This is a genomic window from Mesorhizobium sp. M1252, assembly GCF_040318265.1.
In the GTDB taxonomy this organism is placed as follows: Bacteria; Pseudomonadota; Alphaproteobacteria; order Rhizobiales; family Rhizobiaceae; genus Mesorhizobium.
Window position 1 is genome coordinate 168,761 of sequence record NZ_JAMYLX010000008.1, and the last position, 114,136, is coordinate 282,896.

The window sequence follows — 114,136 nt, forward strand, 5'->3', positions numbered from 1 at the left end:
CGCGAGCGCGGCGAGGAATGGTGGCAGACCGGCATCATCGAGATGGGCCCCGGCATCATCCGGCTGCGCGGCTATGAAATCCAGGAGCTGATCGGCCGCGTCAGCTTTCCGGCCACGATCTGGCTGATGCTGCGTGGCGAATTGCCGAGCGAGGAGCAGGCGGCGCTGCTCGGCATTGCGCTGGGGGCGGCCGTCGACCACGGGCCGCAGGCGCCGTCGATCGCCATTGCCCGCATGGCCATCACCTGCGGCGTCGGCATCAACAGCGCCATGGCGTCCGCCGTCAACGTGCTGGGTGACGTGCATGGCGGCGCCGGCGAACAGGCGCTGTCCTTCTATGGCGACATTGCCGTGGCACTTGACCAGGGTGTTGCGCTGGACCAAGCCGTAGCCGCACGGCTCGACCGTTTCTTCGCCGAGGAGAAAGGCTATGTGCCGGGCTTCGGCCATCGCTTCCACCCGGTCGATCCGCGCGCGCCGCGCCTGATCGCAGTGACGCGCGAGTTTGCCGCGCGCGGCGTCGTCAGCGGACGCTTTGCCGACATCGCCGAGGCCGTCGAATCAGAGGTGGCACGGCGCAAGGGGAAGAAAATACCGCTCAACATCGACGGCGCCACCGCCGTCATCTATGGCGAGCTCGGCTTTCCGCCGCCGTTGACGCGCGGCCTGTTCGTGCTCTCGCGCTCGGTCGGCATCCTGGCGCATGCATGGGAGCAGTCGCAGCAAAGCGACCGCAACAAGGGTCCGCTGCCGCGCGAATGGTTGTGGGCCTATACGGGCACGCCGCTGCGGCCATTTCCCGCTGAGGGGGATGAGGGTCCCACTAAAGGGGACGAGGGCAAGTGAGGTTGGTTCAGGCTGGGTCCGGCACTGCCGGCTGAGGCGGCGCCAGGTTGGCCATCAGCGTCGAGAGATCCGGCTCATCGATGAGCAACGCCGCGTCCTGCGGCTTGAGCCATGCCCGCTGGCGGCTCTTGGCCTCCTGCCAGTTGGCCAGTTCCTCGGACACCTCCAACAGATAGACGACGACGTCGACGCGCACGAAATTGTGCTCCAGCCGTTTCCAATAGGAATAGCTGCCGGCCGGCGCCTTGCGGGTCTTGCCGAGCACGCCGGCTTCTTCGCGCGCCTCGATGGTGGCGGCCTTGCGCCCGCTCTTGCCTTTCATGGGCCAGCCCTTGGGCACGATGAACCGCTTCGTCGCTCGCGACGTCACCAGCATCACTTCGAAATTGCCTGAAACGTCCAGGCGAAAGGGAATGGCGGCGACCTGGCGAATGCGTTCGCCTCGCCTTGCCTTGCGTACCGCCTTTTTCTTGGTCGTCGCCATGTGCTGAAAATCCGGTCGGCGGGCGCACCGCCGCACGCCGCCTGCAAACCCCTGATATGCCCGCGAGGCGATGAGGCATTTTTAGTAAATAAGTCGGCTAAGTAAATCGCAAGCGACCGATATCAACGGCAAACACGCACAATCTGGTTGTTGACGATCTGAATCGGACAAGCTTGCCGGACGACGGGCACTTCGGGGCGCGGCTGCGGCACGATCCGACGGTCCTGCTCGCGATATTGCTGCTGCTGTTGCTGGAACTGCTGCCGCTGCAGGCTGTTGCGCAATTGCTGCAGTTGGTTCTGCTGGATCAGCCGGTTGGCGCTGGGATTGACGGACTGAGCCGCAGCAGATTGCATGATTCCGGCGAGCGTTGCCACCGCCAGCATTGCCGACATCAGAACTGTCGATAGGCGAAGCGTCGACATCAGTTCGTTCCCGTACAGATATAACCTCCTCTCTATATAGGGCGTTCGTCTCGATCTGCCATGGGCGGGTCTGCCATGGGCCGATCTGCCACGGGTTGGCGAAATCCCTGAGGAAGCGGCCTGGCCGCACTTGACAGAAAAGATCGATTGACCGCTCTATCGGGCGCGGATCTCGGGCTCAATCGCTGCTGACTCGAGGCACAATCGGGAGCATATTGATGAAAAGCAGGCAAGTATATTTCGCGGCGCTACTGGGCAGCATCTGTATTCTTGGCCCGGTGGCAGTCGCGGCGCAAACCAAGACCGACAAGGCGGCGCCTGCCGCCGCAGCGCCCGCCCCTGCTGCCGGCCCGACATTGCCTGGCGGCGCCTCGGCGCTGTCCGAGACACATGGCGACTGGACGGTCAATTGCCAGGTAACCGGCACGGCCAAGGTTTGCAGCCTGTCGCATCAGCAGTTCAACAAGCAGTCCAACCAGCGCCTGCTGGCGATCGAGCTGTCGAGCAAGAGCGGCGAGGATGCCGCCGGAACGCTGGCGCTGCCGTTCGGCCTGGCGCTCGCCAAAGGAGTCAGCCTGACCATCGACGACCAGAAGCTGGAAGGCAGCTTGCCGTTCAACACCTGCCAGGCCGTCGGCTGCCTGGTGCCGGTGGCGTTCGATGCCAGCGTCACGCCGCTGCTCAAGGCAGCCACCACGCTGAAGATCGACGCCTTCGCGGCCGACACCGGTCAAGCGGTGAGTTTCACTATCCCGCTCAACGGCTTCGGCGGCGCACTGGCACGGACCGCGGAACTCTCGGCGGACTGAGCGGAAAACGTCCGGTCACTCAACCTCGCGCAGCCGGTACCCCACCCCGGTTTCGGTGGTGATGTAGCGCGGCTGGTCGGGCGACTTTTCGATCTTCTGCCGGAGCTGGCGGACATAGACCCTCAGATACTGCACGTCGGTCGAATCGCCCCACACCTGCTTCAGAATGAAATGGTGGGTCAGCACCTTGCCGGCATGCTGCACCATAATGCGCAATATGTCGTACTCCTTGGGGGAGAGCTTTATCTCCTTGCCTTCGACCTTGACGATGCGCTTGACCAGGTCGACGCTGAGATCGCCGGTGTGGAACACCGGCTTTTCGCCCTGCTGCTGGAATTTGTGGCGCAGCGCGACGCGGATGCGGGCGACCAGCTCGTTCATGCCGAACGGCTTGGTGATGTAGTCGTCAGCGCCGAGTTCGAGCGCCGCGACGATGCCGGCTTCGTCGGTGCGGCTGGACAGGATGACCACGGGCACGTCGAGGCCGTCGCCGCGCCATTTGCGCAGGAGGTCGAGGCCGCCCATGCCGGGCAGGCCGAGATCGAGCAGGATCAGATCCGGCTTTTGTGCATCGACGAGTTCGATCGCAGCGTTGGCGTTGGGCGCTTCGCTGACCGCATAACCCTGGCTGCCGAGGCCGACGTGCAGCAGTTTGCGGATCGGCGGCTCGTCATCGACGACCAGTATGCTGACGTTGGAATTTGTCATGCCGGATCACCAGATGCTTGCTCGTCCACACCTGATACGTCCGTATCGGACGATTGTACCAACCTCGGCATGCGGATTGTGAAGACTGCGCCCGGGCGATCGCTGCGGTTCGCCGCCATGATCGTGCCGCCCATCGCCTCGATGAAGCCCCGGCAGATTGACAGGCCGAGCCCGGTGCCGGCCTGGACCTGATCGCGCTTGCGCACCCGGTAGAAGCTGTCGAAGACGCGCTCCAGGTCGGCGGGCGGAATGCCCGGTCCCTCATCCATGATCTGCAGCGCGACGGAGCCATTGTCGGCCCAGCCCTGCAGCCGGATTGTCGATCCCTGTGGCGCGTATTTCGCGGCATTGTCGAGCAGATTGAACAGCATTTGTTCGAACAGCACGGGATCAAGCTTCAGCATCGGCAGGTCGGCCGGAATATCAACCTCGGTCTTGTGCCCGGCAGTGATCTTGCGCGCCCGTTGCAAGGCCGAGCCGACGACATCGCCGACATAGTGGAGAGCAAAATTCGGCTCCATGGCGCCGGATTCAATCTTGGTCATGTCGAGCAGATTGGCAATGAAGCGGTTCAGCCGTTCGGACTCGTCGAGCACGGTGGTCAGCAGCTCGGCCCGATCGTTCTCGGGCAGTGCCGGCGCAAATTCCCTGAGCGTGCCGGCCGCGCCCATGATGGCCGCCAGCGGCGTCTTCAGATCATGCGAGATCGACGTCAGCAGTGCCGAGCGCAAGCGGTCGGCCTCGGCCGCCAGCCTGGCGCGATCGACATCGGCGACCAGCTGGATGCGCTCGATGGCAACCGCCGCCTGGTCGGCCAGCGCGTCGAGCAGGCGCTGTTGCTCGGGCGTCAAGAGCGGCCCCTGCTTGTCATTGTCGAGGCCGACGACGCCGATGGCGGTACGGCCGGTCCGCAAGGGCAGGTAGAGCCGTTTTGCCCCGGGCAGGGTATCGGCGCCACGGCCGGCAGCCCGGTTGTGTTCCCAGGCCCAGCGTGCAGCCGCGATGTCGGCCTCGGCCAGCGTGTCGTCGGGGGGATAACCGGCCTTGACGGTGATCGTGCCGTCCTCCGGCAGGAGCAGCACCACGCGCAGCTTCAGCATCGAGGCGATCTGGAAGGCTGTGGCCCACAAAACGTCGTCGAGCGTGCCGGCGCCGGCGAGCTTCTTTGAAAAGAGGTAGATGTCCTCGGTGGCCCGGGCGCGTGAACGGGCGGCGGCTGCCTGACGCTGCACACGCGCCGTCAGATTGCTGGCGATGACGGCAACGACGAGGAAGACGGCGAAGGCAACGATGCTCTCCGGATCGCGGATCGTCATCGTGTAGCGCGGCTCGAGAAAGAAGAAGTTGAAGGCAATGGCGCTGAGGAAACAGGCGTACAGCGCCGGCCACAGGCCAAAGGTCACTGCCGATGTCAGCACCGCCAGCAGAAGCACGCTGGCAAGGTTGCGAACGTCGAGGAACTGATCGAGGACGGCGCTGACGGCAAGCGCGCCGGCGACATAGACGGTCGAGAAAAGATAAGGCCAGATTTGAAATGGCGTCTGCTCGGCCGCCGCCTTGACCCTCGACGTGGCCTCGTTGTCGCGCTCCGTTCCTGAAATGACATGGACGCTGATATCGCCGGCATTGCGGATCAGATCGTAGGTGAGCGAACCCTCGATCAGTTCGCGCCAGCGCGAGCGGGTCGGCCTGCCGACGACGATATGGGTGAAGTTGTTGGCCGTGGCGTGGCGGACGATGTCCTGGGCGACGTTCTGGCCCGGAATGGTCGTCACCTCGGCGCCGAGCTGCTCGGCCAGGCGCAAGAGCGTGGCCAGCTGGTCCTTGTCTTCCTCCGACATGGCGGCCGAACGCGGCGTGTCGACATGCAGCGCCGTCCACGGTGCGCGCAGCCGGTCGGCCAGCCGGCGCGCATAGCGGACACGAGACGCTCCGCCCGGACGCGCATCGACGCAGACGAGCACCCTTTCGCCCGCCGCCCAAGGGCCGGGAATCGCGTGCGACTGCATGTGGTTGAGCAACTGCTCGTCGACGCGCTGGGCGGTACGGCGCAGCGCCAATTCCCGAAGCGCGGTCAGATTGCCCGGCGAGAAATAGTTTTCGACTGCGCGCTGGGCAGTGTTGGGGAAATAGACCTTTCCCTCTTTCAGCCGCTTGATCAGGTCGTCGGGCGTGAGGTCGATGATCTCGATGTCGTCGGCCTGGTCGATGATGGAGTCCGGGACCGTTTCGCGCACCCTGACGCGGGTGATCTGTGCCACGACGTCATTCAGGCTCTCGACATGCTGGATGTTGAGCGTGGTGTAGACATCGATGCCGCGCGTCAGGATTTCCTGGACGTCGAGATAGCGCTTGGGGTGGCGGCTGCCTGGCGCATTGGTGTGGGCGAGTTCGTCGACGAGCACCAGCGCCGGCCGGCGGGCGAGAATGGCATCGATGTCCATCTCGTCCAGCACGCGGCCTCTGTAGTCGACCTTCTGGCGCGGGATCACCTCGTAGCCTTCGACCAGCGCCAGTGTTTCCTTGCGGCCGTGGGTCTCCACGACGCCGACCACTACGTCGACGCCGTCAGCCAGCCTGGCGCGGCCGGCCATCAGCATTTCATAGGTCTTGCCGACGCCGGGGGCAGCGCCGAGAAATATCCGCAGACGGCCGCGCTCTTCCCGTTCCGCATGCTCGAGCAGCGCGTCCGGAGAGGGTCTGGTATCGTTGCTTCTGGCGTCCGGCATCAGGCTCGATCATGAACGGCGCCGAGGATCGTGTCGATCCCGGCCCCTGGCTTCAGAGATTGTCTCTCACTGCTTGGTATCGTCCAGTGCCAGGTTGAGCGCCAGCACATTGACGACCGGCTCGCCGAGGAAGCCGAGTTCGCGGCCTTCGACATGGCTGTCGACAAGCGCCTTGACCTTGGCTTCGTCGAAGCCCCTGGCCTTGGCCACCCGAGCGACCTGGAAATAGGCGGCGTCCGGGCTGATAGCGGGGTCGAGGCCGCTGCCGGACGTCGTCACCAGATCCATCGGCACCGGCTGGTTCGGGTTCTCCGCCTTCAGCTTTGCAACATCGCCCTTGATGCGGTCGATCAGCTTGAGGTTGGTTGGACCGAGATTGGAGCCGCTGGACGCTGCGGCGTTGTATCCGTCGCCGGCAGCCGAGGGGCGGCCATGGAAATACTTGTCGTCGGCAAAGCCCTGGCCGATCAGTTCGGAGCCGATGACCGTGCCGTTTTTCTCGATCAAGCTGCCATTGGCCTGGTGCGGAAACAGCGCCTGGGCGATGCCGGTCATGCCCAGGGGATAGATCAGGCCGGTCAAAACGGTGAAAAAGACGATCATGATAACAGCGGGTCTTATCTGAGTGAGCATGGACGTATTTCCTTAAGCGAGGCCGAGGCCGGTGACGATCATGTCGATCGCCTTGATGCCGACGAAGGGAACGATGATGCCGCCGAGGCCGTAGACCAGCAGGTTGCGGCTGAGCAGCGCGCCGGCGCCGATGGCGCGGTATTTGACGCCTTTAAGCGACAGCGGGATCAGAGCGATGATGATCAGCGCGTTGAAGATGATGGCCGACAGGATGGCGCTCTGCGGCGTCGCCAGATGCATGATGTTGAGCGCTTGCAGGGGGCCGATTGTATGTCCCGGCGCAACGTAGAAGACGGCAAACATGGCCGGGATGATGGCGAAGTATTTGGCGACGTCGTTGGCGATCGAGAAGGTCGTCAGCGAGCCGCGCGTCATCAGCAGCGCCTTGCCGATCTCGACGATCTCGATCAGCTTGGTCGGGTCACTATCGAGGTCGATCATGTTGCCGGCCTCGCGGGCGGCAACCGTGCCGGTGTTCATGGCGACGCCGACATCGGCCTGCGCCAAGGCCGGCGCGTCGTTGGTGCCGTCACCGCACATGGCGACCAGCTTGCCCTTGGCCTGTTCGTCGCGGATCAGCTTCAGCTTGTCCTCGGGCGTGGCCTGGGCGAGGAAATCGTCGACGCCGGCTTCGGCTGCGATCGCCGCCGCAGTCATCGGATTGTCGCCGGTGATCATCACGGTGCGGATGCCCATTTTGCGCAGTTCGGCAAAGCGCTCGCGGATACCACCCTTGACGATGTCCTTGAGGTGGACGACGCCGAGCAGGCGGCCGTCACGCTCGACGGCCAGCGGCGTGCCGCCCGACTTGGCGATCTCGTCGGCGATCCCCTGGAGATCCTTGACGGTGTCGCTGCCGGGGCGCGTGCCGTGAGTGGCCGATGTCGACTGGCTGACATAGGCGAGAACCGAATCGACGGCGCCCTTGCGCACCGACGAGCCATCGATGTCGACGCCGCTCATCCGGGTCTGCGCGGTGAAGGGCACGAAGCTGGCATGCAAGGTTGCCATGTCACGGGCGCGGATGGCGTATTTCTCCTTGGCCAGCACGACGATCGAGCGTCCCTCAGGCGTCTCGTCGGCGAGCGAGGCGAGCTGCGCGGCATCGGCCAGTTCCTGTTCGGTGACGCCCTTGACCGGCCGAAATTCGGTGGCCTGGCGGTTGCCGAGCGTGATGGTGCCGGTCTTGTCGAGCAAAAGCGTATCGACGTCGCCCGCCGCTTCGACGGCACGGCCGGACATGGCCAGCACGTTGAAGCGCACCAGGCGGTCCATGCCGGCAATGCCGATGGCCGACAGCAGGGCGCCGATGGTGGTCGGGATCAAGGTGACGAACAGCGCGACCAGCACCGTCACCGGGATATAGCCGCCGGAATAGGAGGCAAAGCTCGGGATCGTGGCGGTGGCCAGCACGAAGATCAGCGTCATGCCGACGAGCAGGATGTTGAGCGCGATCTCGTTGGGCGTCTTCTGGCGCGAGGCACCCTCGACCAGCGAGATCATGCGGTCGAGGAAGGTGTGGCCGGAGGCGGCTGATATGCGCACGCGAATCCAGTCGGACAGAACCTGCGTGCCGCCGGTGACCGCCGAACGGTCGCCGCCGGATTCGCGAATGACGGGTGCGGACTCGCCGGTGATTGCCGCCTCGTTGACCGAGGCCACGCCTTCGATCACTTCACCGTCGGACGGGATGATGTCGCCGGCTTCGACCAGCACGATGTCGCCAACCTTCAGGCTGGTGCCGGGCACCAGCTTGAACCTGGAGCGGTCTTCGCCGGCAAGCAGCTTGGCCTGGGTTTCGGTGCGCGCCTTGCGCAGCGAATCGGCCTGCGCCTTGCCGCGGCCTTCGGCGACGGCCTCGGCGAAGTTGGCGAACAGCACGGTGAACCACAGCCAGATGATGATCTGCAGCGTAAAGCCGAAATCGCCGCCGCCGGTGACGAGATCCTTGACGAACAGGACCGTGGTAAGAAGCGAGACGATGCCGACGACGAACATCACCGGGTTCCTGACCAGCGTGCGGGGGTCGAGTTTCCTGAAGGCGCCGCCGATGGCCGGCCACAGGATGCGGGCATCCATGATGCTCGCGGATTTGGACTGGCTCATTTGGTGGCTCCAGTATCTGAACTGTTGGCCGGCACCGACCGATCGGATGCCGAAAAGAGGGGCGGCGGGCCATAGGCCAGCAGCCAGATCACGATCATGACTGCCGCGAGGCCGAGGAAGGTAGATACGCCGGGGAAGGGAGGGGGCGGTTCCTCCCCCTCATTGCCGGCTCGTGGGCCGGCTCGCGGCCGGGCCTTCATGCGTTTTGGGTAGAACCAGGACATGACAAGCCTCAGAATGTCTGGCCGTTGATGGCAGCCAGGTGCTCGACGATCGGTCCGATCGCCAGTGCCGGGAAGAAGGTCAGGCCGACGACGATCAGGATGACGCCGACGAGCAGGCCGACGAACAGCGGGCCGTCGGTCGGGAAGGTGCCGGCGGAAGCCGGAACCGTCTTCTTCGTCGCTAGCGAGCCGGCAATGGCAAGCGCTGGAATGATGACGAAAAAGCGACCCACCCACATGGAGATGCCGAGCGTGATGTTGTACCAGGGCGTGTTGCCGGCAAGGCCGCCAAAGGCCGAGCCGTTGTTGGCCGCCGCCGAAGTGTAGGCATAAAGAACCTCGGAGAAGCCATGCGGACCGCCATTGGCCGTCGAGGCGACGGCGCTTGGCAGCACGACCGCTATTGCCGTGAAGACCAGCATGACCAACGGCAGAGCGAGGATGGCGAGCATTGCCATCTTGACCTCCTTGGCCTCGATCTTCTTGCCGAGATATTCGGGCGTGCGGCCAACCATCAGGCCGGCGACGAACACGGTGATGACGATGAACATGACGATGCCGTAGAAGCCGGCGCCGACGCCGCCGACGATGACTTCGCCGAGCTGCATGTTGAGCATCGGGATCAGGCCGCCAAGTGCTGTGAACGAGTCATGCATGGCGTTCACCGCACCGCAGCTCGCAGCCGTGGTGATGACGGCGAATAGTGCCGAAGCGGCAATGCCGAAGCGGCTCTCCTTGCCTTCCATGTTGGCGCCGTCGACGCCCAGAGCATGGACCAGCGGATTGCCCGCGGCTTCCGCCCAGTAGCAGATAACGACGCCAGCGATGAACAGCACACCCATCGTGGCCAGGATCGCCCAGCCCTGGCGCTGGTTGCCGACCATGCGGCCGAAGAGGTTGGTGAGTGCAGCACCCAGCGCGAAGATCGTCACCATCTGGATCATGTTGGAGATGGCGTCGGGGTTTTCGAAAGGATGCGCGGCATTGGCGTTGAAGAAGCCGCCGCCATTCGTGCCGAGCATCTTGATGGCGACCTGCGAGGCGACCGGCCCAAGGGCGAGCGTCTGCTTGGCGCCCTCCAGCGTGGTGGCGTCGACATAAGGCCCGAGCGTCTGCGGCATGCCGAGCCAGACATAGACGAGGGTGAGCACGATGCTGAGCGGCAGCAGGATGTAGAGCGTGCAGCGGGTCATATCGACCCAGAAATTGCCGATCGATTTTGCCGAGGCGCGGGCGAAGCCGCGGATCAGCGCCACCGCGATGGCAATGCCGACGGCGGCCGACATGAAGTTCTGCACGGTCAGGCCGGCCATCTGCACGAGGTAGGACAACGTGCTTTCGCCGCCGTAATTCTGCCAGTTGGTGTTGGTGACGAAGCTGACGGCAGTGTTGAAGGCGAGATTGGGTTCGACCGATGCCATCCCGGCCGGATTGTAAGGCAGGACGCTCTGCAGGCGTTGCAGAAAGTACAGCACCAGGAAGCTGGCAAGGCTGAAGAAGATGATTCCTGCCGCGTAGGTCGTCCAGTGCTGCTCCTCGCGCTCGCTGGTTCCCGAAATGCGGTAGAGGCCGCGCTCAACGGGCCCGAGTATGGGCGAGAGAAAGGTGCGATCGCCATTGAAGACGCGGTACATGTAGCCGCCGAGCGGCTTCACCAGCAAAACGACGATCCCGCAATAAACCAGGATCTGTATCCATCCGTTGAGTGTCATGGCTTTCCGTGCCTTGCTTCAGAAGCGTTCTGGGCGAACGAGGGCGTATGTCAGGTAGACGAGCAGGAACAAGGTCACGCCGCCACCGAGGATGTAATCGACAAACATGTTGCGATCCTTCCGCTTAAAGAGCGTCGCAGGCTTTGATGTAGGCGAGGGAAAGGGCGAAAAACAAAACCTCGATCCCGATGACGACAATGTCCATTGTGTTGGTCCTTGCTTGTACTTGGCGCCAGTTGCTGGCAGGCCGTAAATTCCATGAGAACGACCCGCCGTAGCTTCGAAGGCTACGGCGTCCGGAGCGTTTTGCTCGTGGTGGAATATGGACCCGATCGCCATAAAGGTTCGAGACGGGGCCGGGAGGAAAGATATAAAATTCCTATAAAGATTTCCGGGAGATGGCTCCGTTCCGGGCCGCTAGAAACCGACGCCATGATATCGCGACCCCTCTTGCGGCGCCGCCGTCTTTCGAAACAATGGGAACGCAAAACGAGGGAAAAACAGATGCTCGACATGGCACCATCGAAACAGGCGGCGACATGGCTTTGCGCGCTTGCACGGGCGCTGGAAGCTGATGACGCCGAGGCGGCCGCCAACCTGTTCGTCGAGGATTGCTACTGGCGCGATCTGCTGGCTTTCACCTGGAACATCACCACGATGGAAGGCCGCGGTGCGATCCGCGACATGCTGCAAGCGACGCTGGCGGAAGCGAAGCCCTCACACTGGACGCTGTCCGGCGAGGCGACCTCGGATGAGGGCACCGTCGAGGCCTGGTTCACGTTCGAAACGTCGGTCGCGCGGGGCGAAGGGATTGTGCGCCTCACGGACGGCCGCTGCCGGACCTTGTTCACGGCGGTGCGGGAGCTCAAAGGGTTCGAGGAGAAAAAGGGACCGGCGCGGCCGCTCGGCATCCGCCACAAGGCCGACCCTGCACGCGAGACATGGGCGGAGGCGCGGGCGCGCGAGACGCGCGATCTCGGCGCCACTGAGCAGCCCTATTGCCTGGTGATCGGCGGCGGGCAGGGCGGCATCATGCTCGGCGCGCGGCTGAGGCAGCTCGGTGTGCCCACCATCATCATCGAGAAAAATGCGCGCCCCGGCGATTCCTGGCGCAACCGTTATCGCTCGCTCGTGCTCCACGATCCGGTCTGGTACGACCATCTGCCCTACATTCCGTTCCCGGAGAACTGGCCGGTGTTCACGCCCAAGGACAAGATGGGCGACTGGCTGGAGATGTACACCAGGGTGATGGAGCTCAACTACTGGGTCGCCACCAAATGCCTCAGCGCCAGCTATGACGAGGCCGAGAAGGTGTGGACTGTGGTGGTCGACCGCGTCGGCCGGCAGATCACGCTGAAGCCGAAGCACATTGTCTTTGCCACCGGCGCCTATGGCCCGCCACGCCAGATCGCGCTGCCCGGCGCCGAGACCTTCAAGGGCGAACTCCTGCATTCCAGCCAGTATGCAAGCGGCGAGAAATTCCGCGGCAGACGTGTCGCTGTCATCGGCGCGGCAAGCTCGGGGCACGATGTCAGCGTCGACCTCTGGGAGAGCGGCGCAGACGTCACCATGATCCAGCGGTCGCCGACGACAGTGGTGAAATCCGACACTCTGATGGAAGTCGGCTTCGAGATCTTCTCGGAAAAGGCTTTGGCGCGCGGCATCAGCACCGACAAGGCCGACCTGATCGTCGCGTCCACGCCGTTCGCGCTTGTACCCAAGGGCCAGCGGGATCTTTACGAGGTGATCAAGGCACGCGACGCAGACTTCTACGACCAGCTATGCGCCGCCGGCTTCGCCATCGATTTCGGCGAGGACGAGACCGGGCTGTTGATGAAGGCCTACCGCACCGGCTCCGGCTACTACATCGATGTCGGCGCCTGCGAACTGATCATCAATGGCGAGATCAAAGTGAAGAGCGGCGTCGGCATCAGTTCATTGACGCCGACCGGCATCCTGTTCGACGACCGCAGCGAGCTGGCCGTCGATGCGATCGTCGCCTGTACCGGCTATCAGTCGATGAACGAGACCGTGGCGGCCATCGTCTCGCGCGAGGTCGCCGACAAGGTCGGGCCATGCTGGGGCCTCGGCTCCGGCGTCAAGGGCGATCCCGGTCCTTGGCAAGGCGAGCTGCGCAACATGTGGAAGCCGACGGCCCAGGACGCGCTGTGGTTCCACGGCGGCAATCTGGCGCTGTCGCGGTTTTACTCGAAATATGTGGCGCTGCAGATCAAGGCGCGGATGGAAGGGATTGCGACGCCGGTGTTTGGGGCGGTGAGTAATTCGGGGTAAGGTTCGACCCCCACTCCGTCGAGCTTCGCTCGACACCTCTCCCCCGATCGACGGGGGAGAGGAATGGCGCGAAGCGATTCCAGCTGGCGCCTTTCCTCTCCCTCCGGAGGGGGGAGAGGTGGCTCGGCGAAGCCGAGACGGAGTGGGGGAAGGCGGTCCTCAAACGCGCCGCCGAAAGACAGACCATCTCCCATGAAGGGGAGACCAGCTAATCGTGCCTACGCCCGAAATGCCGTGCCGCGACCTCGACATGCGTATGGTGCGTGTGGGCCTCGAAGCGCTCGGTCTCGTTGTGGTCGGCGGCTTCGTTCGGCCACCAGACACCACCCACGACGATGCCGTCCGATGTGAGCCGCTGATCCGCGATCAGCGCCGCACCGACCGCATCGACGAAGGTAAAGCGCCCGGGGCGCAGTCTCAGCACCGCGACATCGCCGACACCGCCAACTTTCAGCGTCCCAAGCTCCGGCCTGGCGATCGCCTCGGCTGGCCTTTGCGTGGCGGCGCGCAGCACCTCGACCAGCGGCATGCCCAGCGCCATTAGCTTCGACATGCAGACCAGTATGTCGAAGGCCGGACCGTCGACGCAATAGAGATGCACGTCGCTGGAGATGACGTCGGGCGCGAGGCCCTCGGCCAGCATCGCTTTCGCCACGGCGAAGTCGAACGATCCCATGCCGTGGCCGATGTCGAAGATGACGCCGCGTTCGCGGGCCAGCCGCATGTCCGGCCGCACCGCGCCGGAGGCGAAGACCGGCGCGTTGGGGAACGGGCGAAAACAGTGCGTGAGGATGTCACCCTTGCGCAGCCGCGGCAGCACTTCGGAGCGGCCGGGCGGCGGCTCGTCAATATGCGCCATCAGCGGCAGGCCGGCCTGGTCGGCGGCTTCCAGCGCGAGATCGACCGGCGCGATGCCGCTGGCGCCGCCGGCATGCTTGCCGGAGCGCACTTTTACGCCGACGACGACATCGGCGTGCTCGCGCACCGCAGCCACCGTCTCGCGTGGCTCGCAGAGCCTGAGATCGCTGCATTCGCCGACAGAGACGCTTTGCGAGAAGCCGAATATGCCGGCAAAGGAGATGTTGACATAGGCCAGGATGCGCACCTTCGAGCGCTCGATGACATGGCGGCGAAAGCCCAGAATATTGCCGGCGCCGGCGCTGCCGGCGTCGATGAAGGTGGTGGTGCCGCTCTTGGCCGCCAGCCGGTCGGCATCGACGCCAAGCGAGGTGCCGCCCCAATAGACATGGCTATGCAAATCGATGAGGCCGGGCGTGACGATGCAATCACGAGCGTCGACTATCTTGGTGGCGTGCTCGGCATCGATCGCCGCCTCGATGGCCACGATGCGTCCGCCCGCAACGGCGACATCGCGCGGCGCGTCCAGGCCCGAGGCCGGATCGATCAGGCGGCCGCCCTTGATCAGGAGATCGAACTGCATCGGCGCCTGCCTCTCTTTGTTTCGGGGCATGATCTTTGGACAAAACGGTTTCCGTTTGTCCGAGAAAACCGGTTTCCACTTTTCGGGATCATGCCCCGACTGGTCAAACCGGCCGGTAAGCGACGGCTTCGACCTCGATCTTGATGTCGATCATCAGCCGCGATTCGACCGTGGTGCGGGCCGGCGGATTTTTCGGGAAGTGCTTGGCGTAGACGGCATTGAAGGCGCCGAAGTCGCGCGCGTCCTCGAGCCAGACCGTGGTCTTGACGACATCGTCCATGGTGCAGCCGGCCAGCGCAAGTGCTGCCTTCACATTCTGCAGCACCTGCTCGGTCTGCTCGGTAATGCCGCCCTTGACCACGATGCGGTCGCCGTCGACCGGCACCTGACCTGAGATGTAGACGAAATCCCCGGCGCGCACGGCCGGCGACAGCGGCACGTGGGATGTTCCAAAACACTCTTTGGGCAAGGGAAACTCCTGTTCAGAATGGCGGGCCGCGCCCCGTTTTCGCCGACCGCTCTACGCCTGTCCCGGGGATCCTCATAGGGGGCTTTTTGGAAAGCAACATTTTTCCAAACGCGTGTTGCTTTATCGCAGGCTCGCCAGCATCTTGCGCGTCGCATTTTCCCGACAGGAGATTTCAATGACCTTCGACAAGAACCCGTTTCCAGAGGGCGATGCGGATCGTCACGCGCTCTGGGAAATGCTGGTGCGGCGCGACATCGACGCCTTTATCGGTCAGGACTGGTCGATGGTCGAGGATGATTTCCTCGCCGACAGCTTCTTCGGCATGCATGCGCATTTCCTCAGCGATGCCGACGCCTGGCGTCTGCAATTCCCGAGCCTTGCCGTCTATCGCGACGAATGGCTGCGCCAGGCCAAGGAGACGGCGGCGGCCAGATTCGCCGAGCCGCTGCGCGAGGCGCTGTTTCGCGTCACCAACATGCGCGACATCGACGTCGATGGCGACCGCGCCGTGCTGCACAAGAAGTTCAACGGCTCGGTGGCCAAGGCCGATGGCAGCGTCGACAAGCTGAAATGGCAGACGCTGTATTTTTGCAGGAAGGTGGCGGGCCACTGGAAGATCGGCGGCTTCGTCGGCTACATGCCACATCCCTTGGGGATCTGAGTCTTGCCGCTTATGCTATTGCCGTCCTTCGCGCACGAAGACGTCCGCTTCCCGGGCTGCGGCTGTAAAAGCTCGGCGCGCGGCGCCAACTGAACTCACTCGAACTCAAGCGAGTTGAACGGCACAGGTTCGTCCCACAGGGCTAGCGGGAGCGGTGGTCGAACACGACCGCCATGGTCTTACCAATTGCTGCCATGACGACGAGTTCGACGAGATCGTCGTCGCTGTCGACACAGGTTGGATCCATGCGGCGGATGGCGTCGAGCGCCGCTCTAGTCGAGACGGTATCGCCGGCGCGGAATCTGGAAAGCGCAGAGGAAACAAGGTTCTGGGTTGTCACGTCGATGACAGGTACGCTCGGCACTACGTTCATGGCTTCCTCCTGCCAAGAACCCTCTCCCGAAGGAAATAATACGCCGAACGACGGCGTGTGCCAGCGGAATCGTGGTCCGACCAGATTGCCGGGAGGGCACGTTTGCGTGTTTGATAGGGTCGAGCCCACAGCGTCCAGGACCGGATATGAAACTGTACTTCAGCCGCAATCCCAATCCGCGCCTCACGGTAGCAACGGCACGTCATCTGCAGGCCAAGGTCGAGTGTGAGTTCGCGGCACCCATGGCGCCCGGGCAGGCTGAGCGGTTTCGTCAGCTCAATCCCAATCTTACCCTGCCGATATTGGCATGGACGGGCGGCAGCCTGTGGGAAGCCGACGCCATAGCCTGCCTTCTGTCGCGCGAAGCGGGTTCGGATTTCTGGCGCGGCGGCGGCGACCAACCCGACATGATCCGCTGGCTGAGCTGGGGCAAGGAAAATTTCGTGCGGGCCTGCGACATCGTGCATTTCGAGCGCGGAACCAAGCAGCGCTACGGGATTGGGCCCGTCGACCAGGGCAAGGTCGAGGAGGGGCTGGCGGAGTTCCGCATCGCGGCAGCGATTCTCGAGGCGGAGCTCGCCAAGCGGCCATGGCTTGTGGGCAAGTCGCTCTCCTATGCCGATTTCCGTATGGCAACGTTTTTGCCGTTCAACGATGCAGCCGGCCTGCCGCTGGCGGACTATCCCTCTGTCCTGGGTTGGTATCGCCGGCTCGAAGCCATCGATGCCTGGCGCGATCCCTTCGACGGACTGGACGCGCCGCTTCTGCCGCCGGTCAACTCCGCTTGATGTGCTTCCCTTTGGGCAGATGGGCTGATGTGTGGCGCTTTGGCAGCATAGGTGTGGAACAGCGGGCGAGTTGCCATGGCGCGCTCGACGGCTCGCGGCCGGGTTGATAAGCCCTGTCCGCAAGGAGAGTCGTGACATGACCGTAGCCATCGAGATGGGACAGACGACGGCGGGTGCGCCGGCGGCGCTCGACCTTGAGGAGCTGCTGGCGACCCGGCTTCTGGTGCAAGGCAATTCCGGCTCCGGCAAATCGCACCTTTTGCGCCGGCTCCTGGAGCAGAGCGCGCCCTGGGTGCAGCAGACCATCATCGACCCGGAAGGCGATTTCGTCTCGCTGGGCGACCATTACGGCCATCTGGTCATCGATGCCGAGGAGCATACGGAGCGTGGCCTGCAAGCAGCCGGCGAACGGGCGCGCATCCACCGCGTCTCCACGGTGCTCAATCTCGAAGGGCTCGATGCCGAGAACCAGATGCGGCGCGCCGCTGCCTTTCTCGGCGGGTTGTTCGAGGTTGCCCGCGAGCATTGGTATCCGATGCTGGTGGTGGTCGACGAAGCGCAGCTGTTCGCGCCCGCCGTGGCCGGCGAAGTGTCCGACGAGGCGCGAAAGCTCTCGCTCGGCGCCATGACCAATTTGATGTGCCGCGGCCGCAAGCGCGGCCTTGCCGGCATCATCGCCACGCAGCGGCTGGCAAAGCTCGCCAAGAATGTCGCGGCGGAGGCGTCCAATTTCCTCATGGGCCGTACCTTCCTCGATATCGACATGGCGCGCGCCGCCGACCTTCTGGGCATGGAACGGCGTCAGGCCGAGGCGTTTCGAGACCTGGAGCGCGGGCACTTCATGGCGTTGGGCCCAGCGCTGTCGCGCCGTCCGCTGGGCGTGCGCATCGGCCAGACCGAGACCAGCCCGCGCAACGGTACGCCGCGGCTGATGGCAATGCCGGAAACAGCGCTTGAAGACGCGCGCGCCATCATCCTGGCGGCGCCGCCGCCCGAGACGATGCGCGCGCCGCGCCGGATGGCGTCGCCGGAGCTGCTCGACCAGCTGATGGCGGCCAAATCGGCGGCGATGGAGATCCGCCCGGAACCTGCGGAACCGGCGGTAAGCGCCGAGGATATGGCCGAGCGGCGAGAGCGGGTGGACCGTGTCCTGCGCGCCATCCTGGCGCAGCCCGATGCGGGTTTCCGCGTCATCGGCGTGCTTTATCAGGAGTTCGTCGTCCGCTGCCGCATCGAAGGCCTCGCTTCGGTGGTGCCGGACCTCTCAGAATTCCGTCGCATGCTGACGCGTGCCCGCGCCGGGCTCGGCGCAGACATGGCAGGCGATGACGCCTGGCAGGACGTTTCCGTGCGCGCCTCGCTGCTGCCCGAGGACATGCAGGGCGTGTTCATGATGATCGCCCGCGCCGCCAAGGAGGGCTGGCCGTGCCCGAGCGACGCGGCGATCGCGCGCGCCTACGGCTCGCATTCGCTGCGGCGCGCCCGGCGGCTGCTCACCTATATCGAGGAGCAGGGCCTCATCGTCTGCCAGCTCGACGGCACCGGCCGCCGCACGGTGACGCTGGTCGAGCTCGCCTGGGCGACGGCGCCGGGCGACCCCAATGCCGCGGAGGCGGAACAGGGCAGCCTGGCGCTGTGAAAGGCGAACAGGCAGCTACCTGACTTGCTTGCGCGGTTCTGAACAAGATGTGTTTCGCCGATCGGCGCGCGACGATTTATGATGGGTTTCCGAGAATCGCAGAACGGTTCGGGCGGGAGGGTTGTCCGGTGCGGTTGAAATCTCTGGCTGTCTTTGTCTTTGGCCTCCTCGCCGTCGCCGGCATCGCCTTGACGATGTCTGCCCGGTCTTTTGCCGCGTCCTCCGATATACCGGCCTGGCTGCAGGCCCATGTCGGCAATGACGACGGCGAGATTTCGCAAGTGGTGCTGGAGCGGGCGCGCGCGCTTTACCTGAAGAAGGTCGCGCAAGGCGCGGTCCACAATGGCTGCTATTTCGCCATGGATGCGACTCGCCCCGGCGATCTCGGCAATGGCGTGCTAGGGCGGCGCTACTACGTCATTTGCGAGGCCAAGCAGTCGTTCAGGGCGATCTCGTCGGGCCATGGCGGCGGCCGCAATTTGAAAGGCGTGGTCGATTTCTCCAACGGCAAACGCTGCGCGAAAAACTTCGGCAATGCCCTGGACTCGTCCTTGACGACCGGTGGCGCCTATATGACCGGCGAGGCAAAGATCTCATTCAAGGGTTTTTACCGCATCGGCGCAAAAAAGGACCAGGCGCTGCTGCGCACCTTCATCCAGTTCGACGGTGAGGGGGAGACGGCGAATGCCAGGCAGCGGGTGATCGGTGGCCACGCGGCGCGGCTGTTGCGCGGCATGTGCCTGCGCAAGAACCCGAACAGCTCCTATGCCGACCATGACGGCTTCGTGCCATACGGCAAGCTGGTGGATTATGCCGGCGGCCGCAGCAATGGCTGCACCAGCTGGTCGCCGTCCGACGCCGACCAGATCATTTCGATGGTGAAGGGCAATCCGACGACGCTCTATATCTACCCGGAATCGCGCGACATCACCGCCGTTGGTAAATCGGGCGCCTATTGGAATGCGTCCTGCCTGAAGGAGATCGGCAAGCCGAAATTCTGGCCGCGAAAGAGCCTTGAGCCGATCATCGCGCAATACGCCAAGGACAACCCGCCACCGCCGCCACAACCGTTGCCGATCTGCACCGGGCCGTGAGGGATGAGTCCTCGGCTCGGCATTGTCGGCGGCGCGGACTGGCTGGGCGGCGCCGCCGATCCGATGGGCTCTACTGATTGATCTCGGGTTCGACGAGCTTTGCCAGATTGCGCAGCGACTCCTGCCAGCCGAGATAGCAGGCTTCGGCCGGAATAACGTCCGGAATGCCGGCCTGCGTGATGTCGAGTTCCGTGCCGACCGACACTTTCTTCAGGAGCACGGTCACTTCGATCTGGCCGGGCAAATTGGGGTCGTCGAACCTGTCGGTGTAGCGCAGGCGCTCGCCGGGAACGAGTTCGAGATATTCGCCGCCGAAGGAATGGCTGCCGCCCGTCGTGAAGTTTCGGAACGACATCTTGAAGGCGCCACCGACTTTCGCGTCGAAGCTGTGCACGGTGCAAGTGAAGCCGTTCGGCGGAAGCCATTTCGCCAGCGCGTCGGCTTCTGTGAATGCGCGGTAGACCTTCTCCGGGCTGGTCGTCAGAACGCGGTGCAAACGTACGGTGCTTGGCATCTCTTCGGTATCCTTTGTGGTTTCGTTGTTCGATGCCCCAAGGACGGGTGAACCTCACCCGGTCCGACATAGCCTGTCAAATTTTCTTGAGCCCTTTGCCGGCAGCCATCCGCCCGCGACTTCGAGTCGCCGCCTCAGGCAGGCGGTCGTGTCGCGTCATTGCCTAACCTTTCGGCGCGGATCTCACAATTTATTAAAATTGTAAGTCTCTCCTACAAAGTTGTATTAGGATCAGCTTAACGCCTTCGGCATTATCTATTAAATGATGGGCGACGATCTCCTTGGTGTACTATAGAATGATTCCCTGGAACGACGGATCAATTTAAGAGTTGATCCGAATGGTCGCTCGAAGGTTGTCGAACGACCAAGGCAGCACGCGCAAGGAGTGTCGGAATGACCACAGTCCTCAACGCCAAAGGCATTCCACTTCCCTATACCGGCGCTTCCACCCATTGGTTCTCGGCGACTGGAGGCGCGCCTTACCGCTACGGCACCTCGGGCAACGATTCCTTCTGGGGCGACACCAACGTCAAGGTCACCATGTATGGCGGCGCGGGCGACGACTATTACCATCTCTATTCGACGATCAACAAAGCGGTCGAGAACTACGGCGCGGGCGTCGACACGATCGATACCTGGATGAGCTACAAGCTGCCCGCCAATTTCGAGAACCTCGTCGTCACCGGCGACGGCCACTATGCCTTCGGCAATGCTCAGGACAACATCATAACGGGCGGCGCTGGCAGCCAGACGCTGGACGGCGGCAAGGGCAATGACGTGCTGATCGGCGGCGCCGGCGCCGACACCTTCATCATCACCAAGGGCAATGGCAGCGACCTTATCTCCGATTTCGGCGCGACCGACACGGTGCGCCTCAACGGCTATGCCTTCACCTCGTTCGAGGCCGTCCACGCCAATATGGTCCAGGTGGGATCGAACGTGCAGCTGAACCTCGGCTCGAGCGAGGTGCTGGTGTTCCACAACACCACGATCGACAAGTTTCAGCCCGGCCAGTTCGAGCTGCCGATCGACAAGACCGGCATGACGCTGTCCTTCAACGACGATTTCAACACGCTGAGCCTGTGGAACGGCCAGAGCGGCATCTGGGATTCCAATTTCTGGTGGGGGGCGCAGAACGGCAGCTCGCAGCCCCAGAACGGCGAGCTGCAATGGTATATCGACGCCAATTATGCGCCGACCAGCTCGGTCCATCCGTTCAGCGTCGCAAGCGGCGTGCTCACCATAACCGCGGCGCATGCGCCCGACGACATCAAGCCGCTGATCAACAATTACGAATACACTTCCGGCATACTGACGACGCACGACACCTTCTCGCAGACCTATGGCTATTTCGAAATGCGGGCCGATCTCCCGGAAAATGCCGGCGCGTGGCCGGCCTTCTGGCTTCTGCCCGAAGACGGTTCATGGCCCCCGGAACTCGACGTGATCGAAATGTATGGGCAGAACCCGAATGCGCTTCTCATGACCGCGCACACAAATGAGACGGGAACCCACACCACGGTCGGGTCGACGGTGAATGTCTCCAACACCGACGGCTATCACACCTATGGCCTGTTGTGGACGCCGGACAAGCTGGTCTGGACCTATGATGGCGTCCAGGTCGCGGAAGCGGCGACGCCGTCCGATATGAACAAGCCCATGTATATGCTGGTCGACCTTGCGGTCGGCGGTCAAGGCGGCGCGCCGCCCGACCATCTGGCGACGCCCGCGCAAATGAAGATCGACTATATCCACGCCTATACGCTGAACGATTTGCAGCAGAGCCATCTGAGCACGACAGCCGAGCACGCGGTCTAGATGTCACGGGACCGCGCGCCACTCAGGGATGCGGCCATCGGCCTGCGCCCGGTTTTCCTGCGCGGCATCGCCGATATCGGCATATTTTCGTTGCTGATCAACATCCTGCTCCTGGTGATCCCGCTCTATCTGCTGCAGGTCTATGACCGGGTGTTGCCGTCCTCCAGCGTCGAGACGCTGCTTTATCTCTCGGCCATGGCGGTCCTCGCGCTCGCCTTCCTCGGCCTGCTGGACGCGGTCCGCGCCATCTACGCGCAACGTGTTGCGGCCACCGTCGACCTGAAACTGGGCGCGCGGACATTCGTCGCCTCGCTTGGCGCCAGACATGCCGGCAGCGGGCTGTCGCCGCTGAACGACCTTGCCACGACTTGCGCCTTCATCAGGTCGCGCGGCGTGGCGGTGTTGTTCGACCTGCCGTTTGCGCCCGTCTTCCTGGCCTTGCTCTATTTCATCCATCCCGTCCTGTTCTGGCTGACGCTCGCCGGCGCCGTGCTGCTGTTTCTCCTGGTTGTGGCTAACCAGCTTGCCATCGGCAGGAACGATGCCATGTCGGCGGAACGCTCGGCGGTGGCCAGCCAGGCGGAGCAGGCCTTTGCCCGCAACACCGACACGCTGCGCGCCATGGGCATGGTGCAAAATGCCGCCGCGGTCTGGGGACAGCACGTCACTGAGGCGCTGACCCTGCATGACCGTTCCGGAAGCGCCAATGCGATCTTCAGCGCGACGTCGCGGGCGCTGCGCATGATGCTGCAACTGGCGATCCTCGGCGCCGGCGCGTGGCTGGTGCTGCAGGGGCAGATGACCGCCGGCATGATCTTCGCTTCGTCGCTGGTGTCCTCGCGCGCGCTGCAGCCGCTCGACCAGCTGATCGGATCCTGGCGGCAGATCGTCGACGCCAAGCGATGCTGGAAGCGGCTGGACACCGCCCTTGCGGCGCAACCAGCGCAGGGGCGCAAGCTCGCACTGCCCGATCCATTGGGCGCGATTTCGGTGCAGGATCTGTTCTTCATCGCGCCGACTGCGGCTTTCGGCACGGAGCCCATCCTCAAGCGGTTGAATTTTGCCATCGGCGCCGGCGAAGCGGTGGCGATCGTCGGCCCGAGCGGGGCCGGCAAATCGACGCTGGCGAAATTGCTTGTGGGCGCGCTGCAGCCGACCGGCGGCGCGGTCAGGGTCGACGGCGCCGACCTGAGGAGCTGGGACGAAACCCAGCTTGGCAGGCATATCGGCTATCTCGCGCAGGAGGTGGAGCTTTTCCCGGGATCGATCGCGCAAAATGTCGCCCGCTTCGAACCCGACGCCGATGACGCCGCGATCGTCGAAGCGGCCAGGCGCGCCGAGGCGCATGAGCTGATTCTCACGCTGCGCGACGGCTATCAGACCATGATAGGCCCGTCGCATACCGTGCTGTCGGGCGGCGAGCGCCAGCGGATAGGGCTGGCGCGCGCCTTCTACGGCAAGCCACGCATGCTGGTGCTGGACGAGCCCAACGCCCATCTCGACGGCAGTGGGGAGGCGGCGCTCGAAGGGATGCTTTCGGCCGCGCGAAGTGTAAGCGTCACGACAGTCGTCATCACGCATCGCCCTTCGATCGCCGCGGCCTGCGACCGTGTCATGGTCCTGCGCAACGGCATGGTCGAAGCTTTCGGCCCTGCGAGCGAGGTGCTGAGGCAACCGGCGGCCGGCAAGGCCGGGAGCGCGGTGGTGACAGGCTCGTTCGTGCCGACCGTGCGCCCGCACAGCGTGCGCTTCGGGTCATAGACGATGATGCAGCAGAGCCTCGCCTTCGAAGGTCGACCGCGCACCGACTTCCGCCGCATGGCCGTCGTCGGCTACGTGGCCATAGCGCTCTTCGTCGGCTGCTTCGGCTATTGGGCGGCGAACGCGCCGCTCTCCGGCGCGGTGATCACCTCCGGCACGATCTCGGCGACGGGCGGCAACATCCTAATCCAGCACCCCGAGGGCGGCATCATCGAGCAGTTGCTGGTGCATGAAGGCGACCGCGTGCAACAAGGCGAACCGCTGGTCCTGCTCGACCGCAGGGCGGCCGAGACCGACCTCAACCGGCTGACCAGACAGACGATCGCGCTCAGGGCAAGTGCCGCGCGACTTGAGGCCGAGCGCGACGGATCGGACAGGCTGGCGCCGATCGCCGAAGCAGCACCCGCGCCGTTCCAGCGCGATTTCGACAATCTGGTGCACGAACAGCAGAAGGAGTTCGAGGCCAGGCTCGCCCGGTTCCGCTCCGAGCAGTCGATCCTGGCGCAGCGCGTCGCCATGCATCGTGAGTCGGCGCTGGGACTGGAGGCGCAGAAACTCGCCATCCAGCAACAGGCCGAGATCGTGAAGAAGGAACTCGGCATCAAGACCGGCCTGCTCGACAAGGGTCTCACCAACCGCAGCGAATATTCGCAGCTTCTGCGCAGCGAGGCCGATCTGGTCGGCCAGGCCGGCGCGCTGGAGGCGGATATCGCAGCGACCAAGACGCAGATCGTCGAAGCCCAGGCGCAGGTCGAGCGCGCGACCACGCAGCGCGTCGAGGACGCGCTGACCAAGCTCGACGAGGTTCGCACCAGCCTGGCCGACATCGGCGAACAGATCACCGCAGCCGAGGCGGTGCTGGGGCGCACGACGATCAAGGCGCCGGCAGCCGGCATCGTGGTATCCTCGATCTACAACTCCAAAGGCAGCGTGATTGCGCCGGGGCAGAAGATCATGGAGATCCTGCCGACCGCGTCGGGCCTCATCGTCGACGCGAAGCTGCGGCCGAAAGACGTGGACCTGGTTCGCGTCGGCCAGCCGGCGAAGCTCAGGCTGTCCGCCCTGAACGCGCGCCTCACCCCTGAGGTCCCGGCTACGGTGACGCAAATTTCCGCCGACCGGCTGATCGATGAAACCACGCATGAGGCGTATTTCCGCGCCAGGCTGAAGATCACCGACACGCTGCCGCAGGGCGTGAAAGCCGAGCAGCTTTACCCGGGAACGCCGGTCGAGGCGTTTATCAGTACCGGCGACCGAACCTTCCTCGAATATCTGGCGCGGCCGATGCTGGACTCGTTCGCGCGGGCGTTCACGGAGCGATAGGCGAGGGCGCCCCGCCCGACATTCGGTTCGGATGCCTGAGATGGGTCGGCGTGATACCGGTCTGATGGCGGAAGACACGGCTGAAATGGCCGGCATTGGGAAAACCGCAGCGGTAGGCGATGTCGCCGATTGCCAAGTCGCTCCCCTCCAGCAGCGACTTGGCCTGATGTACGCGCAGCGCAAGATAGGCGGCCATCGGGCCGATGCCGAGCTCGGCGCCGAACAGCCGCTCAAGCTGCCGCCGGGATAAATGCAACCGGCCCGCGATCTCGGCGACCGACAGCGTCTCCTGGAGATTGCTTTCCATCAGAAGCAGCGCCCGCTTCACCGCTCGGCTCGACGCGGCCGGAAAGAGATCGCCGACGGGCTGCACATCCAGGCTCGAGCGGATGCGGTCGAGCACGAGGATCTTGGCGGCTTTTTCCGCAGCCTTGCGGCCGATGAACTGCGACACGAAATGGCCGGCAAGGTCGGCCGCACCCGTGCCTCCGGCGCAGGTCGAGCGGCCCCTATCGACGGAAAACAGGCTGTCGGCATGGGCGTTCACATCAGGGAATTGGCTGCGGAAATCCTTGATGTGAAACCAGCTGACGGCGGCACTGTAGCCATCGAGCAGACCGTAGCGCGCGAGCACGAAGCTGCCGGTGCAAAGCGCCGTCAGCGGCACGCCCTTTTCGGCCGCCCGCAACAGGAAGGCCTCCTTTTCGGAGCTGAGGCTGCGGTTGGTGTCGAGCAGGCCGCCGACCACGACGACATTGTCGAACTCCTGCGGATTGCCGATCGCCTTGGTCGGCAGCAACTCGACACCGCAACTCGCCCGGATCGGCAGGCCACGCTCGCCAACGATCTCCCAGTCGAACTCGATCCGGCGGCTGCGGTCGCCCTCATCGCCGGCCAGCCGCAGCGTGTCGATGAACAGCGACAGCGGCGACAGCGTGAAGTCGCGAACCAAGAGAAACGCAAACCGCCTGGCCATTGTTGCTCCGAAACGTTCCTTCGGGTGGATGGAAGCAAAGATGTCGCACAGGCGAGCACGCGGCGCTTTTCAGGAGAAGCCACCGGATGTCGGAGATGAGATCGACGGCCTCAGTGCGGAGCTGGAAATTCTCTGGGTTGTGTGGTGGTCATGGGATGTCGTCATCTACGCTCACACAAGACAGGCAGATGGACCAGTGGAATTGATCAGCATGGCACGGCGTGAGAAAAACCCTATCGTGTTTGTGTAACCTGCAGCACCAAAGCGGAGCCCAAGCCATGACCCTCACCAATCGCGATATCATCGAGCTGACGGCATGGCGCCGCAAGCTGCACCAAAACCCGGAGATCTCCAACGAGGAAGAACAGACCGCCAAGGAAGTCGTCAGCTTCCTCGCCGATACAGGGCCGGACAAGGTACTGACCGGCCTCGGCGGTCATGGCGTGGCGGCGGTCTATGACAGCGGCCAGGCGGGACCGACGGTGCTGTTCCGCTCGGAGATCGATGCGCTGCCGATCGAGGAGCTTTCGGGCGTCGAGCATGCCTCGCAGGTGCCGGGAAAATCGCATATGTGCGGCCATGACGGCCACACCGCGATCCTGGCCGCACTTGGCCGTCAGCTCGGACGAGAACGGCCGGCGCGCGGCCGCGTCGTCTTGATGTTCCAGCCGGCGGAGGAGACCGGCAATGGTGCCGCCGGCGTCGTCGCCGATCCACGCTTTGGCGAGATCGCGCCGGACTTCGCCTTCTCGCTGCACAATCTGCCGGGCGTGCCGTTCGGCGAGGTGCGGCTCAAGCCCGGCGTGGTCAACTGCGCCTCGCGCGGCATCCGCATCGTGCTGGAGGGCAAGACCGCGCATTCCTCCATGCCCGAAACCGGCGTGTCGCCGATGCCGGCGATCAGCCAGCTGATGCCGACGCTTCCGGCACTGGGGCGCGGCACCTTTGCCGACGATGATTTCAGCATGGTCACCGTCACCCATGCGACGATGGGCGAGGCCGTGTTCGGCATCGCGCCCGGCTACGCCGAGGTGTGGGCGACGCTGCGTACAAGGCGCGACGAGCGCATGGCGGAACTGGTCGCGGCGGCGGAAGCGTTGGCCACCAGGATCGCGGCCGAGCACCACCTTTCCGTGCGCTGCGACTATCACGAGATCTTCGTCGCCAGCGTCAACGCTCCAGACGCGGTGGAACATCTCAACCGCGCGCTGGACGAAGAGGGCGTCGCGCGCAGCGAGGAAGCCTTGCCGATGCGCGCTTCGGAAGATTTTGGCATCTTCGGCCACAAGGCGAGGTCGGCGATGTTCTTCCTCGGCGCGGGCGAGCGCACCCCGTCATTGCACAATCCCGATTATGATTTTCCCGACGATCTGATCCCGATCGGTTCGAAGATCTTCATGCGCACGGCGCGCAACCTGCTGGGGTGAGCGGCCCTGCAAAATCCGCATCCTGGAGCTGCCTTTTTCCCGCTGGAATCGTCTTGTAGTCGCCTCCTACATTAGGAGGGGCTTGCGGATGAGAATTGCAATGGTCGTCGCGTTGACTGCGACAGTGGCAGGGTGCGTATCGTCTCCGGTCCAGTATGGAGCCTCGCTCTCGACCCAAGACCCGAAATGGGCGACGCCGGAATGCCAGCAGGCCCGCACCGATGCCATGAATTACGACGCGCGCGAGAAGGAGCATCCGGGATGGGCCGCCGGCGTCGTGCTGGGGCCCTACAGCATGGGCCTCGTGGCGGCCATCAAGGAGAACGAGCAGAAGCAGCGAAGGCTGCTCGCACGCGAGGTGCATTTGCAGTGCTCAAGCCTGCCCTTGCCGAGGGATCTGGACTTCGATCCAAAGATCTACGCGCCAAAGCCGACGCATTACCCCTGAGGGTGGCTTGCCGGCGGCGATCATGATGCGCCCTTGGCGTCAGAGGCCAGTCGACCGGCCCGCGCAGCTCGGGTAACAATGACCGTCTTTGGCGAAAGGGGTCCAATGCGGCAAGTGCCCATCGTGATGCAGCCGTTTGGCGGCATGGCGAACAAGATGTTCCAGTACATGTTTTGCCATGTGCTGGCGAAGCGTATCCCCGGTGGCTATGTCTGCGACGCCGACCTGCCGGAATGGTCCATTGCCAGGGTGCGGCCGCCTTTGTTCTGGAAATACCGGCTGCTTCGGGTCGACGGCTATCACCGCTACGACCTCGACGGGATCATAGCCGCGTTCCGCGACAGGCGGGCGCGGAGCATCCGCTTCAAGGGCTTCGCGCAGCGGCTGGGTTATTATGACCGGGACGAGGTCTCCGGGCTGTTCGACGGGCGTGCCGTCGCCGCGCCGACCCATGGCGACGATTTTCTCGTCATCCATGTGCGGGCCGGCGACATCCTCGACGGCTTCCACCGCAACTATTGCCCGATGCCATTCGGCTTCTTCGAGACGCTCATCAAGGATAGCGGCCGCAAGCCGGTCTTCGTCGGCCAGACCCATGACGACAACGATTATTGCCGGCGCCTGCGTCAGCGTTTTCCCGATGCTGTCTTCGCGCCGAAGGCGTCGCCATTGACCGATTTCGAGACGCTGCGCCGGGCGAGCCATCTCGTCACGGGGGTGAGCAGCTTCTCCTGGCTGGCCGGTTGGTTGTCTTCGGCGCGGACGATCCATCTGCCGGTGGCCGGCATATTCGACCGGTGCATCAGGCCGGATATCGACCTGCTGCCCCTTGACGACCCACGCTATCGGTTCCACCAGTTCGACATGGGCGACTGGACGGGCTCTTCGGAGCAGCTTGCGGCATTTTATGGCGATGCGATCCCGTTCCGGCAGGTCGAGCCTCAAGCAGCAGCGGGTGGCGCGGGGAAAGCGTTGCGATGAGAATTCCGTTTTCCGTCAACAGGCCGGTGATCTGCGCGATCATGAAGCTGGAGCAGCCCTATGTGATCGAGTGGGTCGCCTGGCACAAGCTGCATGGCTTCGACCTGATGATCGCCGACAACTGCAGCGCCGGACCGCAGACGGCGGTGCTCCAGGCGTTGCGCGATGCCGGCTGGATTCGGCTGGTCGACTGGCGACACGACACGGTGCTGCCGCAGCGGCGGGCCTATTCCTATCTTTACTGGCAGGCATTGCTCCACGGCTATCGCTATCTGGGCTTCATGGACGCCGACGAGTTCCTCGAGCCGCTCGACGCGCCGCCCTGGAGCGGAGCCGAACTGGTCCGCTCGCTTTTGAGCCGCCCGGGCGTGCGCAGCGTCGCCTTTCGCTGGGTGAATTTCGGCAGCGACGGCAAAGAGGCCTATGACGACGAACTGGTGACGGTGCGGTTTCAAAGGCGCGGCACGCATGACGCCCCGACCGCGCGCTGGAAGAAGTCGTTTGCCCGCGTGTCCTCGGTGCTGCGCAAGGCGCTGCGGGATCCCGGGCAGTTCATGCCGCACCCGCACGGTTTCCGCATCTCGCTGCGCAGGACGCTGGTCGACGGCATGACGCTCGACAAGCACCCGGCGGCCATGCCGATGGAATGGAAGATCGGCTGGATCCGCCACTATGCCGTGAAATCGAGGCAGGAACTGGCCGACAAGCATGCCCGCGGCGGCGGCTTCACGCCGTCGAGCGAGGCGCCGTCGCTGGACGAGTACCGGGTATCGAGAGATCAGAACGATATTCTCGATCCGCTCGACGATGCGACGGTGGGCGCCTTGCGGGCAAAGGTTTCGGAAATCGTCAGGTCGCTCGACCCGGCGGTCATCCCCCAGACGCGGCCGCTTTTCACGCAGCGGGGTTGAGGATCAGCGGCGCGGTAGCCATGCCATGAAACGACATCGAGGCGCGGCGCTCGGCATTTGCGGCATCGAGCCGCCATCCGGGCGCACGGGTGAACAGGGCTTCTATCATCGCCGCGATCTCGATACGGGCGACATGCTGCCCGAGGCAGACATGCAGGCCGGTGCCGAAGGTCATCGACATGGTTGGCGGGCGCGTGAGGTCCAGCCGGTCGCCATCGGCGAAGACGGCATCGTCGCGATTGCCGCTGCCGAGCACCGGCACGACCGCTTCGCCAGCCGCAATCCTGACGTCGCCGAGGTCGATGTCCTGCGCCGCGATGCGGGCGACGGCGTATTGCACCGAGGCGCCATAGCGCAGCAGTTCGGCCGCCGCGCTGCTCCAGTCGACAGCGCCGCGCTCGAGCAGCGCGCGCTGTTCGGGAAAGCGATCCAGCGCAACAATTGCGTTGCCGAGAGCGTCGACGACAGTCTCCTGTCCGGCAAACAGCATGAAGACGATGTTGGCCACCATGTCCCCGCGCGACCAGCGGCCTTGCGCAACCTCCCGCACCATGCCGGCAACCATTCCGTCCGGCCGGTAGGCCTGTCGAGCCAGCCGCTCCTCGACAAAAGCCTGGCATTCGCGATAAGCCTCGGCGCTTGCTGCCGGCGGCTGCGCTCTTCGCAGGTCGAATGCGCTGGCCATGCGGCGGGTCACCGATTTCAACGCCCAAGGGTCCTCGATCTCGATGCCGAGGATTTCCTGCAGCAGCCAGAAGGACACCGGCACGGCGAGCCCGGCGACGGCGTCGACGCGGCCATCCGCCAGCGCACGCTCGACCAGCTCGTGGCTCAGCGCGCGAAGACCTTGCGTCAGAGCTTCGATGGCCGGCCGTGAGAAAAAGCCAGCGACCGGCCGGCGCAAGGCGCCATGCTGAGGCGGATCGGCGAGCAGCACCGAGCGGCTGAGCAGAGCCATGGGCGCATGGTCGACGAGCTTGCGGCGGACCTCTTCATATGTACCCGGCGGCGCCTGAAGAAGAGCGGGATGCTTCAGCGCGCCCGACACCAGCTCATGGCTGAACACATAATGCGCGTCGGCCAGCTCGGGATAGGGCGCGACGCCGCGCGCAATGCCGCCGGCGGCGCGCATGCGGGCGAAATGCGGAAACGGGTCGTCGCCGAGCGCGAACGGATCGAAATGCGGAGCTGTCATGACGGCTCGAATCTCATGCCTTGAGATTCTTGGCTGAAATGACCCTGAAGCCGCCTGACGTGGCGTCCTGCGGGAAGAAGTCCGGCATGACGTAGAGGAACTCGCATCCGTAGACGCGGTAGTGCATGCGCAGCAGCGGATCGCGGATGATCTCTTCCAGCGGCGGTCTTGTGCCGGTCTGGTTCCAGCGGTCGATGGTGGCGCGGAACCGCGCATCGGCCTTGACATGATCATACTCTTCGCCCGAGGAGCCGGCATAGGACGAGCAGCGGCCATCGCCGATCAGCCAGCTGGCGCCCAGGCGGCGGCCGTGGCTCTCCATCTCCTTCAAGAGCCGCACCGCCGTGTTGGAGCCGCGATGGCTCGGCCGGACGCAGAGATTGTAGGCGTAAAGTGCGTAAACCGGCTCGCTGCGCGGCAGCGATGCATAGGCATCGAAATTCCTGGGGAAATCGGCGCGCACCAGCGGATCCTGGCTGGTCTCGGTAAAGCAGATGGTGCCAGCAAGCAGATCGCCATCGATCGCGCCGAACATGGTGTGTCCAAGTGCCAGCCGGTGGCGGATGGTCGTTTCGCTCGCCTGCAGCGGTGCGGCCCAGGCGGCAGCCTCAAGCTCCATCAGCAAAGGGATGTCTTCCAGGTCTAACCGGCGGATGGGTATCGCAACATCGTCTAAATTCATGTGTCGGCTGCCTCGACTTCTAACGCGTTGATGGCGCATGGCAGTTTCTTGCCAATGCGGTTTGCAGCTTCACGGAAACGTCAACCTGTTCTATCTCCTGTTTGACGCATGCCGGATCGAGAACCATTTCACGGCTTTCACAAGCCTGTCTAATTATCATGGTTCCCCTTTGCAATTACATACGGACAACGGAAACGCATGATATTTTACGTCGCGCACCGGGAGCACGCCTACACGCAGGCGGTGGTGCTTCTGTATCACCGGACTGACCTGGAGGCGTGGTTCCGGCTGGTGCGCTACGAGGATGCCGGGCTGCTGCGCGGCGTTCGCGCCGGGGTGGTCATCTGGTCCGACATGGACCGGCTGACATCGGACGAATTGAGCCGCGCGGCCGGCATCAGCGCCGAACTGGCTGACAACACCGGCCTGACGCAGCTCAATCACCCGACCGCCAGCCTGCAGCGCTTCGACCTGCTGCGCCTGCTTCATGCCGACGGCAGCAACGCTTTTCGTGTGTTCAGGCCGGACGAGCTGGAAGAGGCGATACGCTATCCCGTTTTCATCCGCGACGAGACGGGCGCACTCTACAGGGAGCCGCCGCTGCTGCACGACCGGCCGGCGCTGGACGCCGCGATCGCCCGGCTGGACGGTAGCGATCTGGTGCGGCCGATGGTGGTGGAGATGATCGGCACCCCCGGAATGGACGGTTATTTCAGGAAGTACGCGGCGTTTCGGGTCGGCGATACGATCTACGGCCAGCATTGCGCCATGTCGAAATCGTGGTTCGTCAAGAATTCGCCCGAGCAATTGCTGCCGGCGCATATCGAAGAAATCAGGACCTATGTCGATACGAATCCTGACGCCAATGCGGTCATGCAGGTCTTCGAAAAAGCCCGCATGCAGTATGGCCGCATCGACTACACTTTCGTGGACGGCAGGCTTGTAGTGTTCGAGATCAACAGCAACCCCACCGTGCTCAGCGACCCGCCGACGCCGTTCGCCATCTATGACCCCAAGCCCTTTGCCGATCTTCAGGCCGACGCGCTGCTCGCGCTGCCGCAGGCTACCGAGGCGGACTCGCTGGCTGCAATCGACACCGCCCACCAGTCGGCGCTGGCCAAGTTGCGGCGCCATTACCAGATGAGGCGGTTGAAGTTAACGCTGCGAAAAGTGCTCAGGAAGAGGAAATAGCCGCCGCCTCCTCCGCAACCCGAAAGTACACCACGTCACGTTTCGTCGGATCTTGTCACAGCCTGCCTGGAACCAAATCACGGGCTAGATTGTTCAAGTTGGTTACGACGCCGACGAGCCCTGCCGGTTGGGCAAGCGGCGCACTTGAGGAGCTCCCATCATGACCATCTCGTCCAGCTTTCATTCGCTTGCGGTTGCGGCCATCGCCACTGTTGCCGTCGGGGCGGCCAGTGCCGCGCATGCCGATAGCGGCACGATCCGCTTTGCCGTCTACAAGGCGGCCTTCTTCGTCGGCGGCTCGGGCGGCGAGGGCACGCTTACCTTCCATGGCCGCACCTATCCGATCTCGATCGGCGGCGTCTCGGGCGGCCTCGCCTTTGGCGTTTCCAAGACGTATTTCCGGGGCACCGTGCGGCACATCCGCAGGGTCCGCGATGCGACCGGGGTTTATGGCGCGGCCGGCGGTGGCGGCGCGCTCGGCAAGGGCGCGCAGGTGATCGTCATGACCAACGACAAGGGCGCCCAGCTCGAGCTTACGGGCCGGCAGGTGGGGCTGCAGGTGAATGCGGATCTGAGCGGGATGGCGATTTCGTTGAAGTAAGGGGCGCTCCCTCGCGTTCTCGGTGGGGTAAGCTCGTCTGGGGCGATGATAATCGCCTATGGCTGCGCCAGCCCCCTCATCCGGCCGCTTCGCGGCCACCTTCTCCCCGCTGGGGAGAAGAGGCTGGCGTTGACGCTGGCGCCCTCCTCTCCCCTCGGGGAGAGGTCGGATTGCCCCGAATTGCCCTTCGCAATTCGGTTGGCAATCCGGGTGAGGGGGAACTTGCTCCCGTGCGCTTGGCCTGAACCTTGGATGGGAAAGCTTCGCCCAATGCAGCGTCGGGCGCCAGCCCCCTACCGCTCCTCCACAATCCGCAAATACGCCGCCGTCACGAACAGCACGATCAGCCCGAACAAGATCCGCCGTGCCCCCTCCGGCATCTGCAGGATGGTCAGCAGTGTTGTCAGCACGGTCAGGATCAGGGCGCCGATGATGGTGCCGGTGTAGCCGCCGCGGCCGCCGAAGATGGAGGTGCCGCCGATGACGGCGGCGGCGACCGAGGGCAGCACCAGCGGTTCGGCGAGCGACAGCGAGGGGGCCTTGATCAGGCCGATATAGAGCAGGCCGGTGATGCCGGCGAGCACGCTGGAGGTGACGTAGAGCGCGGTGATGACCTGCCAGTATTGCACGCCCGACAGGCGGGTCGCGCGCTCATTGTCGCCGACGGCGTAGAGCAGGCGGCCGAAGCCGGTGCGGGCGAGCGTGAAGACGATGAGGGCGGCGAGCGGCACGAACAAAAGCAGCGCGTTGGGGAAGCCCCATGTCACGCCGGTGCCGAGCCAAGCCAGGAAGTCGGGGATTTTTGCGCCCGACGCGATCACCGTGCGCTGGTAGACCTGCAGGCAGCCGGTGCCGATCAGGCTGGTGCCCAGCGTCATGATCAGCGGGTGGACGCGGAAGACGCCGACGCCGATGCCGTTAACGAGGCCGATCAGCACCGCCGGCATCATCGCCAGGAGGAACGCCACCGCCGGGTCCTGGTTGACCACTTGCGTCGCCATGATGAAGGCGCTCATCGTTGCCACCGTGCCGACCGACAGGTCGATGCCGCCGGTCAGCATGGTCATGGTCTGGCATCCCGCCAGGATCGCCAGCGGTATGGCGAATTTAATAGTGTTGGCGATCCAGCGCTCGTTGACGATGCCGGGGCGCAGGATCTGCAGGATTATAACCAGGATGGCGAGCAGGACGATCAGCGGGATGAGCGGGCGATCGGCCATGAAGCGCTTTATGCGGCGGCCGAAGGGGACCGGGGTGATGGCGGTGGTGCTCATGGGGCGGCTCTTGCTCGCGATGAGGTTTGCAAGGTGCGGCAAGTTGGCGAGGACAGTGCTCTACGGCGCCCCCCTCTGGCCTGCCGGCCATCTCCCCCACTTGTGGGGAGATTGGCAGCTCCAGCGCCTCGCTCATTCTTGCAAGGTTGGAGATTGGCGAAGGTCGTCGCGACATCCAATCTCCCCCCTTGTGGGGGAGATGTCCGGCAGGACAGAGGGGGGCGCGAAGGAACGCCGACGTCTCTCTGCGACAGCCCTCCCATCATTGCCGCCCCCGCATCGTGATAAACGCGCCGAACATCACCACCGCCACCATGATCAGCCCCTCGATGATGGCGGTGACATTCGGGTCGATGGCAAGCAGCGTCAAATCCGTGCGCACCAGGCGCAACACGAAGACGGCGACGATCGGGCCGAGCAGGCCGCCCTTGCCGCCGCCGAGCGCGACGCCGCCCAGCACCACGGCGGCGACGCTGGCGAGCAGATAGGGGCCGGGGATGGGGGCGCCGATGCCGGTGCTCATGGTCAGCGCCAGGCCGCCAAAGGCGGCGAACAGGCCGGACAGCGCATAGGCGATGATGCGAGTGCGCTTGACCGGCACGCCGGAGCGGAACGCCGCCAGTTCGCTGGAGCCGATGGCGTAGATGGAGAGGCCGAGGCGCGAGCGCCGCAGCGGTATCCAGATGACGCAGAGGCACACGATCAGCACCAGCAGCGCCTTCGGGACCCAGGCATCGACGGCGTCGGGCAGGCCGGGGATCGGTACCGTGCCGGAGATCAGCGCCTTCAGCCATTCGGCGATGCCGCCACCCGGCGCGTCGAGCACCAGCAGGGCGGCGCCCTGCAGCACGAACAGCATGGCGAGGGTGACGACAATGTCGGGCACGCGGGTGACGACGATGAGCAGGCCGTTGAGCGCGCCGAGCGCAAAACCCATGGCGAGCACGAAGGGCACCACGAACAGCGCGTATTCCTCGCTCGCGCCATTCATCATCGACGCCGCGGTGACGCTGGTCAGCGCCATCATGGCGGCGACCGATAGATCGATGCCGCCGGCGATGACGACGACGGTCTGCGCGGCGACTGCGAAGGCATAGGGCAGAACGGCTCGGGCGAGCGAGCCGAAATCATTGCTGCCATAGGCCGGCTGGATGATCCTGGTGGCGATGAACAGGACGATGAGCAGGGCGAACAGGCCGACGACCCAGCCTTGGCGGCGCAGGAAATGGCTCATGGCGCGGCCTCCGGCGAAGCCGAAGTGTTCGCGGTCGGATCAGCCAATATGCCGATGTCGGCCTTGGCACCGCGCGGCAGGCCGTAGGCGGCGCGCATCAGCGCCGGCTCGTCGGCCTCCTCGACGGGCAAGATGTCGACGAGGCGGCCGCCGAAGATGACGATGACGCGGTCGCAGACGCGCTGCACCTCTTCGAGTTCCGAGGTGTAGAACAGCACCGACTTACCGTTGCCGGCGAGTTCGCGCAGCAGCTTGTAGATCTCCTGCTTGGTGCCGACATCGATGCCGCGCGTCGGGTCGAAGCACAGGATGGTGCGGGCATCCGCCGCGATCCAGCGGGCGATGGTCACCTTCTGCTGGTTGCCGCCGGACAGGCGCTGCACCTCGCCTTGCGCGCGGGTGTCGATCTGCAGCCGCTCGATGGCGCTGAGCACGGTCGCGCGTTCGCGGCGCATGTTGATCGGACCCCAGTTGCGCAAGGCAGCGCTGAAAGGCAGCGCGATGTTTTCGCGCACCGAGCGCTGCATGGCGAGCGCTTCCGAGCGGTCGCCCGGCACATAGGCAATGCCGGCGCGGATGGCGTCGATCGGATGCGAGAATTTCACCGGCTGGCCATCGACTTCGATCGTGCCGCCGGAGGGCCGGATCGAGCCGGCAAGGGCGCCGAACAACTCGTCCTGGCCCTGGCCTTCGAGCGCGACGACGCCGGCGACTTCGCCGTCGGCGAGATCGAAGGAGACATCGCTGAGCTTGGCGCCGACGCGCAGGTTTCGCACCGAAATGCGCGGCCGGGTGGTCGCGGGCGCGGCCTTCTCGGCAGCGCTGCGGGCCGCGACATGGGTTTTGACGATGCGGGTGCCGAGCATCAGCTCGACGATCTTTTCTTCCACGCCCGGCACGATGTCGACGACGCCGACGGTCTCGCCGTCCCGCAGCACGGTGGCGCGGTCGCACAGCGCCGAGATTTCGACGAAGCGGTGCGAGATGAAGATCACGGCGCGGCCCGAATCGCCTTGGCGGCGCACCACTTCCAGCACCTTTTCGGCAAGGTTGGCGGGCAGGGCCGCCGTCATCTCGTCAAGCAGCAGCACGTCGGGCTCGACGGCGAGCGCCCGCGCCAGGTCGAGCACGCGCAGCACGGCGAGCGGGATGTCGCGCGCGGTGTCGCGCAGATCGAGGTCGGCAATGCCGAGCTCGCGCACCCAGGCGCGGAACGGCTCGACCGGCGTGCCGGTGAGCCTGAGATTGGACAGCACGTCGAGATCGGGGATCAGCGACGGCTCCTGGTAGACGGGCAGCAGCCCGGCGCGGCGCGCGGCGGCCGGCGAGCGAATGTCGCGCGCTTCGCCGCGGATCAGGATGCGGCCGGCGTTCGCCGGAATGGCGCCGGTGAGGATCTTCACCAGCGTCGACTTGCCGGCGCCGTTGGCGCCCATCAGCGCGTGGACCTCGCCCGGCAGCACGGAGAGCGACGCGTTACGAAGTGCTGCAACCGCGCCGTAGTTCTTGGCGACGCCGGTGGCGTCGAGGAGGGGGCTGGTGGTCAAATCGATGTCCGCTCAGAAATTCTCTTGTCGGCGCTCTACGGCGCCCCCCTCTGTCCTGCCGGACATCTCCCCCACAAGGCGGGAGATTGGCAGTTCCGGCGCCGCCCCTCGTCTTGCGACGTAGAAAATTAGCGAAAGCCGAGATGACAGCCAATCTCCCCACCTGTGGGGGAGATGTCCGGCAGGACAGAGGGGGCGCGGTAGAGCGCTAGTCTGTGTGGCGAGGACGGCCGTTCGCCATCCTCGCCAGTTCATTCAAACCAGGCTTACTCCCCCGGCCCCTTGCAGGCCACGATCTGCTCCTTCGTGTAGGTCGTCCACTCCGGGATCGAGATCGAGACCGGCCATTCCGGGCTGAGCGACGGGTCGGCGGCTGCCTTCAGCTTGGCCTTGCCTTCGTCGGTGGCGTTGTCCCACAGCTGCGGGTCGACCAGCACGGTCTGCTGCGCCGGCTTCTTGCCGTCGAGGATCTGCAGCGCCAGCGTCACGCCCGCGCCGCCGATCGAGCCGGGGTTGGTGACGGCTGCACCGACGAGACCTTTCACCGAGCTCAGCTGGCCGACGAAGCCGGCATTGTCGGCGCCGACCACCGGCACCAGCGGCGCCTGCGATTCGACCAGCGCGTCGACGATGACGTTGTCGATGCCGGAGGTCCACACACCGTTGAACGGCGTGCCGGTGGCCAGGAACGACAGCATCTGCTGCTTGGCCTGATCCTGCTGCCAGCCGGTGAAGACTTCCTGAGCCACCTTCACGCCGGGGTTTTCAGCCAGCGCCTTCTTGAAGCCTTTGTCGCGATCCGAGTCCGCCGAGGCACCCGCTGCGCCGCGCATGTAGAACACCTCGCCCTTGCCGCCCATCTGGCCGAACAGCCATTTGGCGCCGAGATAGGCATACTGTTCCTGGTTGTTGGAGATGATGTAGGCCGACGGTTCGGTCACCGCCTGGTCGACGGCAACGACGACGATGCCGGCCTTGGTGGCTTCTTCCAGGCCCGCCTTGATGCCGGCGGGATCAGCGGGGTTGACGACGATGGCGTCGACCTTGGCGCTGATCAGATTGCGGATGTCTTCGAGCTGGCCGGCGGCATCGGTGTTGCGGTGGGCGATGTTGAGCTTCGTCACTTCGCCCGAAGCCAGCGCCTGCGCCTTCATGGCGCAGACCATTTCCTCGCGCCAGCCATTGCCCTGCACGGTGTTGGAAATGCCGATCGTATATTTGGCTTCGGCCGACGACACGCCCATCGATGCCAGCAAGGCAGCGCCCGCAAGCAACGGGACCATGGTCAGTATTTTCTTCATGTCAGTACTCCTCCACATTGTTGTTTTTCGTCTCAGGGCCAGACCCTTCGGCAGGATCGGACCAAGTCATTCACCTCGTCATTTGACGAAGGGGCGCAGCACGTCGCGGGCGAGCAGGAAGCCCCGCTTCACCGCATCGTCGTTGCCTTCAAACCGCCTGTCCTCATGTTCGATGATGACCGAGCCGTCATAGCCGGCGCGGTAGAGGCCGGAGAAGAAGCCGCTCCAGTCGACATCGCCCAATCCCGGCATGCGCGGCACCTGCCAGCCTATCCCGGCGGAAAGAATCCCGCGCTCATACAAACCATCATGATCGATCATCAAATCCTTGGCGTGGACATGCAGCATGTAGGGGCCGAACTCCTTGATGAAGCGGCCCTGGTCGATCATTTGCCAGACCAGGTGCGAGGGGTCGAAATTCATGCCGACCTCGCCGCCCCAGGTTTCGAGGATGCGCCGCCAGACCAGCGGCGAATAGGCGATGTTGTGCCCACCCGGCCATTCGTCATAGCTGAAGATCATCGGGCAGTTCTCGAAGGCGAGTTTTACCCCGTGATCGCGCGCATAGGCGACGGTCTCGGGCCAGACTTTCAGCGCGTCCTGCCAGTTGACGTCCACGGTCTTCGAGGCATCGCCACCGCAGAAGGTGTTGACCACCGGCACGCCCATATTGGCGGCCAGCACGATGACCTTCTTCAGATGGCCGATGACGGCCTCGCGATGGGCGGGGTCCGGATGCAGTGGGTTGGGATAGTAGCCGAGGCCGGAGACCGTCAGCTTCTTCTCCGTCAGCGAAGCGACGATCTCCTTGGCCTGCGCGGGCGAGGTGGAAGCGGCATCGATATGGCTGGTGCCGGCATAGCGTCGCGTCGCGCCGGATGTCTTCGGCCAGCAGGCGATTTCCAGCGCCTCGAAGCCGGCCGAGTGCGCCCAGTCGGCGACCTCGCCAAGCGGCGTCTCCGCAAACGGTGCTGTAAGCACTCCAAGTTTCATTCTGCCTCCCTAGACCGACGACTATAATGCCGATTGTTTGGATCGCTTCAACCTCGCGACCTCATCTTGTTCGAGACTGTGCCGGACAGCCGCCATCGGATCGTCCGACAGCAGGTCGCCCAGCGCCGATATCACGGCCGCGCGGAACGTATCGTCGGCGGCAAGGCCGGGGCCGAATATCCCGTCGATGGCAAGGATGGCGGACACCAGCGCGCTGGCATCGTGACCGGTCGCGTCGGCGATTGCGGCGACCTTGCCGGCATAGGGGTCCGACACCGGCCAGCGTCTGCCGAAACGTCCCGAGGCCTGGATCAGATAGGCCATCCAGCCGGCGACCGGCACCGACAGCAGCCCGATGCTTTGGCCCTGGCTCAGCCGGTCGCGGATCGGGTTGAGCAGGCGCTGGACGATCTTCTGCGAACCGTCGGTCGCGACCTGGTGGTTGCGGTGGCGGATCGCGGTGTTCTTCAGCCGGGCAAGGCTCTGCTCGACATAGGCGAGCGGCAGGACGCCGGATACCGGCATCAGCGTCGGCACAGTCTCCTCGACCAGCATGCGCCTGATGAAGTCCGACAGCAGCGGGTTGGCTATGGCATCCGATGTGTGCTCGAGCCCGGCCAGCACGCCGAGCGTAGCCAGTGTCGTCTGGGCGCCGTTCAGCACCCGCATCTTGAGATGCTCGAACGGCGTGACGTCGTCGACGAAGGTGGCGCCGACCAGATCCCAGCGCGGCATGCGGCCGGCGAATTTTTCCTCGATCACCCACTGCCGGAACGGCTCACCGACAGCGACGGCGGCATCGTGGTAGCCGAACCATTGTTCGACACTATCGAGGTCATCCTGCGTCACCGCCGGCGCAATGCGGTCGACCATGGCCGAGGGGAATGCGACGTTGGCCGCGATCCAATCGGCCAGCCCATTGCCGCGCGGTTCGGCAAAGCTGCGCACGACGTTGCCGAGGATGACGCCATTGGCCGGAATGTTGTCGCAGGACAGCAGCGTCAGCGGCCGCCCATGCGTGGCCCGGCGCTGCTCCAGCGCCCGCACCAACAGGCCGGGCACGCTGCGCGGCGTCTCGGGGTTGGCGAGGTCATGGACGATATCAGGGTGGCCGAGGTCGAGTTCGCCGCTGGACGGGATGTGGCAATAGCCTTTTTCGGTCACCGTCATCGTCACCAGCTCGATATCGGGTGAGATCAGCACGCCGAGCGCCGGTGCCGCACTCTCCTGGCTGTCGACCACCCGGACGATGCTGCCGATGACGCGCGCCTCGATGTGGCTGTTCTCGCGGATCAGCCTTGTGTAGAGCCCGCCCTGCCGTCCCAGCGTGTCGGCAAGGCTGGGCGGACGGATGTTGATGCCGACGATGCCCCAGCGGTCGAAGCGCAGCGAGATGAGATCGTCGGTGTATTCGGCCTGATGGCAGCGATGGAAAGCGCCGACGCCGAGATGCGCCATGCCGGGCGCCAGGAGCATACGGTCATAGGACGGTGTCTGGACCGAGGCCGGCAAGCGGTCGAGCAGCGCCGGCCCAAGCGTTTCGGTGGAGGCGCTCACCGGTTCGCCCCGATCACCGCCTGCTCCTGGTCGATGACCGCGCCGGTCATCGGGCCGGCGGCGTCGGACAGCAGGAAGACGGCGAGGCTGGCGATGTCGTCCGGCGTCAGCAACCGGCCGAAAGGCTGCGCGGCATTGGCCTTCTCAAGCCAGCCAGGGCCGTTGCCCAAAGTCTCCGCCTGCATGATGCGTTCGGCCGGCGTGTCCGTCCAACCGACATTGATGCCGTTGACGCGGATGCGGTCGAAACGGTGGGCGTTGGCGGCGTTCCTGGTCAGCGTCGCCAGCGCGCCCTTGGTGGCGGAATAGACGGCAAGCTCCGGCGAGCCGCAATGGGCATTGATCGACAGGATGTTGAGAATGGCGCCACCTTGGCCGCGCTGCTTCATGTCGGCAATCGCCGCCTGCATCAGGAAGAACGGCGCGCGCGCATTGACGGCAAACAGCGCCGCCCAATCGTCGAGGCTGGCGTCGAGGAAAGAGGCGCGATCGGTCAGGCCGGCGGCGTTGACCAGCGCATCGATGCGGCCGAAGCGCTCGATGCAGGCCTGCGCCAGAAGGGTGGGGGCGTCAGCATCGGCAAGGTCGGCGGCGACGAAGATGGTCGGCGTGCCCAATTGCGAAAGCTCGGCCGCCACGGCCTCGCCACGCGCCCTCTCGCGCCCGGTGACCAGCAGCCCGGCGGCACCGGAACGCGCCAGCGTCTCGGCAATGGCGCGGCCAATGCCTTGCGTCGACCCGGTGACCAGAGCCACCTTGCCGTCAAGCCGGATCTCCATTCCTCCTCCCGGGAATAAAGTTTCTATTTTTTTAAATATGGAACGGCAATTCTGGATAGTCAATTGTGCCAGCGGCGGCTCATTCGCCGCGCCGCGCCGCCACCCCATGGACCAGCGCCATGCCGACAGCGAGTGACGCCGCCAGCGAGCGGAAGCCGGCAAAGTCGGATTCCACCACTTCCAGCCAAGCGTCCGAGAGCCGAACCAGCGGGCTGAAAGTGCTGTCGGTGACGGTGACGATGCGGGCCTTGCGCTCATGCGCCACCGCGACGAGATCGGGCGTGATCGAATTGTAGGGGCTGAAGGAGACCGCAAGCACGGCGTCCCGTGCGCCGATGCAGCCGATCTGGTCGAGTGCGGAGGAGCCGACATTGTCGACCAGCACGTTGCGCACGCCTTGCTGCGACAGTGTCAGCGACAGATAGGCGGTGACCGGAAAGGCGCGCTTGGAGCCGATGACATAGATCAGCTCGGCGGCCGCCAGCAGCGTTACCATCTTGTCGAAACTCGCGACGTCGAAGCCGGCTTCGATGCGGCCAAGCGAGGCCTGCGATGCCCCGACCATGCCGTGCAGGAAATGCAGATTGGGCTCCGTCTCGGTGCGCGGCTCGCCGCGCCCTTCCGGCCACGATCCCTTGATGTGCTCCTTGAACAGGCCCTGGAAATCGGAAAAGCCGGAATAGCCGAAGATCTGCGCAAAGCGTACCAGCGTCGAGGGCTGCACGCCGGCCTGTGCCGCCACCTGCGCGATGGTGCCGAGCGCGACATCGCTCGGATGCTGCCACAGGAAGATCGCCACCTGGCGCAGCCGCTTGGGGAAATGCACCGTGCCCGACGACAGCACGGCGCGCAGCTCCTCGTAGGTCTGCGGCTGGATGTAGCCGAGCGCCGCCAGAGAGCGCCCGCGCTTGCGCGTCGCCGCCTCGTCGGTGCTCGATCGCCCGGATGCCTTGCTTGCCCCACTCATGATTTCAGGCTAGCGCGGTACGATCGTTTTACAATATGAAAATTGGAAATCGCGTTCGAAAGGGGTGCGGTTTCCCAACGTCGTCATCCTAGGGCGAAGCAGGAGCGAAGCTCCGTCGCGGAGACCCTAGGATCCATGCCGTGACGATGGTCGAGGAATGCAGCGGACGAGAAGGTTCTGCACCGTAGCATCGCTCTGATGTCACGGCATGGATCCTGGGGTCTGCGCTGCGTCGCTGCGCTCCTTGCTACGCCCCAGGATGACGAAGCCACAGGTGGAGGAGTTTGAAATGGTCTACGCAACATCGGACGGATCGGCGGGCAAGCGGCTCAGGGTCGGCATGGTCGGCGGCGGGCGCAATGCCTTTATCGGCGCCGTGCATCGGCTCGCCATGCGCCTGGACGACCAGATCGTACTGGTCGCCGGCGCGCTGTCGTCGGACCCGGAGAACGCCGCCGCCTCGGCCGCCGAGATCGGCATCGCGCCCGAGCGCAGCTACGCCGACTATCGCGAGATGGCGCAGGCCGAAGCCGCGCGGCCGGATGGTATCGAGGCGGTTGTCATCGTCACGCCCAACCATCTGCACGCGCCGATTGCCACGGCCTTTCTCGAGGCCGGCATCGACGTGATCTGCGACAAGCCGCTGTCGACGACGCTGGCCGACGCTGAGGCGCTGGTGGCGCTGGCGAAGGCGAAGAAGCGCCGCTTTGTCGTCACCCTCAACAACACCGGCTACGCCATGGTCCGCCAGGCGCGCGAGATGGTGGCGGCGGGTGCGCTTGGGCGGATCGTTTCCGTGCACGGCGCCTACATCCAGGACTGGCTGACCAAACCGATCGACGCCGACGGCCAGAAGCAGGCGGAGTGGCGCACCGATCCGGCGCGCGCCGGGCAGTCGGCGGTGCTGGCCGATATCGGCGTGCACGCCTTCAACCTGGCGAGCTATATCTCCGGCTGCGAGGCCGAGGCGGTGTCGGCGGATCTGTTCACCGCCGTGCCGGGACGTCGGCTCGACGACAATGCACATGTGCTGCTGCGCTGGACCGGCGGCGCGCGCGGCACGATCCTGGCCAGCCAGACCTCGCCCGGCCACTACAATGATCTCTCCGTGCGCATCTATGGCGACAAAGCCGGGCTCGAATGGTCGGGCGGGCGGCCGGAGGAACTGCGCTTCTCCATCCATGGCGAGGAAACCCGCACTTTGGTGCGCGGCGGCCATGGCTCGACGGCGGAAAGCCAACGCGTGTCGCGCATGCCGGCGGCGCATCCGGAAGGCTATATCGAGGCCTTCGCCAATTTCTACCGCGACGCCGCCGATATCATTCGCGCGCACCGTTCGGGCGGGACGGTTGATCCGGCGCGCGCGGCACAGGTGCCCGATGTCGTCGATGGCGCGCGCGGGGTGAAGTTTGTGGCGGCGGCGGTGGAGTCGAATGCTGCGGGTGGGGCTTGGACGGCGGCAAGGTTCGGGTGAGGCGAGCTATCCCTTGATCGCCGAGCCGACGATGGAATCGACGAAGAAGCGCTGCAGGAAGACGAACAGGATGAGCGGCGGCAGCACGGCCAGCGTCGCGCCGGCCATCACCAGGCCGGTGTTGACCGCACCTCTGTTGTAGCTGAGCAGGCGGCTCAGGCTGATGACGATCGGATAGGCGTCGGCATTGCCCTGCAGCACGGTCAGCGGCCACAGATAGCTGTTCCAGTGGTAGACGAAGGCGAAGAGGGCCAGAGCCGCGATTGCGGGGGCGATGCTGGGCGCGACGATCTTGTAGAGGATCAAGAACTCCGAGGCGCCGTCCATGCGCGCGGCGTCGATGAGCTCGTCGGGAACGCCGGAGATGAACTGGCGCATCAGGAAGATGCCGAAAGCATTGGCGAGATTGGGCACGATGATGCCGGCGAGGCTGGCGTTGAGGCCGATCGAGCCGACCAGGCGATAGAGCGGGATCAGCGTCACGATCGGCGGCAGGAACATGGTGGCGATCAGCACAGAGAACAGCAGCGACTTGGCGGGGAAGTGGTATTTGGCGAAGGCGTAGCCGGCCATCATGCTGGTCAGCAGGATGCCGGCGGTGGTGATCGAGGCGATGACCAGGGAATTCCACATCGAGCGGCCGACATTGACCACGCCCGACACCTTCTCATAGGCGTCGAAGCTCGGCGTAAGGGGGATCCACACCGGCGGCACCTGCATGCTCTCGGCCGGCGTCTTGAGGCTCGACAGCACCATCCATACCAGCGGGAAGGCCGAGGCGACGGCGACCAGCAGCATCAGCGTCGCCAGCAGCGCCTTGCGGCCCGACGGGCGCCGGCGCGACAGCCGGCTCGACGATCCCGCGCTCATTCGTCGTTCTTCCGGTTGGCGAAGGCAAACAGCGCGCAGACGACGACAATCAGCGAAAGCATCAGCATCACCGCCATGGCCGAACCCAGTCCACCCTGCGCACGCTCGATGCCGACGCGGCGGATGTGGTAGGTCAGCACATTGGTCGAGCCGACCGGCCCGCCCTGCGTGATCAGGGCAACCGGCTCGAACACCTGCACGGCGTTAATGATGGCGATGACGGCGCTGAACAGAAGCGTGCGCCGTATCAGCGGCAGGGTGATGAAGCGGAACTGCTCGAAACGGTTGGCGCCGTCGAGCTTTGCTGCTTCATACAGGCTGCCGGGGATTTGCGTCAGTCCGGCGATCGCCAGCACGGTGAAATAGCCGACCTGCTGCCAGACATTGAGGAAGACGATCGAGATCAGCGCCGAGCGCGGCGACGACAGGAAAGGCTGCGGGCCGATGCCGATAAGGCCGAGCATCTGGTTGAGAGGGCCTTCGCTCGGCGAATAGAGTTTCGACCACACCAGCGCGACAGCGATCATCGGCACCATGTAGGTGGCAAACAGCACCGTGCGCAGCGCCGTGCCGCCGGCGACGTCGCGCTGGTAAACCATCAGGCCGAAGGCCACCGACAGAGGCAGGATGAGGACGACGGAGAGCGCGGTGTAGACGGCTGTGTTGGCGAGCGCGGCCTTGAAATCGCGGCCGACCGAGGAGACCCCAAAAATCTCGCGGAAATTGTCGACGCCGACGAAGCCGGCGCTGGAAAACGGTGTCTGCGTCGACCAGTCCTGGAACGACAGCCAGACGGTGAGCAGCATTGGCAACAGGACGAAGATGCCGATCAGCGTCACGGCGGGCGCCAGCATGATGCCCGCCGAGGCACGGTACCTCTGAATCATTATTTGGCGGCGCGCTCCAGGATCGAAATGGCGTCGGCCTGCGCCGTCGCCTGCGCATCCTTGGCCGAGACCTGGCCATACTGCAACGCCTCGAGCGTCTGCTGCAGCGATTCCGAGAATTCCTGGCCGCCCGGCACCACCGGGAACGGCTTGGCGTCGGTGAGCACGCTGACATAGCCGGAGAGGAATTCCGAGCCGAGCTTGTCCTTGTGCGCCTCGATGTCGGAGAGGCGTGAGGGCAGGATGCCCATCGACATGAGGATATCCGACATCGCGGAAGCGCCGTTCTTGCCGGACTTTGGATTGTTCAGCCAGGCGAGGAAGTCCCACGCCGCCTTCTGCTCGGCGGCACCTGCATTGGCGTTGACCACGGTCATCCAGGAGTAGGAGATCGAATGCGGCTTGTCGCCGCTCGGGCCGACGGGAATCGGCGCCGTTGCAATGTCGGCGAATCTGTCGCCCATGCCGGCCTTCAGCGCGCTCTCCCACCAATTGGCCATGATGATCATGCCGGTCTTGCCGGAGACGAAATTGTCGAGGAAGGGGCCGGTGGTGTTGGCGTCGGCTGTCGCCATCGACGGCACGCTGGCGCCCGACTTGATCAGGTCTTCATAGAGCTGGAAAGTCTCCGCGGCCTGCGGGCTGTCGAGCACCGGCTTGCCGTCCTTGACCAGGTCGCCGCCATTGGAGACCAGCAGCGAGGCGAAGGGGTGGACGACGCCGGCCGCCCAGGAGTTGATCATGCCGAAGCCTTGCTGTCCCGCATCCTGGTTGGTCAGCTTCTTGGCCGCATCCTTGAACTCGTCCCAGGTCTTGGGTGGCGCCGCGATGCCGGCCTGCTTGAACAGCGCCTTGTTGTAGTTCAGCGCATAGACGTCGATTTCGTTGGGGATGCCGTAGAGCGTGCCGCCGACCGAGGCGGCGCTGGTGATGCCCGCCGGCCATGCGGCCTTGACCTCGCTGGCCACCGCATCGGGGGCGGGCGCGACCAGCTTGTCGCGCGCCAGTTCCGGCAACCAGAGATCGTAGATGCCGCCGATCGTCGGGCCGTCCGCGCCGCCGCCTTGCGAGCGCAGCGTGGTCAGGAGGTCGCCGAAGGGGACGGCGCGCACGGTGACGCTGACATCCGGATTGGTCTTGGCATAATCCTTGGCCGCCGCTTCCAGCAGCGCGACCGTCTCCGGCGACCAGTGGGTGAGATAGGAGATGTTGACCGATTGCGCCCAGCCGGTGGTGGGCAGGATGGCGAGGCCTGCGGCCAGTGCCAGTTTCGACGTCCAGGCAAACGACATTCCTCATCCTCCTATCGGTTCACAATGACGTTATGACAAGTCAGCGCGGCGACGCAAGGGCTTGCTGGCGAAAAAGTCTCACATGGTACGGTCACAGATTTCTTTGCGGCGCTTGAATGTGGATATTTATCGTTAGGTAACAAATGGATGCAGGTACTGCAATGTCGTGAGGGGGCCAACGCCGCCATTCCTGAGGCGCAGCAGACCTCTTGCGAATACCGCTATGTCGTTATAATGACTTTTGCCGAACCAATGACTTCTCACGGCACGGGAACGCCGCGGGACGCCAAGCACAGAGAACAATGGGAGACTGGCAATGAGCATGCTTTCACTTCACCGGCGCGCAGCGCTTAGGCTGATCGGCGGCCTTGCCGCCGCCTGCGCCGGCGTCTTTGCCTCATTGCCGGCGCGAGCCGCCGACAGCACGGTGACGCTGTGGAGCTGGCGCACCGAGGACGAGGCGGCGATGCGCCGCATCTTCGATGCCTTCGAGGCGAAGAATCCCGGCATCAAGGTCGCCATCCAGTTCACGCCGGATGCCGACTACCAGAACCGGCTGAGCACGGCGCTGCGCGGCGGGCGCGGGCCCGACATCGCGCAGCTCAAGGCCTATGGCGAATTGCAGCCCTTCGTCGAGGCCGGCTATCTCGACGCGCTGGACGACAGCGTGCCGGAGCTGAAGAACATGGAGGACGCGGCGCTTGGCGGCGCGCGCGGCCGCAGCGACGGCAAGCTCTATGGCGTGCCCTACTCGGTGCCGATGATGGGCGTCTTCTACAACCAGGATATTTTCGCCGCCCAAGGCATCGAGATCCCCAAGACCTACAAGGATTTCACCGCTGTCTGCGAGAAGCTGAAGGCGGCCGGCATCACGCCGATCGCCACCGGCGGCGCCAACGGCTCGGCCTGGGAGCTGGAGATCGCCGTCGACGTCGTCGGCCCGACCGTCTATGGTCCCGGCTTCTACGACGAGATGATGAGCGGCAAGGCGACCTTCGAGGATCCGCGCTATGTCGCGGCGCTGAAGCGCTTTGCCGAGCTGAAGCCGTATTTCCCCGATGGTTTCGCCGGCATCGACTACACCACCGCCACGCAGCAGTTCATCGGCGGCAAGGCGGCGATGTTCCTCGGCGGTTCGTTCGAGAACGGCAGCTTCAAGGCGCAGAACCCGAAACTGAAATTCTCGATCTTCCCGTTCCCCGCCGACGATGCCGGGGCAAAGCTCTACACCTCGGCCTTCTCCGACGGCTCCTATGGCCTGGTCTCCGAGAGCCAAAACAAGGAAGCCGCGACCAAGGTGCTGGGCTTCATGGCTTCGGCAGAGTTCGCGCAGATGTTCGCCGACGAGCTCGGCTGGCCGCCGGCCCGCACGGATGTGACGGTGAAGGATCCAGTGCTGGCCGCGATGATGGAGATGGCGAAGAATTCGACGCCCTATCTGACGCTGGTCGGCTTCCGCTGGCAGTCGCCGACGGCGTCTTCGGTGCTGCAGTCGGAGATCATCGACATGGTCGAAGGCAACATCGCGCCGGAGAAGCTGGCGGCCGACATGCAGGCCGCGGTCGCCACCTGGTTCAAGCCGAAGCAGTAGGCGCGGCCGGTCGCAAAAGCGGCCGGCCTCTCACGGACCAGAAAAGCGCATGAGCACCCTTCGCCGCACCAGCAGCCTTCGCCGCACGCAGCAGCGCATGGCCGTGCTGTTCATCCTGCCGGCGCTGGCGGTCTATGCGCTGTTCGTCCTCTATCCCCTGGGGATGTCGCTGTGGGGCAGCTTCTTCGTCTGGAAGGGGCTGCGCATGGTCGAGTTCGCCGGCCTGTCGAATTTCTCAAGGCTGTTCGTTTTCCCCAGCGGCGCGCGGATCTACGGCGCGCTGTGGCACAACACCGCCTGGTTCTTCGGCATCATGCTGTTCCAGAACGGAATCGGGCTTTTGTTCGCCTGGCTGCTGTTCCTGCGCGACAGGGGTGCTGCGTTCTTCCAGTCGGTGTTCTTCTTTCCGGCGGTGCTGAGCCCGGTCATCGTCGGCGCGCTGTGGCGGTTGCTTTTGGCACCGGGCGGCGTCGTCGAATGGGCGCTGAACGGGCTTGGCCTGCACCAGGGCAGCCTGACTGTGCTCGGCAACAGCCACACCGCGCTCGCCATGCTGATCGCCGTCGATGCCTGGAACTGGATGGGCCTGCCGGTGCTGATCTACACGGCAGGTCTGCGGCAGATTTCCGGCCAGATTTTCGAGGCGGCAAAACTTGACGGCGCCGGCAATGCGCGCATGCTGTTCTCGATCGCGCTGCCGCTGCTGATGCCGGCGCTGGGCACGCTGACGACGCTGTCGTTCATCAACACCTTCAACCAGTTCGACATCGTCTATGTCATGCAGGGCGTGCAGGGCAATCCGAGCTATTCGACCGACACGCTGGTGACCTACTTCTACCGGCTGGCCTTCGGCGCGGAAGGCGCTGTCGGCATCACCGATATCGGTCTGGCTTTGGCGCTCGGCACCGTGCTGTTTTTGATCCTCAGCATCGGCACGCTCATGATGCTGCGCTTCTTCGACCGCCGCACGGTGCAGCTATGAGCGCGCTGGCGATTTCGCAAAGACCGGCCATCTCTCGGCAGCTGGCGCGGCTGCCCGGCTGGACGGTGCTGATCGCATGGACGGCGGCTGTGCTGTTGCCGCTCTACATCCTTGTCGTCTCCTGTTTCAAGACCACGGCCGAGATCTACGACAACAGGCTCGGCCTGCCGCAAGGCTTTGCCTTCGACAATTTCATCAACGCCTGGACGCGCGCCGATCTCGGCCAGAATTTCATCAACAGCCTGATCGTCACGGGCGGCGCGGTCATCCTCACCATCGTCGTCTCGGCGATGGCCGCCTATCCGCTCAGCCGCTACAAGCTTGGCTGGAATGCCATCATGCTCGGCCTGTTCCTGTCCGGCATCATGCTGCCGATCCGGCTCGCCTCGGTCGAACTGTTCACGCTGATGCGCAATCTTGGCCTGCTGGATTCGCTGACCGGGCTGATCCTGGTCTATTCGGCGATCCGCATTCCCTTCGCCGTGTTCATCTTCGCCAATTTCATGCGCGTCTTACCCTCCGAGTTGGACGAGGCGGCGCGCATGGACGGCGCCGGCGAGGTGCGCATCCTGTTCCAGATCATCCTGCCGATGGTCAAGCCGGCGGTGTCGATCGTGGCCATCTTCACCGCGATCGCGGTGTGGAACGATTTCTTCTTCCCGCTGATCTTCATCTTCGACGACCGCTACAAGACGGTGCCGCTGGCGATCAGCGTCTTCGTCGGCCAGTTCCGTACCGACTGGGGCCTGGTGTTCGCCTCGCTGGCGATCTCCATGGCGCCCATCCTGATCATGTATTGTCTGCTGGCGCGCCAGATTCGCGAAGGCGTCGGTACCGGAGGGGGCATGAAATGATCGAAGACAGGATTTATGCGGCGAAATCCATCCTGGTGGTCGGCGCACACGCCCTCGATGCCGAGGTGATGGCTGGGCCGCTGGCGGCCGCTGCCGTCAAGCGCGGCGCCACGGTGACCTTCCTGCATCTGACCATGGGTGAGCAGGGCCATCCGTACCTGGTTCCCGCGCATTATTGCGTGCAGAAGGAAGAGGAAGCGGGCAGCGCGGCGGAGCGGCTCGGCGTCACCATGCGTGGCTTTGGCCTGCGCGACGGCTTCCTGCCCACAGACGATCAGACGGCGCTCGAAGTGGGCGACATCATTCGCGAGCTGAAACCCGAGATCGTCATCACGCATTGGCATGGCAGCTGGCACAAGGACCATCGCGCCGCCGCGCATTTGACGAAGACCGGTATCTTCTTCGCCGGACTGCCGACCGTTGCCAGCGACCATCCGGCGCACACGCCGCAACTGCTGCTGTTCGGCGAGAACTGGGAGGACGATGACGGCTTCCGGCCCGAGCATCTCGTCGATGTCAGCGACGGGTTCGAGGCCTGGCGCGACGCGGTCATGGAGTATGAGCTGGCGCGCGGCCTGAGCAGCTTCCCCTATGTCGACTATTACAGTTCGCTCTACCGGCTGCGCGGCTGCCTGCGCGGCACGCGCCATGCGCAGGCCTTCGCGGCGGCGTCGCATTCGTGGAATGCCGGCAGCGGCCTGTTCTCGCTCCCCTTCGGCAAAGGGTCCGGTCGATGAGGCGGGTACTCGCCATCGACCTCGGCGGCACCAATCTGCGCGCTGCCGTGTCTACGGGCGATGTCGGTGCGTTGGAGGCGCTGGGCAGCGAGCCGGCGCCGGCAACCCTTGATGCCTTCGTTGCGCGCATCGACGCGCTGTGCGCCGAGGCCGGGTCGGCCGAAGCGCTTGGCATCGCGGTGCCGGGACTGGTCGAGGGCTCGGTCTGCCGCTGGATCCCCAACTTGCCGTTCCTCGACGGCGTCGATATCCAGCCGCTGTTTCCCAAACTGCGCGTAGCGCTCGGCAATGACGCGCAGATTGCGCTGCTGGCGGAGGCTGTCGAAGGCAGTGCGAAAAACATGTCGGATGCGATCCTGCTCGCCATCGGCACCGGCATCGGTTCGGCGGTGCTGGCCAATGGCCGCATCGTTGCCGGCGCGCATGGCGGCGCCTGCTCGTTCGGCTGGGCCTGCGCCGACGTCAAAGATCCTGGCGAGGAGCGCAGCGGCTGGCTGGAGCGCGTCGCGTCGGGCCGGGCGCTTGATGCCCTTGCCGGACAGATCGGCCTTGCCGACGGCCGCCAGCTGATCGCCGCTGCCCAGGCCGGCGAACTGGCCGCACTCACCTTGCTTGAACTGCCGGCGCGACAGCTCGGCACCGCGCTTGCAGGCGCTGTCGCGCTGCTCGATCCGCAAGCGGTTCTGATTTCGGGTGGTTTGGCGGAGGCGCTGGATGTGATCCGGCCGCCGCTGCTTGCAGCGCTGCGACGCCAACTGCCGCCGCATCTGCGCGGCATCGACGTCAAGCCCGGAAAATTTGGTCCCCGCGCCGGCCTCGTCGGCGCGGCGCTGGCCGGCGCCGTTGGGCAAGGGTGGAGGCAGGTGCGATGAGCGAAGCAAGCTTTCAGCAGCCGGACCGCAGACGGCCGGAGCCGCTCTGGTATCAGGTCGAAGAGGCGATCCGCGCCATCGTCAAGAGCGGCGAATGGGCAACGGGCGACCAGATCCCGGCGGAGGACAGGCTGTGCGCCCTGTTCGGCGTCAGCCGTATCACGCTGCGCCACGCGCTGCGCAATCTCGAGGAGGCCGGGCTGCTCAGGCGCGAACATGGCCGCGGCACGTTCGTGCGCTCGACCACGCTGGTCGCCGGCACGCGTGAGCTGACCAGCTTTACCCAGGAGATGGGCAATATGGGCGTGGTCGCGGGCTCGCGTCTGCTCGACTGCAGCCTGACCACCGCCAACGCGGCGGCTGCCGGCGCGCTGGAGATCGAAGAGGGCGATCCGGTGGTGCGCATTCGCAGGCTGCGGCTCGGCAACAACGAGCCGATCGGCATCCAGACGGCGCAGCTGTCGGCCGTGCGCGTGCCGGGCTTCCTCGATGCCGGCCTGCTGCAGGGCTCGCTCTACGAGGCGCTGGAGCGCCATTACGGCATCGTGCCGGTGGCCGCGCGGGAGAACTACCGGGTCGGCGCGGTCGGCGCGGCGGACGCCGAACTGCTCGACCTCGCTGTCGGCAGCCCGGCCTTCGTCGTCGAACGCATCACCACCGACGAGCGCGGCCCGTTCGAATTCACGGTCTCGATCATGCGCGGCGACCGCTACGAAATCCGCTCGACGCTGCGCGCCGGACGCGTGCCGCTGAACCCGAGAAGCTGATCCATTCCAGACCGACACAGCAAACAGGAGTACCCACGTGTCCGATCTCTACATCCACCGTCTCGCCGCCCTCATCGACCAGGCTGCGAAAGTCAATGAAGAGGCCTTTGGCCAGGCCGCCAGCCGCTGTGCCGACTCGCTCGAGGGCGGCGGGCTGGTGCATCTCTATGGCTCCGGCCATTCGGTGCTGCCGGTGCAGGAAGTGTTTCCGCGCTATGGCAGCTATGTCGGCTTCAACCCGCTGACCGACCCGCGCGTGATGTGGCACAATGTGCTCGGCGCCGGCGGCGTCCGCGAGCTTTTGTGGCTGGAGCGTACGGAAAAATACGCCGAAAAATTCCTCGACCACCAGCCGCTCAACAAGGGCGATTCGATCATCATCTTCGGCCATAGCGGCCGCAACTCGTCCGGTATCGACACCGCGCTCTATGCCAGGAAGCGCGGCATCTTCGTCGTCGCTGTCACCAGCAAGAACAATCTCGACAAGCCGGCGACGCACTCGTCCGGCAAGCGGCTGGCGGATGCCGCCGACCTCGTCATCGACACCTGTTCGCCGATCGAGGACGCCATCGTGCCGGTCGAGGGCTGGAGCCGGCCGGTGTCGGGCTCATCGACGGTGCTTGCCATGATCCTGGCGCATGAGCTGATCGCGCGCACCGCCGAGCAGCTCGCCAAGCGCGGCATCGAACTGCCGGTCTTCGCCTCGCCGACCATTGCCGGCGTGACGTTGCACGACACCGACGTCATCTATGGCGTCTACCGCGAGCGTATGCTGGAGGCGCAGCAGAAGCACCTGCCGACCTTCCAGGCAACGATGCGCGGAGAGTGAAAAAAGGGAGGCCCGGCACATGCCGGGCCTCCGACGTCTCGTTCCACAATTCCTATCCTCTCAACGCCGCTTCGGGCGCCCGGCAGGCGATTTGTTGCCGCGCGGGCCGCTCTGAACCGGCGTGTTGCCCTGGTTTTCCTCCGACAGCTTGCGCCAGCGGGCAAGGCGCTCAGGGTCGAGCGTACCCGCCTTCAACGCAGCCTGCACCGCGCAGCCCGGTTCGTGGACATGGGTGCAGTCGCGGAACTTGCACAGCGGTGCGAGCTCGGTGATTTCGGCAAACAGCGTGTCGATGCCGGATGCGACGTCGCTGACATGCAGCGTGCGCATGCCCGGCGTGTCGATTACCCAGCCGCCACCGGCGATGGGGTGCAGCGACCGCGCCGTGGTGGTGTGGCGACCCTTGGCATCGTGCTCGCGAATGCCCGCAGTCTGTTGCGGCGATTGCTGCGCCGCTCCGGCCAGCGTGTTGACCAGCGTCGATTTGCCGACGCCGGAGGAGCCGACCAGCGCCACCGTCTGCCCTGCGCCACACCAGGGAGCAAGCGCCGCTGCGGCATCGGCGACGCGCGGGTTCAGCACCACCACGGCCAGCCCACGCTGCAGGGCGGCGGCCTGGCCTTGGTAAGCCTCGGCATCGTCAGCGGTGTCGGCCTTGGTCAGCAGGATCACCGGCGTCGTTCCGGCCTCGTTGGCCAGCGCGAGATAGCGCTCGAGCCGGGCGATGTTGAAATCGGCATTGCAGGACGTCACGATGAACAGCGTGTCGACATTGGCCGCGGCCAGCTGCGGCACCCTGCCGCCCTGTGTGCGGCGCTCCAGCACCGTCTTGCGGGTCAGGCGGCGGCGCAGCAGATGCGTGTGAGGCTCGACCAGCACCCAGTCGCCGACGGCATAGTCGCCGGTGTTGGCATTGGCCGGCAGCGTCAGATCCACTGGCCCTGACAGAGACAGACCGGCCAGACGGTCGCGGTGCACCGAAGCAATGCGCGTCGGCACCAGGTCTGCCTCATCGGCTTCAAGCTGGTCGCCGAAGAAATCCGTCCAGCCCAGGCTTGCGAGGGAAGCCGTCACGGTTTTGACCACGGCGACGGCGTCACAGACATCGGAGAGTATCCTTTGGCAAAATGGGCGCGGACCCTCGGGGCGGTTGTTCAAGCCGTGTATGGGCGGCATGGCGGCATTTGGCAAGCCGAACCGCGCCGATGGCCAAGCCGTTTCGCGCACCGCTTGGAACGCATCGAGGCGGTGGTTCGCTGAACGTCACCAGACACGGAAACCTACCGTGGCACCTATCCACGTCGCGTGCGTCGAGGGTCGTTCAACATTGAGGAAAAGTCCTATGCGCTTACGTCTCGTTACTCTCAATGTCTGCAACACGGAAGGCGAACCGGAGCGCCTGGCGGCCATCAACCGGGAGCTGGGGCGGCTCGACCCGGATCTGGTCGCCTTTCAAGAGGTCGTCCAGACAGCCGATGTGAAATTCCTCGATACGCTGCCCGATGGTTTGGATTTGCATGCAAGGCATCAGGCCTCGTCGTCGACCTCGAAGTTGGCAAGGACGGCTGAGGATGGCAGGTCGGGAAGCCTGGTAGAAGGGAGGGGGATGGCCGGCGCCACAGGGGGCGGGGGGTTGGGATGGGGTTGCCTGAAGCACCGGCCAAAGCGGGACAAGTCCCACGCCCACAAGCTAGCAGAGCTTGGATCGGTTCATATGGTGTGATCGCGGACTGGCGCAAAAGCGCTTTCATATCCCCGCGCAGGCGTCGGCAACGAGCCCGCAACCGGGGGTTTCCGGTCGGTTCGTGGGTTGCGCAAGCGTCGGTTGAAGGCGCTGCGGGAGGCTGTCGTTTTTAGTGGGGTTGGAGTGCTATGCGCTCAGCGACAGGTGCTCAAGGCAGGGCAATCGCATGGCGCCACCACATGCGATTGTCCTGCTAACGCCACCGGCAGCATCCGCCACGCAATCAGATCCGCCGCCTTCTCGGCGATCATGACCACTGCCGCATTGGTGTTGGACGACACGATGCTCGGCATGACCGAGCTGTCGCAGACGCGCAGGCCTTGCAGCCCGCGCACGCGAAGCTCGGGGTCGACGACGCTGTCGGCATCGCCGCCCATCCGGCAGGTGCCGACTGGGTGATAGGCGCTGCGGCCATGTTCTCGGGCGAAGGCTTCGAGTGCTGAGCGCCCCTGCATCGCCTTGCCGGGCAGATGCTCACGGCTGATGTATCTGGCGAAGGCTGGCTGCGACAGGATTTCGCGGCTGATCTCGATGCCGTCGATGGCGCGTTCGAGATCATAGCGCTCGGCGAACGGGTTGGGGTCGATGATGGGCGCATCGCGCAGGTCCGCGGACTTGAGCGTGACGCTGCCGCGCGAACGCGGGCGCACATGGTAGGAGTTCAGCGTGCAGCCATTGCCGCCGGGAACCGAGCCGATGCCTTCCTCAACGCCGGCGCCGGGCAGGAAATGGAACTGGATGTCCGGCGTCTTCTCCGCGCGGTCGCCCCACCAGAAGCCGCCGGCCTCTACAATGTTGGAGGCCACCGGCCCCTTGCCGAACAGCGCATATTCAAGACCGGCGACCGCTTGCCAGCGCTTCTTCTTGTAACGGTCGATGCCGTGCGGTCCGTTGAGCTCGGCGACGACATCGACGTCCATGTGATCGTGCAGATTCTGGCCGACGTTTTTGGAATCGTGGACCACCTTGATGCCGTGCTGGCCGAGATGCACGGCCGGGCCGATGCCGGACAGCATCAGCAATTTCGGCGAGCCGATGGCGCCGGCGGCGACGATGACTTCGCGCTCGGCGCGGAGCAGTTCGGTGCGGCCATTGACGATGATCTCGACACCGATGGCGCGGCCGTTCTCGACCACGATGCGGCTGACGGAGGCGTCGGTGCGTAGCGTCAGATTCTTGCGGCCGAGCGCCGGCTTCAGATAGGCGACCGCCGTGCTCGATCGTTTCCCCCGACGCGTCGTCGTCTGGTAGAAGCCGGCGCCCGCCTGCTCACCGGCATTGAAGTCGGCGCGGAAGGGCAGGCCGGCCTGCTGCGCCGCCTTGACAAAGATGCGGGTCAGCGGATGCGGCGCACCGCTGGAGACGCCGAGCGGGCCGTCAATGCCATGCTGCGCATCGGCAAACGTGTCGTTGCCCTCGGAGCGGACGAAGTAGGGCAGCACGTCGGCATAGCTCCATCCGGCACAGCCGGCGTCAGCCGCCCAGCCATCGTAGTCCTGCGGGCAACCGCGGGTGAACACCTGGGCGTTGATCGAGGAGCCCCCGCCCAGCACGCGGGCCTGCGGATAGACCATGGTGCGGCCGTCGATTTCCTTGCCGGGCGCGGTGTCATAGCCCCAGATCAGCGGCCCCGACGTCATCTTGAAGAAGCCGACCGGCAGATGGATGTAGCGATCGGTGTCGGGCGGACCGGCCTCGAGCAGCATGACGGACACGTCCGGGTCCTCGCTCAGCCGGGCGGCCAGAATGCAGCCAGCCGAACCGCCGCCGACAATGATGTAATCCGTCATTTCCACTCCCGGGTTCTCTTTGTTGGAGCATGATCTCCGGACAAAACGGTTTCTCGATTTGTCCGAGAAAACCGGTTCCCACTTCTAGGGATCATGCTCCGGCGGGCGATGAAAATCACCGCCCCTTCCTCTTGCGCGCGACGATCTCAAGTCGCTTGTGCCACGTCAAGAGAAAGGGTATGGTTATCGTGTTGAAGGGTTGTCGTACAAGTGGAGGAGCTTGACGATCCTCACCAGGAGGTCCCGGCCGCGCTCCCTGCGCAAGATGCCGGGCGGAACAGAATTCAATCGGGAGGTTTCGAGGTATGAACGACACGAAGAATTTTGCGGTCAACCGGCGCACGCTGATGATGGGCGCCACCGCCGGCGTGGCGGCACTCGCCATGCCGAGCGTGCTGCGCGCGCAGGACAAGCCGACGCTGGTGACGTCGATCCGCTCGCTGTCCAACCCCTATCACGCGGTGTGGAAGACCGGCGCCGAAGCGTATGCCAAATGGGCCGGGCTGGAGCACGTCACGCTGGTTTCGGAAGGCAACAGCGAGAAGGGCATTGCCGACATCAAGGCGATGCTGGCCAAGACCGGCGGCAACATGGTGCTGAATTCCGATCCCAACGACACGCCCGATGCGCGCCCGATCGTCGAGGCCTGCGCCAAGGCCGGCGCCTATGTGGTGACGCAGTGGAACAAGCCTGGGGATCTGCACCCGAAGGATTTCAACCCGAACTATGTCTCGCATATCGAGTTCGACGGCATCGACAGCGGCAAGACCATCGCCGAGATCCTGTTCAAGACCATTGGCGGCAAGGGCGGCATCGTAGCGCTCGGCGGCCTGATCTCGACCACGGCGGCGATCGAGCGCAAGAAGGGCCTCGACGCAGCCCTTGCCGCCAACCCGGACATCAAGCTGCTCGACTTCCAGGTCGCCAACTGGAAGTCGACCGAAGCCTTCGACCTGATGGGCAATCTGCTCACCCGCTTCGGCGACGACATCAAGGGCATCTGGGCGGCCAATGACGATATGGGCTCGGGCGCTCTGGAAGCGCTGCGTGCCGAAAATCTCGCCGGCAAGGTGCCGATCGTCGGGGTCGACGGCATCAAGACGGCGGTCGATGCGGTGCGCACCGGCGAGTTCGCCTGCACCGTCACTTCGGATCCGTTCTGGCAGGGCGGCATGGGTCTGGCCATCGGCTACAACGCCAAGATCGGCAAGTTCGACCCGACCAAGGAGCCCCCGGAGCACCGTGAGTTCTACGGCAAGGCGGTGCTGATCTCGCACGACAATGTCGAGGAATATTACAAGACCAATGTCGATGCGAAGCCCGAGATCGACTGGAACGATCTGTGGGGCCGGGTCACCGGAGCAATCCGCACCTGATCCATCGGAGTGGGCTGCAACTCCCTGGCGGCCCGCTTCCTCCCGCAGCCGTCGCGATCCCCTTGTCGCGACGGCTGTCACCAGCAGACGGGAAGCGGTTTCTTGACAATCCATACAGAACCCCTGAAGTCCGTTTCGGACATAGAGCGGACGACGCCCATGGCATCGTTCCCCGGCCGCATCGCCACATTCCTGGGCGGCAGGCGCTGGCGCAGCCTGGCGCCGCTGGCGGTGCTGATTGTACTCTGCGTACTCATCGCCATTGCCAACCCCAATTTCATCGAGCTGCGCAATCTGGTGCGGCTTGCGAATTCCGCCGCCGTGCCGCTGACGCTGGCGATGGGGCTGACCTTCATCATCCTGATGGGCAGCATCGACCTTGCAGTCGAAGGCACGCTTTCGGTGGCGGCAATGGTGCTTGTGCTGCTCGCCGCCAATGACGGCAACGGCAACGACTATGGGTGGTGGGCGGTGCTCGCTGCCATCGCCGCCGGCACCGCCATGGGCTTCGTCAGCGGTCTCGTCCAGACCATGCTGCGCATCCCGTCCTTCATGGGCACGCTCGGCATGTGGTTCATCGGCCTTGGCCTGTCGGTCTATATGCTGGGCGGCACGGCCATCAAGCTGAACGACGCCTCGATCCGCGACCTGGCCTTGCACCGTTTCCTCGGCCTGCCGGTGGCGGTCTGGGTCGCGTTCGGCGCCTTCCTGCTCGCCACTGTCATCCAGTATCACACCAAGCTCGGCCGCCACATATTGGCGATCGGCGGCGATGAGGATGTCGCCAAGCTCTCCGGCGTCAATGTCGTGCGCGTGCGCATCACCGCTTTTGCGCTGGCAGGGTTCTTCTTCGGCATTGCCGGCGTGCTGGCCGCGGCACAGCTCGGCCAGTCGCACGCCGTCATCGGCGACGGCAGGCTGTTTGCAGCGGTCACCGCAGTGGTCGTCGGCGGCACCGCTTTGACCGGCGGCGAGGGCGGCGTCGTCAACACGCTGATCGGTGTGCTGATCGTCACCGTCCTTGCCAATGGCATGATCCTGCTCGGCATCTCGCCCTACATCCAGCAGACGGTGCAGGGTCTGATGATCATCGCCGCGGTGGCGCTGTCGCTCGACCGTGTCCGCCTGAAAATCGTCAAGTGAACGCCATGCTGCAGGCGTCCAACATCATCAAGAATTTCCCCGGCGTCCAGGCGCTGCGCGACGTCTCCATCGAGGTGCGGCCCAATGAAGTTGTCGGGCTGATCGGCGAGAACGGCGCCGGCAAGTCGACGCTGATGCGGGTGCTGGCCGGCGGCTACCGGCCGGATGGCGGCTCGCTCACGCTGGATGGCGAACAGCTGCGCATGCGCAACGCCCGTGATGCGGCCAGGCATGGCATCGGCATGGTGTTCCAGGAGCAGTCGCTGGTGCTGAACCTGACGGTTGCCGAAAACATCTATCTCGGCGAAGAGGACCGCTTCACCCGCTTCGGCCTCGTCAATTGGCGCGCCATGAACGCGGCGGCGCGGCGGCAACTGGCCAAGATCGGCATCGACATCGACGTCACCGCGCGCACCTCCGAACTCACCTTCGCCGCACGCCAGATGGTCGAGCTCGCCAAGGCGCTGACCTTGGAGGAAGTGGTCGAGCGGCAGTTGCTCATCCTGCTCGACGAGCCGACCTCGGTGCTCAACGCCGCTGACATCGAGGTGCTGTTCGCGCGGGTGCGCTCGCTTAAATCCCGCGCCAGTTTTGTGTTCGTCTCGCACCGCCTCGACGAGGTGCTCAACATCTCCGACCGTGTCTACACGATGAAGGACGGCGCGGTCGTCGCCGAGCACCGCGCAGCTGAAGTCACCGCGCCGGAGCTGCACGAGATCATGGTCGGGCGCGGCCTGCAGGCCGAATATTACCGCGAGGCCCGCCAGCTCGCGCCGCGCGATATCGTGATGGTCGAGGCCAAGGGGCTTGGCGCCAACGGTTACTATCACGGCGTCGATCTCTCGATCCGGGCCGGCGAGATTGTCGGCATTGCCGGCGTCGTCGGCTCCGGCCGCGAGGAGGTGACGCGCACCGTTGGCGGCTTCGTCCAGCATGATGCCGGCGAGATGAAAATCGCCGGCGATGCCGTGCGCTTCTCCTCGCCGGAGCCGGCTGTGCGCAAGGGCATCGGCTATGTCCCGCGCGAGCGCCGGCTCGAAGGGCTGGTGATGTTCCTGTCGATCGCGGAGAACATTTCGCTGGCCGATCTCTCCAGCGTCATGCGCCATGGCGCCATCGACTATGGCAAGGAGCGCCGGCTTGCCGCCGACTGGATCAAGCGGCTGCGCATCAAGGCGCCCGGTCCCGATGCCGCCTGCCGCAAGCTCAGCGGCGGCAACCAGCAGAAGGTGGTGCTGGCGCGCTGGATGACGGCGGGCTCGCGCATCCTGGTGCTCGACCATCCCACACGCGGCCTCGATGTCGGCGCCAAGGAGGAGGTCTACGAATTGGTGCGCGATCTCTCGGCGCAAGGCGTGGCGATCCTTTTGATTTCCGACACGCTGGAGGAAACGATCGGTCTGTCGCACCAGGTGCTGGTGATGCGCGACGGTGCAATCACCGCGCGCTTCGATGCCAGTCCGGGCAACAAGCCGAACCAGGTCGATCTTCTCAGGGCAATGGTGTGAACCGATGAATGAGGCGTTCTCCATCAGGCAGGTTTTCGAGGGCAAGTGGACGCAAGGCGCCATTCCGCTGATCCTGCTGGTCGGCCTGCTGCTGATCATCGAGATCGCCGCGCCCGGCTTCCTCACCGGCGAAACCGTGGCGCTTTTGTTTGCCAACACCGCCGTGCTGTTCATCCTGGCGACCGGCGTCACCTTCGCCATTCTGCTCGGCGGCATCGATTTGTCGATCCAGGCGGTGGCGTCACTAGCCAGCGTCATCCTGGCGCAATTGCTGCCGTCGCTCGGCCTTGCCGCCTTTCCGGTGGCGATCCTGTCGGGGCTTGCCTTCGGCATCCTGAGCGGTGTCGTCCACGTCAAGCTGCGCGTGCCGTCCTTCGTCGCGACACTCGCCACCGGCGGCGTGGTCACCGGCCTGGCGCTCTGGGTCTCCAATGGCCGCGCCATCACCATCGAGGAGGCTGGTCGCGAAAACACCGCCTGGATCAACGCCACTGTCGCCGGCATTCCCGTGGTGGTGCTGATTTCGACGGTGATCGGCATCGCCGCCTTTCTGGCGCTGCGCTACACGCGCTTCGGCCGCCAGGCGATCGCGGTCGGCGCCGGCGAACCGGCGGCGTGGGCGGCGGGCATCAATGTCAACCGCACCAAGATCATCGCCTTTGCCGCGTCGGGTATGCTCGCGGCCATCGCCGGCGTCGTGCTGGCGGCCAGGCTGTCGAGCGGCTCGCCAGTGCTGGCCAACCAGCTGCTGCTGCCGGCCATCGCCGCCGTCATCGTCGGCGGCACGGCGATCACCGGCGGGCTCGGCGGCGTTGCCCGCACGGCGGTCGGCGCGCTGATCATCTCGATCGTGCGCATCGGCATGACCTTTGTCGGCGTCAACATTTTCCTGGAAAATATGGTGTTCGGCGCGGTGCTGATCGCTGCCGTCGCCATTACCATCGACCGCAGCAAGATCGCGGTCATCAAGTGATCCCGCCTCCCGGGCAAGCGCGGACAGGACGGGACCGCATCGGCGCGAGGCCGATGCGGTCCGGCCCGATCGGATCACATTGTGTCGAGGCCGATCAGCTCGATCTTGTAGCCGTCGGGGTCTTCGACGAAAGCGATGTGGGTGGTGCCGTGCTGCATCGGGCCAGGCTTGCGCGGGATCTTGGCGCCGCGCTTTTCCAGTTCGGCGCAGACGGCGTAGATGTCGTTGACGCCGAGCGCCAGATGGCCGAAGCCGGTGCCGATCTCGTAGGGCTCCTCGCGGCCCCAGTTCAGCGTCAGCTCGACGACGGCTTCCTTGTCCTCGGGGCCGTAGCCGACAAAGGCGTTGGTGAACTTGCCGCCGGGGTAGTCGTCGCGGCGCAGCAGGGTCATGCCGAGCACCTCGGTGTAGAAGGCGATCGACTTGTCGAGGTCGAGCACCCTGATCATGGTGTGCATATAGCGAAATCCCGGGGCGTCGCTCATTGGGGGAGTCCTCCGAATTCTGTGATTTGCGGGTCTGATCATCCACATCGCACGCTTGGCGGCAAGCCTTGCTTGATGTTCTCAATCAGGGTTGTATGATAACACGACAACGCCGGTATTTGTCCAGCCGTTTTGCCGAGGGGCCCAGAGCCAATCCATGAATGCCGTGCCGCCACCCTCCGCATCGCAGATCGCAGCCCTGGCCGGCTTGCTGCCGAATGGCGGGCTGCTGACCGAGGAAGTGGATCTGGCGCGCTACAGCCGAGATTGGTCGGGCGATCATTTCGGCCGGCCGCTGGCGGTGGCGCGGCCCTCTTCGGTTGAGGAAATGTCGGCGCTGATGCGGTTCTGCCATGCCGAGCGCATTCCGATGGTGCCGCAAGGCGGCCTGACCGGGCTCGTGGGCGCCGCAGTGGCGGCGGATGGCGGCGAGATCGTCATCTCGCTGGAGCGCATGAACCGTATCCGTTCGATCAGCCCGATCGACTTTGCCATGGTGGTCGAGGCCGGCTGCATCCTCGAGGACGCCAAGCGCGAGGCTGAAGCGAGCGACTGCCTGCTGCCGATCACCTTCGGCGCGCAAGGCAGCTGCCGCATCGGCGGCAATGTCGCCACCAATGCCGGCGGCTTCAACGTGCTGCGCTACGGCATGACGCGCGACCTGGTGCTTGGCCTCGAAGTGGTGCTGGCCGACGGCCGCATCTGGAACGGGCTGAAAGTGCTGCGCAAGGACAACCGCGGCTATGATCTGAAGCAGATCTTCATCGGCTCGGAGGGCACGCTCGGCATCGTCACCGCGGCGGCGCTGAAACTATTCCCCAAGCCGACGCAGATCGAAACCGCGCTGGTTGGCCTGCGTTCCGTCGAGGACGCGATGGCACTCTATGCAAGGGCGCGGCGCGATTGCAGCGATTTGCTCACCGCCTTCGAACTGATCCTGCGCGGCGGCATCGAGATCACCATGCGCGAAGGCCAGGATTTTCCCGATCCGCTCAGCCAGCCCTATCCCGTCTATGTGCTGATCGAGGTGTCGTCGGGCGGGCTGATCGACCTCTCCAATATGCTGCTGGGGTTTCTCGGCAGCGTCGAGGACATCGTCGAGGACGGCGTCATCGCTTCGACCAGGGCTCAAGGTGAGCGGTTGTGGCTCTACCGCGAGATCATGGTCGAGCGGCAGGGCAGGGGCGGCCGCTATTTGCGCACCGATGTCTCGGTGCCGATCTCGCGGCTTGCCGATTTCGTCACCGATGCGCTGGCCGCCTTGGAGAAGGCGCGGCCTGATGCGCTGGCCGTCACCTACGGCCATGTCGGCGACGGCAACATCCACCTCAACGTCGTGCCGCCGGAAGGCATGGGCACCGAGGCGATGGAGCATCTGTTCGAGCAGGCGGAAGCCGAGATCTTCACCGTCGTCGATCGCTATGGCGGCTCTATCAGCGCCGAGCACGGCATCGGCCGGGTCAAGCAGAAGGCGTTCCTCGAACGCATCGATCCGGTGACGCTCGACCTCGCCGCCGGCATCAAGGACGCATTCGACCCGCGCCACATTCTCAGCAACGGCCGCATTCTGGCGTCCGCACCCGCCGTCGACTATAAGTGAGCGATGACGCTGAAACTCGACAAGGTCAATCGCGGCCCACACCTCTCCACTCTGGTGGCCAGTTCCATCTCGCGCGAGATCGCGCAAGGCCGGCTGAAGCCGGGTGACCAGCTGCCGACCGAGGCGGCGCTGGCAACCACTTTCGGGGTCAGCCGCAACGTGGTGCGCGAGGCGATCGCGCGGCTGCGCTCGGAAGGCCGAATCTGGTCGCAGCAGGGGCGCGGCGCCTTCGTGGTCGAGAGCAACAACCCGACGGTGCTGACCATCGACCATGAGACGCTGCAGCGCGCCGACTCGTTTCGCAATCTGTTCGAACTGCGCGGCATCCTCGAAGTGCAGGCGGCGGCCCTTGCCGCCAAGCGGCGCAGCGACGCCGATCTCAAAGCCATGGGCGATGCGCTGTCCGGCATGCGCGCCGCGCCGTATGGCAGCGTCGCCTGGCTGCGCAGCGACCTCGAATTCCACCGCACCGTCGCCGAGGCGACGCGCAATTCCTACATGGGCCAGTTCCTGGTCTTCGTGTCCGAGCGGGTGCGCGAAAGCATTCTCGCCGCCGGCAACCAGCAAAAGTCGGACGACATGGCCCGCATCACGCTCGGCGAACATGAGCGCATCCTGAGAGCGATCCGTGCCGGCGACGCCGAAGGAGCACAAGCCGCCATGCGCGACCACCTGGCGGGCGCTGCGCTGCGGGTGGGGTTGCATGAGGGGGAAGCTGCGGAGGCAGTGCCGGCGCCGGAGGTGGCATCGCCGGTGCGGCATTCGAGATTGCGGAAGGCTGTGCGCGGGCAGGCTTAGGGATAGCCTTGCCTTATCCGCGCGCTGGGCCAATCGCCTATGGCAGCGCTGACCCCCACTCCGTCTCGGCTTCGCCGAGCCACCTTGCCGGGGCGAGCCACGGGTCTCGCCCGTCCTTCGGACCCCCCATTTCATGGGGTATGAGGAAATGCCAATCTCCGAGATCGCAGCCCTTCAAAAGCTTGGGTTTCCTCTCCCCCACGAATGTGGGGGTAGAGGTGGCTCGGCGAAGCCGAGACGGAGTGGGGAGCGCCATATCAGATTTCACTCGGTCGTCGGCTCAACCAGCTCAGGGGCGGAGATAGGCCGCCACCCCACCGCGCTATTTCAGCGGCAGAAACAGCTCAAGCACCACCTCGCGCACCGGTCCGTTCGACGAAAAGTGCCGTTGGCAATAGATCGGAAAGTCGCGCGCCTCCTCGCCGCTGGCCGGAAGCCATTCGCGGTACAGGTAGAGCGCTGCCGGCTCGAGATTGTTGGTGTTGCCGGGATAGCGCAGCACCGCGCAGCGTCCGCCGGGGATCACGCCGGCCTTCATCTGCGCGTCCTCGATCGGCCCGCCTTCTACCGGCAGGTCGGTTCCGGCACAAATATCCATGCTGTAATCGGCCGGGTTCGCCGGCTCCCTTTCGGAACGGAAGATGTTGAAGGTCGGGCTTGTCTCGGGCGAGAGGCCGGCCGCCTTGCGCCAGGCGATGAAGCGCTGGATGGTGTCCTGGAGCGTCGCCCGGTCGCCGCGATGCTCCATGATCGCCACCGGCGTCGGCGGCACATCGCGGATCTTCACGTCGCTGGGTTCGAAGATTATCTGCATGAGCGTGGTCCTTGCTTTGTCGAGCGGCCCGAAGGCCATGAGCCACGCACCCCAGTCGGGAGACTTCCGGAACGACGAAGGCGATTGTCCGAACCGTTGCCGAAAGGCGCGGGCGAAGGCATCCGGTGCGTCGTAACCGGCATCCATCGCTATGTCGGTGACGCTTTGGGCGTCGCTCTCGGCAAGCCGGTACGAAGCGCGCTTCAGGCGGGCGAGCTGGACATAGCGATGCACGGACACCCCGAAGGTGGACGTGAACTGCCGGTGGAAATGGAATTTCGAAAACGCCGCGACGCCGCTTAGCGCCTCCAGGCCCAGATCGCCGTCCAGATGCTGGTCGATGTGGTCCAGCACCCGCTGCATCCGGGCATGGTAGTTTTCAAGTGGCGTCATCAAACGTCTCGTCCTGCGTGGCGACACCAGATAGGCGGTTCCGGACATGTCGCGCTCGACCGATCTTGCGGTTTGACATGGATGGGCTGGTAGGCGCCAGTGTGCTTGGCGCGCCTGACCTGACCGAGAGTGATGCGGTGACGGAGCCGGCATCGCCAGCGCAGGATGCTGCATCTCTGGCGCGGCATTCGAGGTCGCGGAAGGGAGCGAGATAGGCAGTAGCTCAGTTTGAATTTTGGTGGGTGGTCGAACGAAACAGCACTGCCCCATCCTCGGCAGCAATCTCTTGCACTTCCGATGCGTAGAAGAAGTCGCTTTCCAAGCCGTCTTGAGGCGGCGTGACATTCGTTGAAATGTGGTCGAACTGCTCACCCAAATCCCGGCCATACACGATGTTGAGTACTCGATGTGTGGTGCCATTAGTCAAGGTGACGAGCGAGTTGGACCTATTTCGAGAGACCAGCAATTTAATGACGTGTTCGCTTTCCCGAGACGTCATATCGGCTCAGGTCCTTTTGCAAGGTCCGCGCTTGCCCAGGCTAACTTGGTCTTAGCCATGAGGTTCATCAAACCTTTTTAAGTTCCGGTCGCCCAGTTGCCCTGATTGGTGGCGCTGGGTCGCCAGTTAGGCCAAATACGAGGTTTTCGAGCTCTTCAGGTGGCAAATTGAGATCGGAGGCAATTTTGCTTTTCGGGATTTTTTCGCTCCACAGCGTGGTAAAAACGGTCTTCCAAACCACTGACTCTTCTCGGGGAACACCATTCGGTTCGTTGTTCCGATATCCCCTTTCATTCATCTGAATGCAGAACATTCGATACTGCCAATCGCTCAATATGCCTAGCTTATGAAGGCGGTAAGCTAGTGCCGCCGTCGACACGCCCCAACGCCTCTTTGCCGCGACCAAATCGTCCAATCTACTAACAAATGGGATACGCGATTTGATATCAGCGGTTGGCATCAAGAAGGTAGATGCGAAACTGTTGGCTTCGACCTCGGCCTCTCGCCCCTGCCGTGGTCCGCCATGTCGATGCAGAACTAGGTGCGCCAGTTCATGCGCGGCATCTAGACGGCTTCGGTCGGCAGACTTGAACGTATTCAGAAAGATGTAAGGGACATCATCTCGCCAACATGAGAAGGCGTCTACATTCTTGGTATTTTCGGCAAGAGAGAATACGCGCACACCTTTCGATTCCATGAGCTTGATCATGCTACTGATGGGTTGCTCGCCTAAGCTCCATACCTCCCGGATTGTTCGCGCAGCTGTGGCCGGATCCCGCTCGTGTGAAAGGTCGACCAGATTTGGTTCTGGCAGGTTAAATCTTTCAGAGATGTAGTCGGAAATAAGATAAGCGACCGAGCCGGATGCAAGTGCTGCATCCCGTTCTTTGGCCGTCATCGTGGTTAGGCTGCGGAAGCTGGCGGCGTCCTTGCTGACCTCGTCAATGTCGTCGCCGAAAAAGAACTCGCGCGGAAACCCAAGAGTGCGTGCAATGATGTCGACAGTTTCTGACTCGGGCTCGTTGTTCTCTTTTTCGAGGCGCGTCACGGTGACCGGCGACATGCCGATAAGCTGAGCGAATCCTCTGCTGGTGAGCCTGCGCCGTTTCCTGGCGAGGCTTAGTCTCTGTCCGTTGAACATCGGGGCTATTTTTTGCGCGTAACGTTGATTTCGAAATCCCGAGACGGCGTCTCGTCATCATCCTGTTTGGGCATAATGCTCGCCCATTCGCCTGGCCTGATGATATAGATGCGCTCATTGAAGTTTTTGAACTGTTTTTCTTCGATGCTCTGCGGAAATGAGAGTTCTGCCCGCACGTCGTCGCCGTTTATGTAAACGCAGAGATACCAAAGCGAAGCGTTCTCGCGCGCCTTCTGTTGCTGCGCTTCTATTTCGAACTCCGGAAACAAACTCATCTGCCCAAGATCGACAGCCCTCGCGGCGGCAGGGCCTTTGTCAGAAATAGCTTTCGGATCGCGGTCGTCTTCGCAGGCCGAATCCGAATTTTGGAAGACGATCTTCATCCCGGTCTTTGGGTTGTAGGTCGCCTCGATATTTCCGGTGCGATCAATTTCCCAGCCTTTAAGGCGTAGAATGTCCCGCAAGGCGCCAGTGCCGTGAATGTATGAGAGCTGGCCCGCGGCGTTCAGTGGAAAGTTCAACACGTAGCTAGCCTTGGCCGCCACAGCGTGGCGAACAACTTCGATCATTTCCTTTGCGGTCAAATCCCAATCGGCGAGGCGCGCACCAACTTCATAGTCCTGAGAAACAATCCGGGTAGCGGTCATGTCCGAACCTCATGTTAATTTCTTCGGCCTCATTTGTGGCAGAGAAAATTAACATGGTCAAGCTCAAACTGGCCGACCACGTGGTGGGGCGCTTCTGGCATTAGGTCCGGTTGGCGTCGCTATTCGTCGCCCCAGCTCACCCTGAGCACCGCGCCACCTCGAGAGTCGATGTCGCTGACAAGCCGAGCATCACTCGAATGTTCCAGATCGCCAATTCCCGTCTTGAGCAAAAACCTTAGGTTCGCATTCAGCGTCCCTCCCCTCTTGCCCAATTTTGTCTCGACCTGATGACCGTCGCCATACGTCCAAACCTGGTTGCCCACTGGTACGCGATCGTAGCGCGGCAACTTCACGGCAAGTTTTGCCCAGCGCATGAATTCAGCGCTGGTAGCGAATCTTTTTTCCAAAGGTTCCATCTCGCGTTGCCCCGATGCTTCCCGCTAAGCGTATAGGAAGCGGGGCCACTATGCGACGGTGAGGCGTCGTGGCGTTTTGCGCCATGATACCGCCGCCCTACGCCTTATCCGTCCGTCCCGGTCACACCCCCCCCGGCCGCCTCCACCAACGACACCCCGTTCAACCCCGCAACAATATCCGACAGCGCCGGCACGAACTTCTCGCCATGACCCGTCGTGACGGCCATCGCAAATCCATTCCGCACCGCGGCGCCGATCGGGTTGGCGATGCCGGCGGCCTGGGCGAAGGAGGCGAGGTAGGTCATGTCCTTCAGCGCGTTGGCGATGGCGAAGCGTTGGGCGTTTTCGTTGCGGTTGAGGACGAAGTCGATGAAGGCCTGGTAGAAGCCGCAATCCATGCGGCTGCCGGAAATGACGCTGTTGAAGACCTGGGGCGTCAGCCCGGCCTTGGCACCCAAGCTCAGCGCTTCGGAATAGATCGCGGAATAACCCATCGAGACGAAATTGTTGAGCAGCTTCATGGTGTGGCCGCTGCCGGTCGGGCCGGTGTGGACGACACGCGCGGCGAAGGCTTCGAGCACCGGCCGCGCTCGGGCGACGACCTCGGCCGCACCGCCGACCATGACGTCGAGCTTGCCCTCGGTGGCTTCCTTGGGCGTGCGCGCCAGCGGCGCGTCCATCAGCGTCATCCCCTGCTCCGCGACGTCGGCGGCAAGCGCTGTCGTCGATGACGGATTGGAGGTCGAGCAGTCGATGATCAGCAGCGGCGTCTTGGCCGCAGCAAGCCCGTCTGCGCCCTTGACCAGCGCTTCGACCTCGCGCGAACCGGTGACGCACAGGATGACGATGTCGCTCGCGGTGGCGAGCGCGCGCGGGCTTGGCGCTTCGGTGGCGCCGGCGGCGATCAGCCGGTCGGCGGCCGTGCGGCTGCGGTGGACATGCACCGTCAGCGGCCAGCCCTTGCGCAGCAGATTGTCGGCCATGCCGGCGCCCATACTGCCCAGGCCGATGAAGCCGATGCGTTCTTTCATGCAATCCTCGGGTTTTTTCATGTAATTCTCCTTGGACCCACACCGGCGGGCTCACCTTTCGTCACCTTGCGGCGAGCACCTGTCGATGCAATCCTTTGAACAAGAATCGAACCGGAGTCGCGCTGATGGCGGAGCCCATGACTTTCGACGCCATACCGCAGGCGCCCAACCTGCGGACGGGTCTGGTCAACACGCTGATTGCGCAGATCGAATCCGGTGACCTTGCGCCGGGGCAGCGGCTGCCGACCGAGCAGGAGATTGTTGCTGCCACAGGCGTCAGCCGCACCGTGGTGCGCGAGGCGCTGGCGGCGCTGCGTGCGCGCGGGCTGATCACCACGCGCCAGGGGCTCGGCGCCTTCGTCGCCAAGGATCCGCCGCCGAAGACGTTTTCCGTGCTGCCCGACGATCTCGAATCGATCGACGAGGTGCTGCGCGTGCTCGAACTGCGCATGGGCATCGAGGTGGAAGCGACCGGCCTTGCGGCCCAACGGCGCAGCGAGGCGGCGCTTCAACAGATGAGCGCGCGGCTCGACGCGCTGGACGCGGCGGTGCGCGCCGGCGGCTCCGGCTCGGAAGAGGATTTTGGTTTCCACCGCGCCATTCTGGCGGCGACGCAGAACCCGAATTTCACCCGGTTGTTCGACACGTTCGGCAGCGCCATGGTACCGCGCCATTGGACGCGGCTCGACCGCATGACCGAGGATGAGCGGGAAAAATATCTCGACCGCATGCAGCGCGAGCATCGCGCCATTCTCGGGGCCATCGAAGCCAGGGACGTCAACGCCGCGCGCCGCGCCATGCGCAGCCATCTGACCAAAAGCTATGCCCGCTTCGAGGATCTGCGCGACAAGGCTGTTCACGATTAGGGAGCCAACCACGGTTGACCGACTGCTCATCCGGCGACCCCGCCGAGATAAAGTTGGCGCATCAGCGACATGTTCCTCCCGGCTCCAAATTGTTGCAATCTTGCCGGGTTGTCATACAACCCTGTAGTCTGGTAAATCCCAGGAAGAGGGATGTCAATCGCGTTGCCATGCGGTATGAGGCTCCCGAAATCAGAACCGTCATCAAAGCCGCAAGTCAGGAAGCAAAATGCAGTCACGGAAATTTGGCCGTACCGGCAGATCAGTCAGCGAGATCGGCTTCGGCGCCTGGGCGATCGGCGCCGCCTGGGGCGAGGTCAATGACGACGATGCGGTCGCCGCCCTGCATGCCGCGCTCGATGCCGGCGTCAGCTTCCTCGACACCGCCGACGTCTATGGCGACGGCCGTTCGGAAAAGCTGATCGCACGGGTGATGAAGGAACGCGGTGGCGCGCGCCCGTTCATCGCCACCAAGGCCGGACGGCGGCTGCCGAAGCAGACGGTCGAGGGCTACAGCGTCGAGAACCTCACCGGCTGGATCGACCGCAGCCTGAAATACCTCGAGACCGACACGCTCGACCTGGTGCAGCTGCATTGCCCGCCGACCGATCTCTACTATCATCCGGAGGTGTTCGAGCGTCTCGACAAGCTCACCGAGCAGGGCAAGATCCGCAATTACGGCGTCAGCGTCGAGCGTGTCGAAGAGGCGCTGAAGGCGATGCAATATCCCGGCGTCGTCAGCGTGCAGATCATCTTCAACGCCTTCCGCCAGCGCCCGGCCGAGCTGTTCTTCGACCAGGCGAAAAAGAACGATGTCGCCGTCATCGCCCGCGTGCCGCTGGCCAGCGGCCTGTTGTCCGGCAAGTTCAGGGCGGACACCAAGTTCGAGACCACCGACCATCGCCTGTTCAACAGGAAAGGCGAAGCCTTCGATGTCGGCGAGACGTTTTCGGGCGTGCCCTATGAGGTCGGCCTAGCGGCGGTCGAGAAGGTGCGGCCGCTGGTGTCAGGCGACACCACCATGGCGAAATTCGCTCTGCGCTGGATCCTGATGTTCGACGCTGTGACGGTTGTCATTCCCGGCGCCCGCAATCCGGCGCAGGCGGTTTCCAATGCGGAAGCGGCGGAGCTTGCGCCGTTGTCCTCCGAGTCGATGGCCAAGGTGAAGGCGGTCTACGACGAGAACATCAAGCCCTACGTGCATCAGCGCTGGTAACCCGGCGCCTGCCGGCCTCGACCGGCTGACTGACCAGAGGTCAGCCGGGCCAAATTGCGTTCGTCCGTCACAAGCCGTGCAGCGGATTCTATGATCCACCGGGTCATTTAATCGGCCGCGCCGCTTGTTATTGTGCAGTGCAGCAACGATATTGCTGCGTGTGCGTTGTGTGCACGAGTCTGCCCATTCCGGCGCGCAAGGATACCGATTTGCGAGACATATCCGATACGATCGCCCGGCTGAGCGCGATGCGCGGCCGGCCAGCCGGTGCAGGACAGAGCAAGGACGATCACCTGTCCGAGATGACAGGGTTCGGGTCCAATCCCGGCGCCTTGCGCGCGCGGTTTTATCTCCCTGAAAACCTGCCGAAGGAGGCAGCGCTGGTCGTGGTGCTGCATGGCTGTACCCAGAATGCAGCCGCTTACGATCATGGTTCCGGCTGGACCGAACTTGCCGACGAGCAGGGTTTTGCCGTGCTTCTCCCCGAGCAGCAGCGCGCCAACAACGCCAATCTTTGCTTCAACTGGTTCGTGCCGGGCGATGTAAGCCGCGACAGCGGCGAGGCGCTGTCCATCCGCCAGATGATCGAGGCGGCGGTGGTCACCCACGGTCTCGACCGCAAGCGGATCTTCGTCACCGGTCTTTCCGCCGGCGGCGCCATGGCGGCGGTGATGCTGGCGACCTACCCGGACGTGTTTGCCGGCGGCGCGATCATTGCCGGGCTTGCCTATGGCAGCGCCTCGACCATCCCCGAAGCCTTCGACCGCATGCGTGGCCATGGCGGCCCGTCCAGAACCGACCTGCAGCGTCTGTTGCGGGAGGCTTCGCCGCACAAGGGGCCGTGGCCGAGGATTTCGATCTGGCAGGGCTCGGCCGACACGACCGTGGTGCCTTCCAATGCCGACGCGGTGCTGGCGCAATGGCATGGCGTGCACGGCCTCGCTCAAGCCCCGACACGCAAGGAAAAGGTCGACGGTCAGAGCCGAAAAGTCTGGTCCGATGGCAAAGGCCGCGACGTGGTCGAGGCATACAGCATTGCCGGCATGGGCCATGGCACACCATTGCAGGCGAGCGGCGACAATGCTCTCGGCAAAGCAGGGCCGTTCATGCTGGATGTCGGGATTTCCTCGACGCGCCACATCGCCCGTTTCTGGGGGCTGACGAAGCCAGAGGTACGACGCACGGCGAAAGCCGAGGCCGCTTCAGGCACTGCATTGCAGCCTTTCTCGCCGAAGGAAAAACCGCGAGCTGTCCGTGTCGATCCGGCCCCGGAGCCTGTCAATCCGCCAGGCGGTCCGGCGGGCGGGATTACCAAGGTCATCGAGGACGCGCTGCGGGCAGCGGGATTGATGCGCTGAGGCGGAGGCTCGCCCCGCACGAAGGACAAGGGCAAGCACCAGCATCATTATCGCAGCAGGCCTTCGTCCTCGAACGCATCCCAGCCCTTCAGTCCGGGCGGCGGGCCCTCCGTGTCCCGGGCGTTCCTCGCAGTGCGCGCTTGGCCGGTGCCCTTTCCCGCGCGCGTCAGCGCGGCCTTGCCCGCGCCGCGCCGCCTGTTCTCGGCGACCGCCTGGACATCCTGCTCTCTCCACACGGTTGCCAGATCGCGGTCCAGGACGTCTTCGATGTGGTGCGCGTCGAAAACGTGGAAGGTGACAGACTTTGATCGCCCACGCATCTTGACGGTACGTGTGCCGGTGCTTTGCAGCCGACCGTCCTTGAGCCATTTGTGGCGCTCGCGCGAAGAGATCGTAAGAATATCCTCGACCTCGCGTGGAAGCACAGGCAGCGTTTCCACTCCCTCCAGTGTTTTGGAGATACTGGCAGAGGCGGCCTTGAACGCTTCCGCTTCGGATCTCGACATTCGCAATGCGATGCGGCCCGTCTCGGCCTTGACGTGCTTCCTGACTGCCCATGGCAGCCGGGCTCTGACTTCACGTTCGATCCCCTTGGAGCGCACGGCGGACCCGAGTGTCGCTGACGGCGACAGCGGCCATTCGGCAATCAGTTGCGGGGACGGGCTCATGCTTTCCTTGGGCTGGTTTCGTTGGCTCGATGCTAACACGGCAAGAGCCGGTCAAGCCAAGGTAACAGCGAAAAGGGGCAGGTCCGATGAGAACCCGCCCCTTATGGCCGAATCTGAACGCCGCTTGCAGCGCACCGACAGCACCCTTGGCCCCGCCGCTGTACGGCGGCGGGGCTCGATGATCAGAGTGGGCTGGCGTTGCGCGTTTTGTCGCGTTCGGCCTCGATGTCGGTGTAGGGGTCGGCATTGGCATCGAAGCCGGTCCAGCCACCGGCTTCATAGGCGCGTCGGCGGTCTTGCAGATCGACCGAGTTGGACTCGCCAAGAATACGCTCGGCCTCATCGGCGAGTTCGTCACTGACCCTGGCGGTCACCATCGTGCCACCGCGGCGAACGCCCTCGGCATAGACATGCGCATCCCTTTCGGGGACGCCTGACTCGGTCAGCGCCCCGACGATGCCGCCGGCAGCGCCACCGACGACCGCGCCGCCAACGGCGCCGACCGCGGTGGCGGCCAGCCATCCTGCGGCCACGACAGGACCGACGCCCGGAATGGCCATGATGCCGAGCCCTGTCAGAAGCCCGCCGGCGCCGCCAATGACGGCTCCAAGACCGGCGCCGCCGGCTGCATCCTCGGCGGCGTTGGAAGTGTCGCCGTCGTCGTACCAGTCATCCGAATTGTTGGCGACGATGCTGATGTCGGCCTGCGGCACTCCGATTGCCTCCAGCTCGCCGACGGCATCGGAGGCATCATCGTAGTTGTCGAAAAGTCCGGTTACGGTTTTCATGGTCTTGATCTCCTCGTTCTGGTTCAGAGGGTTCAGTTGGCGCCGGCAACGACGTTGCCCTGATAATCGAGCGCCACGGTCGTGGTCTTGCCATCCTTGGTGGCCTGACCGCGCCAGATGCCCTGCTCGTCTTTGGTCAGCTTGGACACGCCGGAGAAGCCGGCATCCTGAATGCGGCTCTTCGCCTGATCCTCGGTGAAGCTGTTGGCACCCGGGACCGGGGCGGCCGGATTGGTGGTGTCGGTCGTGCTCACGGCCGGGGTGGTGGAGCTGGTGGTCGACGATGCATTGTCGGCGGAAGCGATCTTCTCGACCATTTCCTGATGCATTTTGAGCGTCGGCAAGGTCTCGGAGGCGAAGGTCTTCAACTGCGCGTTGTCGCCGTCCTTGGCATAGCTCTCGAACAGCGTGACCGCCTCCGAATGCGCATCGCGCTGCATCTGGACATAGGGCTTGTCGACGGCATCGTTGGCATTCTGCAGAGCCTCCAGATCGGCCTTGTGCTTGGCGTCCAGCTCCGTCGGCACTTTCAGCTTCTGTTCGCCGGCGATGGTCGCAAGCTTGGCGTTGGCGGCGCCGTGATCGTCGATCATCTTCTTGGCGAAATCCTTGACGCTTTGATCCTGGGCCTTGCCTTCTGCGATCTTGCTGGAGTCCACCTCGAACAGGCCGCCGATGGCAGCCTTGTCGACAAAGTCCTGAGCACTGTCGGCGGCGAAGGCGGGCAGGGCAAAGACCATGGCTGTGGCGGTGGCCAGCGAAGCTAGAAGAACACGTGTTTTCATGGACAGAGATCCTCGTTGGGGCACACATCGTGCTGTGAGCCTAACCAGTGCGGCCAAGCTTTGTTCCGCCGCCCAAGCGTTATAACCGGGAGGGTCGATGCCGCGATGATGGCCCCTCATCCTCGGCTTTTGCGCCTTTGCGATGTCGACGCGTGGCGCGGACGGCGACCCGCTCGATGGGCGCCTTGCAAGTCCATCGCAAAGGGAAACGAGGCCTTCGCCGCCGGCAAATGAACACCGCCCGCGGTGGCCTATCGAGGTTCAGCGATCGTTGCGTTCGAGGCGGCGCGCAACCTCTGTTTGTGCGACCTGCAGCAGCGTGTCTATTTCGAACATCGCCGCCGCATGGCCGCCGTCGCGAATGACACGGCGGGCCCGGTGGAGCAGGTCGGAGACCGTCCGCAGCGTTTCAGCATGGCTCGATCGATTCGACAAATGCGTGCCCTCCATCAGCCACAACCGTTGGATCGGGAGAGTGTTCCCAAAGTTGGCGGCCGGCCCGGCGAATGACTGTGAGCGCAGGCAGCGGAACCATCCTTGTCCGTTGGCCGTTCCCCCTGCCTCAACGAAAGGAACAGCCATGGCCGAGAACGACACCCCGAAGGACACCCCGAAGGACACCCCGAAGATTTCCGCCCGAGATGCCCAGGAGGCCCTGGAGAAGCAGGTCGCATCGCTGAAGCGCGAGATCAGCAAGATCAACCGGACGCTTGCCGAGCGCGCAGAAGATGCCGTCGGCGAAGCCGGCGGCTGGTACGGCAGCGCGACCGAGCGCGCGGCACGGGCAACGCAGCAGCTGAGATCGCAGGCGCAGACGGTGTCCGAAGCCGTCCAGCAAAATCCCGGCACCATCAGCAGCGCTTTCGTGCTTGGCGGCATTGCCGGGTTGTTGATCGGCATGCTGCTCGGGCAAAGCCAGGAACGCGACCGAAGCTGGTTCTAGCGGCGTATCTTATGACTATTGCGCCCGCCGGCTTTGCTGGCGGGCTTTGTATGGACGCCAGATCACTGTGGCTTTGAGTCAAAAACTCCCCGCTCGGGTAAACGGGATTTGTGGTCGGCGCCGCCCGCGCGGCGCCCTCGACAGGTGAGTTGAGTTTCCCTGCCGCGGTCGTATGTTGTTGACCGTAGTGGAGGATCACAAATGCCCATTCGACGCAAAGCCACCGAGGCCGGCGTTTTGCAGCCATCCGAACTCGAGCTGTTGGGCCGTGTATTCGAGCAGCTTAAGCGCGACGGTCAGTCGCCCGAAGCACGCGACGCCATCGCATCCCGGATTATCGCGAACTATATGGCCGGCGTGGTCGACGAAGCCGAGCTCGTCAGTCTTTCGAGGCAACCGCTGGGCCGGTAGTGCGCTTTCCATTCCGGGTTCAGAAGAGTTTCAGGTCGTCAAATCAGAGGGATAAGGCAATGCCGACTGACCCACCGATAGAGCGACGGTCGCATATCCGTGATCTTGTTCTGAAGGAAGCGACAATCCGCGTTGGCGACGCCAGTATCAATTGTCTGGTTTGTAACCAGCACGCCCACGGTGCGGAGCTGCGGGTGAAGGCCGATATCGCAATCCCCGACCGTTTCGTGCTTCACGTGCCGGTCGATCATACCAGCTATCGCGCCGTGGTGCGGTGGAGACGGAACGAGCGACTTGGGGTGCAACTCGATTCGGGACGGCAGGCGTAGATGGCGGTAGCCGGGACGGATCACCCAGCTGTTCAAGTGCAGGGTTGATGGGACAAGGCAGGGCTCGTTTGCGGCACGAACGCTTCCTTCCATGCTGCTTGCGATTTGCAATCAGTTGCGATAGCCTCTGACCGCTTGCATTACAAGCGGTTGGTCCGTGGACCCACTATGCGAAGGCGCTGCTTTTGGGCAAACTTATCTTGGGAATGAACGTTTCCATCGATGGCTATGTCGATGACCTTGCCGGAAATCTGGTCATGGGCGCACCAAGCCAGAAGCACTTCGAGTACTGGATCGAGACGATTCGCAACCATGCCGGCGCTGTGTATGGCCGCCGGATGTACGAGGTCATGCGCTATTGGGACGATGATCACGCGGAATGGGATGCTTCGCTTCGCCAGTTCGCGACACTCTGGCGCGAGCTGCCCAAATGGGTCGTTTCGCGCACACTTTCACGGGTCGGCCCGAACGCCACCCTCATCTCCGGCGATATTGAAACGCAGATTCGCGAGATCGCGGCCCGCACGGAGGGTATCCTGAGCGTTTCCGGTCCGGAACTGGCCGGTCTTATGACCGGGCTGGGCCTGATTGAGGAATATCACCTGCACGTGAGGCCGTTCGTGCTCGGCAAGGGCAAGCCTTTCTTCCACGAGGCAAGGCCTCCGCTGCAACTGGTGTCGAGCACATTGATCGATGACGATACGGTTCATATGATCTATGTGCCGCGAGGCTGAACGATGAGGCGCTTCAGCGCCAACATGCGAACCAACACGTACGTTCGCAGTGGGCCTGGTCCCGGCCTTCGCACCGAGGTCTCACATGTCAGCTTGCGTGCTGGGTACCCAAGCAGCAGAGGGTCTGCTGTCGGCCGAAAATCTGCCGGTCAGCAATGCGCCCCATGCGGTCAAACAGGCCTTGCCGCCGTTCCTCCATAAGCAGACATTGCAGACCTACAAGGACATCGCTTTTACGCCCGAAGCGCCGCTTCGGTTGGTCCTTCAGTGACCTGGCGGCCCAAGGGCGTCGTCCTCCACCGCCCGACCTCGTCCGCAACTCATCGTTGCCGCCAGCGGCTCTGCTCCTGGCCTTCCCGCGATGACCGAGCGGGTAGTGAAACATCATGGTCAAGCCTGAAAAGCAAGGTCCAACCTAGCCGCCTTTCCAGGCCTGCGTCATCATCGTCCAGCAGTTCAGGATCCTGCGTGCGCCAGCCGGGTCCGTCGGGTCGGCCGGCCGCACAGTTTTTTTCATCCCGCTGGAACATTGGCGAAGGAATGCAGTTGGTGTCGCTGCAGATGCCGCCGCGTGGTGCCTGTGGGCGATTGGTGGCAACACCTGATCGGCCGCCGCTCCTTTACGAGGCGGCTTAGCGTGTGAGCCAATCCTGCAGCAAAGGCCTAGGGATTGGAACGACCAACAGGAGGCAGTCATGAAGCACCAGACACTCGATCAACTCCAGTCAGTCGCGGACATCAGTCCACTATCGCCGGCTCTGCTGGCTACAAGGACGCAACGGATAGAGCGGTGGGCGGAACTGCTCTATCGAAATCCGACGCGCTCCCTTGTGGCTCTCACCGGGACTGAGCATCTGCATCCCTCTGTCCGCGGAGAAGCGCGCGCGGTCGGATCGGCGATCAGTGTCGCCTTTGACGATCCACTGCTGCGTGCGTCGGGCATGCAATCGGATACCTACGGGGAAGCCAGACGCTTCTTCGAACTCTCCGATTGGCAGTTGCATGAGATCGTCTGCAGTTGCCACACCGGCGCCACCATGCAGGCTGGCTGGGCCGCCGGGCGTGTCCGCAGGGTCCTCAATGGGAGCAAGATATTGGCTTGGCTGAGAAAAGGATTCATGCCGCACTGAGACACAGCGCTCGCGCCTGAAGAAGCATGCAGGCTCCAGCAGAGATTGCGTCGGCTCCGCGAAGGCATGGCTGACCTCAATGGAGTAGGGCGGCCGAGTTGCTTGCGACTTCAGAAATGACGTTCACCATTGCTTAGTGGACCTCGTCAGGGTGATCGGCAATTTCGTGAATAGCGAGTGCCAGCGCCAGTTTCGACCAACCGGTCGGCAGCGCCCTCGTGACCAAGCGGGGTTACTTATCCTCGGTGCGTCACATGTGCGCTTCGTCAGCGGTATAGCCTGCCAATCCCTCCACAGCCGTTTTGACGCTGCGAAAAGATCGAGGCGTGAGGGGGCAATTTAACCCAGGAATCCCGAAAACGGACCTTCCGCTTTCGGCCCCGAAATTGAAATTCGAGGCCTCCCCCATCACCCCGGAAAGATCGTAAACCCGCCATCGACGCGGAGCACCTGCCCATTGATAAATCGTGCGCGGGGGCCGGCTAGAAAGGCCACCGCCTCGGCGATCTCCTCCGGCTCGGCATAGCGGTTCAGCGACTTCTTGCTCGAATCCATGCGCTCCGGATCGACCGTGCGGGTCGCCTGGAAGCGTGCCGTCTTGGTGGCGCCGGGGCTGACCGCATTGATGCGCACGCCGTCGTCGATCAGTTCCTTGGCGAGACAGCGCGTGTAATGCACGACCGCGGCCTTCAAGGTGGAGTAAACGACCTCGGGCGAGCAGCCGAGATGTGCCGCCGCCGACGCGATGTTGATGACGGAGCCGCCGCCGCGCTGCTTCATCGGCGGCACGAAGGCCTGGCAGACCAGCATCGTGCCGATCAGATTGTTCTCGGTGAGCACGCGGATGTCGTCCAGTTCGATGTCGAGGGCGTTGTTCGGGTTCGGCTTGCCGCCCTTGGCGCCGATGTCGCCGCCGGCGCAATTGACCAGCACATGCACGTCACCGAGATCGGCCTCGATCTTGCGCTTCATCGCGGCCACCGCCTTCTGGTCGCCAATGTTGCCGGTCACCGACGTCACCTCCGTGCCGTGCCGCTTCAGGCGCTCGACCACTTCGCTCAGATTGGCGAACTCGCCATATTTGGCCGGCGCTTCCTCGTTCATGTCGTGGATCGCGACATTGGCGCCGAGTTCGGCCAGGCGCTCGGCCATCACGCGGCCGAGGCCTCGGCCGGAGCCGGTTACGAAGGCGGTCAATCCATCGAGTTCACGTGCCGTCATCGGATTTTCTCCATCAAACCAAATTTGCGCATGTTGGCGGCGCTGCGCCGGATCATGTCGAGCTCATAGGAAACCAGTGAGACGTCGTCCTCGCGCTCCCAAGGCGTGCGGTAGTCGGCATCGTCGGGCAGCCGGTTGCGCTGCGCGGCCGCCAGGCAGGCGGCAAATTCGCGTGCCGTCTTCGGGGGATAGCCGCGCCACCAGTCGTTGCTGAGATAGCGGACATGCCGCGCCTCCAATGCGCCCGGTTCGAGGACGGCGGTCAGGCGATCATGGTGCTGGGCAAGAATTGCAAACAGCTCGGCGAACGGCACAGCACCGTCACCGATGGCGCAGCGGATCAGCCGGTAACCTTCGGTCGTGAACTGCACGCGGTAATCCTTGAGGTGGACATGGCGGACATGGGGGGCGATCGCGCGCGTGAAATCGAGCGGCGCTTCGCCGACCGGGAACGTGTTGCCGGTGTCGAAGGTGACGCCCACACTGTCACCACCGAGGGCGCAGAAATCGACGAGTTCCCGGCTGGTAAAGTCCTGGTGGTTTTCGATCGCAAGGACATACCCTTCGGCATTCGCGCGGGGACCCCACTCCACCAATCGCCCCCGAATAATGCCGGCGTACTCGCTCCATTTTTCGCCGGCGGCGTTGCGGTCGCCGCAGAGAATGGGCGTCAGCGCCGTGCGGATGATTTTGGCCTTGAGCAGGCGCGCGGCCCGAAAGGCATCGTCGAGCGGTTCGCCCACCAGCAGGCCGCCGCTGACGACCGGCGCGATGCGAAGGCCGGCGAGCCGTTCGCGCAGCGCGATCACCGCGTCGTCGGAAAGCTCGGTCAGCCATGGCACCCAGATCTCCAGCACGCGCGCGCCGAGTTCGGTCGCGAGCGCGATGAAACCTTCGAGCCCCGCAGGTCTAGGATTGGCGCGTGGCGTGCCGCGGCCCTGGAGGCCGAGATGATAGGTCAGGCCGTAGGGGTTCAGGCCGACCTCGAGCATGAAGCGATCCTTTGAGTCAGGTGTGGTCATCTCAGGCCGGCATCCACGGTGATCGACTGCTTGGTGATCATGCGGCTGTCGTCGGCGGCGAGGAACAGCACCGTGCGCGCGATCTCCTCGCCGAGCAGAACCTTGCGGATCACCTGGCGCTGCACGACCTGGTCGACCGAACCTTGGGTCTTGTACCAAAGCTCCCGCTGCCGGTCGGTGATGACGGCGCCCGGCTCGATGGCGTTGACGCGGATGTTGTCGGGGCCAAACGCCCGCGCCAGCGCGAAGGTCAGCCCGACCACCGCAGCCTTGGCCGCCGCATAGGGCGCCATCTCTGACGCGCCGAAACGCCAGGAGATCGAGGAAAAATTGACGATCGAACCAAAGCCCACTTCCTTCATGTGCGGATGCACGGCCTGAGCGGCAAAGAAGTGGTGCCTGAGGTTCACATCCTGGGCATGGTCCCATGTCGCCTGGGTCACGTCGGCGACCGGCTGGCGATTGTCATCGGCGGCGTTGTTGACCAGCACCGAGACAGGCCCCAGGCGGTCGCGCACCGTGCCGATCGCGGCCTGCAGGGCAGGGATATCGGTCACGTCGCAGCGCAGGAACAGGGGCGGATGCGCTGCCGTGCCGGCGAGGTCGCGGGCAAGCTGCTCGCCGGCCTCCTGCTGCAGATCGAGAAACGCGACGCGCGCGCCATTGGCGCAGAAGGCGCGGACCGTGTCGGCGCCGATGCCCGACGCGCCGCCGGTGATCAGCACGACACGCTCGGACAGGCTCGGATAGGTGGCGAAGGACAAGGCGGAACTCTTTTCAGATCAAGCTTCAGTCAGATCAGGCGTTGGGTCGTCGGGTCGAACAGGCACGCCCGCGCCATGTCGATGCCGAGCGTCACCGTCTCGCCCATAAGCGGCGTGCCGTCGGGGTCGAAACGGCCGGTGATCTCCTTGCCGCCCAGGCGCAGGACGGCCATGGTCTCCGCACCTGTCGGCTCGACCAGTTCGACCACGGCATCGATTTGCGCGATACCCGGCTTGCGGCGCGCAAGATCCGGATCGAAGCGGTAGATGTGCTCCGGCCGGATGCCGAGAATGATTTGTCGCGGCGTATCGGATGGGAGCGCCTGGACGATCGGCAGGCTGGCCGTCTTGCCATCGGCGGCCTGCAACACAACAGTGGCGTGACCGCCTTCCTGGCTCAGTTCCGCGGCCAAAAAATTCATCGCCGGCGAGCCCATGAAGCCGGCGACGAACATGTTGGCCGGACGGTTGTAGATCGTGGCGGGATCGTCGAATTGCTGGACCTCGCCCTGGTGCATCACGGCGATGCGCGACGCCAGCGTCATCGCCTCGACCTGGTCGTGGGTCACGTAAACCGTGGTCTTGCCGACGCGGTGATGCAGCTTCTTGATTTCGGTGCGCATGTCGACGCGCAGCTTGGCATCGAGATTGGAGAGCGGCTCGTCGAACAGGAACAGTTTGGGATCGCGAACCAGCGCCCGGCCCATGGCGACGCGCTGGCGCTGGCCGCCCGAGAGCTGTCCGGGCTTGCGGCCAAGCAGCGGTTCGATCTGAAGGAAAGCGGCAACCCGCTTGACGGCCTCGTCCTGCTGCGGCTTCGGGACGCGGCGGCTTTCCATGCCGAAGGTGATGTTCTCGCGCACCGTCATCGTCGGGTAGAGCGCGTAGGACTGGAACACCATGGCGATGTCGCGGTCCTTCGGCGGCACCGAATTGACCAGCCTTCCGTCGATGCGGATCTCGCCGGAGGTAACAGATTCGAGCCCGGCGATCATCGCCAGCAGAGTGGACTTGCCGCAGCCGGACGGTCCGACCAGCGCGATGAACTCGCCGTTCCGCGCTTCGAGATCGATGCCCTTCAGCACTTCGACCGCGCCGAAGTTCTTGCGCAGCGATCGGATGGTCAATGTCGACATGCGATGCCCTTCTTGGCGGACGGGACGATCGGCGACAGGAGACAGGCTCCGCTCACTGGATCGCGCCTCACTTGACGGCGCCTCACTTGATCGCCCCTTGGGTCAGGCCACGAACGAAATACTTGCCGCCGAAGAGATAGATCAGCAGCGGCGGCAGCGCGCCGATCAGCACGGCGGCGCTCATGACATCGTAGGCGCGCACATTGGTGCCGCTTGCCGTCAGCGCGACGAGCGCTGCCGTGATCGGCTGTTGCTGCCCGGAGGTGAAGACGACGCCGAACAGATATTCGTTCCAGATGCCGGTGAACTGCCAGATCACCGTGACGATCAGGATCGGCGAGGAGAGCGGCAGAATGATCTTGCGGAAGATGCGCCAGAAGCCGGCGCCGTCGATGCGCGCCGCCTTGATCAGGTCGTCGGGGATGCTGACGTAGTAGTTGCGGCAAAACAAAGTGGTGAACGAAATGCCCTGGATAACGTGGATGAGGACGAGCCCGTAGACCGAATTGCTGAGGCCGAGATTGCCGAGGATGAACGCCCACGGCATCAACGAAATCTGGCCCGGAATGAAGACGCCGAGCAGCATGCAGGTGAACAAAGCTTCCGAACCTCTGAAGCGCCATTTCGACAGGATGTAACCGTTCATCGCGCCGACCGCCGTCGAGATGATCGTGGCCGGGATCGTCATCTTCAGGGAGTTGTAGAAGTTGCGCTGCATGCCCTCGCAGGTGCCGCCGATGCAATAGGTGCTCCAGGCCTGGCCCCAGGCATCGAGGCGGAAGCTGCGCGGCAGCGAGATCAACCCGTTGCGCGCGATCTCCTGCTGGTCGCGGAATGAATTCAGCACCACCACCAGCAACGGGACCAGGTAGATCGCCGCGAAGACGACCAGCAGCCCATAGATGGCGAAGCGGGTGAGAAAATGCCGGCGCGACGCGACTGCGGCAGCGCGACGGTCGAGCGACTGGTCCAGGGAGACGTCAGCCATGGCCGGCTTCCTTGCGCCGGCGCCAGACCACCCAGAATGAATAGGGCACCAGCACCACGGCAACAGCGGCAAGCATCATGATGGCGGCGGCCGCACCTTCGCCGATCTGGCCGCGTTGGAACATCAGGTCATAGACGTAGATGGCGGGGAAGGTGGTCGAGATCCCCGGGCCGCCTTTGGTGAGGGCCGCCACGAGGTCGAAGGTCTTGATGGCGAACTGGATCTGGATGACGGCGACCGCCAGGAAGATAGGCGCAATGGTTGGCAGAAGCACCTTGCGATAGATGCGGAACGTCGATGCGCCGTCGATCTGCGCGGCCTTGACGAGGTCGGAATCTACCGAGCGCAGGCCGGCCAGGAACAGCGCCATGGCAAAGCCCGAGGCCTGCCAGACGCCGGTGATGATCACCGCGTAGATCGTATAGTGCCGGTCGCTGGCCAGTGCGAAACTGAAGCTCGTCCAGCCGAAACCGCGCACCATGGCCTGGATGCCGTCGGTCGGATTGTAGAGCCAGCTCCAGACCGTGCCGGTGACGATGAAGGAGACGGCCAGCGGATAGAGGAAGATCGTGCGCCAGGCCGCTTCGCCGCGCACGCGCTGGTCGATCAGGATCGCCAGCAGCAGTCCCACCGCCATCGAGCCGACGATGTAGAAAGCGCTGAAGAAAAACAGGTTGTTGTAGGCGATGTTCCAGCGCCGGTTCGCCCACAGCGACGCGTAGTTGTCCAGGCCGACGAAGCCGTAGGTCGGCAGCAGCGAGGAGTTGGACAGCGAGATATAGAGCGTCCAGCCGGTGAACACGAAGATGTAGACGAAGCTCGCCACGAGAGAGGGGCCGAGCACCAGCAAGGGCATCGCGGAGCCCAGCCGCTCGCGCCAGGGGCGGGCGGGCGCCGGTACCGACAGGATCAGGTCGTGATTTGACATTCAGAGCACGGAGATTGGCAGAGCACAGGACTGGCGGAGCGCGGGACCGGGATGGCGGATGGCCGGGTGCGGATGGCGCCCGGCCATTGCCATCTATTTCTGTGCTTCCGCCGCGTCGGCCATCGCGTTGGCGCCATCCTCCGGCGACATGTCCGGCGTCGCCACGAACTCGGTAATGGAGTCCATGATCGCGCCGCGCATCTTCTGCGGGATGGTCATATTGTGCGCCATCGAGCGGACCAGCGTGCCCTCCTTGATCGAAGCCTGCAGATCCTTCTGCGAGAGCTGCTGGCACGGATTGAAGCCCTTCGACAGATCGATATCCAGGCGTGCGGGGATCGAGCCCTTGGCCTGGTTGAAGACCGTCTGGAAGTCGGGCGACAGGATCAGGCTGGCCAGCAGCTTCTGGCCGTCGATGTAATCCTGGTCCTTCTGCTTGAAGAACACGACCGAGTCCGAGTTGAGGATGAAGCCGGGTTTGCCCCAATCGGTCGGCGCCTGGGCGCAGGCATAGTCGGTGCCTTCCTTGAAGCCGGCGGCGGTCAAAAGGCCGATCGTCCAGTCGCCCATGATGTGGAACGCCGCGTCGCCCTTGCCGACGAGCGCCGACATCGAATCCCAGTCGCGGCCGACCATGCCCGGATCCATGTACCTGCTCGTCATCAGGCGCATCTGCGTGAAGGCCTTGACCATCCCCGGGCTGCGCATGGACTCGACATCGCCTTCGACGAAGGCCTTGCGGTAGAGATCGATGTCCTGGCCGTAGAGCACGACCTCGAACACCGTCGAATCCGTCCAGTCGGCGGTCGAATGCGAGATGCAGATCTTGCCTGTGGCGACGATCTTGTCGCAGGCCGCATTGAACTCGGCCCAGGTCTTCGGCATTTCCGCCACGCCGGCCGCCTGCATGACCTTGGGCGAGGCCCAGAGCCAGTTGATGCGGTGGATGTTCATGGGCGCGGCGACCCATTTGCCGGTCGGCTTCATCACCGGAAGCAATTCCGGCGCCACCACTTTCTCCCACCCTTCCGAGGCCGCCAACTCGTCGAGATCGGCGGTCATGCCGGTCTCGTTCCATTCGGCGATCTCAGGGCCCTTGAGCTGCACGGCAGGCGGGGCATTGCCGGCGATCACGTCGGCGCGCAGCTTGGCCAGCGTATTGGCGGTGTGGCCGGCGATCGAGGTCTGTTCCCATTTGCCGCCCTTGGCGGTGAACATCTCGCCGAGCTTGGCGATCGCCTGGGCGTCCGATCCGGTCGCCCACTGGTGCAAAAGGTTCGTCTTGGGTTCGGCGAAGGCTGCCCCGGCGAAAAATGTGCACGCAGCAGCGGCCGCAAGCGCGGTCATGACGGACTTCATCGTTTCACTCCCATATCGTGTTGCACGGTTCGTCTCGACCGCTTATGGCCGCGGTTTGAAGCCGCCGCCGGCGAGATGCGTCAATCTCGAGTTCTTTCCAAGATGACATATTGGAGCTATCAGTCAACGATGTTTATGTTGAGCCATGACAAAACCTTCGCTTAGAACCTGGCTGATCGACAGACCCTCCGCGTCGCCGGAGAGCATGATCGTGCGCTGCCTGAGCGAGCGCGGCGCACTCTCCGCGTTGCAGATCGCACGCGCCACCGGTCTGGCGCGCTCGACGGTGTCAACCGCGCTTAACGGCTTGAAAAGGTCTGGAATGGTGATCGAAGCCCCGACCAGCCGCGACGGCATCAGAGGCATCGGCAGGCCAGCCGCGGCGGTGACGCTCAATCCGACAGCGGGCACCTGCGTCGGCATTCACCTGGCTCTTCAGCAGATACGGCTCATCGTCGCCGATGTCTCGCATTCCGTCATTGCCGAACAAAATATTCCAATGGCGCTGGACTACCAGCCGCAACAGGCGGCCCAGGCGGTCAAATCGGCGATTGCCCAATCCTACAGGGAAAATGGTCTGCCGATGGCGGGGCTCCTGGGGGTTGGTGTCTCCGTCTCCGGCCCTGTCAGCCGCGATGGAGTGGTGCTGCGCGCAAGCATGGTTCCAACATGGGCCGGCGTCAACATACGAGATGTGTTCGGACCCGTCCTGGAACAGCCGATCTTCGCCGACAATGAGAGCAACTGCGCGGCCATTGCCGAGCTGATGTGGGGTGCGGCCGTCGGCCAGGACGATTTCGTGCTGTTCAAGATCGATCTGGGTGTCGGCGGCGCCATTGTCCAGCATGGCCGGCTGGTGACGGGCGTCGCCGGCGGCGCCGGCGAATTCGGGCACATCAGCATCGATCCCGGCGGCGACCTTTGCCGCTGCGGCAATCGCGGATGCCTGGAGCTCTACGCGAGTTTTACCCGGCCGCTGGAACAGATTTCGCGTGTCGTTGGGCGGCAAGTCACCATGGACGATGTCATCGCCATGGCCGAGCAGGGCGACGTCAGGGCGTTGCGGATGATCGAGGATACCGCCGAGATCGCCGGCCGGGGTCTCGGCCTGATCGGCTCGGTGCTCAATCCGCCGCTTATCATCATCGGCGGCCACATGGCTTTGGCAGGGGACATTCTGTTGACGCCGCTGATCGCGTCCTATGAACGCCATACGCTGATCAAGTCCCGCGATATCGCTCCCGCCCTGCGCACGCGCATCATCGTTGGCAAGCACACCGAGAACGATGCCTTGCTGGGCGCGGTCGGCCTCGTTTTGAGACACCAGACGAAGGAACTGTCGCTGGGGTGATCGTCAGGACCTGCCTGTGCTTGTTCAAGTCAATTGCATGTGCCCGCAGCCTTGAGCGCTTCGGCGCGGGACGATTTGGGCAAATCCGCGATCCGCCGGACAGAAGCGTAAAACCTCGGATAGTCGCCGGAACACAGGTCGAACAAGCGAAGAAAGGCCGGAACCTGTTCACCGTAGACAGAAGTTGCGGCGAGCTTGGCGTTGTTGATCGGGGCAGCGAACCAGGCGTCGTATCCCCGGTATCCCGCCCAGTGCCTGTCGCGCATCCGCCGATAGCGCGCCCGCATCCTCTCGATCGCGGCTGCCTTGGCAGTCGCCATCTGCTCCGGGGTACGGGGACTACCATAGACCTGCCTTAACTCGTCGCGCGTCCTCGCCACCAGTCCGAGAAAATCGGCGCTGCGTTTGCGGTCGGCTTCGTATCGGCGCAATCCGGCCCCGTCGCCGGCGGCGCGCAGCCATTTCCTGACGCCGCTGGTTTCGACGGCAACGGCGAATGCCTCGTTGAATGCGGAATCGCCATCCACATAAAGCCGCTGATGCGCCAGTTCATGAAAAACAAGGCTTGCGAGATAGGTGTCGTCCTGACGCAGCATGGTGCTCAGCAGCGGGTCACTCGACCAGCCAAGCGTGGAATAGGCGGTGACGCCCGAGACATAGACGTCGAGGCCTTGTCTTTGAAGCTCGACAGCGCTTTCAGCCGCGGATTTCCGGGAGAAATAACCCCGGTATGGAACGCAGCCGAAAACCGGAAAGCACCATGTTCGTGGCGCCAGCGAGAATTGCGGCGCGGCAAAAACGGCCCAGGTCACGGCGTCGCGATGGATGTCGACATAGCTGCGGTAGCTGCTGTTCTCGGGCAATGCCAGTTCATCCGTCGCAAACCGTCTTATCGCGCTGGCCGACGCCAATTTCGCGCGCAATGCCTCAGGCGTCGAAGGATCACGGATGAGTTTTCCAATATTTTTGCGGGCGGCCATGATCTGCGCGTGACCCTGCAACGACTGTGCGTAGTAGGAAATGCTCGTGCAGCCGGTCGCCCCGGACGCGATGATCGCCGCGGCAAGCATCCGAAGAACGCGCTTCACTGTTTGCCCACCCTTGCCCATCTCCCTATGCAGCAAACGTCCTGGTCACCCTCAAACAGGAGGCACCGGTTTCCGTCAAGAGCTGCAGGGGCAGGGGGGTGACACCGACCTGGGCAGGGCAAGGCGGCCATTCGCCTAGGATTGACGAAAGCCCACCGCAGGGCGGAGCGGGCGAGATACGGACCGTCCGTCGAGACGCGGTTTCTCCGAAGCTGCCGCGCGCTACTGGTCCGAAAACTTCACGCTCACGCCGCGCTGGCGAAAATAAGCCTGCATCAACTTACGGCCCGAGCGGTTGTTCTGGGCCAATTTGGCCGGATCGAACACCGCCTGTTTTGCGCCCTCTCGTGTCAGCGCAGCCTTGAGCGTCGCGATATGGGCGTCGATGTCGGCATTGTCCGCCCGCAGCGAGGCATAGATACTTTCGGTCGCTTCGGCCACAGTCGGTTCGCTCACAGATGTCGTCCTTTGGTTGGTTGGGCGGCGGCTTTACCACAGATTTGCGGCTCCGACGATATCGACTGAACCGTCAGAGCACAGCGCCCAGGGCGCAAAACCGCAAAACGTATGTATTCGGCCCTGCTAAACATTGCCCGGCAGGCGAATGGGTCTAACTATCGTTAGGAAACGGGGGGAATCACGTGGCTGCCAATCGTCGAAACGACATCTCATCGTCCGAGCGGGGGCTAGGACGGATTCTTGCGGCAGGCAATGCCCATCCGCGCACAGCTCTGCCTACCGTCGCAACCATCGTCACGACGGTAGCTGCGCTGTATTTCGGTCGTGAGGTGTTCCTTCCCATTGCCATCGCGCTGCTTTTGACCTTTGCGCTGGTGCCGATGGTCTCCGCACTGAAGCGTGTCGGCTTGCCTCGGCTGCCCGCCGTGCTTCTGAGCGTCATTGGCGCATTCGCGGCCCTGGGCCTGTTCAGCTTCATTGTTGCGACCCAGGTAAGCGAGCTTGCTCAGAACATTTCCGTCTACCAGACAAACATTCTGACCAAGGTGCGTTCCCTCAAGGAGACGGGGGTTGGTGGCGGCATAATTGCCAGGCTGAGCGGGGTGATCGAGCGTGTCGGTCAGGAGATCGACAAGCAGGATGTGGCGCCGCCTGCGGCCGACAAGCCCCGGCGCGAGCCTGTTCCCGTCGAGATCGTCGCCCGCGAGAGACCTCTGGAGGTATTGCAGAACATCATCGGACCGTTGATCAGCCCGCTGGCATCAGCTGGCCTGATCATCATCGTCGTCATCTTCATGTTGCTTGAGCGCGAGGATCTGCGCGACCGGTTTATCCGCCTCGTCGGCTATGGCGACCTCCATCGCACAACGCAGGCATTGCAGGATGCCGGCAAACGGGTTGGCCGCTATCTGATCATGCAATTGGTGGTCAATATCGTCTACGCGATACCAATCGCAATTGGCCTTTGGGTGCTCGGCATTCCCAACGCGCTGCTGTGGGGGTTGCTGGCACTGGCGCTGCGCTTCGTTCCCTATATCGGCCCTGTTATCGGCATGCTGCTGCCCTTGTTTCTGGCCTTGGCGGTTGCGCCCGGCTGGTCGCTGGTGCTGTGGACCGCCGCACTGTTTGTCGTCATGGAATTGGTAACCGGCAACGTCATCGAACCGTGGCTCTATGGCTCGCGCACGGGACTTTCTCCTTTGGCAATCATCGTTGCGGCAATTTTCTGGACATGGTTGTGGGGGCCGCTCGGCCTGGTCCTTTCGACGCCGCTGACAGTTTGCCTCGTCGTCCTCGGGCGACATGTTCCGCAGTTCGAATTTCTCGACGTCCTGTTTGGCAACGAGCCCGTCCTTGAACCTCACGCCCGGCTCTATCAACGGCTCCTGGCCGGCGATCCCGACGAGGCAACTGACCATGCCGAGGAGATCCTCGAGGAGAAGTACCTGATCGATTTCTACGACACGGTCGCCATTCCTGCTCTCCTGTTGGGCGAGCAGGACCGCATGCGAGGCGTGATGGGCGATCAACAGCGAAGGCAGGTGGCGGCGAGCGCCCAAATTCTTGTGGCAAATCTTGCCGACGATGCACAGGAAGAGGCAAGCGAGGAAGATGCGCCGGCAACCACCGCGGAAGGGAGCGCGAGCAGGGAAACAGATGGCGTCGAAGAGGAAGAGATCGAGCTGCCCGACGGCAAGGACATGTCGGTGCTTTGTGCCGGCCGTCGCGGCGAACTCGACGATGCCGCTGCCGCCATGCTCGCTCAGGTGCTGGAGGTGCAAGGTGCTACGGTGGCGAAGGCCAGTTTTGTCGATATGGAGCCGGCAGGTATTCGTCGTCTCGAACTAGAGGCGATCGACACCGTCGTGGTCGGTTTCCTGAACCGGGATTCGCTCAAGCATGCCCGCTTTCTGGTCCGCAGACTGAAGCGCGCCAAGGCAGGTTTGAGAATTGGGATTGTGTTCTGGTCAGACGCGGAGCAGGGCGATGTCGGGCAAGAAAGGCAAGCTTTGGCCGCCGACATCAGCGCCGATTTCGTAGCCCACGGCATGGTCAACGCTGTGCTTGGCGCACTTTCTCCAGCGCCGGCCGTTCCCCTCAAAGTCGTTTCGAAACGCCGCGATCGACGGCGTCCGGCCCCTCGAAAACGGATCCCGGCCCAGGCAACGGCCGCAACAGCCTAGCCGCACCGCCATGTCTCAGATTGCCGCGCCGGCGCTGGAATGCCTGGTGAGACGGCAAGATCGTCCCCCACTCGCAAGCCATGGAACAATCTCGCGGCCATGCGGTTCCTAACACCGAAGGAGAACCCCATGCTCAGATTCCTTATCCGCCTCGGCGCGATCTACGCGGCGTTCCAGATCGGCCGAGAGTTCGGCCGCAAGGAGACCGAAATCATGCTCCTGCCGCCGCCCGTTGACTACCAGCGGCACCCGAAGTCGAGAAACGAAGCCGAGTTCGGAGAGGCATAGGACTGCTCAATCTGTCCGGTCGATCTGGCCCGTGCTGGCGCCGTCCCTGCGCGGGGCGCATTATCGTGCGAATGGATCGGCCACTTGGCTGTGCCAGGATCGATCCTGGCAACGCAATAATTGAGCCGCTATCTCTGCCGTTCAAACGCGGCACAACGAGGTTGACCGTGCGTCGAGGAATGAGTCTCTCTCAGATCTTGGCGTTGAGCCGATGGAGAAGGCATGATCAGCACGGGCAACGCACGACCCTAAGAAAGTGGAAGGGAAGAAGCACTGGTGCTGTCAATTGCCAGGGAGACCGGCATCACCGAGGATCACGGGCGCGAACTTGTTCGCCTGATCGGCACCGGCCGCAATTCGCTGCTCCGTGAGGCGCGGCAGCTGCTCCGGCAGCGCCTGGTTAGTTTAGACCGAAGGTGCTCAGAGCACGGCTATCCCGTCGCCTTCTGCTGCCCGGCGGTCATCGCTTTGAGAGCCCGAACCACCTCTGCAGGTCCGGCGGGTTTCATCACTCTTACGCCGGACGAGAACGCTTCGGGGGTTTCCTCGAGCCCCAAGCCGGAATAGACGATGAAAGGAACCGCCCGCCCTGCCAAGGTTTTTGCCGCGTCAACAGCCTCGCCGTCCGACAGCCTGACGTCCAGGATCGCTGCGGCGGGGGTATGGTTCGCAAGAAAACGTTTCGCCTGGTAACATGTCGCCGCCAATGCCACGGCAAAGCCCGCCTCCGAAAGAGTGGACTCCATATCCAGTGCTATCAAGGCTTCGTCGTCGACGACAAGGACCAAGGGTTTGCCCATGCGCGGATGATCGCACGTTTGTAGATGGAAGACGAGTCGAGGCTACGTCCCTTTTTAGGGTCCGGTTCCCGTACGCCGCAGGTCGAGATCCCGAGCAATGGGAACCAACTGATCCAAGCCGCATTGTATTTGGTTGGACTGAAAAAGGTGTTTGGGATGCATGAAGCAACACAGGCGAATGTTGTCGCCTTCGAAAACCCGGGAGTGTCCAGCAATGACGGTCTGGATTTCGATTACAAGGATTTCTTCGAAAACGGCGCCGTTGCCCTGCATCTGGTGAACGCAGACGGCTTGATCGTGCATGCCAATCAGGCTGAGCTCGACCTTCTCGGTTATCCTGCGGAGGACTACCTCGGTTGCCACATCGCCGAGTTCTATCCCGACCGGGACGTCATAGAGGACATTTTGGTTCGCCTTGCCAATGGCGAGAAGATCGTAAGATATCCGGCGCGATTGAGGGCCAGCGATGGATCGATCAAGCACGTCGAAGTCACGTCAAGCGGACATTTCCGGGACGGCAAGCTGATCAACACCCGGTGCTTCACGGTCGATGTAACCGACTTGGTACACACCCGCTCGGAGCTCAGGCAGCATGACAGTACCTATCACCAGATACTCGACGGCCTACCCGTCGCCATCTACACGACCGATCAGGATGGGACGATCACCTACTACAACCGCGCCGCGGCCGATCTGGCAGGCAGGGAGCCTGAAATCGGCAAGGATAAATGGTGTGTGACGTTCAAGCTGTTCACTGCCGACGGCAAGGAATTGCCGCACGATGAATGCCCGATGGCCATCGCGCTCAAGGAGAACAGGCCGGTCCGCAATCAGCAAGCTGTTGCGCAGCGTCCCGATGGATCGTTTTTTCCGTTCCTGCCCTACCCGACACCGCTGCGGGACGAGCACGGCGCTCTGATTGGCGCCGTCAACATGCTGCTGGACCTGACGGACCGCCAGCGTGCCGAAGAAACCAGGCAGCACCTGTCAGCGATCGTGGAATCCTCATTTGACGCTATCGTCAGCAAGGATCTCAACACCATCATAAAAAGCTGGAACCACGGCGCCGAACGGCTTTTCGGCTATACCGCCGACGAAGCGATTGGCCGGTCGGTGACCATGCTGATCCCCGAAGACCATCAGGACGAGGAACCCCGCATCCTCCAACGCATTCGCCGCGGCGAGCGCGTCGAACCATTCGAAACGACCCGCCTGCGCAAGGATGGCAGCCTGGTTCCGGTTTCGCTGACGATATCGCCCGTGCGTAACGCAACTGGGCAGATCACCGGCGCATCGAAGATAGCGCGAGACATCACGTCGGCGAAGGAGAATGAATACCGCATCCGCATGCTGATGCGCGAGGTCAACCACCGGGTGAAAAACCAGTATTCTGTCATCCTGTCGATGATCCGGGAGACCAACAAGCGATCGGAGACGCCAAAACAATTTGAAACCCAGGTGCGCGAGCGCATCATGGCGTTGTCACGATCTCACGACCTGCTTGTATCGGCGGATTGGAAGGGTGCCACGATCAGCGACCTCTTGGCGGCCCAGGTCGAGCCTTTCCCGCGGGGGGATGTGATCGAAATGTCGGGCCCATCATTGGTGCTCAGTCCCAACGCAGTTCAGTATCTCGGGATTGCCTTCCACGAACTGGCGACCAACTCGGCCAAATACGGGGTTCTCTCAGGGGACAAGGGCCGGATCTCGGTCACATGGGGCATCACCGGTTCCGGTGCTTCGAGGCTCTTTCACCTCACATGGGTCGAAACCGATGGGCCGCAGGTTCAGACTGTCGGACAAGGTGGCTTTGGAACCGTTGTGCTGAAGAGGGTTGCGCCCGCAGCGGTCAGTGGGCAGGGAAATCTCGAACACGGTGCGCATGGCATAACATGGAGCTTGGAAGCGCCTTTGGCTTCCGTGGCAGCTTCTGCCGTCCATGAAGCTTAGAAGCACGAAGCAGCCCTGCGACGAGCATTGGTCAATTGGAAGCCCTTGATGCGGCCTTTGCCGAGCGAAAACCCCGTTTCCGCTGAGGATCGCCCGTGTTCCGGGGGATTCGGCCACAGGCAGTGAAACGGCGTCTTTCTCCCCACTTCGCTCCAGAACCGGATGGCCGCCGCTGTGGCAATCATCAAGCAGCGGATAGGCGCACGCCACCGGCCTCGCAGCTCGCACTTCAGGGGGGTTACCCCTGCTTGACGTCGCTAACCGGGTCCTGAAGACGGGCTGAGACAGTGAACTCAGCGCGGTTCGGGAGGCCAGATCTGGGGGATCGAGTAAGCAGGCTGCGAGGCAGTCTTCGACAAGTGGCGAAAACGTGGCATGGATGTGACAGAGCGCCGAAAAATTAAGATGCTCTCAACAATATTGCGAGGTAATGCTCAACTCTAGGTTTCTTCTCAAGTATGTGTCTGAGTCGAGGAGAATGGATGTGCACATTAGCCATCCATGATATAGGGCGGGGGAGGCTGCATGTCGGAATTGCTCGGTGGCGAGGCGGCCCAGTTGCTGTCCCGGTCCCGCGACGGCGCTGGTCAGTCTTGCTTCGGCGTATCCGGAAACCTGCGAGGTGCAGCTTTCGATTCGCGGGTGTTGCGCGGTGGCCGCATGACCAAGTGCAACGGCGAAGCTGCCAGCTATGCGCCGTCGATGGCGCAGCTGGTCAGAGCCACCGTTCGCGCGTGGGGCGTCCGGCTTTTGCCGGCGGCGCTGCTGATGGGGCTTGCCGCGGGTTCGGCCAGCAGCGCCGACAGATACTGGGACCCCAACGGCACGGCCGCGGGCCGAGGCGGCACGGGTGCCTGGAACACGACGGGGCTTTTCTGGAGCCCGAACAATGACGGCACCAGCGGGCCATATACTTTCTGGAGCAATGGCGCGCTCGACGATGCGATCTTCGGCGATGCCGTCACCGGCTCGGGATTTGCCGGCACGGTGACGCTGGGCGTGCCCATCACCGTGCACAACATGACATTCGAAGACGACACCGTAGCGCCCTTCGTCCAGACCGCGTACTCGATCAATGGCAGCACCCTGACGCTCGGCGGCGTGACCCCGACGATCAATGTGATCGGCAACTCGTCCGACATTGTCACCATCAACTCGGTCATCGCCGGCACGGCGGGGCTGACCAAGACCGGCGGCGGCTTCTTGACGCTCAACGGCGCCAACACCTTCAGCGGGGGCATCACCCTCAGTGGCGGCAGGCTGACCGTGAATGGCGATGCGGCGCTCGGCAGTGCCGCGAATGGTGTCACGATGGCGACCGGAACCGCTTTGGCCAGCACCGGGGCGCTCGGCGCTACCCGAGTGGTCACAGTGAGCGGCCAGGTCAGCCTGGTCGATACCGGGGCGGGCACGACCGGCGTCGGCTCGGCTCGTTTCACCGGCACCGGCGGGCTGAACGTCGGCTCCAACGTCAAGATGACCAATGATGCCAACGACTACACCGGCACGACGGTGTTTACGGCCACCAACTTCAGCACCAGCACCTACTCCTTCTCCTCCATCGCCGATCTCGGCGTGGCGAGTTCGCTGGGCGCGCCGGTGACGGTCGCCAACGGCACGATCACGGTGGGAACCGCCGGAAACGCCGCCGGCGTAGCCAACTATACCGGCGACGGCGACAGCTCCAACCGCAACTGGCAGCTCAATACGAGTACTTTTGGCCCCGCGTACATTCGGAACAACGGTACGGGCCTTCTGACCCTGACCGGCAACATCGCCGGCAGTGGCGGAAACCAGGCCATCCTTTCCGCGCTGACAAATGACCTTGCGCTGTCGGGCGTGATCAGCACTGCCGTAAACGCGCAGCAAGTGACCTTCGAAGGTGGCGGACTCGCCCGCACCATCACCGTCACCGGCGCCAACACCTATGCCGGCCAGACCAACATCAACGCCGTGACGGTGCGTACCAATTCGCTGGCAAATTCAGGCACCAACAGCGGCTTCGGGACGGGCAGCACCAATTCACTAATCGCTTTCACCAGCGGCGCGCTAAGCTATTTCGGCGCCGGCGCCAGCACCAATCGCACGTGGCTTGTCACGACCGCCGGCAACATCCGCAATGACGGCACCGGGGCGCTGACGCTGAGCGGAGGCGTGGCGTTCGATGGCGGGCTCGGCCAAGATCTTCTGACCCTCGGTGGCAGTTTTGCCGGCGTGAACACGGTCTCCGGCGTGATTTCCAGTTCGGGTAACGTGATCATGGACGGCGCCGGCACCTGGGTGCTCGCCGGCGCCAATACCTACACCGGCAGCGTCACAGTGCAGAACGGGACGCTTCGCGCCGGCAGCAGCCAGGCCTTCGGCGCCCCCAACGCGGCCATCGTCAATGGCGGCGTGCTGGATCTCGGCGGCAACGACATCACCTTCACGTCGCTCGCGTCGGCGGCCGGCTCCGGCGGTCAGGTGCAAACGACCGGCACGCAACTGACGGTGAACGGTACGGCCAGCACCAGCTTTGGCGGCGATGTCACCGGCTCCGGCGGCCTCACCAAGCTCGGCACAAGCACGCTGACACTGACCGGCGCAAACAGCTATACAGGCAACACCACGGTCGGCGGCGGCACGCTGGCCCTGAACTTCGCCGGAGCCGGCGGACCGGCCGGCAACATCGTCTCGGGCGCCTCGACCTTGAACATGGCGGGCGGAAAGCTGGTCGTGACCGGCGCCGCGGGCGAGGCCAACACCCAGACCTTCAATGGCCTGAATGTCACCGCAGGCAGCAACAAGGTGACCGCAACATCCGGCGCCAGCGGCGGCAGCATCACCGTCAATCTCGGCGCCGTCAACCGCACCGGCGGCCTGATCGATTTCGCACTGCCGGTCAATGGCAACATCAAGACCAGCTCGGCGACCCTGGGCGGCTGGGCCACCGTCAACGGCACCGACTACGCCGCGGTGGACGGAAGCAACAACATCGTCGCCTTCACCGCCTACGCGAACAAGGACAACGCAGCCTTGTGGCTGAACGGTGATGTCGTCAGCGACACGGCCGGCGCCGCGAACACGGCTTATTTCGGTACGGTCAGCGGCAGCAAACAACTTGGCGGCCTGAAATACACGGCGGCGGCAAACTCGACGGTGACCGTCGGCGCCGGCAACACGCTGGGCGTGGACGGCGCGATCATCGTATCGTCAGCGTCAGGAACCCAGACCATTACCGGCGGCAATCTGACCGGAGGCGCGGGCGGCAGCGTGCTGGGCGTGCTGCAGAACGGCGGCGGCAGCTTCATCATCAACTCCACAATAGTCGACAATGGCGGCGCCACAACCTTCGTCAGTGGCGGAAGCGGGGCTGGGCAGGTCACGCTGAACGGCGCCAACACCTATACCGGCGCCACGACGCTGAGTTCCGGCATCCTCAACGTCAACAGCATCGGCAATGGCGGCGCCGCGAGCGCGATCGGCGCCTCGTCGGCGGCGTCGTCCAATCTGGTGATCGAGAACGGCACGCTGCGCTACACCGGCGCCTCGGCCACCAGCGACCGCGGCTTCACGCTTGTCAATGGCGGCCCGGCGAGGACAATCGACGTCACCAACGCCGCAGCCAATCTGACGTTCACCGGACTTGTCACCAGCCCCGACGATGCCGGCCTCACAAAAGCGGGCGCAGGCACGCTGACGCTGGCGAACGCCGCCAACGACTATGTCGGGGTTACCACGGTCACCGGCGGCACCCTGTCGGTCAACACGCTCGCCAATGGCGGTGTGGTCAGCGGCATCGGCGCCTCTTCGAGCGCCTCGGCGAACCTGGTTCTGAGCACGGGCGGGACGCTGCAATATACCGGCGCCACGGTCAGCACCGACCGCGGTTTCACCCTTGGCAGCGGCGTCGGCGCCATCGACGTGAGCGCCGCTGCGACCACGCTGACGGCAAGCGGCGTGGCTGCCGGCGCCGGCACCCTGAACAAGAACGGGGCCGGGACGCTGGTGCTGTCCGGCATCAACACCTACACCGGCGGGACCACCGTCAACGCCGGCGTCCTGCGCGCCGGCTCGGCAAAGGCGTTCGGCAGCACCACTGCCGTGATGACCGTGAATACGGGCGCCACCCTTGACCTCAACAATATCGCCGGCATGGCCGTCGGCGCACTTGTCGGCGGCGGCAATGTGACCATGGGCTCGGCCACGCTGACGGTGGGTGGAAACAGCGGCACGTTCAGCGGCACCATCAGCGGCACCGGCGGACTGGTCAGATCGGGCGGCGGCGCGCAGGGGATGAGCGGCTGCAACAACACCTACACCGGCGTCACCAGCGTCATCGGCGGCACCTTGAGCGTGGACTGCCTGGCCAATGGCGGTCAGGCGAGCGGCATCGGCGCTTCGGGCGCGGCTTCCGGCAATCTTGTGATCGTGAATGCAACGTTCTCCTATACCGGCGGTAGCGTCACGACCGATCGCGGCTTCACCGCGACAGGCGGAGGCGGAGCCAACAGCGCCTTCAACATCACCGATCCAAACGCCACGCTCGAATTTACCGGCGTCTTCGCCGGCAGCGGCTCGATCGTCAAAGGCGGCGCCGGCACGCTGATGCTGTCGGGCGCCAACACCTATAGCGGCACAATTACGGTTGGAGCAGGCATCGTGCGGGCAGGCTCCAGCGCCGCCTTCGGCACTGCCGCCGTGGTGCTGAACAACACCGCCGGTGTGACGCTGGATGTGAACAACCAGACCGTCAGCGTAACCTCGCTCGCCGGCGGGGGCACGACCGGCGGCAATGTCACCCTGGGCAGCGGGACGCTGACGATCGCCAATCCTTCCGGTCAAAATTACGCCGGCGCCATCAGCGGTACCGGCGGCCTCGTCAAGAACGGCAACGGTGCGCAGACGCTTTCCGGTTGCAACAGCTCCTACACCGGTACAACCACGGTCAATGCCGGCACGCTGGCGGTGAGCTGCCTGGCTGACGGCGGCACGAACAGCTCGATCGGCGCTTCCAGCGCGGCCGCAAGCAATCTCGTGATCAATGGCGGCACCCTGCAATATGTCGGCGCGGGGAGCAGCACCAACCGCCTGTTCACGCTTGGCCCCTCCGCCACCAGCGCGCTCGATGCGTCGGGCACCGGCGCGGTCAATTTCACCAATACCGGGGCGATCGCCTTTAGCGGCGTCAACACCTCGCAGACGGTGACGCTGACCGGTATCAGCACCGCCAACAACAGCCTCGCTGCGCAGATCACCAACAATGGCTTGGGCACGACCTCGCTGACCAAGTCCGGCTCCGGCACCTGGATCCTGAAGAACTCCGCCAGCACCTATACCGGCGTCACCACCATCAATGGCGGCGTGCTCGGTGTCGACAAGCTGGCCAATGGCGGCCAGGCAAGCAGCATCGGCCAGTCATCCAGCCTGGCGTCGAACCTGGTGATCGGCACCGGCTCGACCCTGCGCTATACCGGCGCCGGCGACACCACCGACCGCCTGTTCACACTGTCGACCGGCAGCAGCTTCATCGAGTCGTCCGGCACCGGCGCGGTCGTCTTCAGCAACACGGCCGCGGTGACGCAAACCGGCAATGGTGACCGCACGATCGCGCTCGGCGGCACCAACACCGGCCTCAACACGATGGGCGGCGCCATAGCCAACGGCCCCGGCGGCGTCACCACGCTGGCCAAGAACGACAGCGGCACCTGGGCTCTGACCGGCAATAACACTTTTACCGGCAACACCGTCATCAATGACGGCAATTTGATGATCGGCAATGGCGGCACCACCGGCAATGCCGGCGCCGGCAACGTCATCGTCAATGCCCCGACCTCGACGCTGTCGATCAACCGCAGCGACACGTTCAACTTTACGGGGACGCTGAGCGGCCCCGGCAGCCTGGCGCAGATCGGCACCGGCACCACGGTGCTGACCTCGGTCGGCAACGTCATCGGCGCGACCAGTGTCAACGCCGGCACGCTGCAGGTGAACGGCGTCCTCTCCACGGCGACGATCGCCATGAACGGGGCCGGCACGCTGACCGTGAACGGCACCGTGCAGGGTCCCGGCGCCACGCCCTCGACGGTGACCGGCGATGCCGGGGCGAGCACGATCAACGTCAATTTGGGCGGCACCTTGCTGGCCAATGGCGACCTAGGCGGCGGCAACGACACGGTGAGTGTCAGCGGCACGCTCAATACGGGCGCCGCCGCGCTCAACCTTGGCGCCGGAAACGACACGCTGGTTCTCAACGATGCCGCCGCGATCAGCGGTGTTGGCGTCAACGCCGGCACTGGCGGCGAGAGTGGTGCAGGCGACACGCTTCGGGTGGTCACCGCGATAAATCGCACGCTGCAGGGCGCCAGCGTCAGCGGGTTCGAGAGCCTGGACAAGCAGGGCATCGGAACGCTTACGCTTTATGGTGACCATAGCTACAGCGGCGGGACGACCATCCAGGGCGGGGTGCTGCAGGTTGGCAACGGACCAACGGCGGCCACGCTGAACACGCCAACTGTCGTCAACAATGGCGCTCTCATTTTCGCGCTGAACAACGACTATACCTTCGCCGGAACGATCACCGGCTCGGGAAAAGTGTCGAAGACCAATCTCGGCACGACCACGCTCACCGCGGACAATAGCTACGCTGGTTCGACAAATGTCCTTGTCGGAACACTCATCGTCGACGGCAACCAGTCTGGCGCGACCGGAGTCACCATTGTTGGCGCCAGCGGAACCTTGGGTGGCAAGGGAACGATAGGCGGCAGCGTCAACGTCTCCGGCGCGCTTGCCCCAGGTGCTCCCGGCAACGCCGCCGGAACCCTGACGATCAACGGCAATCTGGGCCTCACCAGCGGCGCGGCTCTCAACTACAATTTCGGCCAGGCGAACGTGGCCGGCGGCGCGTTCAACGACCTTGTCAATGTCGGCGGCAATCTGACGCTGGACGGGACGCTGAACGTGACACAGAGCCCCGGTGGCACGTTCGGCCCTGGCGTCTACCGTGTCATCAACTATGGCGGCACGTTGACGAACAATGGCCTCAACGTCACCGACCCAAATTATGTCGTGCAGACCTCGGTCGCCAACCAGGTCAACCTGGTCAATTCGGCGGGGCTACAACTCAGCTACTGGGACGGCGATGCCGGTCCGCATTCCAACAGCATCGTCAATGGCGGCAATGGCACATGGCGCGCCGCCGGCGACCAGAACTGGACCGACTCCACCGGCCTTTTCGCCGCTCCCTTCGCCAATGCCAGCTTCGCGATTTTCCAGGGCGCCGCGGGCACGGTGACCGTCGACAACACCAACGGCCAGGTACAGGCCGCGGGGATGCAGTTTGCCACCAATGGCTATCTGGTCCAGGGCGGCCCGATCGAGCTGGTCGGCGGCGCGAGCATCATCCGCGTCGGCGACGGCACGGGCGCCGGTGCAGCCTACGTCGCGACGATCAATTCGAGCCTGACCGGCAACAGCCAGCTGGTGAAGACCGATCTCGGCACGCTGGTTCTCTCGGGGACCAACAGCTATACCGGCGGCACGAGCATCAATGGCGGAACAGTCCGGATCTCGCAGGACGCCAATCTCGGCAACGCAGCGGGCGGCCTGTCGTTCAGCGGCGGCACGCTGAACACGATTGCCGACATCACGAGCGGGCGTGCCGTTACGCTCGCCGGCGCCGGCACGTTCCTGACCAATGGCGGCACGACGACCACATTGACCGGAGGCATCACCGGGGCAGGCGGGCTGACCAAGGACGGCGCCGGCACGCTGGTGGTTGCCGGCGATGCCACGCATTCGGGCGGCACGACCGTCACGGCGGGCATCCTGCAGGTCGGCAACGGGGCGACGGCCGGCACGCTGGCCGGCAACGTGACCAACAACGCTGTCCTGGCCTTCAATCGTTCGGACAGCCTGACCTTTGGTGGCGCGATCACCGGCACGGGCGCCGTACGGCAGATCGGAACCGGCACCACGGTGCTGACGGCCAACAGCAGCTACAGCGGCGGCACGACGATCTCGGCTGGCACGCTGCAGCTCGGCAATGGCGGCTCTGCGGGCTCGTTCACCGGCGATGTGACGGACAATGGCACGCTGGCGTTCAACCGCTCGGATAATTTCACCTTCGGCGGCACGATCAGCGGCACAGGCGGCTTGAGGCAGGTCGGCAGCGGCACGACCATCCTGACCGCAAACAACATCTATACGGGCGCGACCGTGATCGACGGGGGCACGCTTCTGGTCGATGGCGACCAGTCGGCGGCCACAGGCCTGACAGCCGTCAATGCAGGTGGTACGCTGGGCGGTACGGGCATCATCGGCAGTAATGTCTTTGTCTTCAATGACGGCGCATTGAACCCAGGTGATGTCGGGGCCACACCAGGAACGCTCACCATCAACGGCGGTCTGAGTTTGCTTAACGGCTCGACCCTCAACTACAATTTCGGCCAGGCGAACGTACCCGGCGGCGCCTTCAACGACCTGACTGAAGTCGGCGGCGATCTCATCCTCGACGGCACGCTCAATGTCGCCGTTTCTCCCGGGGGAACCTTTGGCCCCGGCATCTATCGGGTGATCAGCTATGACGGCGCCCTGTTCGACCATGGCCTGAATATCGGCACCATCCCTTCGCCTGACTTCTTTGTGCAGACATCAATCGATCATCAGGTCAATCTGGTCAACACGGCCGGACTTACGTTGAACTACTGGGACGGCGCGGCCGGACCGAAGAACGACGGTTTCGTCAATGGCGGGGACGGGCTCTGGCAAGCTTCGGCCGGCAACGACAACTGGACCGACAGCGCCGGTATCGTCAACGCTCCCTTCACCGACAGCGCGTTTGCCATCTTTGCCGGCGCGGCTGGAACCGTATCAGTGGACAACAGCCTGGGCGGCGTCAGCGCTTCCGGAATGCAGTTCGCCACGGGGGGCTATGTGATCCAAGGGCAGGATGTCGCGCTGGTCGGCCCGCAGTCGATCATCCGCGTCGGCGACGGCACTGCTGCGAGCGCGGCGTACAGCGCGACGATCAGTTCGAACCTGACCGGCAACACCCAACTGGTGAAGACCGATCTCGGCACGTTGCTTCTGGCCGGGACCAACAGCTACACCGGCGGCACGGCCATAAACGGCGGTACGCTGCAGGTATCGGACGACGGCAACCTGGGTGCCGCGGCCGGAGCGCTCAGCTTCGATGGCGGCACGCTGCGCAACACCGCGGCCTTCAGTTCCGCCCGCGACGTGACGCTCAATGCCGGCGGCGGCACCTTCGAGACCAATGCCGGTCTGACACTGTCGGGCCTGATTGGCGGCGCGGGCGGCCTCACCAAGACCGGCGGCGGCGCGCTTACCCTCACCGGCGCCAACAGCTACACCGGCCCGACCACGGTCTCGGCCGGCAGCCTGTTCGTCAATGGCAACCAAAGCGGGGCAACCGGGCTCACCTCGGTCCAGAGCAGCGCCACGCTCGGTGGCACCGGCACGCTCGGCGGCGACGTTACAATCGCCGACGGCGCCACGCTGTCTCCCGGTGCGGCCGACGGCACTCCAGGCACGCTCGCCATAGCCGGCAATCTGTCGCTCTCCGGCGGCTCGATCCTGAACTACAGCTTCGGTCAGGCGAATGTCGCAGGCGGCGCGCTCAACGACCTGACCACGGTCGGCGGCAATCTGGTGCTTGACGGCACGCTCAACGTCTCGGTTTCGCCAGGCGGCACGTTCGGCCCCGGCGTCTACCGGGTGTTCAACTACAACGGTACCCTGACCAATAACGGGCTGTCGGTCGGGTCGATCCCGTCGACGGATTATTTCGTGCAGACGGCAATCGCCAACCAGGTGAACCTCGTCAACACTGAAGGGCTGACACTGAATTACTGGGACGGCGCTGCTGGTCCGAAGTTCAACGGCGTCATCGATGGCGGCGACGGTGTGTGGCAGAACTCGACCGGCAACGACAATTGGGCAGACAGCACAGGCGCGGTCAATGCCCCCTTCACGGACAGCGCATTCGCGATCTTCGCGGGCGCGGCAGGCACGGTAACGGTGGACAACGGCCTCGGCCAGGTCGCGGCTTCCGGCATGCAGTTCCTGACCGACGGCTATGTCATCCAGGGCGGTCCCGTCGCGTTGGCCGGCGGACCGACATCGACCATCCGTGTCGGCGACGGCACGGCGGCCGGAGCCGGCATCACGGCCACCATCGCCGCGCAGCTGATCGGCAACACCCAGCTGGTGAAGACCGATCTCGGGACGCTGGTGCTGACCGGCACCAACAGCTACACCGGCGGCACGGCCATCAATGGCGGCACGCTGCAAGTCTCCGCCGACGGCAATCTCGGCGATGCGGCCGGCGCTCTCGCTTTCAACGGCGGCACGCTGCACACGACGGCGAGCTTCAACAGTGGCCGCGCGATGAACCTTCTCGGCCAAGGCACGGTGCTCACCGACGCCGGCACGACGCTGACCTGGGACGGGACCCTGGCCGGCGCCGGCACCCTGACCAAGAGCGGCACGGGGACGATGGCCATCGCCTCGGACAGCTCGGGCTTTGCCGGCACGACCTCGATCGATGCTGGTACGCTCGCCGTCTCGGGCAGCCTGTGCGGCATCGTCAATGTGAACGCGGGCGGCCGTCTCCAGGGCACCGGCACTGTCTGTGACACCAACAACTTCGCCGGCGGCGTTATCGCGGCCGGCAATCCCGGCGTGCCTGGCACGCTGACGGTAGCCGGCAACTATGTCGGCAATGGCGGCGTGCTGGAGATCGAGACTGTGCTCGGCGGTGATGCTTCACCCACCGACAAGCTCGTGGTCACCGGCAATACGTCGGGCGCCACCGATCTGAAGGTCGTCAACCTGGGCGGCGGCGGGGCGCAGACTGTCGAAGGCATCAAGGTGGTCGACATCGGCGGGGCCTCCAACGGCACGTTCAGCCTGGTTGGCGACTATGTCTTCCAGGGCGACCAGGCCGTGGTCGGTGGGGCCTACGCATACAGGCTCTACAAGAACGGCGTCAGCACACCGGCCGATGGCGACTGGTATCTGCGCTCGGCCCTGGTCAACGGCGATCCCGATCCGCAGCCGCTCTATTCGCCCGGCGTGCCTCTGTACGAGGCCTATGAAGGGGTGCTGCAGGCCTTCAATGAACTGGGCACCATGCAGCAACGCATTGGCAATCGGTCGTGGGGCGAGGGTGCTACGCCGCAAGGTGCGGACCTGCCAGGCCAGGGCTCGGTCGACGGCAAGGCGATATGGGCGCGCATCGAAGCTGCCCATGCCGAGATCAAGCCGGAGACGTCGACCTCCGGCACGAACTATGACGTGACCACCTGGAAGCTGCAGGCCGGCGTCGATGGCCTGCTGCACGAAAGCGACGCCGGTACCCTGATCGGAGGGATTACGGCCCACTACGGAACCGCGTCGTCGGACGTGTCCTCGATCTTCGGGGCAGGGTCGATCGCTGCCACCGGCTACGGCGTCGGCAGCACGCTCACCTGGTTCGGCAGCGGTGGCTTCTACGTCGACGCGCAGGCCGAGGCGACATGGTACGACAGTGACATCCGGTCGGCCACGCTGGGCACCACGCTTGCGGACGGCAACAACGGTTTCGGCTACGGGCTGAGCGTGGAGACCGGACAGAAGATCGCCCTCAACGGCAACTGGTCGCTGACGCCCCAAGCCCAGCTTGCCTATTCCTCGGTCGACTTCGACGCGTTCACCGACCCGTTTGGCGCCGTCGTGTCGCCCGGCAGCAGCAACAGTCTCGTCGGTCGGCTCGGCCTCTCCGCGGACTATGAAGACCAGTGGGTGGACGATGCGGGGCAAGTCAGCCGCACCCACATTTACGGGCTCGGCAACCTTTACTACGACTTCCTCGACGGAAATGATGTCGATGTGTCTGGCACGAAGCTGGTCAGCGAAAATCAGGCGCTATGGGGCGGTGTCGGCCTTGGTGGCTCGTTGAGCTGGGCGGACGGCCGCTACGCAGTCTTCGGAGAAGGGACAGCGCGGACAAGCCTCAAGGATTTTGGCGATAGCCACGCCCTGGGCGCCAAGCTCGGGTTCGCTGTGAAATGGTAGCGTCGATCAAGCTGGACATGTCGACTTTGGCTTGAGGGTCGTGTCCGGCACGGCTATGGAATCCGGACTTGCGGGCCACCCGGCTCGTCGCCCTCGGACGTTTCCTTACCGGCTGCCGGCATCAAGTACCAGGCTCGCATCCGAAGCACCCTGGCGGTCGATCACAGGGATGCCAGCGCGCTGGACATGCGCTCCAGTCCTTGGCGCAACAGAGCACGCGGGCAGCCGACATTCAGGCGAATGAAGCCTTCGCCGCCAGGCCCATAGACGCGGCCGTCATAGAGATTAACCCCGGCCCGATCGACAAAGAATTTCTGAATTCCACCCACTCGGCGATCGAGCGCGCACGCATCCAACCACACCAGAAACGATGCGTCGGGCCGCATGGGCGTGATGCCTGGAAGGTGTTCACCGGCGAACTCGCAAACCAGATCGATGTTGCCGGCGATGTAGCGCGTGAGTTGGTCGAGCCACGGCGCGCCGCTGCTGTAAGCAACCTCCAGGGCCAGGCGGCCGAAAAAGTTCGCATTCACCATGAATGACGCCTGCATTGCGGCAAGAAGCGCCTCGCGGCGCTTTTTGCTGGCTACCGAAATGGTTGCCGAAGGAACCCCGGCAAGATTGAAAGTCTTCGTTGGAGCGGTGCAGATGAACGATTTCTCGGCAGCATCTTCCGAGATGGAGGAGAAGACGATGTGGGGGCGATCCGACAACCTTATGTCGCAGTGAATGTCGTCGGATATGACCAGGATCCCATGGCGCTCGCAGATGTCGTTGAGCGCCGCCAATTCTTCGCGTGTCCAGGCCATTCCGGCAGGGTTGTGAGGATTGCACAGCAGGAATGCCTTGGCACCGCCGGCCGCCAGTTTCTCGAAATCCTCGAGATCGAGTTCATATCTGTTGTTCTGCAGCCTCAGCCGGTTCGTAAGCAGAACCCGCCCGTTTCCCTGAACAACTTCGAAATAGGGCGAGTACACGGGCGACTGCACAATGACGCAGTCACCGGGCTTGGTGAAGGTTCGCAGTATCGCAGCCACCGACGGCATGATCGCCGGCGCGGGAAGCAAGGTCTCCAGTTTCGGCGACCAGTTGTGCCGGTGCGCGAACCACGATTGCACGATCTCATAGTGGCGCGGATCGCGGCGTGTGTAGCCGTAAATGCCATGCTCCGCGGCCTCGCGCAGTCGCGCGATGACGGTTTCCGGAGCGCGGAAGTCCATATCCGCCGTCCACAGCGACAGCAGGTCCTGGCCCTCGACCTGGGGAGAGAACTCGTCCCACTGGTTGGCCCATTTGACGGATCCGAACTGCTGACGGTCGTGGATCTGGTCGAAATCTATTCCCGCGATATGTCGCTGCCCATGCGCCGATGCGGGCGTGTCTGCACAAGCCATTTGATAGTCACCTTGCCGCGGGCATTGCTTGTGGCATCATCATCGCCTCCTAGGATTTGTGGCCACGCGCCAATTGGCGCTCCATAGATTGCGAGTAACGCGACATGCCGAAGCAAAAGCTCCAGTAGACCAACCCCGCAAAGAGGTAGCCGGTTGATGAGATCGTCGGGCCTGCCCAGTTCGGATCGACGCGCGCCGTTTCGACGGCCTTCAGGAAATCCGCGATGCCGACGATGGCGACCAGAGTCGTGTCTTTGAACAGACCGATGAAGGTCGAGACGATGCTCGGTATGACGATCGTCAACGCCTGAGGGAGGACGATCAGGCGCATCATGTCGAAGTAGCCGATCCCGAGCGCCTTGGCCGCTTCGTACTGGCCCTTCGGGATCGCCTGAAGGCCGGCTCTCACGACCTCGGCCATATAGGCGGACGAGAACAACGCTATCGCGATGAGCGGGCGCAACAGTCGATCAGGCGTCAGATAATCCGGGACGAAGAGCGGCATCATGAAGTTCGCCATGAACAACACTGTGATAAACGGCACGCCGCGGACGACTTCGATGAACGTGACGCAAACCGTCTTGACGAAAGGGAGTTCCGACCTGCGTCCAAGCGCCAGGATAACCCCGATCGGAAGCGAGAAGACGATACCCACGATCGACATCAGCAACGTGATCAAGAGACCGCCCCAGAGCGTCGTATCGATGACAGGCAAATGAAGCCAGGCAACGCCGCGCACGAGAACGAACGCGGCCACGGGGTAGACGAGGAAGAACAGCAACGCCGCCACTTTGCGCCGCGGAGCCTTCGTCCACAGGAGCCAAACGATGAGGATGGCGCCGATCGCCTGCGCAAGGTCCACCCGCCACCGCTCGGAAACCGGATACGCGCCGTATCGCAGGTAGTCGAACTTCTCGGCGATGAAAGGCCAGCAAGCCCCCTGGCTGTTCGCACGGCAAGCTTCGTGGCCGCCGCTCCAGACCGCATTGAAGATCGCAAAGCTCAGGAAGTGATGCAGCAGCCACGCGGCGAGGAGGACAAAGCATACCGTCAGCGCGCCTGAAGACGGCGTCGAAAACAGGTTCTTTTTCATCCAGCTCACTGGACCCGGTCGAACGTCCGCGGGAGGCGCCATGGCTGGTATGAGCGCGCTGACGTCAACTGGCGAACGCATGGACTGATCGCTCATCCGTCACCTTTCAACGATTGCAAAATGTCGGTTACACGCGTTCATGGCCAATGACGTGGCAAGGGAGATAACGAGATAGACCGACAGGGTAATCGCCATGACCTGGACGGCGGCTCCGGTCTGGTTGAGCACCGTGCCTGCAAAGATCTGAACGAGGTCGGGATAGCCGATGAACACGGCAAGCGACGAGTTCTTGATGAGATTGAGATACTGGCTTGTCAAAGGGGGAATGATGATGCGCAGCGCCTGGGGAACGACGACCAGACGAAGCGTGTTGCCCGGCGCCAGCCCCAGCGCATGCGCAGCCTCGGTCTGGCCCTTTGGCACTGCCTGGATTCCACCTCGCACGATCTCGGCGATGTATGAACCGGTGTAGACCGACAGACCGATCAGGAGAGCGGCAAACTCCGGATAGAGCTGATGCCCGCCTTGAAAATTGAAACCCCGTAGCTGCGGGGCGACGAACGAGACCGGCTCGCCAGCCGCCAGGAACAGGACCAGCGGAAGTCCTATCAAGGTCGCCAGACTGACCAGAAGCACCGGCAGCTGCCTGCCCGTCCGTCTCTGGATGCTCCTGGCGCGAAACCAGAACGCAACGCAGCAGGAAATGGCCGCAACGAATGCCAGGCCCACCAGACCCGCTCCCGGATGCAAATGAATCTCCGGAACGATGAGGCCGCGATTGTTGAGGTAGATGCCGCCGGGAATGGCGATGGACGCCTTCGGCGAGGGCAACGGCTTGAGGACGGCGTTGTACCAGAACAGCAGCTGCAGCAACAACGGAACATTGCGCACAAGCTCGACATAGGCGGTCGCCACCTTCGAAACGATCCAGTTCGGCGACAGGCGGGCAACGCCGATGACGAAGCCAAGCAAGGTCGCGAACAGGATTGCGAGGAGACTGACGTAGAGGGTGTTGGCCACTCCCACCCAGAACGCCTGACCGTAGCTGGACAATGCATCGTACGGTATCAGGGTTTGATTGATGTCGAAGCCGGCAGACTCATTCCAAAAGTCGAATGAGAGCGGAATCCCCCGGACCCGCATATTCGATGCAGTCTGCATGCCGATGCCCAGGGCCAAGGCCAGCAGGCAGCCGGCGAGCAAGAGCTGGTAGAAGATGCCCCGCACCTTCGTATCGTGCAGCGACAACCTCCTGCGCGACGGCGCGGGAAGCGACAAATGGGACATGGGCTGTTCCTATCGGGTCCGTGCAAGGCGCTGACGGTACCACGCCAGCGCCTTGCAACCGTGCTTTGCTTAAAGCGCGTCGCGTTTGAACGGACTCAGGCGACGCGCTTTAGGGTCTTTGTTTTTATGCATGTCGTTGTCTCAAAACCGGGGCCATTTTTGAGCGACATGCGTTAGCGGATCGGCGGAGCGTATTGAACGCCGCCTTGGTTCCAGAGCGCGTTCATGCCGCGCTCCATTTTCAGCGGCGAATCCTTGCCGACATTGCGATCAAACACTTCGCCGTAATTGCCGACCTGCTTGATCACCTCGACCGGCCAGTTATCGCCGAGCCCGATGTCCTTGCCTATGCTGCCGTCCACGCCAAGCAAGCGGCGGATGCTGGGATTGTCCGACGATTTCATGGCATCGACGTTCTTGGAGGTGACCCCGTATTCCTCCGCGGCAACCATGACGTAGAGCGTCCACTTCGCCACATTGAGCCACTGGTCGTCACCCTGCCGCACGGCCGGACCAAGCGGCTCCTTGGAGATCAGCTCGGGAAGAACAATGCTGTCGTCCGGCTTGGCCATGCGAAGCCGCGACGCGTTCAAGGTGGAGGTGTCTGCGGACAAGACGTCGCAACGTCCCTCCTCATAAGCCTTCACTACAGCTTCCTCGTCCGCGAAACCAACCGTCGTGTACTTGATCGACTGCGAGCGAAAATAGTCGGCAAGGTTCAACTCGGTCGTGGTGCCCTGGGTGACGCATATCGATGCGCCGTCAAGTCCCTTGGCTGACGTGATATTGTCCGCCTTGCGCACCATGAACCCCTGGCCGTCATAGAAATACGTGCCGGCAAACAGTATGCCTAGCGACGTATCGCGGGACGATGTCCAGGTTGCGTTGTGGGCGAGAATGTCGATCTCTCCCGACTGCAAGGCGGTGAAGCGATCCTTTGGCGTCAATGGGATGAACTTGACCTTTTGCGCATCCCCGAGCACGGCAGCGGCCACGGCGCGACAATAATCGACGACAAATCCGGTCCATTTGCCTTCATTGTCGGGAAGGCTGAAGCCAGCCGTGGCCGAATTTGTGCCACAGGTCAGCACGCCATTTTTCTTGACATTGTCGAGGGTTGCGGACCACGCCGAGGAGGCGGTGCACGCGATGGCGAGGGCAAGAAGGCCCTTGAACGTTGATCTCATTTCGGCATTCCCCTGTTATTGTTGAAGGGAATGTGCTCTCCAGCCCAAGTATTCGTCAAATCGATTGTTCTCATGGTGAAAATGAGCGCTGCTCATAGTTGCGAAGCACTCGCAGCTGAAAAGCGGTTGAGTGGTGAAGCAGCGCGCGCGACCTATTTTACGGCCGACCCCGGTGCTCCGACGGTGTCTTGGTGTCTCTTGCTCCGCGATTCGTTGTAGATTCCCACGATGATTTCCCGGAGCCACCTGGTTCCCGGGTCATTCGCCATCTGGCGATGAACAATAAGCCAGGCATTCACATTCGATATCGGAAGGGGTGGCGGGACCAACGTCACCTCACTCCTCTCATCCAGCATTTGCAGGATGGCATCACCGCAATGGGTAATCAGTTCAGTGCCGCGAAGCGCCCAGGGCAGCACCGGATAGTTCGAGATGGTCGCAACGACATTGCGGCGAAGACCCATCTGTTTGAGGGCGGCATCCGCGAGGCCTTCCGCCAGGCCATCTGCGGAAATCTGGAGGTGAGAACTGGCCAGATAGGTTTCCAGCGTCATTGCGCTTCTGGCGATCTTGCTTCCACTCCACACCGCGCAAAACAATCGGTCCTGGCCAAGCTCCACCTTCAAGAGACCTGGGTCGTCGCGTATCGCTGCTCCCGTCAGCGCGCAGTCAACTTGTCTCAGATAGACCGATGACCCGATTTCGGGTCCGTTTGCGGGAATGACGTTCAGCGTCGCGCCAGGAGCTTGCCTGGAAAATTCTCGAATGAGGCCCGGGATGAAAACCATGGCATGATAATCTGTAAGTCCAACGCGAAAGTTGCGTCGCGTCGTTGCTGGATTGAAGATCTGATGCCGGTCGATCGATGCGCGGATCGTTGCGAGTGCGGCGGAAATATTCGACAGCAGCTCAACTGCCCGGGGAGTTGGCCGCATCTCGCCGCCATCTCTGGTGAACAATTCATCCTGCAATAGATACCGAAGCTTCGACAGGGAGTGGCTTACAGCTGATTGTGTTCTGCCCAATTCGGTAGCCGCCCGCGTCACGCTCCTTTCCCGCATCATCACGTCAAAGACCCGCAATAGATTGAGGTCGATATCGTTATAATTCATGGAATTACCTCATCTGCGACCTGAGACCGCACCAGGCGGCACTAACGCGTTGGTTGCGACGGTGACAGATGGGGCACGAAGAGTGAAGACAGAGGTCCGGCTTTGAAACTCTGGCGGTTGAACAGGTGACGGCGACCGCCGGATCGCTCCGCGGCATTTCTGAGCCTGGCTTGGCGAGCAAGCCGGCAATCCGCCATGAACCCAGGGCGAGCATGTGAAGTAAAGTCAGCCGCACCCGCTGGGATGGGAAATCGCAGGCGGTTTCAAGGGCTTGATAGTGGCGGAGAGAGCGACAGCCATATTGCTGTCTCATATCGTCTCAATCAATGCAAATCATAAGGTAATATCAATGATTTAATCTAAAATGGCTGTCTCGCGCCGTTGCAATCCGCATCATCCAATGCCATTATTTTTGGCGGGTAAGATGATGGGATAGAGAAATGCCGAAGATCGCGAAGGAACTTTCAGCACTAGCCGTCAAGAACTTGAAACACCCCGGATCGACCACACCCGGCAACGCTGTATTTGCTGTCGGTGGTGTTGCCGGGCTCATGCTCCAAATCACGCCGGGCGGCGGCCGATCGTGGCTATTGCGCACAACAAACGTGAATGGCCGGCGTTGCGAAATGGGTCTTGGCGGGCATGACGTATCATTGGGCGAAGCCCGCGAGCGGGCGAGGGCAACCAAAGACAAAATCCGCAGCGGCATAAATCCGCTACAAGAGAAGCGCGACCGTCGCAAAGCCGCGATTGAAGCCGCAAAGCGCCATCTCACATTCCGCGATGCCGTTGACAAATTCCTTGCCGACACACTGGCG

101 protein-coding genes (2 of these 101 cut by a window edge) are annotated in these 114,136 nt (G+C 63.8%); 45 read left to right on the forward strand and 56 right to left on the reverse strand.

The window, feature by feature from the left end; genetic code table 11:
* Window positions 1–846, forward strand: partial view of a citryl-CoA lyase gene (locus NKH22_RS18065; RefSeq protein ID WP_032901934.1) — the 3' portion only. Its footprint begins 21 nt before the window's first position; the window shows 846 of its 867 coding nt (coding positions 22–867); its start codon lies off the left edge, out of view; its stop codon occupies window positions 844–846.
* 7 nt (window positions 847–853) lie between these two features.
* Here the strand turns inward: NKH22_RS18065 and NKH22_RS18070 are convergent, their stop codons facing one another.
* Both NKH22_RS18070 and NKH22_RS18075 read right to left on the reverse strand, forming a co-directional pair.
* On the reverse strand, window positions 854–1,330 hold the full coding sequence (locus NKH22_RS18070) for an NUDIX hydrolase (protein WP_023669717.1): 477 nt from the start codon (window positions 1,328–1,330) through the stop codon (window positions 854–856).
* A 122-nt stretch (window positions 1,331–1,452) separates the two neighbouring features.
* A complete protein-coding gene (locus NKH22_RS18075; protein WP_023704190.1) occupies window positions 1,453–1,755 on the reverse strand; it encodes a hypothetical protein in 303 nt (100 codons plus the stop codon).
* A gap of 218 nt (window positions 1,756–1,973) precedes the next feature.
* On the opposite strand from NKH22_RS18075, the gene NKH22_RS18080 reads away from it, so the two are divergent.
* Entirely contained in the window at window positions 1,974–2,564 is a 591-nt protein-coding gene (locus NKH22_RS18080; protein ID WP_023669715.1) for an invasion associated locus B family protein, read from the forward strand.
* A 15-nt stretch (window positions 2,565–2,579) separates the two neighbouring features.
* On the opposite strand, the gene NKH22_RS18085 is transcribed toward NKH22_RS18080, so the two are convergent.
* From NKH22_RS18085 to NKH22_RS18115, 7 genes are all read right to left on the reverse strand, one after another.
* Window positions 2,580–3,272, reverse strand: coding sequence for a response regulator transcription factor (locus tag NKH22_RS18085; RefSeq protein WP_023820583.1), 693 nt, complete (start codon window positions 3,270–3,272; stop codon window positions 2,580–2,582).
* Entirely contained in the window at window positions 3,269–6,001 is a 2,733-nt protein-coding gene (locus tag NKH22_RS18090) for a DUF4118 domain-containing protein (RefSeq protein ID WP_352910329.1), read from the reverse strand. The genes NKH22_RS18085 and NKH22_RS18090 overlap by 4 nt, the downstream gene beginning before the upstream one ends.
* Before the next feature lie 66 nt (window positions 6,002–6,067).
* Entirely contained in the window at window positions 6,068–6,634 is a 567-nt protein-coding gene (kdpC, locus tag NKH22_RS18095) for a potassium-transporting ATPase subunit KdpC (RefSeq protein WP_023691940.1), read from the reverse strand.
* Between the two features lie 12 nt (window positions 6,635–6,646).
* Window positions 6,647–8,740, reverse strand: coding sequence for a potassium-transporting ATPase subunit KdpB (gene kdpB, locus NKH22_RS18100; RefSeq protein WP_352910333.1), 2,094 nt, complete (start codon window positions 8,738–8,740; stop codon window positions 6,647–6,649).
* The gene (locus tag NKH22_RS18105) at window positions 8,737–8,964 is read right to left on the reverse strand and encodes a hypothetical protein (protein ID WP_023820585.1); all 228 of its coding nucleotides are present in this window, start codon (window positions 8,962–8,964) and stop codon (window positions 8,737–8,739) included. The genes kdpB and NKH22_RS18105 overlap by 4 nt, the downstream gene beginning before the upstream one ends.
* Window positions 8,965–8,972: 8 nt before the next feature.
* The gene (kdpA, locus tag NKH22_RS18110; RefSeq protein WP_023820586.1) at window positions 8,973–10,676 is read right to left on the reverse strand and encodes a potassium-transporting ATPase subunit KdpA; all 1,704 of its coding nucleotides are present in this window, start codon (window positions 10,674–10,676) and stop codon (window positions 8,973–8,975) included.
* Between the two features lie 18 nt (window positions 10,677–10,694).
* The gene (locus NKH22_RS18115; RefSeq protein WP_023691936.1) at window positions 10,695–10,784 is read right to left on the reverse strand and encodes a K(+)-transporting ATPase subunit F; all 90 of its coding nucleotides are present in this window, start codon (window positions 10,782–10,784) and stop codon (window positions 10,695–10,697) included.
* Between the two features lie 396 nt (window positions 10,785–11,180).
* On the opposite strand from NKH22_RS18115, the gene NKH22_RS18120 reads away from it, so the two are divergent.
* Window positions 11,181–12,968, forward strand: a complete 1,788-nt coding sequence (locus tag NKH22_RS18120; protein ID WP_352910336.1) for a flavin-containing monooxygenase — start codon at window positions 11,181–11,183, stop codon at window positions 12,966–12,968.
* Window positions 12,969–13,176: 208 nt separating this feature from the next.
* On the opposite strand, the gene NKH22_RS18125 is transcribed toward NKH22_RS18120, so the two are convergent.
* Together NKH22_RS18125 and NKH22_RS18130 are read right to left on the reverse strand one after the other, a co-directional pair.
* Window positions 13,177–14,409, reverse strand: coding sequence for an amidohydrolase/deacetylase family metallohydrolase (locus NKH22_RS18125; RefSeq protein ID WP_023710832.1), 1,233 nt, complete (start codon window positions 14,407–14,409; stop codon window positions 13,177–13,179).
* 103 nt (window positions 14,410–14,512) lie between these two features.
* Window positions 14,513–14,878, reverse strand: a complete 366-nt coding sequence (locus NKH22_RS18130) for a RidA family protein (RefSeq protein ID WP_023683098.1) — start codon at window positions 14,876–14,878, stop codon at window positions 14,513–14,515.
* Window positions 14,879–15,053: 175 nt separating this feature from the next.
* On the opposite strand from NKH22_RS18130, the gene NKH22_RS18135 reads away from it, so the two are divergent.
* Window positions 15,054–15,539 (forward strand): hypothetical protein, encoded by a 486-nt coding sequence (locus tag NKH22_RS18135; protein ID WP_023669704.1) that lies wholly within the window; start codon window positions 15,054–15,056, stop codon window positions 15,537–15,539.
* Window positions 15,540–15,681: 142 nt separating this feature from the next.
* Here NKH22_RS18135 and NKH22_RS18140 read toward each other — a convergent pair whose 3' ends face one another.
* Window positions 15,682–15,912, reverse strand: coding sequence for a hypothetical protein (locus tag NKH22_RS18140; RefSeq protein ID WP_023669703.1), 231 nt, complete (start codon window positions 15,910–15,912; stop codon window positions 15,682–15,684).
* Between the two features lie 146 nt (window positions 15,913–16,058).
* On the opposite strand from NKH22_RS18140, the gene NKH22_RS18145 reads away from it, so the two are divergent.
* From NKH22_RS18145 to NKH22_RS18155, 3 genes are all read left to right on the forward strand, one after another.
* Window positions 16,059–16,700, forward strand: coding sequence for a glutathione S-transferase family protein (locus tag NKH22_RS18145; protein WP_352910339.1), 642 nt, complete (start codon window positions 16,059–16,061; stop codon window positions 16,698–16,700).
* 136 nt (window positions 16,701–16,836) lie between these two features.
* Window positions 16,837–18,339 (forward strand): helicase HerA domain-containing protein, encoded by a 1,503-nt coding sequence (locus tag NKH22_RS18150; RefSeq protein ID WP_023691930.1) that lies wholly within the window; start codon window positions 16,837–16,839, stop codon window positions 18,337–18,339.
* Window positions 18,340–18,467: 128 nt separating this feature from the next.
* Window positions 18,468–19,433 (forward strand): hypothetical protein, encoded by a 966-nt coding sequence (locus NKH22_RS18155; protein ID WP_023683101.1) that lies wholly within the window; start codon window positions 18,468–18,470, stop codon window positions 19,431–19,433.
* Window positions 19,434–19,503: 70 nt separating this feature from the next.
* On the opposite strand, the gene NKH22_RS18160 is transcribed toward NKH22_RS18155, so the two are convergent.
* Window positions 19,504–19,947, reverse strand: a complete 444-nt coding sequence (locus tag NKH22_RS18160; RefSeq protein WP_023683102.1) for an SRPBCC family protein — start codon at window positions 19,945–19,947, stop codon at window positions 19,504–19,506.
* 393 nt (window positions 19,948–20,340) lie between these two features.
* Here NKH22_RS18160 and eglC point away from each other — a divergent pair, with 393 nt between their 5' ends.
* The 3 genes from eglC to NKH22_RS18175 are packed head-to-tail and all read left to right on the forward strand — an operon-like array spanning window position 20,341 to window position 24,849.
* Complete coding sequence (gene eglC / locus NKH22_RS18165) at window positions 20,341–21,765, forward strand: endo-1,3-1,4-beta-glycanase EglC (protein WP_352910343.1); 1,425 nt, start codon at window positions 20,341–20,343, stop codon at window positions 21,763–21,765.
* On the forward strand, window positions 21,766–23,526 hold the full coding sequence (locus NKH22_RS18170; RefSeq protein ID WP_352910346.1) for a type I secretion system permease/ATPase: 1,761 nt from the start codon (window positions 21,766–21,768) through the stop codon (window positions 23,524–23,526).
* A 3-nt stretch (window positions 23,527–23,529) separates the two neighbouring features.
* Window positions 23,530–24,849, forward strand: a complete 1,320-nt coding sequence (locus NKH22_RS18175) for an HlyD family type I secretion periplasmic adaptor subunit (protein ID WP_023735099.1) — start codon at window positions 23,530–23,532, stop codon at window positions 24,847–24,849.
* On the opposite strand, the gene NKH22_RS18180 is transcribed toward NKH22_RS18175, so the two are convergent.
* Window positions 24,836–25,825, reverse strand: a complete 990-nt coding sequence (locus tag NKH22_RS18180; RefSeq protein ID WP_023691924.1) for a GlxA family transcriptional regulator — start codon at window positions 25,823–25,825, stop codon at window positions 24,836–24,838. The two genes, NKH22_RS18175 and NKH22_RS18180, sit on opposite strands and share 14 nt — an antisense overlap.
* A gap of 278 nt (window positions 25,826–26,103) precedes the next feature.
* Between NKH22_RS18180 and NKH22_RS18185 the strand changes: the two genes are divergently transcribed.
* From NKH22_RS18185 to NKH22_RS18200, 4 genes are all read left to right on the forward strand, one after another.
* The gene (locus tag NKH22_RS18185) at window positions 26,104–27,252 is read left to right on the forward strand and encodes an amidohydrolase (RefSeq protein ID WP_023804632.1); all 1,149 of its coding nucleotides are present in this window, start codon (window positions 26,104–26,106) and stop codon (window positions 27,250–27,252) included.
* Window positions 27,253–27,340: 88 nt separating this feature from the next.
* Window positions 27,341–27,700 carry a hypothetical protein gene (locus NKH22_RS18190; RefSeq protein WP_023691921.1) on the forward strand — a complete coding sequence of 120 codons (360 nt, stop codon included), beginning with the start codon at window positions 27,341–27,343 and terminating at the stop codon, window positions 27,698–27,700.
* 105 nt (window positions 27,701–27,805) lie between these two features.
* Complete coding sequence (locus NKH22_RS18195) at window positions 27,806–28,681, forward strand: alpha-1,2-fucosyltransferase (protein WP_023691920.1); 876 nt, start codon at window positions 27,806–27,808, stop codon at window positions 28,679–28,681.
* On the forward strand, window positions 28,678–29,592 hold the full coding sequence (locus tag NKH22_RS18200; protein WP_023691919.1) for a glycosyltransferase family protein: 915 nt from the start codon (window positions 28,678–28,680) through the stop codon (window positions 29,590–29,592). The genes NKH22_RS18195 and NKH22_RS18200 overlap by 4 nt, the downstream gene beginning before the upstream one ends.
* On the opposite strand, the gene NKH22_RS18205 is transcribed toward NKH22_RS18200, so the two are convergent.
* Together NKH22_RS18205 and NKH22_RS18210 are read right to left on the reverse strand one after the other, a co-directional pair.
* Window positions 29,576–30,787: a cytochrome P450 gene (locus NKH22_RS18205; RefSeq protein ID WP_023686529.1), complete on the reverse strand. Its 1,212-nt coding sequence runs from the start codon at window positions 30,785–30,787 to the stop codon at window positions 29,576–29,578. The genes NKH22_RS18200 and NKH22_RS18205 overlap by 17 nt on opposite strands.
* Window positions 30,788–30,800: 13 nt before the next feature.
* Window positions 30,801–31,469 carry a GNAT family N-acetyltransferase gene (locus NKH22_RS18210; RefSeq protein WP_031202403.1) on the reverse strand — a complete coding sequence of 223 codons (669 nt, stop codon included), beginning with the start codon at window positions 31,467–31,469 and terminating at the stop codon, window positions 30,801–30,803.
* Between the two features lie 198 nt (window positions 31,470–31,667).
* Between NKH22_RS18210 and NKH22_RS18215 the strand changes: the two genes are divergently transcribed.
* Together NKH22_RS18215 and NKH22_RS18220 are read left to right on the forward strand one after the other, a co-directional pair.
* Window positions 31,668–32,660: a hypothetical protein gene (locus tag NKH22_RS18215; RefSeq protein WP_023686527.1), complete on the forward strand. Its 993-nt coding sequence runs from the start codon at window positions 31,668–31,670 to the stop codon at window positions 32,658–32,660.
* Between the two features lie 160 nt (window positions 32,661–32,820).
* Window positions 32,821–33,261 (forward strand): lipid-binding SYLF domain-containing protein, encoded by a 441-nt coding sequence (locus NKH22_RS18220; RefSeq protein ID WP_352910352.1) that lies wholly within the window; start codon window positions 32,821–32,823, stop codon window positions 33,259–33,261.
* 293 nt (window positions 33,262–33,554) lie between these two features.
* Here the strand turns inward: NKH22_RS18220 and NKH22_RS18225 are convergent, their stop codons facing one another.
* The 8 genes from NKH22_RS18225 to NKH22_RS18260 all read right to left on the reverse strand — a co-directional run bounded on the left by NKH22_RS18225 (window position 33,555) and on the right by NKH22_RS18260 (window position 42,913).
* Window positions 33,555–34,535 carry an ABC transporter permease gene (locus NKH22_RS18225; RefSeq protein WP_023728503.1) on the reverse strand — a complete coding sequence of 327 codons (981 nt, stop codon included), beginning with the start codon at window positions 34,533–34,535 and terminating at the stop codon, window positions 33,555–33,557.
* 262 nt (window positions 34,536–34,797) lie between these two features.
* Entirely contained in the window at window positions 34,798–35,769 is a 972-nt protein-coding gene (locus NKH22_RS18230; protein WP_352910355.1) for an ABC transporter permease, read from the reverse strand.
* Window positions 35,766–37,316: a sugar ABC transporter ATP-binding protein gene (locus NKH22_RS18235; protein WP_352910357.1), complete on the reverse strand. Its 1,551-nt coding sequence runs from the start codon at window positions 37,314–37,316 to the stop codon at window positions 35,766–35,768. The genes NKH22_RS18230 and NKH22_RS18235 overlap by 4 nt, the downstream gene beginning before the upstream one ends.
* Before the next feature lie 266 nt (window positions 37,317–37,582).
* The gene (locus NKH22_RS18240) at window positions 37,583–38,617 is read right to left on the reverse strand and encodes an ABC transporter substrate-binding protein (protein WP_023735086.1); all 1,035 of its coding nucleotides are present in this window, start codon (window positions 38,615–38,617) and stop codon (window positions 37,583–37,585) included.
* Window positions 38,618–38,695: 78 nt separating this feature from the next.
* Window positions 38,696–39,610 carry a sugar phosphate isomerase/epimerase family protein gene (locus NKH22_RS18245; RefSeq protein WP_352910359.1) on the reverse strand — a complete coding sequence of 305 codons (915 nt, stop codon included), beginning with the start codon at window positions 39,608–39,610 and terminating at the stop codon, window positions 38,696–38,698.
* A gap of 21 nt (window positions 39,611–39,631) precedes the next feature.
* On the reverse strand, window positions 39,632–41,167 hold the full coding sequence (locus NKH22_RS18250; protein WP_023714098.1) for a mannitol dehydrogenase family protein: 1,536 nt from the start codon (window positions 41,165–41,167) through the stop codon (window positions 39,632–39,634).
* The gene (locus NKH22_RS18255; protein ID WP_023691914.1) at window positions 41,164–41,946 is read right to left on the reverse strand and encodes an SDR family oxidoreductase; all 783 of its coding nucleotides are present in this window, start codon (window positions 41,944–41,946) and stop codon (window positions 41,164–41,166) included. The genes NKH22_RS18250 and NKH22_RS18255 overlap by 4 nt, the downstream gene beginning before the upstream one ends.
* A 79-nt stretch (window positions 41,947–42,025) precedes the next feature.
* Window positions 42,026–42,913: a MurR/RpiR family transcriptional regulator gene (locus NKH22_RS18260; RefSeq protein WP_023710855.1), complete on the reverse strand. Its 888-nt coding sequence runs from the start codon at window positions 42,911–42,913 to the stop codon at window positions 42,026–42,028.
* A 289-nt stretch (window positions 42,914–43,202) separates the two neighbouring features.
* Here NKH22_RS18260 and NKH22_RS18265 point away from each other — a divergent pair, with 289 nt between their 5' ends.
* Window positions 43,203–44,387: a Gfo/Idh/MocA family protein gene (locus tag NKH22_RS18265; RefSeq protein WP_023820598.1), complete on the forward strand. Its 1,185-nt coding sequence runs from the start codon at window positions 43,203–43,205 to the stop codon at window positions 44,385–44,387.
* A 6-nt stretch (window positions 44,388–44,393) separates the two neighbouring features.
* Here the strand turns inward: NKH22_RS18265 and NKH22_RS18270 are convergent, their stop codons facing one another.
* Genes NKH22_RS18270 through NKH22_RS18280 form a run of 3 tightly spaced genes read right to left on the reverse strand, consistent with a single transcriptional unit; the run spans window position 44,394 to window position 47,436 of the window.
* Window positions 44,394–45,257: a carbohydrate ABC transporter permease gene (locus NKH22_RS18270; protein ID WP_023710857.1), complete on the reverse strand. Its 864-nt coding sequence runs from the start codon at window positions 45,255–45,257 to the stop codon at window positions 44,394–44,396.
* Entirely contained in the window at window positions 45,254–46,144 is an 891-nt protein-coding gene (locus NKH22_RS18275) for a carbohydrate ABC transporter permease (RefSeq protein WP_023698623.1), read from the reverse strand. Before NKH22_RS18275 ends, NKH22_RS18270 begins: the two co-directional genes overlap by 4 nt.
* Window positions 46,144–47,436: an ABC transporter substrate-binding protein gene (locus NKH22_RS18280; protein ID WP_023820601.1), complete on the reverse strand. Its 1,293-nt coding sequence runs from the start codon at window positions 47,434–47,436 to the stop codon at window positions 46,144–46,146. The genes NKH22_RS18275 and NKH22_RS18280 overlap by 1 nt, the downstream gene beginning before the upstream one ends.
* 316 nt (window positions 47,437–47,752) lie before the next feature.
* On the opposite strand from NKH22_RS18280, the gene NKH22_RS18285 reads away from it, so the two are divergent.
* The 7 genes from NKH22_RS18285 to NKH22_RS18315 are packed head-to-tail and all read left to right on the forward strand — an operon-like array spanning window position 47,753 to window position 54,068.
* Window positions 47,753–49,027 (forward strand): extracellular solute-binding protein, encoded by a 1,275-nt coding sequence (locus NKH22_RS18285; RefSeq protein ID WP_352910362.1) that lies wholly within the window; start codon window positions 47,753–47,755, stop codon window positions 49,025–49,027.
* 49 nt (window positions 49,028–49,076) lie between these two features.
* Window positions 49,077–50,009 (forward strand): carbohydrate ABC transporter permease, encoded by a 933-nt coding sequence (locus tag NKH22_RS18290; RefSeq protein ID WP_023683126.1) that lies wholly within the window; start codon window positions 49,077–49,079, stop codon window positions 50,007–50,009.
* The gene (locus tag NKH22_RS18295) at window positions 50,006–50,863 is read left to right on the forward strand and encodes a carbohydrate ABC transporter permease (protein WP_023820602.1); all 858 of its coding nucleotides are present in this window, start codon (window positions 50,006–50,008) and stop codon (window positions 50,861–50,863) included. Before NKH22_RS18290 ends, NKH22_RS18295 begins: the two co-directional genes overlap by 4 nt.
* A complete protein-coding gene (locus NKH22_RS18300; RefSeq protein ID WP_031202142.1) occupies window positions 50,860–51,600 on the forward strand; it encodes a PIG-L deacetylase family protein in 741 nt (246 codons plus the stop codon). Before NKH22_RS18295 ends, NKH22_RS18300 begins: the two co-directional genes overlap by 4 nt.
* Entirely contained in the window at window positions 51,597–52,472 is an 876-nt protein-coding gene (locus NKH22_RS18305) for an ROK family protein (protein WP_023683129.1), read from the forward strand. The genes NKH22_RS18300 and NKH22_RS18305 overlap by 4 nt, the downstream gene beginning before the upstream one ends.
* Window positions 52,469–53,239 (forward strand): GntR family transcriptional regulator, encoded by a 771-nt coding sequence (locus NKH22_RS18310; RefSeq protein ID WP_023683130.1) that lies wholly within the window; start codon window positions 52,469–52,471, stop codon window positions 53,237–53,239. The genes NKH22_RS18305 and NKH22_RS18310 overlap by 4 nt, the downstream gene beginning before the upstream one ends.
* A gap of 37 nt (window positions 53,240–53,276) precedes the next feature.
* Window positions 53,277–54,068 (forward strand): sugar isomerase domain-containing protein, encoded by a 792-nt coding sequence (locus NKH22_RS18315; RefSeq protein WP_352910366.1) that lies wholly within the window; start codon window positions 53,277–53,279, stop codon window positions 54,066–54,068.
* A 60-nt stretch (window positions 54,069–54,128) separates the two neighbouring features.
* Here NKH22_RS18315 and rsgA read toward each other — a convergent pair whose 3' ends face one another.
* From rsgA to NKH22_RS18330, 3 genes are all read right to left on the reverse strand, one after another.
* Entirely contained in the window at window positions 54,129–55,154 is a 1,026-nt protein-coding gene (gene rsgA, locus NKH22_RS18320) for a ribosome small subunit-dependent GTPase A (protein WP_023820603.1), read from the reverse strand.
* A gap of 262 nt (window positions 55,155–55,416) precedes the next feature.
* Window positions 55,417–55,587, reverse strand: coding sequence for a hypothetical protein (locus NKH22_RS18325; RefSeq protein WP_023820604.1), 171 nt, complete (start codon window positions 55,585–55,587; stop codon window positions 55,417–55,419).
* A gap of 359 nt (window positions 55,588–55,946) precedes the next feature.
* Window positions 55,947–57,602 (reverse strand): GMC family oxidoreductase, encoded by a 1,656-nt coding sequence (locus NKH22_RS18330; RefSeq protein WP_352910369.1) that lies wholly within the window; start codon window positions 57,600–57,602, stop codon window positions 55,947–55,949.
* A 305-nt stretch (window positions 57,603–57,907) separates the two neighbouring features.
* Here NKH22_RS18330 and NKH22_RS18335 point away from each other — a divergent pair, with 305 nt between their 5' ends.
* The 4 genes from NKH22_RS18335 (at window position 57,908) to NKH22_RS18350 (ending at window position 62,602) form a co-directional block, all read left to right on the forward strand.
* Window positions 57,908–58,978, forward strand: coding sequence for a sugar ABC transporter substrate-binding protein (locus NKH22_RS18335; protein ID WP_023683136.1), 1,071 nt, complete (start codon window positions 57,908–57,910; stop codon window positions 58,976–58,978).
* Window positions 58,979–59,137: 159 nt separating this feature from the next.
* Window positions 59,138–60,121, forward strand: a complete 984-nt coding sequence (locus NKH22_RS18340; protein WP_023691902.1) for an ABC transporter permease — start codon at window positions 59,138–59,140, stop codon at window positions 60,119–60,121.
* 5 nt (window positions 60,122–60,126) lie between these two features.
* Window positions 60,127–61,629 carry a sugar ABC transporter ATP-binding protein gene (locus NKH22_RS18345; protein WP_023671076.1) on the forward strand — a complete coding sequence of 501 codons (1,503 nt, stop codon included), beginning with the start codon at window positions 60,127–60,129 and terminating at the stop codon, window positions 61,627–61,629.
* Window positions 61,630–61,633: 4 nt separating this feature from the next.
* Window positions 61,634–62,602: an ABC transporter permease gene (locus NKH22_RS18350; protein ID WP_352910372.1), complete on the forward strand. Its 969-nt coding sequence runs from the start codon at window positions 61,634–61,636 to the stop codon at window positions 62,600–62,602.
* A gap of 74 nt (window positions 62,603–62,676) precedes the next feature.
* On the opposite strand, the gene gloA is transcribed toward NKH22_RS18350, so the two are convergent.
* On the reverse strand, window positions 62,677–63,087 hold the full coding sequence (gene gloA / locus NKH22_RS18355) for a lactoylglutathione lyase (RefSeq protein WP_019856614.1): 411 nt from the start codon (window positions 63,085–63,087) through the stop codon (window positions 62,677–62,679).
* A 157-nt stretch (window positions 63,088–63,244) separates the two neighbouring features.
* Between gloA and NKH22_RS18360 the strand changes: the two genes are divergently transcribed.
* Both NKH22_RS18360 and NKH22_RS18365 read left to right on the forward strand, forming a co-directional pair.
* Window positions 63,245–64,687: an FAD-binding oxidoreductase gene (locus NKH22_RS18360; RefSeq protein ID WP_352910375.1), complete on the forward strand. Its 1,443-nt coding sequence runs from the start codon at window positions 63,245–63,247 to the stop codon at window positions 64,685–64,687.
* A 3-nt stretch (window positions 64,688–64,690) separates the two neighbouring features.
* Window positions 64,691–65,485, forward strand: coding sequence for a FadR/GntR family transcriptional regulator (locus NKH22_RS18365; protein ID WP_352910378.1), 795 nt, complete (start codon window positions 64,691–64,693; stop codon window positions 65,483–65,485).
* 322 nt (window positions 65,486–65,807) lie between these two features.
* Here the strand turns inward: NKH22_RS18365 and NKH22_RS18370 are convergent, their stop codons facing one another.
* From NKH22_RS18370 to NKH22_RS18395, 6 genes are all read right to left on the reverse strand, one after another.
* On the reverse strand, window positions 65,808–66,692 hold the full coding sequence (locus NKH22_RS18370; RefSeq protein WP_502908575.1) for an AraC family transcriptional regulator: 885 nt from the start codon (window positions 66,690–66,692) through the stop codon (window positions 65,808–65,810).
* 223 nt (window positions 66,693–66,915) lie between these two features.
* Window positions 66,916–67,191: a hypothetical protein gene (locus NKH22_RS18375; protein WP_352910381.1), complete on the reverse strand. Its 276-nt coding sequence runs from the start codon at window positions 67,189–67,191 to the stop codon at window positions 66,916–66,918.
* Between the two features lie 67 nt (window positions 67,192–67,258).
* Window positions 67,259–68,332 (reverse strand): helix-turn-helix domain-containing protein, encoded by a 1,074-nt coding sequence (locus NKH22_RS18380; protein ID WP_352910384.1) that lies wholly within the window; start codon window positions 68,330–68,332, stop codon window positions 67,259–67,261.
* Window positions 68,333–68,337: 5 nt separating this feature from the next.
* Window positions 68,338–68,979 (reverse strand): hypothetical protein, encoded by a 642-nt coding sequence (locus NKH22_RS18385; RefSeq protein WP_352910386.1) that lies wholly within the window; start codon window positions 68,977–68,979, stop codon window positions 68,338–68,340.
* Between the two features lie 119 nt (window positions 68,980–69,098).
* Window positions 69,099–69,395 (reverse strand): hypothetical protein, encoded by a 297-nt coding sequence (locus NKH22_RS18390; protein ID WP_352910389.1) that lies wholly within the window; start codon window positions 69,393–69,395, stop codon window positions 69,099–69,101.
* Between the two features lie 104 nt (window positions 69,396–69,499).
* Window positions 69,500–70,426, reverse strand: a complete 927-nt coding sequence (locus NKH22_RS18395) for an NAD(P)-dependent oxidoreductase (protein WP_352910461.1) — start codon at window positions 70,424–70,426, stop codon at window positions 69,500–69,502.
* Between the two features lie 125 nt (window positions 70,427–70,551).
* Between NKH22_RS18395 and NKH22_RS18400 the strand changes: the two genes are divergently transcribed.
* The 3 genes from NKH22_RS18400 (at window position 70,552) to NKH22_RS18410 (ending at window position 73,863) form a co-directional block, all read left to right on the forward strand.
* Window positions 70,552–71,292, forward strand: coding sequence for a FadR/GntR family transcriptional regulator (locus NKH22_RS18400; RefSeq protein ID WP_023737587.1), 741 nt, complete (start codon window positions 70,552–70,554; stop codon window positions 71,290–71,292).
* 226 nt (window positions 71,293–71,518) lie between these two features.
* Window positions 71,519–72,505, forward strand: a complete 987-nt coding sequence (locus NKH22_RS18405; protein ID WP_023733546.1) for an aldo/keto reductase — start codon at window positions 71,519–71,521, stop codon at window positions 72,503–72,505.
* 209 nt (window positions 72,506–72,714) lie between these two features.
* Window positions 72,715–73,863 (forward strand): extracellular catalytic domain type 1 short-chain-length polyhydroxyalkanoate depolymerase, encoded by a 1,149-nt coding sequence (locus tag NKH22_RS18410; protein WP_352910392.1) that lies wholly within the window; start codon window positions 72,715–72,717, stop codon window positions 73,861–73,863.
* Between the two features lie 47 nt (window positions 73,864–73,910).
* On the opposite strand, the gene NKH22_RS18415 is transcribed toward NKH22_RS18410, so the two are convergent.
* The 4 genes from NKH22_RS18415 to NKH22_RS18430 form a co-directional block, all read right to left on the reverse strand.
* Window positions 73,911–74,531, reverse strand: coding sequence for a hypothetical protein (locus NKH22_RS18415; RefSeq protein WP_352910395.1), 621 nt, complete (start codon window positions 74,529–74,531; stop codon window positions 73,911–73,913).
* Between the two features lie 182 nt (window positions 74,532–74,713).
* On the reverse strand, window positions 74,714–75,319 hold the full coding sequence (locus tag NKH22_RS18420; RefSeq protein ID WP_023671087.1) for a general stress protein: 606 nt from the start codon (window positions 75,317–75,319) through the stop codon (window positions 74,714–74,716).
* Window positions 75,320–75,351: 32 nt separating this feature from the next.
* Window positions 75,352–76,104, reverse strand: a complete 753-nt coding sequence (locus NKH22_RS18425) for a DUF4142 domain-containing protein (RefSeq protein WP_352910398.1) — start codon at window positions 76,102–76,104, stop codon at window positions 75,352–75,354.
* Between the two features lie 261 nt (window positions 76,105–76,365).
* Window positions 76,366–76,686, reverse strand: coding sequence for a hypothetical protein (locus NKH22_RS18430; RefSeq protein WP_155921522.1), 321 nt, complete (start codon window positions 76,684–76,686; stop codon window positions 76,366–76,368).
* Between NKH22_RS18430 and NKH22_RS18435 the strand changes: the two genes are divergently transcribed.
* The 6 genes from NKH22_RS18435 (at window position 76,685) to NKH22_RS18460 (ending at window position 79,651) form a co-directional block, all read left to right on the forward strand.
* Window positions 76,685–77,047: a hypothetical protein gene (locus NKH22_RS18435; protein ID WP_023691886.1), complete on the forward strand. Its 363-nt coding sequence runs from the start codon at window positions 76,685–76,687 to the stop codon at window positions 77,045–77,047. The genes NKH22_RS18430 and NKH22_RS18435 overlap by 2 nt on opposite strands.
* Window positions 77,048–77,248: 201 nt before the next feature.
* Complete coding sequence (locus tag NKH22_RS18440; protein WP_023671091.1) at window positions 77,249–77,458, forward strand: hypothetical protein; 210 nt, start codon at window positions 77,249–77,251, stop codon at window positions 77,456–77,458.
* Between the two features lie 59 nt (window positions 77,459–77,517).
* On the forward strand, window positions 77,518–77,787 hold the full coding sequence (locus tag NKH22_RS18445) for a PilZ domain-containing protein (protein ID WP_081725353.1): 270 nt from the start codon (window positions 77,518–77,520) through the stop codon (window positions 77,785–77,787).
* Window positions 77,788–77,972: 185 nt separating this feature from the next.
* Window positions 77,973–78,521, forward strand: a complete 549-nt coding sequence (locus NKH22_RS18450) for a dihydrofolate reductase family protein (protein ID WP_023691884.1) — start codon at window positions 77,973–77,975, stop codon at window positions 78,519–78,521.
* Between the two features lie 85 nt (window positions 78,522–78,606).
* On the forward strand, window positions 78,607–78,792 hold the full coding sequence (locus tag NKH22_RS18455; protein ID WP_023691883.1) for a hypothetical protein: 186 nt from the start codon (window positions 78,607–78,609) through the stop codon (window positions 78,790–78,792).
* A gap of 424 nt (window positions 78,793–79,216) precedes the next feature.
* The gene (locus tag NKH22_RS18460) at window positions 79,217–79,651 is read left to right on the forward strand and encodes a hypothetical protein (RefSeq protein WP_023671095.1); all 435 of its coding nucleotides are present in this window, start codon (window positions 79,217–79,219) and stop codon (window positions 79,649–79,651) included.
* Window positions 79,652–80,059: 408 nt separating this feature from the next.
* Here the strand turns inward: NKH22_RS18460 and NKH22_RS18465 are convergent, their stop codons facing one another.
* From NKH22_RS18465 to NKH22_RS18495, 7 genes are all read right to left on the reverse strand, one after another.
* Complete coding sequence (locus NKH22_RS18465) at window positions 80,060–80,872, reverse strand: SDR family NAD(P)-dependent oxidoreductase (protein WP_023691882.1); 813 nt, start codon at window positions 80,870–80,872, stop codon at window positions 80,060–80,062.
* Window positions 80,869–81,894, reverse strand: a complete 1,026-nt coding sequence (locus tag NKH22_RS18470) for a sugar phosphate isomerase/epimerase family protein (RefSeq protein WP_023691881.1) — start codon at window positions 81,892–81,894, stop codon at window positions 80,869–80,871. The genes NKH22_RS18465 and NKH22_RS18470 overlap by 4 nt, the downstream gene beginning before the upstream one ends.
* Entirely contained in the window at window positions 81,891–82,658 is a 768-nt protein-coding gene (locus NKH22_RS18475) for an SDR family NAD(P)-dependent oxidoreductase (protein ID WP_023691880.1), read from the reverse strand. The genes NKH22_RS18470 and NKH22_RS18475 overlap by 4 nt, the downstream gene beginning before the upstream one ends.
* Before the next feature lie 29 nt (window positions 82,659–82,687).
* Window positions 82,688–83,794, reverse strand: coding sequence for an ABC transporter ATP-binding protein (locus NKH22_RS18480; RefSeq protein WP_023691879.1), 1,107 nt, complete (start codon window positions 83,792–83,794; stop codon window positions 82,688–82,690).
* Window positions 83,795–83,876: 82 nt separating this feature from the next.
* The gene (locus tag NKH22_RS18485; RefSeq protein ID WP_023671100.1) at window positions 83,877–84,782 is read right to left on the reverse strand and encodes a carbohydrate ABC transporter permease; all 906 of its coding nucleotides are present in this window, start codon (window positions 84,780–84,782) and stop codon (window positions 83,877–83,879) included.
* Window positions 84,775–85,710, reverse strand: coding sequence for a carbohydrate ABC transporter permease (locus NKH22_RS18490; RefSeq protein ID WP_352910404.1), 936 nt, complete (start codon window positions 85,708–85,710; stop codon window positions 84,775–84,777). The genes NKH22_RS18485 and NKH22_RS18490 overlap by 8 nt, the downstream gene beginning before the upstream one ends.
* A 93-nt stretch (window positions 85,711–85,803) precedes the next feature.
* Window positions 85,804–87,069: an ABC transporter substrate-binding protein gene (locus NKH22_RS18495; protein ID WP_352910407.1), complete on the reverse strand. Its 1,266-nt coding sequence runs from the start codon at window positions 87,067–87,069 to the stop codon at window positions 85,804–85,806.
* A gap of 145 nt (window positions 87,070–87,214) precedes the next feature.
* Here NKH22_RS18495 and NKH22_RS18500 point away from each other — a divergent pair, with 145 nt between their 5' ends.
* The gene (locus NKH22_RS18500) at window positions 87,215–88,420 is read left to right on the forward strand and encodes an ROK family transcriptional regulator (RefSeq protein WP_023707591.1); all 1,206 of its coding nucleotides are present in this window, start codon (window positions 87,215–87,217) and stop codon (window positions 88,418–88,420) included.
* Between the two features lie 29 nt (window positions 88,421–88,449).
* Here the strand turns inward: NKH22_RS18500 and NKH22_RS18505 are convergent, their stop codons facing one another.
* The gene (locus tag NKH22_RS18505; protein WP_502908578.1) at window positions 88,450–89,490 is read right to left on the reverse strand and encodes an aminopeptidase; all 1,041 of its coding nucleotides are present in this window, start codon (window positions 89,488–89,490) and stop codon (window positions 88,450–88,452) included.
* Window positions 89,491–89,730: 240 nt separating this feature from the next.
* On the reverse strand, window positions 89,731–89,964 hold the full coding sequence (locus NKH22_RS18510) for a hypothetical protein (RefSeq protein WP_023686482.1): 234 nt from the start codon (window positions 89,962–89,964) through the stop codon (window positions 89,731–89,733).
* 185 nt (window positions 89,965–90,149) lie between these two features.
* On the opposite strand from NKH22_RS18510, the gene NKH22_RS18515 reads away from it, so the two are divergent.
* Together NKH22_RS18515 and NKH22_RS18520 are read left to right on the forward strand one after the other, a co-directional pair.
* Window positions 90,150–92,150 (forward strand): AI-2E family transporter, encoded by a 2,001-nt coding sequence (locus NKH22_RS18515; RefSeq protein WP_352910412.1) that lies wholly within the window; start codon window positions 90,150–90,152, stop codon window positions 92,148–92,150.
* Window positions 92,151–92,279: 129 nt separating this feature from the next.
* Complete coding sequence (locus NKH22_RS18520) at window positions 92,280–92,438, forward strand: hypothetical protein (RefSeq protein ID WP_352910414.1); 159 nt, start codon at window positions 92,280–92,282, stop codon at window positions 92,436–92,438.
* A 431-nt stretch (window positions 92,439–92,869) separates the two neighbouring features.
* Here the strand turns inward: NKH22_RS18520 and NKH22_RS18525 are convergent, their stop codons facing one another.
* Complete coding sequence (locus tag NKH22_RS18525) at window positions 92,870–93,238, reverse strand: response regulator (RefSeq protein ID WP_352910415.1); 369 nt, start codon at window positions 93,236–93,238, stop codon at window positions 92,870–92,872.
* 24 nt (window positions 93,239–93,262) lie between these two features.
* On the opposite strand from NKH22_RS18525, the gene NKH22_RS18530 reads away from it, so the two are divergent.
* Together NKH22_RS18530 and NKH22_RS18535 are read left to right on the forward strand one after the other, a co-directional pair.
* Window positions 93,263–95,188, forward strand: a complete 1,926-nt coding sequence (locus NKH22_RS18530; RefSeq protein WP_352910417.1) for a PAS domain S-box protein — start codon at window positions 93,263–93,265, stop codon at window positions 95,186–95,188.
* A 615-nt stretch (window positions 95,189–95,803) separates the two neighbouring features.
* The gene (locus tag NKH22_RS18535) at window positions 95,804–107,245 is read left to right on the forward strand and encodes an autotransporter-associated beta strand repeat-containing protein (protein ID WP_502908579.1); all 11,442 of its coding nucleotides are present in this window, start codon (window positions 95,804–95,806) and stop codon (window positions 107,243–107,245) included.
* Window positions 107,246–107,406: 161 nt separating this feature from the next.
* Here the strand turns inward: NKH22_RS18535 and NKH22_RS18540 are convergent, their stop codons facing one another.
* The 5 genes from NKH22_RS18540 to NKH22_RS18560 all read right to left on the reverse strand — a co-directional run bounded on the left by NKH22_RS18540 (window position 107,407) and on the right by NKH22_RS18560 (window position 113,318).
* Complete coding sequence (locus NKH22_RS18540; protein WP_352910423.1) at window positions 107,407–108,639, reverse strand: MalY/PatB family protein; 1,233 nt, start codon at window positions 108,637–108,639, stop codon at window positions 107,407–107,409.
* A gap of 49 nt (window positions 108,640–108,688) precedes the next feature.
* On the reverse strand, window positions 108,689–109,813 hold the full coding sequence (locus tag NKH22_RS18545) for an amino acid ABC transporter permease (protein ID WP_031207836.1): 1,125 nt from the start codon (window positions 109,811–109,813) through the stop codon (window positions 108,689–108,691).
* 18 nt (window positions 109,814–109,831) lie between these two features.
* Entirely contained in the window at window positions 109,832–111,019 is a 1,188-nt protein-coding gene (locus tag NKH22_RS18550; RefSeq protein ID WP_352910425.1) for an amino acid ABC transporter permease, read from the reverse strand.
* A gap of 173 nt (window positions 111,020–111,192) precedes the next feature.
* A complete protein-coding gene (locus NKH22_RS18555; RefSeq protein WP_023686475.1) occupies window positions 111,193–112,206 on the reverse strand; it encodes an amino acid ABC transporter substrate-binding protein in 1,014 nt (337 codons plus the stop codon).
* Between the two features lie 152 nt (window positions 112,207–112,358).
* Window positions 112,359–113,318 (reverse strand): LysR family transcriptional regulator, encoded by a 960-nt coding sequence (locus NKH22_RS18560; protein ID WP_023804663.1) that lies wholly within the window; start codon window positions 113,316–113,318, stop codon window positions 112,359–112,361.
* 440 nt (window positions 113,319–113,758) lie between these two features.
* On the opposite strand from NKH22_RS18560, the gene NKH22_RS18565 reads away from it, so the two are divergent.
* Window positions 113,759–114,136, forward strand: the 5' end (the start) of a protein-coding gene (locus NKH22_RS18565; protein ID WP_352463091.1) for a tyrosine-type recombinase/integrase. The gene runs 897 nt beyond the window's last position; the window shows 378 of its 1,275 coding nt (coding positions 1–378); the start codon lies at window positions 113,759–113,761; its stop codon lies off the right edge, out of view.

What these genes read in the sequence shown, in the direction of transcription:
- NKH22_RS18070 (WP_023669717.1), bottom strand. Translation starts at nt 1,330, where the DNA reads ATGGCGACGACCAAGAAAAAGGCGGTACGCAAGGCAAGGCGAGGCGAA.
- NKH22_RS18075 (WP_023704190.1), bottom strand. Translation starts at nt 1,755, where the DNA reads ATGTCGACGCTTCGCCTATCGACAGTTCTGATGTCGGCAATGCTGGCG.
- NKH22_RS18080 (WP_023669715.1), top strand. Translation starts at nt 1,974, where the DNA reads ATGAAAAGCAGGCAAGTATATTTCGCGGCGCTACTGGGCAGCATCTGT.
- NKH22_RS18085 (WP_023820583.1), bottom strand. Translation starts at nt 3,272, where the DNA reads ATGACAAATTCCAACGTCAGCATACTGGTCGTCGATGACGAGCCGCCG.
- NKH22_RS18090 (WP_352910329.1), bottom strand. Translation starts at nt 6,001, where the DNA reads ATGCCGGACGCCAGAAGCAACGATACCAGACCCTCTCCGGACGCGCTG.
- kdpC (WP_023691940.1), bottom strand. Translation starts at nt 6,634, where the DNA reads ATGCTCACTCAGATAAGACCCGCTGTTATCATGATCGTCTTTTTCACC.
- kdpB (WP_352910333.1), bottom strand. Translation starts at nt 8,740, where the DNA reads ATGAGCCAGTCCAAATCCGCGAGCATCATGGATGCCCGCATCCTGTGG.
- NKH22_RS18105 (WP_023820585.1), bottom strand. Translation starts at nt 8,964, where the DNA reads ATGTCCTGGTTCTACCCAAAACGCATGAAGGCCCGGCCGCGAGCCGGC.
- kdpA (WP_023820586.1), bottom strand. Translation starts at nt 10,676, where the DNA reads ATGACACTCAACGGATGGATACAGATCCTGGTTTATTGCGGGATCGTC.
- NKH22_RS18115 (WP_023691936.1), bottom strand. Translation starts at nt 10,784, where the DNA reads ATGTTTGTCGATTACATCCTCGGTGGCGGCGTGACCTTGTTCCTGCTC.
- NKH22_RS18120 (WP_352910336.1), top strand. Translation starts at nt 11,181, where the DNA reads ATGCTCGACATGGCACCATCGAAACAGGCGGCGACATGGCTTTGCGCG.
- NKH22_RS18125 (WP_023710832.1), bottom strand. Translation starts at nt 14,409, where the DNA reads ATGCAGTTCGATCTCCTGATCAAGGGCGGCCGCCTGATCGATCCGGCC.
- NKH22_RS18135 (WP_023669704.1), top strand. Translation starts at nt 15,054, where the DNA reads ATGACCTTCGACAAGAACCCGTTTCCAGAGGGCGATGCGGATCGTCAC.
- NKH22_RS18140 (WP_023669703.1), bottom strand. Translation starts at nt 15,912, where the DNA reads ATGAACGTAGTGCCGAGCGTACCTGTCATCGACGTGACAACCCAGAAC.
- NKH22_RS18145 (WP_352910339.1), top strand. Translation starts at nt 16,059, where the DNA reads ATGAAACTGTACTTCAGCCGCAATCCCAATCCGCGCCTCACGGTAGCA.
- NKH22_RS18150 (WP_023691930.1), top strand. Translation starts at nt 16,837, where the DNA reads ATGACCGTAGCCATCGAGATGGGACAGACGACGGCGGGTGCGCCGGCG.
- NKH22_RS18160 (WP_023683102.1), bottom strand. Translation starts at nt 19,947, where the DNA reads ATGCCAAGCACCGTACGTTTGCACCGCGTTCTGACGACCAGCCCGGAG.
- eglC (WP_352910343.1), top strand. Translation starts at nt 20,341, where the DNA reads ATGACCACAGTCCTCAACGCCAAAGGCATTCCACTTCCCTATACCGGC.
- NKH22_RS18170 (WP_352910346.1), top strand. Translation starts at nt 21,766, where the DNA reads ATGTCACGGGACCGCGCGCCACTCAGGGATGCGGCCATCGGCCTGCGC.
- NKH22_RS18175 (WP_023735099.1), top strand. Translation starts at nt 23,530, where the DNA reads ATGATGCAGCAGAGCCTCGCCTTCGAAGGTCGACCGCGCACCGACTTC.
- NKH22_RS18180 (WP_023691924.1), bottom strand. Translation starts at nt 25,825, where the DNA reads ATGGCCAGGCGGTTTGCGTTTCTCTTGGTTCGCGACTTCACGCTGTCG.
- NKH22_RS18185 (WP_023804632.1), top strand. Translation starts at nt 26,104, where the DNA reads ATGACCCTCACCAATCGCGATATCATCGAGCTGACGGCATGGCGCCGC.
- NKH22_RS18190 (WP_023691921.1), top strand. Translation starts at nt 27,341, where the DNA reads ATGAGAATTGCAATGGTCGTCGCGTTGACTGCGACAGTGGCAGGGTGC.
- NKH22_RS18195 (WP_023691920.1), top strand. Translation starts at nt 27,806, where the DNA reads ATGCGGCAAGTGCCCATCGTGATGCAGCCGTTTGGCGGCATGGCGAAC.
- NKH22_RS18200 (WP_023691919.1), top strand. Translation starts at nt 28,678, where the DNA reads ATGAGAATTCCGTTTTCCGTCAACAGGCCGGTGATCTGCGCGATCATG.
- NKH22_RS18205 (WP_023686529.1), bottom strand. Translation starts at nt 30,787, where the DNA reads ATGACAGCTCCGCATTTCGATCCGTTCGCGCTCGGCGACGACCCGTTT.
- NKH22_RS18210 (WP_031202403.1), bottom strand. Translation starts at nt 31,469, where the DNA reads ATGAATTTAGACGATGTTGCGATACCCATCCGCCGGTTAGACCTGGAA.
- NKH22_RS18215 (WP_023686527.1), top strand. Translation starts at nt 31,668, where the DNA reads ATGATATTTTACGTCGCGCACCGGGAGCACGCCTACACGCAGGCGGTG.
- NKH22_RS18220 (WP_352910352.1), top strand. Translation starts at nt 32,821, where the DNA reads ATGACCATCTCGTCCAGCTTTCATTCGCTTGCGGTTGCGGCCATCGCC.
- NKH22_RS18225 (WP_023728503.1), bottom strand. Translation starts at nt 34,535, where the DNA reads ATGAGCACCACCGCCATCACCCCGGTCCCCTTCGGCCGCCGCATAAAG.
- NKH22_RS18230 (WP_352910355.1), bottom strand. Translation starts at nt 35,769, where the DNA reads ATGAGCCATTTCCTGCGCCGCCAAGGCTGGGTCGTCGGCCTGTTCGCC.
- NKH22_RS18240 (WP_023735086.1), bottom strand. Translation starts at nt 38,617, where the DNA reads ATGAAGAAAATACTGACCATGGTCCCGTTGCTTGCGGGCGCTGCCTTG.
- NKH22_RS18245 (WP_352910359.1), bottom strand. Translation starts at nt 39,610, where the DNA reads ATGAAACTTGGAGTGCTTACAGCACCGTTTGCGGAGACGCCGCTTGGC.
- NKH22_RS18255 (WP_023691914.1), bottom strand. Translation starts at nt 41,946, where the DNA reads ATGGAGATCCGGCTTGACGGCAAGGTGGCTCTGGTCACCGGGTCGACG.
- NKH22_RS18260 (WP_023710855.1), bottom strand. Translation starts at nt 42,913, where the DNA reads ATGAGTGGGGCAAGCAAGGCATCCGGGCGATCGAGCACCGACGAGGCG.
- NKH22_RS18265 (WP_023820598.1), top strand. Translation starts at nt 43,203, where the DNA reads ATGGTCTACGCAACATCGGACGGATCGGCGGGCAAGCGGCTCAGGGTC.
- NKH22_RS18270 (WP_023710857.1), bottom strand. Translation starts at nt 45,257, where the DNA reads ATGAGCGCGGGATCGTCGAGCCGGCTGTCGCGCCGGCGCCCGTCGGGC.
- NKH22_RS18275 (WP_023698623.1), bottom strand. Translation starts at nt 46,144, where the DNA reads ATGATTCAGAGGTACCGTGCCTCGGCGGGCATCATGCTGGCGCCCGCC.
- NKH22_RS18280 (WP_023820601.1), bottom strand. Translation starts at nt 47,436, where the DNA reads ATGTCGTTTGCCTGGACGTCGAAACTGGCACTGGCCGCAGGCCTCGCC.
- NKH22_RS18285 (WP_352910362.1), top strand. Translation starts at nt 47,753, where the DNA reads ATGAGCATGCTTTCACTTCACCGGCGCGCAGCGCTTAGGCTGATCGGC.
- NKH22_RS18290 (WP_023683126.1), top strand. Translation starts at nt 49,077, where the DNA reads ATGAGCACCCTTCGCCGCACCAGCAGCCTTCGCCGCACGCAGCAGCGC.
- NKH22_RS18295 (WP_023820602.1), top strand. Translation starts at nt 50,006, where the DNA reads ATGAGCGCGCTGGCGATTTCGCAAAGACCGGCCATCTCTCGGCAGCTG.
- NKH22_RS18300 (WP_031202142.1), top strand. Translation starts at nt 50,860, where the DNA reads ATGATCGAAGACAGGATTTATGCGGCGAAATCCATCCTGGTGGTCGGC.
- NKH22_RS18305 (WP_023683129.1), top strand. Translation starts at nt 51,597, where the DNA reads ATGAGGCGGGTACTCGCCATCGACCTCGGCGGCACCAATCTGCGCGCT.
- NKH22_RS18310 (WP_023683130.1), top strand. Translation starts at nt 52,469, where the DNA reads ATGAGCGAAGCAAGCTTTCAGCAGCCGGACCGCAGACGGCCGGAGCCG.
- NKH22_RS18325 (WP_023820604.1), bottom strand. Translation starts at nt 55,587, where the DNA reads ATGCAAATCCAAACCATCGGGCAGCGTATCGAGGAATTTCACATCGGC.
- NKH22_RS18330 (WP_352910369.1), bottom strand. Translation starts at nt 57,602, where the DNA reads ATGACGGATTACATCATTGTCGGCGGCGGTTCGGCTGGCTGCATTCTG.
- NKH22_RS18335 (WP_023683136.1), top strand. Translation starts at nt 57,908, where the DNA reads ATGAACGACACGAAGAATTTTGCGGTCAACCGGCGCACGCTGATGATG.
- NKH22_RS18340 (WP_023691902.1), top strand. Translation starts at nt 59,138, where the DNA reads ATGGCATCGTTCCCCGGCCGCATCGCCACATTCCTGGGCGGCAGGCGC.
- NKH22_RS18345 (WP_023671076.1), top strand. Translation starts at nt 60,127, where the DNA reads ATGCTGCAGGCGTCCAACATCATCAAGAATTTCCCCGGCGTCCAGGCG.
- NKH22_RS18350 (WP_352910372.1), top strand. Translation starts at nt 61,634, where the DNA reads ATGAATGAGGCGTTCTCCATCAGGCAGGTTTTCGAGGGCAAGTGGACG.
- gloA (WP_019856614.1), bottom strand. Translation starts at nt 63,087, where the DNA reads ATGAGCGACGCCCCGGGATTTCGCTATATGCACACCATGATCAGGGTG.
- NKH22_RS18360 (WP_352910375.1), top strand. Translation starts at nt 63,245, where the DNA reads ATGAATGCCGTGCCGCCACCCTCCGCATCGCAGATCGCAGCCCTGGCC.
- NKH22_RS18365 (WP_352910378.1), top strand. Translation starts at nt 64,691, where the DNA reads ATGACGCTGAAACTCGACAAGGTCAATCGCGGCCCACACCTCTCCACT.
- NKH22_RS18370 (WP_502908575.1), bottom strand. Translation starts at nt 66,692, where the DNA reads ATGACGCCACTTGAAAACTACCATGCCCGGATGCAGCGGGTGCTGGAC.
- NKH22_RS18375 (WP_352910381.1), bottom strand. Translation starts at nt 67,191, where the DNA reads ATGACGTCTCGGGAAAGCGAACACGTCATTAAATTGCTGGTCTCTCGA.
- NKH22_RS18380 (WP_352910384.1), bottom strand. Translation starts at nt 68,332, where the DNA reads ATGTTCAACGGACAGAGACTAAGCCTCGCCAGGAAACGGCGCAGGCTC.
- NKH22_RS18385 (WP_352910386.1), bottom strand. Translation starts at nt 68,979, where the DNA reads ATGACCGCTACCCGGATTGTTTCTCAGGACTATGAAGTTGGTGCGCGC.
- NKH22_RS18390 (WP_352910389.1), bottom strand. Translation starts at nt 69,395, where the DNA reads ATGGAACCTTTGGAAAAAAGATTCGCTACCAGCGCTGAATTCATGCGC.
- NKH22_RS18395 (WP_352910461.1), bottom strand. Translation starts at nt 70,426, where the DNA reads ATGAAAGAACGCATCGGCTTCATCGGCCTGGGCAGTATGGGCGCCGGC.
- NKH22_RS18400 (WP_023737587.1), top strand. Translation starts at nt 70,552, where the DNA reads ATGGCGGAGCCCATGACTTTCGACGCCATACCGCAGGCGCCCAACCTG.
- NKH22_RS18405 (WP_023733546.1), top strand. Translation starts at nt 71,519, where the DNA reads ATGCAGTCACGGAAATTTGGCCGTACCGGCAGATCAGTCAGCGAGATC.
- NKH22_RS18415 (WP_352910395.1), bottom strand. Translation starts at nt 74,531, where the DNA reads ATGAGCCCGTCCCCGCAACTGATTGCCGAATGGCCGCTGTCGCCGTCA.
- NKH22_RS18420 (WP_023671087.1), bottom strand. Translation starts at nt 75,319, where the DNA reads ATGAAAACCGTAACCGGACTTTTCGACAACTACGATGATGCCTCCGAT.
- NKH22_RS18425 (WP_352910398.1), bottom strand. Translation starts at nt 76,104, where the DNA reads ATGAAAACACGTGTTCTTCTAGCTTCGCTGGCCACCGCCACAGCCATG.
- NKH22_RS18435 (WP_023691886.1), top strand. Translation starts at nt 76,685, where the DNA reads ATGGCCGAGAACGACACCCCGAAGGACACCCCGAAGGACACCCCGAAG.
- NKH22_RS18430 (WP_155921522.1), bottom strand. Translation starts at nt 76,686, where the DNA reads ATGGCTGTTCCTTTCGTTGAGGCAGGGGGAACGGCCAACGGACAAGGA.
- NKH22_RS18440 (WP_023671091.1), top strand. Translation starts at nt 77,249, where the DNA reads ATGCCCATTCGACGCAAAGCCACCGAGGCCGGCGTTTTGCAGCCATCC.
- NKH22_RS18445 (WP_081725353.1), top strand. Translation starts at nt 77,518, where the DNA reads ATGCCGACTGACCCACCGATAGAGCGACGGTCGCATATCCGTGATCTT.
- NKH22_RS18455 (WP_023691883.1), top strand. Translation starts at nt 78,607, where the DNA reads ATGTCAGCTTGCGTGCTGGGTACCCAAGCAGCAGAGGGTCTGCTGTCG.
- NKH22_RS18460 (WP_023671095.1), top strand. Translation starts at nt 79,217, where the DNA reads ATGAAGCACCAGACACTCGATCAACTCCAGTCAGTCGCGGACATCAGT.
- NKH22_RS18465 (WP_023691882.1), bottom strand. Translation starts at nt 80,872, where the DNA reads ATGACGGCACGTGAACTCGATGGATTGACCGCCTTCGTAACCGGCTCC.
- NKH22_RS18470 (WP_023691881.1), bottom strand. Translation starts at nt 81,894, where the DNA reads ATGACCACACCTGACTCAAAGGATCGCTTCATGCTCGAGGTCGGCCTG.
- NKH22_RS18480 (WP_023691879.1), bottom strand. Translation starts at nt 83,794, where the DNA reads ATGTCGACATTGACCATCCGATCGCTGCGCAAGAACTTCGGCGCGGTC.
- NKH22_RS18485 (WP_023671100.1), bottom strand. Translation starts at nt 84,782, where the DNA reads ATGGCTGACGTCTCCCTGGACCAGTCGCTCGACCGTCGCGCTGCCGCA.
- NKH22_RS18490 (WP_352910404.1), bottom strand. Translation starts at nt 85,710, where the DNA reads ATGTCAAATCACGACCTGATCCTGTCGGTACCGGCGCCCGCCCGCCCC.
- NKH22_RS18495 (WP_352910407.1), bottom strand. Translation starts at nt 87,069, where the DNA reads ATGAAGTCCGTCATGACCGCGCTTGCGGCCGCTGCTGCGTGCACATTT.
- NKH22_RS18500 (WP_023707591.1), top strand. Translation starts at nt 87,215, where the DNA reads ATGACAAAACCTTCGCTTAGAACCTGGCTGATCGACAGACCCTCCGCG.
- NKH22_RS18505 (WP_502908578.1), bottom strand. Translation starts at nt 89,490, where the DNA reads ATGCTTGCCGCGGCGATCATCGCGTCCGGGGCGACCGGCTGCACGAGC.
- NKH22_RS18520 (WP_352910414.1), top strand. Translation starts at nt 92,280, where the DNA reads ATGCTCAGATTCCTTATCCGCCTCGGCGCGATCTACGCGGCGTTCCAG.
- NKH22_RS18525 (WP_352910415.1), bottom strand. Translation starts at nt 93,238, where the DNA reads ATGGGCAAACCCTTGGTCCTTGTCGTCGACGACGAAGCCTTGATAGCA.
- NKH22_RS18530 (WP_352910417.1), top strand. Translation starts at nt 93,263, where the DNA reads ATGGAAGACGAGTCGAGGCTACGTCCCTTTTTAGGGTCCGGTTCCCGT.
- NKH22_RS18540 (WP_352910423.1), bottom strand. Translation starts at nt 108,639, where the DNA reads ATGGCTTGTGCAGACACGCCCGCATCGGCGCATGGGCAGCGACATATC.
- NKH22_RS18545 (WP_031207836.1), bottom strand. Translation starts at nt 109,813, where the DNA reads ATGCGTTCGCCAGTTGACGTCAGCGCGCTCATACCAGCCATGGCGCCT.
- NKH22_RS18550 (WP_352910425.1), bottom strand. Translation starts at nt 111,019, where the DNA reads ATGTCCCATTTGTCGCTTCCCGCGCCGTCGCGCAGGAGGTTGTCGCTG.
- NKH22_RS18555 (WP_023686475.1), bottom strand. Translation starts at nt 112,206, where the DNA reads ATGAGATCAACGTTCAAGGGCCTTCTTGCCCTCGCCATCGCGTGCACC.
- NKH22_RS18560 (WP_023804663.1), bottom strand. Translation starts at nt 113,318, where the DNA reads ATGAATTATAACGATATCGACCTCAATCTATTGCGGGTCTTTGACGTG.